This window comes from Streptomyces sp. NPDC004539, assembly GCF_040610055.1.
Classification (GTDB): Bacteria; Actinomycetota; Actinomycetes; order Streptomycetales; family Streptomycetaceae; genus Streptomyces.
The window spans coordinates 1-113,404 of sequence record NZ_JBEXLS010000017.1 but is presented as its reverse complement, the minus strand read 5'-3'; the positions used below and the strand labels follow the sequence as shown (position 1 = coordinate 113,404).

Annotated in this window: 104 protein-coding genes (1 of these 104 cut by a window edge); 50 read left to right on the top strand and 54 right to left on the bottom strand. The window is 72.5% G+C overall.

Features of this window, described 5'->3' with window-relative positions; all coding sequences use genetic code 11:
* The 3 genes in view from ABZX85_RS30870 to ABZX85_RS30860 are tightly spaced (at most 2 nt apart) and all read left to right on the top strand, a layout consistent with a single transcriptional unit that may run on beyond the window.
* Nucleotides 1-190, top strand: the end of a protein-coding gene (locus ABZX85_RS30870; protein ID WP_355875617.1) for a hypothetical protein. 353 nt of this gene lie to the left of the window's left edge; only the last 190 of its 543 coding nucleotides appear in the window; its start codon lies off the left edge, out of view; it ends in the stop codon at nt 188-190.
* A gap of 2 nt (nt 191-192) precedes the next feature.
* Complete coding sequence (locus ABZX85_RS30865; protein ID WP_355875615.1) at nt 193-1,404, top strand: histidine kinase; 1,212 nt, start codon at nt 193-195, stop codon at nt 1,402-1,404.
* Nucleotides 1,401-2,066: a response regulator transcription factor gene (locus ABZX85_RS30860; RefSeq protein ID WP_355875613.1), complete on the top strand. Its 666-nt coding sequence runs from the start codon at nt 1,401-1,403 to the stop codon at nt 2,064-2,066. The genes ABZX85_RS30865 and ABZX85_RS30860 overlap by 4 nt, the downstream gene beginning before the upstream one ends.
* A 128-nt stretch (nt 2,067-2,194) precedes the next feature.
* Here ABZX85_RS30860 and denD read toward each other — a convergent pair whose 3' ends face one another.
* Nucleotides 2,195-3,226, bottom strand: coding sequence for a D-erythronate dehydrogenase (gene denD, locus ABZX85_RS30855; protein ID WP_355875611.1), 1,032 nt, complete (start codon nt 3,224-3,226; stop codon nt 2,195-2,197).
* A gap of 183 nt (nt 3,227-3,409) precedes the next feature.
* Here denD and ABZX85_RS30850 point away from each other — a divergent pair, with 183 nt between their 5' ends.
* Nucleotides 3,410-3,619, top strand: a complete 210-nt coding sequence (locus ABZX85_RS30850; RefSeq protein ID WP_355875609.1) for a hypothetical protein — start codon at nt 3,410-3,412, stop codon at nt 3,617-3,619.
* 100 nt (nt 3,620-3,719) lie between these two features.
* Nucleotides 3,720-4,331, top strand: coding sequence for a hypothetical protein (locus ABZX85_RS30845; RefSeq protein WP_355875606.1), 612 nt, complete (start codon nt 3,720-3,722; stop codon nt 4,329-4,331).
* Nucleotides 4,332-4,431: 100 nt separating this feature from the next.
* Here ABZX85_RS30845 and ABZX85_RS30840 read toward each other — a convergent pair whose 3' ends face one another.
* The 3 genes from ABZX85_RS30840 to ABZX85_RS30830 form a co-directional block, all read right to left on the bottom strand.
* On the bottom strand, nt 4,432-5,922 hold the full coding sequence (locus tag ABZX85_RS30840) for an LCP family protein (protein WP_355875603.1): 1,491 nt from the start codon (nt 5,920-5,922) through the stop codon (nt 4,432-4,434).
* Complete coding sequence (locus ABZX85_RS30835; RefSeq protein WP_355875601.1) at nt 5,915-6,373, bottom strand: hypothetical protein; 459 nt, start codon at nt 6,371-6,373, stop codon at nt 5,915-5,917. The genes ABZX85_RS30840 and ABZX85_RS30835 overlap by 8 nt, the downstream gene beginning before the upstream one ends.
* Nucleotides 6,374-6,481: 108 nt before the next feature.
* Nucleotides 6,482-7,345: a hypothetical protein gene (locus ABZX85_RS30830; protein ID WP_355875598.1), complete on the bottom strand. Its 864-nt coding sequence runs from the start codon at nt 7,343-7,345 to the stop codon at nt 6,482-6,484.
* Nucleotides 7,346-7,464: 119 nt separating this feature from the next.
* On the opposite strand from ABZX85_RS30830, the gene ABZX85_RS30825 reads away from it, so the two are divergent.
* A complete protein-coding gene (locus ABZX85_RS30825) occupies nt 7,465-8,883 on the top strand; it encodes an FtsW/RodA/SpoVE family cell cycle protein (protein WP_355875595.1) in 1,419 nt (472 codons plus the stop codon).
* Between the two features lie 68 nt (nt 8,884-8,951).
* On the opposite strand, the gene ABZX85_RS30820 is transcribed toward ABZX85_RS30825, so the two are convergent.
* Nucleotides 8,952-10,493, bottom strand: a complete 1,542-nt coding sequence (locus ABZX85_RS30820) for a glycosyltransferase family 39 protein (RefSeq protein ID WP_355875592.1) — start codon at nt 10,491-10,493, stop codon at nt 8,952-8,954.
* A 126-nt stretch (nt 10,494-10,619) separates the two neighbouring features.
* Here ABZX85_RS30820 and ABZX85_RS30815 point away from each other — a divergent pair, with 126 nt between their 5' ends.
* Together ABZX85_RS30815 and ABZX85_RS30810 are read left to right on the top strand one after the other, a co-directional pair.
* A complete protein-coding gene (locus ABZX85_RS30815; protein WP_355875589.1) occupies nt 10,620-11,300 on the top strand; it encodes a response regulator transcription factor in 681 nt (226 codons plus the stop codon).
* Nucleotides 11,287-12,762 carry a HAMP domain-containing sensor histidine kinase gene (locus ABZX85_RS30810; RefSeq protein WP_355875586.1) on the top strand — a complete coding sequence of 492 codons (1,476 nt, stop codon included), beginning with the start codon at nt 11,287-11,289 and terminating at the stop codon, nt 12,760-12,762. The genes ABZX85_RS30815 and ABZX85_RS30810 overlap by 14 nt, the downstream gene beginning before the upstream one ends.
* On the opposite strand, the gene ABZX85_RS30805 is transcribed toward ABZX85_RS30810, so the two are convergent.
* A complete protein-coding gene (locus ABZX85_RS30805; RefSeq protein WP_355875583.1) occupies nt 12,748-14,394 on the bottom strand; it encodes an amidohydrolase in 1,647 nt (548 codons plus the stop codon). The genes ABZX85_RS30810 and ABZX85_RS30805 overlap by 15 nt on opposite strands.
* 36 nt (nt 14,395-14,430) lie before the next feature.
* Complete coding sequence (locus tag ABZX85_RS30800) at nt 14,431-15,930, bottom strand: APC family permease (protein WP_355875581.1); 1,500 nt, start codon at nt 15,928-15,930, stop codon at nt 14,431-14,433.
* Nucleotides 15,931-16,091: 161 nt separating this feature from the next.
* Here ABZX85_RS30800 and ABZX85_RS30795 point away from each other — a divergent pair, with 161 nt between their 5' ends.
* Entirely contained in the window at nt 16,092-16,805 is a 714-nt protein-coding gene (locus ABZX85_RS30795; protein ID WP_355875578.1) for a TetR/AcrR family transcriptional regulator, read from the top strand.
* A gap of 75 nt (nt 16,806-16,880) precedes the next feature.
* Here the strand turns inward: ABZX85_RS30795 and ABZX85_RS30790 are convergent, their stop codons facing one another.
* From ABZX85_RS30790 to ABZX85_RS30780, 3 genes are all read right to left on the bottom strand, one after another.
* Nucleotides 16,881-18,341, bottom strand: a complete 1,461-nt coding sequence (locus ABZX85_RS30790) for an aldehyde dehydrogenase family protein (protein ID WP_355875575.1) — start codon at nt 18,339-18,341, stop codon at nt 16,881-16,883.
* A 47-nt stretch (nt 18,342-18,388) separates the two neighbouring features.
* Nucleotides 18,389-19,495: an NAD(P)-dependent alcohol dehydrogenase gene (locus tag ABZX85_RS30785; RefSeq protein ID WP_355875572.1), complete on the bottom strand. Its 1,107-nt coding sequence runs from the start codon at nt 19,493-19,495 to the stop codon at nt 18,389-18,391.
* A 181-nt stretch (nt 19,496-19,676) separates the two neighbouring features.
* Nucleotides 19,677-20,504 (bottom strand): IclR family transcriptional regulator, encoded by an 828-nt coding sequence (locus ABZX85_RS30780; RefSeq protein WP_355875569.1) that lies wholly within the window; start codon nt 20,502-20,504, stop codon nt 19,677-19,679.
* Between the two features lie 177 nt (nt 20,505-20,681).
* On the opposite strand from ABZX85_RS30780, the gene ABZX85_RS30775 reads away from it, so the two are divergent.
* From ABZX85_RS30775 to ABZX85_RS30760, 4 genes are read left to right on the top strand one after another with little or no spacing between them, the layout of a single operon-like run.
* The gene (locus ABZX85_RS30775) at nt 20,682-21,959 is read left to right on the top strand and encodes an FAD-dependent oxidoreductase (RefSeq protein WP_355875920.1); all 1,278 of its coding nucleotides are present in this window, start codon (nt 20,682-20,684) and stop codon (nt 21,957-21,959) included.
* Nucleotides 21,956-22,684, top strand: a complete 729-nt coding sequence (locus tag ABZX85_RS30770; protein ID WP_355875566.1) for a DUF1365 domain-containing protein — start codon at nt 21,956-21,958, stop codon at nt 22,682-22,684. The genes ABZX85_RS30775 and ABZX85_RS30770 overlap by 4 nt, the downstream gene beginning before the upstream one ends.
* Nucleotides 22,681-23,943: a class I SAM-dependent methyltransferase gene (locus tag ABZX85_RS30765; RefSeq protein ID WP_355875563.1), complete on the top strand. Its 1,263-nt coding sequence runs from the start codon at nt 22,681-22,683 to the stop codon at nt 23,941-23,943. Before ABZX85_RS30770 ends, ABZX85_RS30765 begins: the two co-directional genes overlap by 4 nt.
* Nucleotides 23,940-24,767, top strand: a complete 828-nt coding sequence (locus ABZX85_RS30760) for a DUF1295 domain-containing protein (protein WP_355875562.1) — start codon at nt 23,940-23,942, stop codon at nt 24,765-24,767. Before ABZX85_RS30765 ends, ABZX85_RS30760 begins: the two co-directional genes overlap by 4 nt.
* A gap of 98 nt (nt 24,768-24,865) precedes the next feature.
* Here ABZX85_RS30760 and ABZX85_RS30755 read toward each other — a convergent pair whose 3' ends face one another.
* The 7 genes from ABZX85_RS30755 to ABZX85_RS30725 all read right to left on the bottom strand — a co-directional run bounded on the left by ABZX85_RS30755 (nt 24,866) and on the right by ABZX85_RS30725 (nt 32,493).
* Nucleotides 24,866-26,404 (bottom strand): HAMP domain-containing sensor histidine kinase, encoded by a 1,539-nt coding sequence (locus tag ABZX85_RS30755; protein ID WP_355875560.1) that lies wholly within the window; start codon nt 26,402-26,404, stop codon nt 24,866-24,868.
* Nucleotides 26,401-27,090, bottom strand: a complete 690-nt coding sequence (locus ABZX85_RS30750) for a response regulator transcription factor (RefSeq protein ID WP_355875917.1) — start codon at nt 27,088-27,090, stop codon at nt 26,401-26,403. Before ABZX85_RS30750 ends, ABZX85_RS30755 begins: the two co-directional genes overlap by 4 nt.
* A gap of 22 nt (nt 27,091-27,112) precedes the next feature.
* Nucleotides 27,113-28,624: a streptophobe family protein gene (locus tag ABZX85_RS30745; RefSeq protein ID WP_355875557.1), complete on the bottom strand. Its 1,512-nt coding sequence runs from the start codon at nt 28,622-28,624 to the stop codon at nt 27,113-27,115.
* A gap of 154 nt (nt 28,625-28,778) precedes the next feature.
* Nucleotides 28,779-29,543 (bottom strand): response regulator transcription factor, encoded by a 765-nt coding sequence (locus ABZX85_RS30740; protein ID WP_355875554.1) that lies wholly within the window; start codon nt 29,541-29,543, stop codon nt 28,779-28,781.
* 266 nt (nt 29,544-29,809) lie between these two features.
* On the bottom strand, nt 29,810-30,103 hold the full coding sequence (locus ABZX85_RS30735) for a histidine kinase (protein ID WP_355875914.1): 294 nt from the start codon (nt 30,101-30,103) through the stop codon (nt 29,810-29,812).
* Between the two features lie 218 nt (nt 30,104-30,321).
* Nucleotides 30,322-31,434, bottom strand: coding sequence for an AI-2E family transporter (locus ABZX85_RS30730; RefSeq protein WP_355875911.1), 1,113 nt, complete (start codon nt 31,432-31,434; stop codon nt 30,322-30,324).
* 585 nt (nt 31,435-32,019) lie between these two features.
* On the bottom strand, nt 32,020-32,493 hold the full coding sequence (locus ABZX85_RS30725; RefSeq protein WP_355875551.1) for a MarR family winged helix-turn-helix transcriptional regulator: 474 nt from the start codon (nt 32,491-32,493) through the stop codon (nt 32,020-32,022).
* 191 nt (nt 32,494-32,684) lie between these two features.
* Between ABZX85_RS30725 and ABZX85_RS30720 the strand changes: the two genes are divergently transcribed.
* Nucleotides 32,685-34,880 (top strand): ABC transporter permease, encoded by a 2,196-nt coding sequence (locus tag ABZX85_RS30720; RefSeq protein ID WP_355875548.1) that lies wholly within the window; start codon nt 32,685-32,687, stop codon nt 34,878-34,880.
* Nucleotides 34,881-34,923: 43 nt separating this feature from the next.
* On the opposite strand, the gene ABZX85_RS30715 is transcribed toward ABZX85_RS30720, so the two are convergent.
* A complete protein-coding gene (locus tag ABZX85_RS30715) occupies nt 34,924-35,400 on the bottom strand; it encodes an Lrp/AsnC family transcriptional regulator (RefSeq protein WP_355875545.1) in 477 nt (158 codons plus the stop codon).
* A gap of 102 nt (nt 35,401-35,502) precedes the next feature.
* Between ABZX85_RS30715 and ABZX85_RS30710 the strand changes: the two genes are divergently transcribed.
* The 3 genes from ABZX85_RS30710 to ABZX85_RS30700 all read left to right on the top strand — a co-directional run bounded on the left by ABZX85_RS30710 (nt 35,503) and on the right by ABZX85_RS30700 (nt 41,937).
* Nucleotides 35,503-36,579 carry a pyridoxal-phosphate dependent enzyme gene (locus ABZX85_RS30710; protein ID WP_355875542.1) on the top strand — a complete coding sequence of 359 codons (1,077 nt, stop codon included), beginning with the start codon at nt 35,503-35,505 and terminating at the stop codon, nt 36,577-36,579.
* 80 nt (nt 36,580-36,659) lie between these two features.
* Complete coding sequence (locus tag ABZX85_RS30705; RefSeq protein ID WP_355875539.1) at nt 36,660-39,677, top strand: S8 family peptidase; 3,018 nt, start codon at nt 36,660-36,662, stop codon at nt 39,675-39,677.
* A gap of 214 nt (nt 39,678-39,891) precedes the next feature.
* Nucleotides 39,892-41,937, top strand: coding sequence for a regulator (locus tag ABZX85_RS30700; protein ID WP_355875537.1), 2,046 nt, complete (start codon nt 39,892-39,894; stop codon nt 41,935-41,937).
* Nucleotides 41,938-41,953: 16 nt separating this feature from the next.
* Here the strand turns inward: ABZX85_RS30700 and ABZX85_RS30695 are convergent, their stop codons facing one another.
* From ABZX85_RS30695 to ABZX85_RS30675, 5 genes are all read right to left on the bottom strand, one after another.
* Entirely contained in the window at nt 41,954-43,606 is a 1,653-nt protein-coding gene (locus tag ABZX85_RS30695; protein WP_355875534.1) for a DUF6286 domain-containing Asp23/Gls24 family envelope stress response protein, read from the bottom strand.
* Complete coding sequence (locus ABZX85_RS30690) at nt 43,603-43,788, bottom strand: hypothetical protein (protein ID WP_355875532.1); 186 nt, start codon at nt 43,786-43,788, stop codon at nt 43,603-43,605. Before ABZX85_RS30690 ends, ABZX85_RS30695 begins: the two co-directional genes overlap by 4 nt.
* Nucleotides 43,789-43,821: 33 nt before the next feature.
* On the bottom strand, nt 43,822-44,322 hold the full coding sequence (locus ABZX85_RS30685; RefSeq protein WP_355875529.1) for an Asp23/Gls24 family envelope stress response protein: 501 nt from the start codon (nt 44,320-44,322) through the stop codon (nt 43,822-43,824).
* Nucleotides 44,323-44,462: 140 nt separating this feature from the next.
* Nucleotides 44,463-45,119, bottom strand: coding sequence for a fasciclin domain-containing protein (locus ABZX85_RS30680; RefSeq protein ID WP_355875526.1), 657 nt, complete (start codon nt 45,117-45,119; stop codon nt 44,463-44,465).
* Between the two features lie 76 nt (nt 45,120-45,195).
* A complete protein-coding gene (locus ABZX85_RS30675) occupies nt 45,196-46,794 on the bottom strand; it encodes a sulfite oxidase (RefSeq protein ID WP_355875523.1) in 1,599 nt (532 codons plus the stop codon).
* 211 nt (nt 46,795-47,005) lie between these two features.
* Here ABZX85_RS30675 and ABZX85_RS30670 point away from each other — a divergent pair, with 211 nt between their 5' ends.
* From ABZX85_RS30670 to ABZX85_RS30660, 3 genes are read left to right on the top strand one after another with little or no spacing between them, the layout of a single operon-like run.
* The gene (locus tag ABZX85_RS30670) at nt 47,006-47,599 is read left to right on the top strand and encodes a sigma-70 family RNA polymerase sigma factor (protein WP_355875520.1); all 594 of its coding nucleotides are present in this window, start codon (nt 47,006-47,008) and stop codon (nt 47,597-47,599) included.
* A complete protein-coding gene (locus ABZX85_RS30665) occupies nt 47,596-48,207 on the top strand; it encodes an Asp23/Gls24 family envelope stress response protein (protein WP_355875517.1) in 612 nt (203 codons plus the stop codon). The genes ABZX85_RS30670 and ABZX85_RS30665 overlap by 4 nt, the downstream gene beginning before the upstream one ends.
* The gene (locus ABZX85_RS30660) at nt 48,204-48,542 is read left to right on the top strand and encodes a hypothetical protein (RefSeq protein WP_355875514.1); all 339 of its coding nucleotides are present in this window, start codon (nt 48,204-48,206) and stop codon (nt 48,540-48,542) included. Before ABZX85_RS30665 ends, ABZX85_RS30660 begins: the two co-directional genes overlap by 4 nt.
* A 15-nt stretch (nt 48,543-48,557) precedes the next feature.
* Here the strand turns inward: ABZX85_RS30660 and ABZX85_RS30655 are convergent, their stop codons facing one another.
* From ABZX85_RS30655 to ABZX85_RS30645, 3 genes are all read right to left on the bottom strand, one after another.
* Nucleotides 48,558-49,085, bottom strand: a complete 528-nt coding sequence (locus ABZX85_RS30655) for a helix-turn-helix domain-containing protein (protein ID WP_355875511.1) — start codon at nt 49,083-49,085, stop codon at nt 48,558-48,560.
* A gap of 81 nt (nt 49,086-49,166) precedes the next feature.
* Complete coding sequence (locus ABZX85_RS30650; RefSeq protein WP_355875508.1) at nt 49,167-49,916, bottom strand: anti-sigma factor; 750 nt, start codon at nt 49,914-49,916, stop codon at nt 49,167-49,169.
* On the bottom strand, nt 49,913-50,497 hold the full coding sequence (locus tag ABZX85_RS30645) for a sigma-70 family RNA polymerase sigma factor (RefSeq protein ID WP_355875506.1): 585 nt from the start codon (nt 50,495-50,497) through the stop codon (nt 49,913-49,915). The genes ABZX85_RS30650 and ABZX85_RS30645 overlap by 4 nt, the downstream gene beginning before the upstream one ends.
* A 178-nt stretch (nt 50,498-50,675) precedes the next feature.
* Between ABZX85_RS30645 and ABZX85_RS30640 the strand changes: the two genes are divergently transcribed.
* Nucleotides 50,676-52,178, top strand: a complete 1,503-nt coding sequence (locus tag ABZX85_RS30640; RefSeq protein WP_355875503.1) for an aldehyde dehydrogenase family protein — start codon at nt 50,676-50,678, stop codon at nt 52,176-52,178.
* A gap of 83 nt (nt 52,179-52,261) precedes the next feature.
* Here the strand turns inward: ABZX85_RS30640 and ABZX85_RS30635 are convergent, their stop codons facing one another.
* From ABZX85_RS30635 to ABZX85_RS30585, 11 genes are all read right to left on the bottom strand, one after another.
* The gene (locus ABZX85_RS30635; RefSeq protein ID WP_355875500.1) at nt 52,262-52,681 is read right to left on the bottom strand and encodes a glycosyl hydrolase; all 420 of its coding nucleotides are present in this window, start codon (nt 52,679-52,681) and stop codon (nt 52,262-52,264) included.
* Between the two features lie 115 nt (nt 52,682-52,796).
* A complete protein-coding gene (locus tag ABZX85_RS30630) occupies nt 52,797-55,061 on the bottom strand; it encodes a tetratricopeptide repeat protein (RefSeq protein WP_355875497.1) in 2,265 nt (754 codons plus the stop codon).
* 59 nt (nt 55,062-55,120) lie between these two features.
* Nucleotides 55,121-55,861 carry a GDSL-type esterase/lipase family protein gene (locus ABZX85_RS30625; RefSeq protein ID WP_355875494.1) on the bottom strand — a complete coding sequence of 247 codons (741 nt, stop codon included), beginning with the start codon at nt 55,859-55,861 and terminating at the stop codon, nt 55,121-55,123.
* A gap of 105 nt (nt 55,862-55,966) precedes the next feature.
* Nucleotides 55,967-57,055 carry a hypothetical protein gene (locus ABZX85_RS30620; protein WP_355875492.1) on the bottom strand — a complete coding sequence of 363 codons (1,089 nt, stop codon included), beginning with the start codon at nt 57,053-57,055 and terminating at the stop codon, nt 55,967-55,969.
* 75 nt (nt 57,056-57,130) lie between these two features.
* On the bottom strand, nt 57,131-57,703 hold the full coding sequence (locus tag ABZX85_RS30615; protein WP_355875489.1) for a MarR family transcriptional regulator: 573 nt from the start codon (nt 57,701-57,703) through the stop codon (nt 57,131-57,133).
* Between the two features lie 106 nt (nt 57,704-57,809).
* Entirely contained in the window at nt 57,810-58,580 is a 771-nt protein-coding gene (locus tag ABZX85_RS30610) for an SDR family NAD(P)-dependent oxidoreductase (RefSeq protein WP_355875486.1), read from the bottom strand.
* Nucleotides 58,581-58,674: 94 nt separating this feature from the next.
* On the bottom strand, nt 58,675-61,110 hold the full coding sequence (locus ABZX85_RS30605; protein ID WP_355875484.1) for a carbohydrate binding domain-containing protein: 2,436 nt from the start codon (nt 61,108-61,110) through the stop codon (nt 58,675-58,677).
* Between the two features lie 69 nt (nt 61,111-61,179).
* Complete coding sequence (locus ABZX85_RS30600; protein ID WP_355875481.1) at nt 61,180-62,037, bottom strand: glycoside hydrolase family 43 protein; 858 nt, start codon at nt 62,035-62,037, stop codon at nt 61,180-61,182.
* 106 nt (nt 62,038-62,143) lie between these two features.
* Entirely contained in the window at nt 62,144-62,992 is an 849-nt protein-coding gene (locus tag ABZX85_RS30595; protein ID WP_355875478.1) for a carbohydrate ABC transporter permease, read from the bottom strand.
* Between the two features lie 12 nt (nt 62,993-63,004).
* Nucleotides 63,005-63,877, bottom strand: coding sequence for a sugar ABC transporter permease (locus ABZX85_RS30590; protein WP_355875475.1), 873 nt, complete (start codon nt 63,875-63,877; stop codon nt 63,005-63,007).
* A gap of 71 nt (nt 63,878-63,948) precedes the next feature.
* A complete protein-coding gene (locus ABZX85_RS30585) occupies nt 63,949-65,220 on the bottom strand; it encodes an extracellular solute-binding protein (RefSeq protein WP_355875472.1) in 1,272 nt (423 codons plus the stop codon).
* Between the two features lie 335 nt (nt 65,221-65,555).
* Here ABZX85_RS30585 and ABZX85_RS30580 point away from each other — a divergent pair, with 335 nt between their 5' ends.
* Nucleotides 65,556-66,566 (top strand): LacI family DNA-binding transcriptional regulator, encoded by a 1,011-nt coding sequence (locus tag ABZX85_RS30580; RefSeq protein ID WP_355875469.1) that lies wholly within the window; start codon nt 65,556-65,558, stop codon nt 66,564-66,566.
* A gap of 6 nt (nt 66,567-66,572) precedes the next feature.
* On the opposite strand, the gene ABZX85_RS30575 is transcribed toward ABZX85_RS30580, so the two are convergent.
* Genes ABZX85_RS30575 through ABZX85_RS30555 form a run of 5 tightly spaced genes read right to left on the bottom strand, consistent with a single transcriptional unit; the run spans nt 66,573 to nt 71,302 of the window.
* Complete coding sequence (locus ABZX85_RS30575) at nt 66,573-67,367, bottom strand: DUF4184 family protein (RefSeq protein WP_355875466.1); 795 nt, start codon at nt 67,365-67,367, stop codon at nt 66,573-66,575.
* A gap of 56 nt (nt 67,368-67,423) precedes the next feature.
* Nucleotides 67,424-68,281, bottom strand: coding sequence for a hypothetical protein (locus ABZX85_RS30570; RefSeq protein ID WP_355875463.1), 858 nt, complete (start codon nt 68,279-68,281; stop codon nt 67,424-67,426).
* Nucleotides 68,278-68,619 (bottom strand): PadR family transcriptional regulator, encoded by a 342-nt coding sequence (locus tag ABZX85_RS30565; RefSeq protein ID WP_355875461.1) that lies wholly within the window; start codon nt 68,617-68,619, stop codon nt 68,278-68,280. Before ABZX85_RS30565 ends, ABZX85_RS30570 begins: the two co-directional genes overlap by 4 nt.
* 42 nt (nt 68,620-68,661) lie before the next feature.
* On the bottom strand, nt 68,662-69,936 hold the full coding sequence (locus ABZX85_RS30560) for a cytochrome P450 (RefSeq protein ID WP_355875458.1): 1,275 nt from the start codon (nt 69,934-69,936) through the stop codon (nt 68,662-68,664).
* Between the two features lie 19 nt (nt 69,937-69,955).
* A complete protein-coding gene (locus ABZX85_RS30555) occupies nt 69,956-71,302 on the bottom strand; it encodes a glutamine synthetase family protein (RefSeq protein ID WP_355875456.1) in 1,347 nt (448 codons plus the stop codon).
* 186 nt (nt 71,303-71,488) lie between these two features.
* On the opposite strand from ABZX85_RS30555, the gene ABZX85_RS30550 reads away from it, so the two are divergent.
* The 10 genes from ABZX85_RS30550 (at nt 71,489) to ABZX85_RS30505 (ending at nt 81,356) form a co-directional block, all read left to right on the top strand.
* A complete protein-coding gene (locus tag ABZX85_RS30550) occupies nt 71,489-71,677 on the top strand; it encodes a ferredoxin (protein WP_355875453.1) in 189 nt (62 codons plus the stop codon).
* 4 nt (nt 71,678-71,681) lie between these two features.
* The gene (locus ABZX85_RS30545; RefSeq protein ID WP_355875450.1) at nt 71,682-72,878 is read left to right on the top strand and encodes an FAD/NAD(P)-binding oxidoreductase; all 1,197 of its coding nucleotides are present in this window, start codon (nt 71,682-71,684) and stop codon (nt 72,876-72,878) included.
* A gap of 12 nt (nt 72,879-72,890) precedes the next feature.
* Nucleotides 72,891-73,697, top strand: a complete 807-nt coding sequence (locus ABZX85_RS30540) for an acetoacetate decarboxylase family protein (protein ID WP_355875448.1) — start codon at nt 72,891-72,893, stop codon at nt 73,695-73,697.
* A gap of 13 nt (nt 73,698-73,710) precedes the next feature.
* On the top strand, nt 73,711-75,171 hold the full coding sequence (locus tag ABZX85_RS30535; RefSeq protein ID WP_355875445.1) for an aldehyde dehydrogenase: 1,461 nt from the start codon (nt 73,711-73,713) through the stop codon (nt 75,169-75,171).
* Complete coding sequence (locus ABZX85_RS30530) at nt 75,164-76,090, top strand: 3,4-dihydroxyphenylacetate 2,3-dioxygenase (protein WP_355875442.1); 927 nt, start codon at nt 75,164-75,166, stop codon at nt 76,088-76,090. The genes ABZX85_RS30535 and ABZX85_RS30530 overlap by 8 nt, the downstream gene beginning before the upstream one ends.
* Nucleotides 76,091-76,101: 11 nt before the next feature.
* Nucleotides 76,102-76,950, top strand: a complete 849-nt coding sequence (locus tag ABZX85_RS30525; protein WP_355875440.1) for a fumarylacetoacetate hydrolase family protein — start codon at nt 76,102-76,104, stop codon at nt 76,948-76,950.
* A gap of 10 nt (nt 76,951-76,960) precedes the next feature.
* Nucleotides 76,961-77,545 carry a TetR family transcriptional regulator gene (locus ABZX85_RS30520; RefSeq protein WP_355875437.1) on the top strand — a complete coding sequence of 195 codons (585 nt, stop codon included), beginning with the start codon at nt 76,961-76,963 and terminating at the stop codon, nt 77,543-77,545.
* A gap of 129 nt (nt 77,546-77,674) precedes the next feature.
* A complete protein-coding gene (locus ABZX85_RS30515; protein ID WP_355875434.1) occupies nt 77,675-79,147 on the top strand; it encodes an APC family permease in 1,473 nt (490 codons plus the stop codon).
* On the top strand, nt 79,144-80,631 hold the full coding sequence (locus ABZX85_RS30510; protein ID WP_355875431.1) for an aldehyde dehydrogenase: 1,488 nt from the start codon (nt 79,144-79,146) through the stop codon (nt 80,629-80,631). The genes ABZX85_RS30515 and ABZX85_RS30510 overlap by 4 nt, the downstream gene beginning before the upstream one ends.
* Nucleotides 80,628-81,356 (top strand): gamma-glutamyl-gamma-aminobutyrate hydrolase family protein, encoded by a 729-nt coding sequence (locus ABZX85_RS30505; RefSeq protein ID WP_355875428.1) that lies wholly within the window; start codon nt 80,628-80,630, stop codon nt 81,354-81,356. Before ABZX85_RS30510 ends, ABZX85_RS30505 begins: the two co-directional genes overlap by 4 nt.
* 20 nt (nt 81,357-81,376) lie before the next feature.
* On the opposite strand, the gene ABZX85_RS30500 is transcribed toward ABZX85_RS30505, so the two are convergent.
* The gene (locus ABZX85_RS30500) at nt 81,377-82,051 is read right to left on the bottom strand and encodes a response regulator transcription factor (protein WP_355875425.1); all 675 of its coding nucleotides are present in this window, start codon (nt 82,049-82,051) and stop codon (nt 81,377-81,379) included.
* Nucleotides 82,048-83,280 carry a histidine kinase gene (locus ABZX85_RS30495; protein WP_355875422.1) on the bottom strand — a complete coding sequence of 411 codons (1,233 nt, stop codon included), beginning with the start codon at nt 83,278-83,280 and terminating at the stop codon, nt 82,048-82,050. The genes ABZX85_RS30500 and ABZX85_RS30495 overlap by 4 nt, the downstream gene beginning before the upstream one ends.
* A gap of 140 nt (nt 83,281-83,420) precedes the next feature.
* On the opposite strand from ABZX85_RS30495, the gene ABZX85_RS30490 reads away from it, so the two are divergent.
* The 5 genes from ABZX85_RS30490 to ABZX85_RS30470 are packed head-to-tail and all read left to right on the top strand — an operon-like array spanning nt 83,421 to nt 89,226.
* Nucleotides 83,421-84,251 carry a Tat pathway signal sequence domain protein gene (locus ABZX85_RS30490; RefSeq protein WP_355875419.1) on the top strand — a complete coding sequence of 277 codons (831 nt, stop codon included), beginning with the start codon at nt 83,421-83,423 and terminating at the stop codon, nt 84,249-84,251.
* Between the two features lie 43 nt (nt 84,252-84,294).
* The gene (locus ABZX85_RS30485) at nt 84,295-85,572 is read left to right on the top strand and encodes a copper amine oxidase (protein ID WP_355875416.1); all 1,278 of its coding nucleotides are present in this window, start codon (nt 84,295-84,297) and stop codon (nt 85,570-85,572) included.
* Nucleotides 85,573-85,597: 25 nt separating this feature from the next.
* A complete protein-coding gene (locus ABZX85_RS30480) occupies nt 85,598-87,676 on the top strand; it encodes a molybdopterin cofactor-binding domain-containing protein (protein ID WP_355875414.1) in 2,079 nt (692 codons plus the stop codon).
* 9 nt (nt 87,677-87,685) lie between these two features.
* Nucleotides 87,686-88,144: a (2Fe-2S)-binding protein gene (locus ABZX85_RS30475; RefSeq protein WP_355875411.1), complete on the top strand. Its 459-nt coding sequence runs from the start codon at nt 87,686-87,688 to the stop codon at nt 88,142-88,144.
* Entirely contained in the window at nt 88,141-89,226 is a 1,086-nt protein-coding gene (locus ABZX85_RS30470) for an XdhC/CoxI family protein (protein WP_355875409.1), read from the top strand. The genes ABZX85_RS30475 and ABZX85_RS30470 overlap by 4 nt, the downstream gene beginning before the upstream one ends.
* Before the next feature lie 392 nt (nt 89,227-89,618).
* Here ABZX85_RS30470 and ABZX85_RS30465 read toward each other — a convergent pair whose 3' ends face one another.
* A complete protein-coding gene (locus tag ABZX85_RS30465) occupies nt 89,619-90,989 on the bottom strand; it encodes a PLP-dependent aminotransferase family protein (RefSeq protein ID WP_355875406.1) in 1,371 nt (456 codons plus the stop codon).
* 176 nt (nt 90,990-91,165) lie between these two features.
* On the opposite strand from ABZX85_RS30465, the gene ABZX85_RS30460 reads away from it, so the two are divergent.
* Nucleotides 91,166-91,702 carry a hypothetical protein gene (locus tag ABZX85_RS30460; RefSeq protein WP_355875403.1) on the top strand — a complete coding sequence of 179 codons (537 nt, stop codon included), beginning with the start codon at nt 91,166-91,168 and terminating at the stop codon, nt 91,700-91,702.
* Nucleotides 91,696-92,343, top strand: a complete 648-nt coding sequence (locus tag ABZX85_RS30455) for a LysE family translocator (protein ID WP_355875400.1) — start codon at nt 91,696-91,698, stop codon at nt 92,341-92,343. Before ABZX85_RS30460 ends, ABZX85_RS30455 begins: the two co-directional genes overlap by 7 nt.
* A gap of 123 nt (nt 92,344-92,466) precedes the next feature.
* Here the strand turns inward: ABZX85_RS30455 and ABZX85_RS30450 are convergent, their stop codons facing one another.
* The 3 genes from ABZX85_RS30450 to ABZX85_RS30440 are packed head-to-tail and all read right to left on the bottom strand — an operon-like array spanning nt 92,467 to nt 95,176.
* Nucleotides 92,467-93,084: a hypothetical protein gene (locus ABZX85_RS30450; RefSeq protein WP_355875397.1), complete on the bottom strand. Its 618-nt coding sequence runs from the start codon at nt 93,082-93,084 to the stop codon at nt 92,467-92,469.
* Complete coding sequence (locus ABZX85_RS30445; RefSeq protein ID WP_355875394.1) at nt 93,081-94,490, bottom strand: HAMP domain-containing sensor histidine kinase; 1,410 nt, start codon at nt 94,488-94,490, stop codon at nt 93,081-93,083. Before ABZX85_RS30445 ends, ABZX85_RS30450 begins: the two co-directional genes overlap by 4 nt.
* Nucleotides 94,487-95,176: a response regulator transcription factor gene (locus ABZX85_RS30440; RefSeq protein ID WP_355875392.1), complete on the bottom strand. Its 690-nt coding sequence runs from the start codon at nt 95,174-95,176 to the stop codon at nt 94,487-94,489. The genes ABZX85_RS30445 and ABZX85_RS30440 overlap by 4 nt, the downstream gene beginning before the upstream one ends.
* A 113-nt stretch (nt 95,177-95,289) precedes the next feature.
* Between ABZX85_RS30440 and ABZX85_RS30435 the strand changes: the two genes are divergently transcribed.
* Nucleotides 95,290-96,135, top strand: coding sequence for a DUF3152 domain-containing protein (locus ABZX85_RS30435; protein ID WP_355875389.1), 846 nt, complete (start codon nt 95,290-95,292; stop codon nt 96,133-96,135).
* On the opposite strand, the gene ABZX85_RS30430 is transcribed toward ABZX85_RS30435, so the two are convergent.
* Nucleotides 96,113-96,751 (bottom strand): TetR/AcrR family transcriptional regulator, encoded by a 639-nt coding sequence (locus tag ABZX85_RS30430; RefSeq protein WP_355875386.1) that lies wholly within the window; start codon nt 96,749-96,751, stop codon nt 96,113-96,115. The two genes, ABZX85_RS30435 and ABZX85_RS30430, sit on opposite strands and share 23 nt — an antisense overlap.
* 165 nt (nt 96,752-96,916) lie before the next feature.
* Here ABZX85_RS30430 and ABZX85_RS30425 point away from each other — a divergent pair, with 165 nt between their 5' ends.
* The 3 genes from ABZX85_RS30425 (at nt 96,917) to ABZX85_RS30415 (ending at nt 100,681) form a co-directional block, all read left to right on the top strand.
* A complete protein-coding gene (locus ABZX85_RS30425; protein ID WP_355875383.1) occupies nt 96,917-98,059 on the top strand; it encodes an FAD-dependent monooxygenase in 1,143 nt (380 codons plus the stop codon).
* Entirely contained in the window at nt 98,056-99,489 is a 1,434-nt protein-coding gene (locus ABZX85_RS30420) for an MFS transporter (RefSeq protein WP_355875380.1), read from the top strand. Before ABZX85_RS30425 ends, ABZX85_RS30420 begins: the two co-directional genes overlap by 4 nt.
* A gap of 136 nt (nt 99,490-99,625) precedes the next feature.
* Nucleotides 99,626-100,681 carry a hypothetical protein gene (locus ABZX85_RS30415; protein ID WP_355875377.1) on the top strand — a complete coding sequence of 352 codons (1,056 nt, stop codon included), beginning with the start codon at nt 99,626-99,628 and terminating at the stop codon, nt 100,679-100,681.
* A 53-nt stretch (nt 100,682-100,734) separates the two neighbouring features.
* Here ABZX85_RS30415 and ABZX85_RS30410 read toward each other — a convergent pair whose 3' ends face one another.
* Both ABZX85_RS30410 and ABZX85_RS30405 read right to left on the bottom strand, forming a co-directional pair.
* Nucleotides 100,735-101,685, bottom strand: coding sequence for an aminoglycoside phosphotransferase family protein (locus tag ABZX85_RS30410; RefSeq protein ID WP_355875374.1), 951 nt, complete (start codon nt 101,683-101,685; stop codon nt 100,735-100,737).
* 26 nt (nt 101,686-101,711) lie between these two features.
* Nucleotides 101,712-102,524: a hypothetical protein gene (locus ABZX85_RS30405; RefSeq protein ID WP_355875371.1), complete on the bottom strand. Its 813-nt coding sequence runs from the start codon at nt 102,522-102,524 to the stop codon at nt 101,712-101,714.
* A 249-nt stretch (nt 102,525-102,773) separates the two neighbouring features.
* On the opposite strand from ABZX85_RS30405, the gene ABZX85_RS30400 reads away from it, so the two are divergent.
* The 5 genes from ABZX85_RS30400 (at nt 102,774) to ABZX85_RS30380 (ending at nt 108,249) form a co-directional block, all read left to right on the top strand.
* Nucleotides 102,774-103,991, top strand: a complete 1,218-nt coding sequence (locus ABZX85_RS30400; protein WP_355875368.1) for an SGNH/GDSL hydrolase family protein — start codon at nt 102,774-102,776, stop codon at nt 103,989-103,991.
* Nucleotides 103,992-104,008: 17 nt separating this feature from the next.
* Entirely contained in the window at nt 104,009-105,808 is a 1,800-nt protein-coding gene (locus tag ABZX85_RS30395) for a radical SAM protein (RefSeq protein ID WP_355875365.1), read from the top strand.
* Between the two features lie 61 nt (nt 105,809-105,869).
* Complete coding sequence (locus ABZX85_RS30390; RefSeq protein WP_355875362.1) at nt 105,870-106,274, top strand: GntR family transcriptional regulator; 405 nt, start codon at nt 105,870-105,872, stop codon at nt 106,272-106,274.
* A complete protein-coding gene (locus ABZX85_RS30385; RefSeq protein WP_355875360.1) occupies nt 106,271-107,227 on the top strand; it encodes an ABC transporter ATP-binding protein in 957 nt (318 codons plus the stop codon). The genes ABZX85_RS30390 and ABZX85_RS30385 overlap by 4 nt, the downstream gene beginning before the upstream one ends.
* On the top strand, nt 107,224-108,249 hold the full coding sequence (locus ABZX85_RS30380; protein ID WP_355875357.1) for an ABC transporter permease: 1,026 nt from the start codon (nt 107,224-107,226) through the stop codon (nt 108,247-108,249). The genes ABZX85_RS30385 and ABZX85_RS30380 overlap by 4 nt, the downstream gene beginning before the upstream one ends.
* Nucleotides 108,250-108,292: 43 nt before the next feature.
* On the opposite strand, the gene ABZX85_RS30375 is transcribed toward ABZX85_RS30380, so the two are convergent.
* The 3 genes from ABZX85_RS30375 to ABZX85_RS30365 form a co-directional block, all read right to left on the bottom strand.
* Nucleotides 108,293-109,429 carry a hypothetical protein gene (locus ABZX85_RS30375; protein ID WP_355875355.1) on the bottom strand — a complete coding sequence of 379 codons (1,137 nt, stop codon included), beginning with the start codon at nt 109,427-109,429 and terminating at the stop codon, nt 108,293-108,295.
* On the bottom strand, nt 109,426-110,478 hold the full coding sequence (locus ABZX85_RS30370) for a hypothetical protein (protein ID WP_355875353.1): 1,053 nt from the start codon (nt 110,476-110,478) through the stop codon (nt 109,426-109,428). The genes ABZX85_RS30375 and ABZX85_RS30370 overlap by 4 nt, the downstream gene beginning before the upstream one ends.
* 64 nt (nt 110,479-110,542) lie before the next feature.
* Nucleotides 110,543-111,772, bottom strand: a complete 1,230-nt coding sequence (locus ABZX85_RS30365) for a glutamate-cysteine ligase family protein (protein ID WP_355875350.1) — start codon at nt 111,770-111,772, stop codon at nt 110,543-110,545.
* Nucleotides 111,773-111,934: 162 nt separating this feature from the next.
* Between ABZX85_RS30365 and ABZX85_RS30360 the strand changes: the two genes are divergently transcribed.
* Together ABZX85_RS30360 and ABZX85_RS30355 are read left to right on the top strand one after the other, a co-directional pair.
* On the top strand, nt 111,935-112,807 hold the full coding sequence (locus tag ABZX85_RS30360; protein WP_355875347.1) for an alpha/beta fold hydrolase: 873 nt from the start codon (nt 111,935-111,937) through the stop codon (nt 112,805-112,807).
* A 110-nt stretch (nt 112,808-112,917) separates the two neighbouring features.
* Nucleotides 112,918-113,404: PHP domain-containing protein (locus ABZX85_RS30355; RefSeq protein ID WP_355875344.1), on the top strand; the 487-nt coding region annotated here is incomplete at its 3' end.

The following is a 113,404-nucleotide window of genomic DNA, read 5'->3' as shown; positions in this document are numbered from 1 at the left end:
CGTGGCCCGGTTCAGCGTCACCCACCACATCACCTCCAGCGATGCCTGGGTCGCCGCGTTCGTCCTGATGGCGATGACCGAGGTGATCACCAGGCTGGCCACGATCTTCGTCCGGAGCCGCGTGGCCGCCCGCGCCCCGCAGGGGCCCGCCGGCCGGCGCCCCGCGACGGCCCTCAGCCACACCGCCTGACCATGGGTTATGGTCACGCCGTGTCCGCATCCGACCGTGCCCCCGCCCCCGGGCCGGCTCCCGTGGAGGAGTCCGGCCCGCGGGCCGTGCCCCGCCACGACAACAGCCTGCACGGCGTCATCACCCTGGGCGTGATCGCCTCGGCCGTCGCGACCGTCCGGCCGGTGGGGCTCGAAGGCCGGGGCCTCGCGGTCGCCGCCCTGCTCGCGGTCTGCTCCGTCGCGCTGCTGGCCCGGCATCTGTCCGACGACCGGCTCTCCCCGCGCGTCGCCCTGGTCTGGCTGACCACCGGCGTCATGGCCGCCGCCGCCCTCCTCGCCGTCAGCGACACCGGCGCCGGCTATCTGTTCGCGTACTTCCTGGTCGGCCACATCGGCTACCGACTCCCCGCCGGACAGGCGCTCTCGCTGGCGGCCCTGTGCGGCCTGCTGTGCGCCGCCGTCCTGTATCTGCGCCCCGGCCACGGTCACGACCTGCTGCCCTGGCCGGTCGGCCTCACCACCGGCGTCCCGGTCGTCGCCGGGATGCTCAGCCGCAGCCGGCAGCGCGCGGTCGAGGCGATGGTCAGGTCCGCCGAGTCCGCCGAGCGGGCCGCCCGCGCCGAGGCCCGGGCCGCCGTCCTCACCGAGCGCGGCCGGATCGCCCGGGACGTCCACGACGTGCTGGCCCACTCGCTCGCCGGGATCAACATGCAGCTGGAACTCGCGGACGCCCTGATCGACACCGGTGACCTGGACAGGGTCCGCGAGGCGCACGACAAGGCGCACAGCCTGGTCAAGGAGAGCCTGAAACAGGCCCAGTGGACCGTGCACGCGCTGCGCGAGGACTCCCTTCCGCTGGTGGAGAGCCTGACGGCGATGATCGAGTCCTCGGGCCACCGCGACGTCCTCACCGTCACCGGAACCGTCCGCGAGCTGCCCGCGCAGGTCACCCAGAACCTGCTGCGGATCGCCCAGGAAGCGCTGACCAACGCGGCCCGGCACGCCCCGGGCGGCGACGTCGCGGTGCTGCTGGCGTTCGCTCCCGAATCGACGGCGCTGAGCGTCCGCAACGGCCCGGCGGCCCGTGCGGCGGACGGTGGCGTCGGCAGCGGCATGGGACTGATAGGAATGCGCGAACGCGTCGCCCTGCTGGGCGGCACCATCACCGCCGGTCCGGTCACGCAAGGACCGGACCGCGGCGGCTGGCAGGTGGAGGCAGTGATCCCGGGATGAGCGAACCGACCGAGAACGCACGGCCGTTGAAGGTGATCGTCGCCGACGACCAGGCCGCCGTCCGTGAACCGCTGGCCGCGGTGCTCGCCCTGTCCGACGGCATCGAGGTCACCGCCGCCGCGGCGGACGGCACGGAGGTCCTCGCCGCCGTCGCCGCCGCACCGGTGGACGTCGTCCTGATGGACCTGCGCATGCCCGTCATGGACGGCATCGAGACGACCCGCCGACTGGCTGAGGAGTACCCGGAGACGGCCGTGGTGGTGCTGACCACGTTCGCGGACGACGACTCGATCCTGGCCGCCCTGGGCGCCGGCGCCCGCGGCTATCTCACGAAGAACGCGGGACGCCAGGACATCGTCCGCGCGATCCGGGCCGCCGCCGCGGGACAGTCCGTCCTCGACCGCGAGGTGCAGGACCGCCTCCTCGCCACCGTGCGCTCCCGCCCGCCGGCCGCCGGGCCGCCCCTGCCCGCGGACCTCACACCCCGCGAACGCGAGGTGCTCACGCTCATCGGGCGGGGACTGCCGAACCGGGCCATCGCCCAGGAGCTCTTCGTGAGCGAGGCCACGGTCAAGACGCACATCAACAACCTGTTCGCCAAGGCGGACATCCGCGACCGTGCCGACGCGGTCCGGCGGGCCCTCGCCGCAGGGCTGGTCTGACACCCGAGATCCACCGTCGGCTCCCGTTGGCGGGGTGTCTCCAGGTGACAGGGGTGGCTCCAGGTCCCACCCCGCTCGCCTCGGCACGGGCCCCGCGAACAGGCGGCGGTCAGCCCGGCCGACGGCAGTCAGCCCGGCCGCCCGCCCCGGTGTTCGGGCGCCACCGCCTCGGGATGGTCGGCGATGTAGGCGCGGACCAGCGACTCGAAGTCCGGGTCGGGTGCCAGCCCCAGGTCCGTGGCGCGGCGGTGGTCGAAGACCGCGGGCCAGGAGCCGACGACCGCCTCCACGGCCGGGTCCGGTGAGACGGTCACCAGGCCGGCGGCCCCGGCGCCCGCCACCGTCCGCAGGGTGACGAGCATGTCGGCCACCGAGACGGTCAGGGCGGGCACGTTCACCGCCGCCGTCCCCTCCAGCTGTCCCGGACCACTGCCGCGCTCGGCCTCCGCGACACGCAGCACGGCCCGGACGGTGCTGCGCGGCGAGGCCAGGGCCACCTTCAGCTCGGGGGAGACCGGGCAGACGGCCGGCCGTCCCGCGAGCGGCTCACGGACGATCGAGGAGAGGAAACCGGACGCGGCGGCGTTCGGCGCCCCGGGCCGGACCGCGACGGTCATCAGCCGGACCACCCGCCCGTCGACGAAGCCCCGTCGGGTCATGTCCGCGATCAGGTGCTCACACATCAGCTTCTGCGTGCCGTAGCTCGAACGCGGCACCGGCAGGGTCGTCTCGTCGACCGCGGCCGGAACGCCCCCGCCCGGCAGCGGTCCGTACACGGCGAGGCTGCTGGTGAACACCACCCGCACCACCGGCCCACCACGCGCCGCCTGCGCGCGGGCCGCCTCCAGCAGCGCGCGGGTGGTATCCACGTTGACACGCATCCCGAGGTCGAAATCGGCCTCACACTCCGCGGACACCGCCGCCGCGAGATGGAACACCACATCCACAGGCTCCCCGAACACCTCGTCGAGACAGCCGGCCAGCTCACCCGACACCACCCGCACCCACGGCTCCACAGGCACCGAACCCTCGCGCCAGGACACCCGGTCGACCAGCACCAGCCGGGTCACCGGAACACCGGCCAGCGACGGCGCGCGCAGCAGTTCCCCGACCAGCAGCCGCCCCAGGAACCCGGCCGCACCCGTCACGACGACCCTCATCGATCGCTCCCTTGTCCACAGGTTTGAGAACGAGTGTCGATGACGTCGGGGGCGGGTGGGAACACCGAGGGGGTGTGACCGTGCGGTCCGGAGTGTGCGGATTCCGTGGTGTGACACGCCGGTGTATTCGAGACAGGATATGCAGGGCAGAAGCAGCTCAGGGAACAGGAAAGGAATGATCAGGTGAAAGAGATCAAGGTGAGCCGCGTTCTCTCTTTTCGATCTCGCGGGCCCGAGGAGAAGACCTGGCCGGAGCGTGAGGAAACCGTCCGGGACGGCATCGAGGGAGACGAAGGCGGCGGGGAAAGCGGAACGCGTGAACCGCGCACCGATCCGCCGATGAATCCGGGGCACGGTCAGGAACGCGCCACCCCCGAGGGCGACAGGGAATGAAAGGTCTGTGAAGAGAGCGCCGGTCGTTCTTTTCCGCGCCTAGTGTTGCCGCTGACAGCGATCCCCGAAAAGGGAAAGATCACTTGCTCAGGGGGAACATGTGAAACGACGCGTCATTTTCCTGTTGGCCGCCCTGGTCGGCGTATTCACGCTGCTGACGGCCGGCTCGGCGCAGGCCCGGACCCAGACGCCGGACACCGGGTCCGGCACCCGCTCGCTCCCGGTGAACGTGGAGCAGCGCATCGCGGCGCTGGAGGCGTCCGGCGCGAAGATCCTGGACGTCACCTCCGCCCCGTACGTGAAGGCGGACGCGAAGACCGGCGCGGGGAAACTCGCTTACGGCTCCGCGGAGAGCGGAAAGGCGGAGGCCACTCCGGCCGCCTATCCCACGGGCTGCGGCCTGTGGGTCCTGGTCTACCGCCAGGGAAACCTGATCTACAACGACTCGCTCACTTCCTGTCTCTACCAGGTCCTCGACATCCAGATGCACAGCGGACTCGCCTGGTCACGCTGGTTCGGCTGGGAGGAGCTCTACTCCCAGACCTTCGACACCGACGACAGTTCCTCCCTGGACACCTATATCTGGGTGGACTGCACCGGCACCGGCACTCATGACTACCAGGGTGTCACCAACGGATTCATCGAGACGTACAGCGGCGACGAGTATTACGCCGCCGCGTACGACCAGATCGACCGTATCGAATGCGGTTGACCGCTCCCGATGAATTGACGCGGAAGGGCCCGTGCGTCTCGGGCCCTTCCGTTCGGTATTCCACCAGCGAAATCCCGACGGGAATTACCTGGCTGCCCCGTCAGTCGACGCACGGCACGCCGCCCGCCTTCACCGCCGGACCGGAGTCCGCCGACGTCGTGCTTGAACTCGAAGGAGAAGGCGTCGGGGTTGTCCCGCCGGGGTGCGTGTAGTCGCCCCCGAGGGTGACGGCGACATGGCCCGCCGGGACGGCCGGACCGGCGGTGGTGGTGTCCGCGTGGAGGAGACCGGCGACGCGCTGGGCCGCCTGCTGGGCGCCGGGGCCGTAGCGGACGGTGGTCGTGGGCTGGGGGGCGGTGTTGCCGGTCGTGCCGGCGGTGAAGCCGAGTGCCGTCAGGGAGGACAGTGCGGCGGACGCGAGGCCCCGGCCGCCGTTGCCGTTGACGATGTCCACGGTGGCGGTCGCGCTGCCGGAGGGGGTGGGAGACGGGGCGGCGGCCGTGCCGAAGGCTTGGCTCACGATCGACCGGATCTTGTCGGGGTCCACGAGGTTGACGTCCTCGCGGTTGCGGATGCCGAAGCCCTCGATCGGGAGGGTGTGGAAGACGACGTTGCCGCCGGTGAGATCGGGGGCCTCCTGCGCGAAGTCGAGCACGTTCCAGCTGTCGTCCAGGACGACGTCCTTCTTCACGACGTCCAGCAGCCCGCGCAGCTTGGCCGGGCTGCCCCAGACGCCCTCGGACTTCAGCTGATGGGTGACCGTCGAGATGAACGCCTGCTGCCTGCGCGTCCGGTCCAGGTCCCCGGCGTCGAGACCGTGCCGCTGCCGGACGAACGCCAGCGCCTGCCGGGCGTTCAACCGCTGTACGCCCGCAGGGAAGTCGGCCCCCGAATAGCGGTCCCGCACCGGCTTTCTGAGGCAGACCGTGATGGGCTGGAGGACCTTCGCGATGTCGTAGAAGCCGAGGAGGTTGACCTCGGCGAAGTGGTCGATGGGCACGCCGGTGAACTGCTGGACCGTGGCGAGCGTCGCCTCGCGCCCTGCCTCCCGGCTCCTCGCCTCCAGGTCCGCGCCCTCGACGCCCTGCCGCGCGTATCTGTCGTGGGCCGTCGTGTACGCGTTGGCGTACGCCTCCTTGATCTTGAAGTGGCCCTGCACCGAGCCGTCGCCGTTCAGCGTCCGGACGTAGTCGTCGCGCGGGATCGAGAACGCCTGCACCTTGCCGCCGTCGGCGGGGATGTGCATGAGGATCAGGGTGTTGGTGTTGTAGTACCCGATGTCGCTGGACCCGGCGTGCAGTTCGGTCTGCACGAACTGCCGGGGCAGGTCGTCGCCGTTCATGTCCTTGCGCGAGTCGAGGCCGACGAGCAGCAGGTCCACCGAGTTGTCGAGATGCCGGGGCGCCTTGGCGCGTACCGCGTCGAGCGCGTCGGAGGTGGTGAGCCCGTGGGTCAGGGAGCGGTACGCGTACCAGGTGGTGCCGCAGCCGAGGAGGAGGGCGGCCGAGACTGCCCAGGTCGCCGCGCGGAGGAGGGGGAGCCAGCGGCCGGAGGCGGAGGGGCGTGGACGGTGTCCTGTGCGTTCAGGCATGACGCCTCCCGTTCATCCTGGAGCGGAGCACGGCCACCGTCAGCGCCACGACGGCCACCGCGCACTCCGCCGACGCCATCGCCGGGAACACCGCGACGGCCCAGCGCACCAGGCGCGTGGGCAGCGGACCGTCGGACACCGCCACCGCGCCCGCCGTGACCCCGGCCACGGCGAGGGCCGGGAGCGGCGCCACCCAGCCGAGGCTGCGGCGGCGTACCGCCGCGAGGCCGGCGAGCAGGGCTCCCGTCGTCGCTCCGGCCACCACGCCCCAGCCGGGGCCGCCGCCGGTCAGGGCGTCCACTCCGTATCCCAGGAGCAGCGGGGCCAGCAGGAGTGCCGCGATGGCTCCCGGTCCGGGCCGTTGGGTGACGCGTTCCTGCTGATGGCGCATGTGCTGGCTCTCGCTCGTCTCGTCGGGGGAGGGGGAGGAGGGGGAGGGGCGGGAAGGCACGACTGGTGAGGGGGTGCCGTCCCGGGCTGTCACCAGTGAGACGGAGAAACAGCCCCGATAGTTGCACGGTCGCGCAACTGGGCAAGTGTTCTCGATGGCGGGGTCCGGCTACCGCTTCAGAGCCACCGTCAGCGTCCCGGTCCGCCCGGGACCGGTCTCGGTGCGTGTCCAGCCCCGGTCGGAGGCGGTGCTGCTCCAGCGGTGGCCGTCGAACGTCACGGACGCGGCGTGGAGTCGGGTGGCGTGGCAGACCAGCCAGAGGGCGAGCGACCAGCCCGCGGCGGCGTGGTCGGCCTCGAACGAGTAGGTGACACCGCCGCCGGCGGCGGGCAGAGGAGTCGGCGTGCCGCCGAACTCCCGCTCGACCTCCGTCGCGACGCCGCCCCCGCTCGCCCCGCTGTCGTAGGCCCCGCCGACCGTGCAGCTCAACCCCGGCCCCTCCCGCCCCGTCAGCACGTCCGCCAGCGTCGCCGCCATCCCCTCGTGCCGGGCGTACGCCTCCGGATAGCCGCTGCGCTGGACCCGCTGCGCGGCCACCGTGACCGGCAGGCCGAGGTAGTCCGGCACCCTGACCAGCGCGTCGAAGAACTCGCCCGACGCGTGGACGGGGTCGAGGATCTGCGCGGACGTCCCCCACCCCTGGGACGGGCGCTGCTGGAACAGGCCGAGCGAATCGCGGTCCCCGTAGCTGAGGTTGCGGAGTTTGGACTCCTGGATCGCGGTCGCCAGGGCGATGGTGACGGCCCGCTCCGGCAGGCCCCGCGCGTGGGCCACGGCCGCGATGGTGGCGGCGTGGGACGCCTGGTCCAGGTCGAGGGTGACCGTCGAGCCGTCCGCGCCGTGCGCCGTGCACCCGTCGGAAACCGGTGAACGGATGAACCGGACGGTGAGGTAGCCCGCGAGCGCCAGCACGACGCCCACCCCGGCCACCACCGCCCACACCCTGCGGCGCCGTCGTCCGTGAACCGCCACGCGGACCCTCCTCTTACCCGTTCCCGACCAGTGTATTTGCATTGTTGCGCAAGTGTATGACTATCTTGGCGGTGCTCCGGACCGGGGGCATGACGGTGGATCGGACGGAGGGGTACGGCATGACGAGTCGGCGCGAACCGGCAGTGCCGCCAAGCCGGTTGGGCTCGCTGAGCGACCGGAACCTGGAGCTGCTCCTGCTCCTGGCCGCCGTCGCCATCTGCGCGTACGGCTACGCGGAGACGGCCCTCGCGGTCGGCGGACGGCTGCCGCCGGACCTGGCGAGGACGTGCCTGGCGGCAGCCGCGCTGCCCCTGGTGTGCCATGTCGCCGTACGACGGTTCGCGCGCCACGCCGATCCGCTGATCCTGCCGCTGGCCACGCTGCTCAGCGGGCTCGGGCTGGTCCTCGTCCACCGCCTCGACATCGCCTACGGGACGCTGTACCGGCACGCGACCCCGGCGGCACCCGGGCAGTTGGTGTGGTGCGGCATCGCCGTGGTGGGGTTCGCGGCGACGGTGGCCCTGCTGCGGGACCACCGCAGGCTCCAGCGCTATCCGTACCTCACGATCGCCGTCGGGCTGGTCCTGTTGATGGCGCCGGCCTTCTATCCCGGCGACGTCTACGGCGCCAAGCGGTGGATCTTCGTCGGGCCGCTGTCCTTCCAGCCCGGCGAGTTCGTGAAGATCGTCATCGTGGTGTTCTTCGCGGGGTACCTGACGCTCCGCCGGGACGCCCTCGCGCTCGCCGGACGGCGGCTGCTGGGCCTGTACCTGCCGCGCGGGCGGCAGTTCGGGCCGGTCGCCGCGGTGTGGCTGCTGAGCCTGCTCGTCCTGGTCCTCGAACGGGACCTCGGGACCTCGCTGATCTTCTTCGGGCTGTTCGTGGTCATGCTGTACATCGCGACCGAGCGCACCAGCTGGGTCGTGTTCGGCGTCGCGATGTTCGCCGTCGGCGCGTTCGTCGTCGGGTCCTTCGAACCGCACGTGCACGGCCGTGTCGTGGCCTGGCTCCACCCCATGGACATCTTCCTGCCGCCCGGCGAGCGCCCGCCGGGGCTGATCTCCGACCAGGCCGCCCAGGCGCTGTTCAGCTTCGGCTCGGGCGGCCTCCTCGGCACCGGTCTCGGCCAGGGCCACCCCGAGCTGATCGGCTTCGCCGGGCGCAGCGACTTCATCCTCACCACGGTCGGCGAGGAACTCGGCCTCACCGGCGTCACGATCGTCGTCCTCCTCTACGCCCTCCTCGCCGAACGCGGCCTGCGCACCGCCCTCGTCGTCACCGACCCGTTCGGCAAGCTCCTCGCCGGCGGTCTCGCCACCGCGCTCGTCCTCCAGGTCTTCGTGGTCTGCGGCGGCGTCACCGGCCTCATCCCCCTCACCGGCAAAGCCCTCCCCTTCCTCGCCCAGGGCGGCTCCTCCATGGTCGCCAACTGGCTCCTGATCGCCATCCTCGTCAAGACCAGCGACACGGCCCGCCGCCCGCCACCGACCCCGGCGACAGAGGTCAGCGCCGCCGAGACCCGGGCCGTACGCGCGTGAACGGGTACGGCGGGCCGAAGCGCCGGACCGGGTTCCGGGCAAGGTGAACCGGCCGACCTGTCCCACGATCAGCCGTCGAGAGCCGTCGGAGCACACGAGCCGGCTGCACGCCCCCACGCCGATCCGGCAACTCCGTCGCCCCGGGCACGCGAAGGCGCCACCGCGGCCGACTCCTGCTCCCGGACGTAGACACCGACCCGCGCCCCGCTCACCCAGGTCGCCCGTTCCTCACGGAAACACCCCCGCAGCGTCCTCCTCTTCACCTCCTCCCGCGCATCACCCACCGAACGACCCCCCGCCCCACCCACCACGACGATCCGATCGAACTCCAGCATGCGGGCCGCGATCTCACGGGCCGGCACCTCGACCCCCACCAGCGTGTGCGACGAAACCCCGTCCCGGGCCAGCGCGAGGTCCGTGAGGAACCCCGTGTCCTCAGGATCGGCCGAGGTCAAGATACGGTGCTGCTCGGTGAGATAGAGCAGCCCGTCCCCGACACGCCCTTCCGCGCGTACGGCCATGGCGACGCCGGTGGCGTTGTTGGTGCGGCTCTGCGGTGTGCGGAGTGAGAGGCTCGGCGGCACGAGCATCGCGAGCACGGCGACCCCCGCGATCCAGGTGACACGGGGAGACAGCCACCGCCGCTGGAGAAGGTCCGTCCAGGCGCCCAGCAGCAGGGCGATCCCGATGTTGCTGTAGAGCACGTACCGGTCGACGAACAGCGGCTTGACCAGCGAGGCGAGCAACAGCAGGAGACCCGGCAGCACGAGAAGCGGCACGGCCAGCGCGACGAGCCGTCCGGGCACCCTCAGCCCGAGGGCGCACGCCACCCCCACGACCGCCATGACCAGCAGGTGGTTGAGCCGCACCGGCCCGTCGATCCACGCCACCTGCCCCGACTGCCCCGCGCTGAGGACCGCCAGCGGCAGCAGTCCGGCCACCACACCCCCGGCAGCCACCACCCACGCCCTCCACACCCGCGCCGGAACCCGCGAGACGGCCAGCGTGACACCGTGCGCGAACAGTGCGAGGACCGCGAACTCGTGCAGCAGACAGGCCGTCAGCATGAGAGAGCCGTAGACCACCCACCGCCACCGGCCGCGACGGGGAACGGCGGTCACGAGCGCATAGGTGGCCCAGGTCACCAACGCGCAGACCAGCGCGTACGAACGCCCCTCCTGCGCGTACTTCTGCACCTGCGGAAGCAGCGCGAACACCGCCCCGGCCGCCAGCCCGGCACGGGGCCCGGCGAGGCGCCACCCCAGGAGCGCGACCCCGCTCGCCGCCCCGGCCATCGCCAGCACGGACGGCAGCCGCAACGTCACCAGTCCCGCGCCGAACAGCTCGAACACCGCGTGCGTCAGGGCGTAGTGGAGGGCGTGGACGAGGTCGACGTGCTGCGCGGTGAGCCATATCTGCGAGAGGTCCCGCCGCGCGACCTGGTAGGTGACCGCCTCGTCTCCCCACAGGGTGTTCTCCCGGCGGATTCCCCAGAGCCCCAGCGCGATCGTCAGCACCAGAGGCGCGAGGACGACGACCGGCCCCGGCGACGGCCGGCGGACGGCGGAAACCGTTCTGGTGACAACGGGAACACGTTCATCGACGGACATCGGCGACAGGCCCTTTCGGCGGCGAGAAGATCGCCGCCAGCGTGCCCGGACCCCGCTGACCGGATGCTGATCCAACCTGACCGGACGATCAGGAAGGCGGCCGGGCGCTGTGCGAGGCTGCACCGCATGCGCATCCTGGTGGTCGAAGACGAGGTGGACCTCGCCCATACCCTGCACACCGGCCTGACCGCCGAGGGCTACAGCGTGGACCTCGCCCACGACGGCCGGCAGGGCCTGTGGATGGCGAGGACCGGCGAATACACCCTGATCGTCCTGGACCTGATGCTCCCCGGCCTCAACGGCTACAAGGTCTGCGCCCAGTTGCGCCGCGAGGGCAACGCGACTCCCATCCTGGTCCTCACCGCGAAGGACGGCGACTGGGACCAGACGGAGGCGCTGGACACGGGCGCCGACGACTACCTGGCCAAACCGTTCTCGTACATGGTCCTCGTCGCCCGGCTGCGCGCCCTGGTCCGGCGGGGCGCCGCCGCCGCGCCGCCCGTCCTCGCCGTGGGCGACCTCTCGCTGGACGTCGCCGGGCGAGTCTGCCGCCGGGCGGGAGAGAAAGTGGACCTCACCCCGAGGGAGTTCGCCGTGCTGGAACTCCTCGCCCGCCGGGCCGGGCAGGCGGTCTCCAAGGCGGATCTGCTCTACCACGCGTGGCCCGACGAAGCCCTCGATCCGAACCTGGTGGAGGCACGGGTGAGCGCGCTGCGCAAGAAGGTGGACGCCGCGTTCGAGCGGCAGTCCCTCCAGACCGTCCGGGGCACCGGCTACCGATTGGTGGATGACCGTGAACGCGACTGAGAGACAGCGGCGTCGGTGGCCGCGTTCGACGCGGGTCCGTGCGGCTCTGGCCGCCGCCTCGGCCGTCGCCGTCATCCTCGTCGGCACCGGCTGGTGGGTGCACCACGACGTCCGCCGCCAGAGCACGCACATCGTCGAGGAGCAGGCTCGGGCGCAACGGGACTATCTCTGCGACCAGGTGAGCCGAGGTGTCGTGCCCTCCTCGGAGAGCGCCGTGCCGTTCGAGGTCGTCGCGACCGACCGGCGCACCTCTGTCGCCCGGGGCGGGTTCCTGGCCACCTCCTACCCCGAGACCAGCCATGTGCTGCCCGCCCCGTCCAAGAGCGGGGAGCCCCCTTGGAAGATGCCCGTCACCGTCCACCTGCCGGTGAACCGCAACCACAGCGCCAAGGACTCGCTCAGTGCCGCGGGCGGCACCCAGCAGGCCATGACCTGCGACATCGACGCCGCAGAGCTCAGCGGCGACAAGGCCGCCGCGCTGGGAGTCACCGCCGACGCACGGCTGCGGGTCTACGTGATGGTGCTCCCGCAAGCGACCGAACTGCTCACCGAAGCCGCCGACCGCCGCCTGTGGCCGGCCGGACTCGTCATCCTCGTGCTGGTCGCGGCCATCACCTACCTCGCCGTCCGTATCGCGTTGCGGCCGGTCGAAGCGATCCGTGTCCTCACCGCCTCGGTCACCGCGAGCGACGAACGCGTCATCGTCCCCGCCTCGGGGCGCGAGATCGCCGCCCTGGCCACCACCATCAACAGCACCCTGCAACGCCTCGACAACGCCGCCCTCCAGCAGCGCCGCTTCGTCGCGGACGCCGCCCACGAACTCCGCAGCCCCCTCACCACCCTCCTGGCCAGCCTGGAGGTCGCGCTCGCCTACCCGGAACGCGCCGACTGGCCCGCGACGGCCACCACCGCCGCCCGCCAGACCCGCCGCCTCCAGGCCCTCGCCGAGGACCTGCTCCTCCTGGCCCGCCTCGACACCCGCACCCCCACCACCGCCACGGAGCCCGTCGACCTCACAGCCCTGGCGACCCGCCTCACGGACCATCACCCCCTCGCCGACGGGCCGTTGACCCTCAGCTGCGACAGCACCGGACCCGCGTTCGCCCACGGCAACCCCGACGAATACGAACGGCTCCTGCGCAACCTCGTCGACAACGCCGCCCGCCACGCCGCGCACCGCGTCCAGATCACCGTCCGGGGCGAGAAGGACCACGTCGTCCTCACGGTGCACGACGACGGACCGGGCATACCCCCCGAGGACGCCGAGCGCGTCTTCGAACGCTTCGTCCGGCTCGACGACGCCCGCTCCCGCGACCAGGGCGGCACGGGCCTCGGCCTCGCCATCGCCCGCGACCTGGCCCACCGCCACGGAGGCACCCTCACCCTGGCCCCCCGGACCCTCGGCGCCTGCTTCGAACTGCGCGTTCCCCGAGCCCCCGACCCGGACTCAGGCGTCGGGTGACGCGTACACCCGGACCCCTTCCACGAACGTCTGCTGGACCCTCGTCGCCGCGATCTCCTCGGGCGCTCCCGCGAACGGGTCCCGGTCGAGGACGACCAGATCGGCCGCCTTGCCCGGGGTGATCGTGCCGGAGACGGCGTCCAGCCGGTTCACGTACGCGCTGCCCGCCGTGTACGCGGCGACGGCCGCGGCGAGGGGGAGGCGCTGGGCGGGGAGGAAGACCGGGGTGCCCTCGGGCGCGTCGGGGGCCGTGCGGTTGACGGCGACGTGGAGGGCCTGGAGGGGGTCGGGGGAGGAGACGGGCCAGTCGCTGCCGGCGGCCAGCACGGCGCCGGAGTGCATGAGGTCGGCGAAGGGGTACTGGCGGGCGCCGCGTTCGGGGCCGAGGAGGGGCAGGGTCAGCTCGTCCATCTGCGGTTCGTGGGCCGCCCACAGCATCTGGAGGTTGGCGGCGGCGCCGAGCGCGCGGAAGCGCGGGACGTCGTCCGGGTGGACGATCTGGAGGTGGGCCAGATGGTGCCGGGTGTCCCGGCGGCCGTTCGCGGTCCGGGCCGCCTCCACCGCGTCCAGCGCCTCCCGCACCGCGCGGTCGCCCAGCGCGTGGAAGTGGACCTGGAAGTCGAGGGCGTCCAGCTCGGTGACGTACTTCCGCAGGTCACCCGGGTCCACGAAGCTGATCCCGGACGTACAGCCGCAGGAGGTGAGGTAGGGCGCGAGGAGCGCGGCGGTACGGTTCTCGGCGATCCCGTCCTGCATGATCTTCACGGTGCCCGCGCGGAACCGCTCGGTCGTCAACTCCCGCCGCCGCTCGACCAGTTCACCGATCTGCTCGGCACCCCGCTCCCGGTCCCACCACAACGCGCCCACCACCCGCGCCGTCAGCAGCCCCTGCTCCTGCGCCGCCCGGTAGACCGGCGCCGGATCGGTCATGTTGGCGTACGACCCGACGATCGCGTCCTGCCACGCGGTGACCCCGTGCGCGTGCAGCACCCCCTGAGCCCGCAGCAGCGCCGCCAGCCGCTCGGCGTACGTGGGCTCCGGGACGAGCCGCCCGACCAGATGCACCGCGCCCTCCTGGAGCATCCCGGTGGGCCGCCCCCGCCCGTCCCGCTCGATCCGCCCGTCCACGGGGTCCGGCGTGTCCGCCGTGATCCCCGCCAGCTCCAGGGCCCGGCTGTTGACCCACGCCCCGTGATGATCCCGGTTGGGCAGGAACACGGGCCTGCCGGGTACGACGCCGTCGAGCGCGTCGGCGGTGGGGGAGCCGCCGGGGAACGCTTCCAGGGACCAGCCGCCGCCCGTGATCCACTCGACGTCCGGGTGCGCGTCCGCGTACGCCCGGACCCGGCGCAGGTACTCCGCGGGGTCCGTCGTGTCCGCGAGGTGACACTGGCCCAGTTCCAGGCCCGCGCCCACCGGATGGACGTGGGCATCCTGGAAACCGGGCAGCAGCAGCTTCCCGGCGAGGTCGACGACCTCGGTGCCCGGACCGATGAGCGCGTGCACCTCGTCGTGGCCCACCGCGACGATCCGCCCGGCCCGGACCGCCACCGCCGTGGCGTGGGGGTGCGCGGGATCGACGGTGTGGACGGGGCCGCCGGTGAGGACGAGATCGGCGGGGGACTGCTGCATGGGACGAACTCCTTGCGGGATGAGGGGAGACGGGCGTCAGGCGGGGGTCTTGTCCATGGGCAGGGTGAGCGCCTCGGCGTCCGTGCCCCGGCCGGTCGTGAAGTAGGGCGAGCGCCGGCCGTACTTGGCGACCGCCGCCATCACCAGCCCCGACAGGACGATGAGCGCGGGCAGGGAGAACATGAACCAGCCGTTGTCCGGGCTCAGTTCGAAGTGGTCGCTCATGGTCAGGTACGAGTAGCCGAGGTAGCCGCCGAGACCCAGCAGGGCCACTCCGGACACCGCCGGAACGCCCACGGCGAGCACGGCGGTGCGCCAGCCCTCGCGGCGGGCGGCTGTCCGGAAGCGGACCGCGCAGGCGAGCGAGGTCAGGCCGTAGTAGAGGGACACGACGAGCCCGATGGAGTTGACGGCCGCCAGCAGCATGTCGCTCAGCTTCGGGATGGCGACGGCCAGCAGCGCGATCACCGAGGAGACGGCCAGGACGACGGCCGTACCGGCGGCCGGGGTGCCGTAGCGGGGGTGGACCCGCTTCCACACCGGGCCCATCGTGCGGTCGCGGCCCATCGCGAGCAGGCCGCGTGCCGTCGGGATGAGCGTGGACTGCACCGAGGCCGCCGCCGAGAACATCAGCGCGACCAGGGGGAGGGTCGCCCACGGCTCCGAGGCCAGCTTCTCGCCCAGGTAGGGCAGGGCCTGCGGGCCGTTCGTGATGAGTTCGGTCAGGCTCATCTCGCGCTGGAAGGCGACCGAGGCGAACAGGAACAGGCCGAGCATCGCGAACAGGGCGATCAGCCCGCTGCGGGAGGAGTCCTCGGGGCCCTTCGTCTCCTCGGTGACGCTGAACGCCGCGTCCCAGCCCCAGAAGAAGAACACCGCGAGGACCAGGCCCTTCGCGAAGGCCGTGCCGTCGGAGATCGCGAACGGGTCGAACCAGGACCAGGAGAAGGCGTGGTCACCGGTGATCATCGCCCAGGCGCAGAACCCCAGCAGCACCGCGTACTCGAACACCAGCAGCGCGAACTGGAAGCGGGTGGCGGCGCGAATCCCGGTGACCGCGAGCGCCGCGAGGCCCAGCAGGATCACCAGGCCCACGGCCGTCGTGATCCCCATCGAGGTCGGGTCGAGGGCGACCCCCGCGACCGTACGCAGCCCCGCCTTGTTCGCGAAGGCGAGGACGACCGAACCCATGATCGCGCTGGTGTAGGCGCAGAAGACGACCGAACCGGCCACCGTCACCCAGCCGGTCAGGAAGCCCGGCCAGGGGCCGAGGGAGCGGCCGACCCAGGTGTAGCCGTTGCCGCAGTTGGGCTCCGAACGGTTCAGGCGGGTGTACGCCGTGGCGATGCCGAGCACCGGCAGGAAGGCGAGGAGCAGCAGCGCCGGACCCTGGAGGCCGACGACCGAGGCGATCGTGCCCATGCCGATGGCGATGCTCGTGGTGGCGGCGGTGCTGGAGGCGGCGACGGCCACCCCGTCCACGACGCCGAGGGAACGGCGCAGGGCGGCGGGGGCGTGCGGGGACGCGGACGACATGGAAAGGCTCCTCACGAAAGGGGACGGTGGAAGAGCCGCGCGGGACTGTGATGGAACACCTGGCGCTCACCTTGCGTCAATGCTGTTGACGTAAGGCCGCCGGGGCGTCTTTACTCGCCGGTGCCCGGCGGGACGTCCGCCGGAGCGGGAGGGGAGCCGCCATGTCCGGCCGGGTACCGCAGGAACGCAGACGCAGACGGCCCACCCGCTCCGGGGTCCTGCTGTCGGAGGAGCTGATCGTGGACACCGCGCTGCGGCTGGTCGGCGAGCACGGCCCGGAGGCCCTCAGCGTGCGCCGCCTCGGCATCGCCCTCGGCTGCGACCCGACCGCCCTCTACCGCTACTTCCACGGCACCGACGACCTCCTCCTCGCCGTCTGCGACCGCATCATCGGCGACGCCATGGCCGGCTTCGTCCCCGGCGACGACTGGGTCGCCTCCCTGCGCGAGATGGCCCTGCGGGTACGCGGCGGATACCTCGCCCACCCCCGCGCGGCGGCCTTCACCGCCTACCGGGTGACCCGGCGCGAGAACGAGATGCGCGCCGTGGAGACCGGCATCGCGCTGCTCCTGTCCGCCGGGTTCCCGCCCGCCGACGCCGCCCGCCTCTACCTCACCTTCATCGACACCGTCCTCGGCCACGCCGCCATGGACGCCGCCCTCCTCACCCTCCCGCGCGAACGCCGAGAGGCCGACCGGCACGCCTGGCTGGACGCCTACCAGGGGCTCGACCCCGTCGGCTTCCCCGCCCTCACCGCCGTACGCGGCGAGCTGCACCGCATGGGGCACAGCTCGTTCGAGGAGGCCGTGGACCTGCTGCTGGAGACGCTGGCGAGCCGGGCCGCGGCCCTCACCGAAGGGGACGCGCTCTCCTGAGACGGCGTCAGGCGCCGCGCCCGGCGGTCGCGGCGCACCAGCGGTCTTCGGCCGGTCTCCGGCGGGCCTTCCGGATCAGAACGGGAAGTGCGCCTGTTCGGTCGCGATCGTCACCCAGCGGGTGTCGCTGAACGCCTCGATGCCCCAGCGGCCTCCGAAGCGGCCGTAGCCGGATGCCTTGGAGCCGCCGAAGGGGGCCTGCGGCTCGTCGGCGACGGACTGGTCGTTGACGTGCACGATGCCGGTGCGGACACGCCGGGCGACGCGGAGTCCGTGGGTGGCGTTCTCCGTGATGACACCGGCGGTCAGGCCGTGGTCGGTGTCGTTGGCCTTGGCGACGGCCTCGTCGTCGGTGGCGAAGGTGTCGATCACGCACACGGGGCCGAACGCCTCCGTGGCGTACAGGCCGGCGTCCAGGGGGAGGCCGGTGAGGACGGTCGCCGGGTGGACCGCGCCCTGCGGGGCTGTGCCGCCGGTGAGGACGGTGGCGCCCCGGCTGACCGCGTCCTGGACGAGAGCCGCGACGCGTCGCGCGGCGGCCGGGCTGACCAGGGGGCCGATCACCGTGGTGGGCTCGGAGGGGTCGCCCGAGGGCAGAGCGGCCACCTTGGCGGCGAACTTCGCGGTGAACTCCTCGGCCAGCGACTCGTGCACCAGGACGCGGTCCCCGGACATGCAGATCTGACCGGCGTTCATGAAGACACCGAACGTGGCCGCGTCGACCGCGTAGTCCACGTCGGCGTCGTCCAGGACGATGATCGAGTTCTTCCCGCCGAGTTCGAGCAGGGCGGGCTTGAGGTGCCGGGCCGCGTGGGTGCCGATGATCCGGCCCACGTCCGTGGAGCCGGTGAAGTTGACGGCCCGCACCCGGGGGTCGGCGATGAGTGCCTCGGCGACCTCGGCGGCGTCGGCCCGGTCGTTGGTGACGACGTTGAGCACGCCGTCCGGCAGCCCGGCCTCGTGCAGGACGTCCGCGACGAGCAGCCCGCAGGCCACCGGGGCGTCCTCGCTCGCCTTGACGACGACCGTGTTGCCGGCGGCGAGCGGCGCCGCGACGGCCCGCACCCCGAGGATGACCGGGGCGTTCCACGGCGCGAACGCCGCCACCACGCCCAGCGGTTCGCGTATCGCGAGACCGAGGGCGCCCGCCTCCTGCGCGCTGAGCACCTCGCCGCGCGGCGAGGTGATCGCGGCGGCGGCCTCCCGCAGGATGTTCGCGGCCAGGCCCACGTTGAAGTAGGCCCAGGGCCGGGTGCCGCCGGCCTCCTGGGCCATGATCTCGGCGACCTCTTCACCGCGGGCGTCCAGGAGGTCCGCGGCCTTGAGGAAGATCGTGCGCCGCGCGAACGGGGTGACGGCGGCCCACGCGGGGAACGCCGCGTCGGCCGCGTCCACGGCCCGGGTCACGTCCTCGGGTCCGGCCGCGGCGACGGTCGCGTACAGCTCACCGGTGTAGGGGTTGAGGTCCTCGGCGGTGCGGCCGGAGAGGGCGGGCACGTCCTTGCCGCCGATACGGAGGTCACGGGAGAGAGTCATGCGGGGGCTTCTTTCGGTACGGGAACGGCTGTGTGCGGGGGCGCCGGTCAGGCGGGCATACGGACGATCGGCTTGATGGCGTCGCCGGCGTACGACGCGGCGAGGGCCTGTTCGAGCTCGTCGAAGGCGAACCAGGAGACGAGACGTTCCATGGGGAAGCGGCCCTGGCGGTACAGGTCGATGAGCGCGCCGATGAGTTCGGTGCTGCGACCGCCGCCGCCGAGGACGCCGACGACACGCTTGCCCCACAGGGTGGTGAGGTGGTCGAGGGTGAACTCGGCTCCCGCCGGGGCGCCGCCGATGAGCGCGCAGGTGCCGAGCATGCCGACCGAGTCGGCGGCCTGGCGGACGACGGAGACGATGCCGGTGCACTCCAGGGCGTTGTCGGCGGGGCCGCCGCAGATGTCGTGGACGGCGGCGACGGGGTCCGTGTCGGCCGCGTTCACGGTGTGGGTGGCGCCGAGTTCCCTCGCCAGCTCCAGGCGGGAGGCGTGCCGGTCGACGGCGATGATCGTGGTCGCGCCGCTGTTGCGGGCCGCCATCACGGCCGCCAGTCCCACCGAGCCGGTGCCGTACACCACGAGGCTGGAACCGGTGGGCGGGCGCAGGGTGTTGAGGACGGCGCCGGCTCCGGTGGACAGCCCGCAGGCGAGGGGGCCGAGCAGGTCGAGCGGGACGTCGTGCGGGACCTTGACCAGGCTGTTGGCCCGGGTGAGGGAGTGGGTGGCGAAGGACGACTGGCCGAAGAAGTGTCCGTGGAGCGTGCCGCCGTCCAGATGCCGCAGGGCCGAGGCCCCGGTCCCCGGCCGGACCCCGCCGACGAGGAGTTCCCCGAGCCGGGCACAGTAACGCGGCTCCCCGGCCAGACAGTTGCGGCACTCCCCGCACCAGGGCCAGCCGATGACGACGTGATCGCCCTCCCTCACGGACGTCACCCCGCCGCCCACCGCGACGACGACCCCGGCGCCCTCGTGGCCGAGCACGCCCGGCGCGGGAAAGGGGAGGTCGCCGTGGCGGGCCAGGCCGTCGGTGTGGCAGACGCCGGTGGCCACGATCCGGACGACGGCCTCGCCCTCGCCCGGATCGTCCATCTCCACGTCCTGGAGCCGGAACGGGCCGTCCTGCTCGTCGAACACGGCGGCTTGTACACGCATGGCGGCCTCCCACACGCAGGGAACAACTCTGTTCGCCTGGTGAATTCGCTTTCACAGATTTACGTCCGGCGGCGTGAGTCTGCGCCTGCTGCGAGGGCGTGTCAACGAAACGCGTACGTAATGTTCCGCATGCGGCGACGGCTGTTCGAGCTATTGGAACAGCGTGATCGACGGCTCCGTGTCAGACCTGAGGCCGATGGCCCAGACGTGCGGAGATCTCCAGGCCGGTGCGCCGCAGAGGGGCTTCGAGACGGGACATGACGGATTCGGCCGAGGCGTTCCGGACCGTGAGATGCACCGCGACGTTCACCGCGGCCACCACGGCACCGGACCGGTCCCGCACCGGCGCGGCCAGGGACCGCAGCCCCGGCGCGAGTTCCTCGTCGTTGGGCGCCAGCCCGGTCCGCCGGACCCGGGCCAGCGCCACCATGAGCTGCTCCCGCGCGGTGATCGTCCGAGGCCCCCGCCGGGCGAGATCCGTGCGGTCGATCAGGTCGCGCAGCGCGGCCGGCTCCTGGTGGGCGAGCAGGACCTTGCCCAGCGAGGTGCAGTAGGCCGGGAGACGGGAGCCGACATGCAGGTGCAGGCCCAGGGCGAAGGCGCCCGCACGGCTGCTGCGGCGCCGGTCGACGAACACGATGTCCGGGCCGTCCAGCACGGCCATGCTCACCGTGTATCCGGTCTCGTCCGAGAGGGCTTGCAGGAACGGCCCGGCGACCCGGGTGATCTCCATGGAGTTGATCGCCGCGAACCCGAGGTCCACGACCTTCGGGCCGAGCGAGTACTTCCTCGACTCCGGGTCCTGCCGCAGGTAGCCGAGTTTCGCGAGCGTCGCCACGTACCGGTACGTGGTGCTGCGATTGAGCCCGACCTCCCGGCCCAGCTCCGAGATGCCCAGTACCGGCCTGTTCTCACTGAACGACGAGAGCACCAGCAGGCCGCGTTCCAGAGACTGCGAGAAGGAGGGCGCGGGTTCGTCGGCTGCCGACGCCGGTGTCCGTGGGGTCATGCCGCATGGTAGCCCTGCCCGTTTCACCTACGGGAACGCCATGTCGACTGCCGTGACAGACGCCGTGGAACACATCGGCGGAACCGACGCCCGCTCCGACCAATCCGCCCTCCGACCTGTTCCGGATTACGCCTGGAACCCAGCTGACGCGGAGCGGAAGGACGGTCGATGGAGCGGATGCCGACAGGGGCTTCGGGTGTGCGGCGGACGGCGGTGGTGGGCTCCGGTGTGGCGGGGCTGACCGCCGCCTACATCCTGGGGCGCACCTGCCACGTCACCCTGTACGAGGCCGACGACCGGCTCGGCGGGCACGCGCACACCCACGAGCTGACCTCGCCGTACGACGGGCGGGTGCACCGCGTGGACTCCGGGTTCATCGTGCACAACCGCCGCACCTACCCGAACCTCCTGCGCCTCTTCGACGAACTCGGCGTCGCCACACAGGAGTCGGAGATGAGCATGTCCGTCCGGTGCGAGGGCTGCGGACTGGAGTACGCCGGAGCGCGCGGCCCCGCCGGACTGCTCGCCCGCCCCCGCCACGCCCTGCGCGGCGCGTACCTGAGGCTGCTCGCGGAGGTGCCCGCCTTCCACCGGGCGGCACGGCGCCTGCTGGCCGGGGACGGCGAACAGGACCTCACCCTGGGCGAGTTCCTGGACCGGGAGGGCTTCTCCGCCTACTTCCGCACCCACTTCATGACCCCGGTCGTCTCGGCCGTCTGGTCCTGCGACGCCGTCACCGCCCAGCGCTACCCCGCCGCCTACCTGTTCCGCTTCCTCGAACACCACGGGCTGCTCTCCGTCACCGGCTCACCGGTGTGGCGCACGGTCACCGGCGGCTCCCACGCCTACGTCGACCGCCTCGCCAAGCACATCGGCGAGATCCGCACCGGCACCCCCGTACAGGCCGTACGCCGCCACGCCGACCGCGCCGAGGTCACCGCCGGCGACCGCACCGAGTCGTACGACGCCGTGGTGATCGCGGTCCACCCGGACCAGGCGCTGCGCCTCCTCGCCGACCCCACCGACCAGGAACGGGACGTCCTCGGCGCGTTCCGCTACTCGCGCAACACCACCCTCCTGCACACCGACACCCGGCTGCTGCCCCGCGCCCGCGCCGCCCGCGCCTCCTGGAACTACCTCATGCCCTCCTGCACGGCGGGCGCCGACCGCGTCCGCGTCAGCTACGACATGAACCGGCTCCAACGCCTCGACGCCACCGAGACGTTCGTCGTCACCCTGGGCGGCGAGGACCGCGTCGACAGCGGACGGGTGCTGGCCCGCATGGTCTACGAACACCCCGTCTACACCCCGGAGTCGGTGGCCGCCCAGCAGCGGCTGCCCGAACTCGCCCGCGACGTCTGCGTGTTCGCGGGCGCCTACCACGGGTGGGGGTTCCACGAGGACGGCTGCCGCTCCGGCGTCGAGGCCGCCGCCGCGCTGGGGACACGCTGGTGAACGCCGCCCTGTACACGTGCACGATCCGCCACGTACGGACCACCCCGTCGCGGTACACGCTGCGCCACCGCACGTACATGTGGCTCATCGACCCCGACCGGCCGCCACGACTGCCGCGCCCGCTGCGGCCGTTGGCCCGCTTCGACCCGCGCGACCACTTCACCGGCGACCGGCCGTCCCTGCGCGCCGCCCTCGACGCCTTCCTCGCCGGACACGGCGTCGACCTGGAGGGCGGGCCGGTCCTGATGCTCACCCACGCCCGGGTCTTCGGATACGTGTTCAACCCGATCAGCCTGTACTGGTGCCACGGACCCGACGGCGAACCGCGCTGCGTGGTCGCCGAGGTGCACAACACCTACGGCGGCCGGCACGCCTACCTCCTGCACCCCGACGAGACCGGGACGGCCGGCGCCGACAAGGAGTTCTACGTCTCGCCGTTCCTCCCCGTTGACGGCCGCTACCGCATGCGCCTGCCGACACCGGGCCCCCGGCTCGACCTGACCGTACGCCTGGACCGCGAGGGCGCCCGCACCCTGACGGCCACCGTCCGCGGCACCCGGCATCCGGCGACCGTCCCGAACCTGCTGCGGGCCGCCCTGCGCCACCCCTGGTCCACCCTCGCCGTCTCGGCAGCGATCCGCTTCCACGGCATCCGCCTCTACCTGCGGGGCCTGCCCGTCCAGCCCCGGCCCGACGACCACCGCACCCCGGAGAACGTGACATGAGAACCGCGGACCACCGCAGCCCCGCCGACACGCCCGTCGACGCCGCCCGCTGGCCGGACGTGGCCGCCGTACCCGCCTCCTCGTGGCCCCGGACCGCCGTGACCGGCGCGCTGATCCGCCGGGCCCTGGACGGACTGCCTGTGCGGGCCCGGTTCGCGGGCCGCGACGACACGGGACGCGGCGGCCCGCTGCTGGAGGTGCACGACCCGGCGGCCTTCCACGCCCGCGTCGGCACCGGCGGCCTGGTCGGGTTCGGCGAGTCCTACATGGCCGGCGAGTGGGACGCCCCCGACCTCGTCGCCGTCCTCACCGTGCTCGCCGCGGACCTGGCCGGCCTGATCCCGGCCCCGCTGCAACGCCTGCGCGGACTGTGGGCCCTGAAGCACCCGCACGACGAACGCAACACCCCCGACGGCTCCCGCGCGAACATCAGCCGCCACTACGACCTCTCCAACGACCTGTTCGCCCTCTTCCTCGACGACACCCTCAGCTACTCCTCGGCCGTCTTCCGCGGCTTCCCGGCGAGCTGGGACCTCATGGCGGCGGCCCAGCACCGCAAGATCGACCGCCTCCTTGACCTCGCCGGCGTCGCCGCGGGCACCCGGCTGCTGGAGATCGGCACCGGCTGGGGCGAACTGGCCCTGCGCGCCGCCGCCCGAGGCGCCCACGTCACCTCCCTCACCCTCTCCGCCGAGCAGCGGGCCCTGGCCCTGGAACGCGTACGGGCGGCGGGAGTTCAGGACCGGGTCTCCGTCGAACTGCGCGACTACCGGGAGGCACGCGGGGAGTACGACGCCGTCGTCAGCGTCGAGATGATCGAGGCGGTCGGCGCGGAGTTCTGGCCGGACTACTTCCGCACCCTCGACGAACGGCTCGCCCCCGGCGGCCGGGTGGCGCTCCAGGCGATCACCATGCCCCACGACCGCATGCTCGCCGCCCGCGCCACCTTCACCTGGATTCACAAGTACGTCTTCCCCGGCGGCCTCATCCCCTCGACCCAGGCGATCGAGGAGACCGCCCGCGACCACACCGGGCTGCGCCTGACCCGCCGGGACGCTTTCGGCGCCCACTACGCCGAGACCCTGCGCCTGTGGCGGGAGCGGTTCACCGAACGCGCCGCCGAGGTCGACGCCCTCGGCTTCGACGCGACCTTCCGCCGCCTGTGGACCTTCTACCTCGCCTACTCCGAGGCCGGATTCCGCTCCGGCTACCTCGACGTCCAGCAGTACGTGTTCACGAAGGAGGACCCGGCCCGATGACGCCTGTCAGCGGCTTCGGATGGGGCCCCTTCGCGGAGGGCCTCGCGTGGTCCGCCGGCGCGGCGCTGGGCGTCATGCTGGCCACCTTCGCCGTCGCGCTGCGCGTCGGCGTCCACCGGATCGTGGACGTGGCCTGGGGGATCGCCTTCACCGCGGTGGCCGCGGTGACCTTCGCCGCCTCCGCCGGCCACGGAGACCTCGGACGCCGCCTGCTCGTGACCTCGCTGACGGCGCTCTGGGGGCTGCGGCTCGCGGCCCACATCGCCCGACGGGGCCGGGGGCACGGCGAGGACCCGCGCTACGAGGCGATGCTCGCCAAGGCTCCCGGCAGCCGCAATGCCTACGCCCTGCGCAAGGTGTACCTGCTCCAGGGCGCCCTGGTGTGGCTGGTGTCGCTGCCCGTGCAGGCCGCCCAGTACGTGCCCGCCCCGCCGTCGGCCCTCGCCTGGGCCGGGGCCGCGCTGTGGGCGGTCGGCCTCGGCTTCGAGGCGGTCGGGGACGCCCAGCTGGCCCGGTTCAAGGCCGACCCCGCCAACCGGGGAGCGGTCATGGACCGCGGGCTGTGGGCGTGGACCCGGCACCCCAACTACTTCGGCGACTTCTGCGTGTGGTGGGGCCTGTTCCTGCTCACCTGCGACTCCCCGCAGGCCGCCGCCGTCTCCCTCGTCTCCCCGGTCGTGATGAGCCTGCTGCTGACCCGGGGCAGCGGACAACGCCTCCTGGAACGGCACATGGCCGACCGCCCCGGCTACGCCGCGTACATGGCGCGCACCAGCGGTTTCCTGCCCCGTCCGCCGAAGCGGGGCGGGCGGTCGGCGTCATGACGGAGCGGCACGGCAGAACGTCGTGCGGGGCGCGGCGCTGTCGGCCACATCACGCACCGGCCCCACTCACCTGACTGGTCTCACCGACCTCACCGACCTCACCGACAGAGCAGATCGGCCTTGTGGCTGTCCGAATCCGTCGGGAGCAGGACCCGGAACGTCGTGCCGTGTCCGGGGACCGAGTGCACCTCGATGCGGCCCGTGTGGGCGGTGACGAGGGAGCGGGCGATGGCGAGGCCGAGGCCCGCGCCGCCGGTGGCGCGGGTGCGGGAGGCGTCGGCGCGGTAGAAGCGGTCGAAGATCCGCGAGAGCTGGTCGCCGGTCAGCCCCGGTCCCTGGTCGGCGACTTCGAGGACCGTGTGCCCGCCGAGGGTGCCGACGCCGATGCGTACGGCTGTGCCGGGCGGGGTGTGGGTGACGGCGTTGCCGACGAGGTTGGTGACGACCTGGCGCAGCCGGGACTCGTCGGCGAGAGCGGGGGCGGGGGAGGGCGGTCCCTCGCCGTCCGGGCCGGTGAGGGTGACGGGGCGGGCAGGGTCCAGCGCCCGTACGTCGTGGAGGGCGTCGACGGCGAGGGTGCGCAGGTCGGTGGGGGCGAGATCGAGTGCGGTCGGGTTGCGGTGCTCCGGGCCGGCCGCGGTCTGTTCGTCGAGGCGGGCGAGCAGGAGCATGTCCTCGACGAGGCGGGTGAGGCGGTCGGACTCGCGGGCGATGCGGTTCATGGTGTCGTCGATCTCGCCGGGCCGGGACAGGGCCCCCATGCGGTGCAGGTCGGTGAGGCCCTTGATGCCGGCCAGCGGGGTGCGCAGTTCGTGACTGGCGTCGGCGACGAACCGGCTCATACGGGCCTCGGACTCGGCGCGGGCGGCGAACGCGGCCTCGATCTGCCCAAGCATCCCGTTCAGCGCCGAGGCCAGCCGGCCGATCTCGGTGCCGGGGCCCGCCTGTTCGGGGACCCGCCGGGACAGGTCGCCGCCGGCGATCTCGGCGGCGGTCCGCTCGATGTCCGACAGGGGCCGCAGCCCGGAACGGACCGCGAACCAGCCCGCCCCCGCCAGCGCGCCGAGCAGACAGAGCCCGGCGACCTCGTAGATCCGCCACATCTTGTCGACGGTGGAGTCCACCTCGGCCAGGGACACGGACACCAGCACGCTGCCGGGTCCCGACAAGGTGCCTCGGGGGACGGCGATCACCCGCCACCGCACGTCCCCGCGTGTGCTGTCGACCGTGAAGGGCCGCCCGCCGTGCGCGGCGACCGCCGCCGAGGTGAGCCGGGGGAGTGCCGGACCCGCCGCGCGTTCGTCCCGGTTCGGGCCGGCCAGCGAGTCGATGCTGCTCTTCACCGCGCCGGCGTCGTCGACGTACGTGATGACGGGGTTGCCGAGCACGTCCGTGCTGAAGTTCGCGAGGCCGGGCGGAGGCGTGCGGTCGGCGCCGGTCTCCGCCGCGACCGGCGGCAGCAGCGAGAACACCTGCGCCGCCGCCCTGAGCTGGCCGTCGACGCGGTGCTCCAGGTAGGCGCGCAGGGCGTTTCCGGTGAGCAGGCTGAACGCCGTGAACCCCACGGTGAGCAGGGCGACGGCGATCAGCAGGACACGGCTGCGCAACGAGGCACGCGTCCACCGGGGGCGCGTCATGTCCGGGGTCCACGCAGCACGTACCCGACGCCGTGCACGGTGTGGATCAGCTTCGGGCCGCCGTTGTCGAGCTTGCGGCGCAGGTAGCTGATGTACGTGTCGACGATGCCGGTGTCCCCGCTGAAGTCGTACTCCCACACCCGGTCGAGGATCTGCGCCTTGGAGACCGTGCGGCCCGCGTTGACCATCAGGTGGCGCAGCAGGCGGAACTCGGTGGGCGACAGCCGCACCGGCACGCCCGCCCGGGTCGCCTGCCTGCCCTCGGGGTCGAGTTCCAGGTCGGCGACCCGCAGCAGGGCGGCCGGGTCGCCGCCGGTGCGGCGCAGGACGGCCTGGATACGGGCGATCAGCTCCTGGAGGTCGAACGGTTTCGTGACGTAGTCGTCGCCGCCGAGGTGCAGGCCGTCGATCTTGTCGCGGGTGGTGTCACGGGCCGTGAGGAACACGACGGGGATGTGCCCGCCCCGGCCGCCGGCTGCGGGAGCGTACGCCTCCCGCAGCCGGCGGATCACCTCGAAGCCGTCCATGTCGGGCAGCATCACGTCCAGCAGCACCAGGTCGGGTGAGGCCGTCCGGGCGCCCTCCAGCGCCTCCCCGCCGGTCGCGGCGGCCGTGACGGTGAAGCCCGCGTGCCGCAGCGCCGCGCACAGCAGCTCCCGTACGGTCGGCTCGTCGTCCACGACCATCAGGTTCGCGGCGCCGGACTGCTCAGCGAAGGTCAACGGGTACCTCCAAGGGGGGCTTGCGAGGGAGGATACGAGGACCGGACGTCATCGCCCGGTAAAGGAGACTGCCGGCCATCCCCGCGACGAACCCGGCGATCAGCCCGCCGGCCAGGGTCATCGGCAGACTGCCGTCGAACCGCGCCCGCGTGCCGCCCATCTCGCTGCCGAACATGCTCGCGCCGAACCGGCCGGACGCCTCCGCCAGCACACAGGCCACGCCGAACACGGCGGCCGTGACGAGCCCGAACCGCTCCGCCAGGCCGACATGAGCGGCCAGCGGTCCTCGGTAGGGGTGCAGCGGGCGCATGTGCCGCGGGTCCGCGTTCCGGGTGGCGGTGTACGCGCAGACCACCAGCGCGAGCCCGGTCACCACCAGCGCGATCAGCCACAGCGGCCAGCCGGCCACCGACACCGCCCGCAGCTGCTCGTGCCGGTCGGGCTCCACCGGCCGCTGCCCGCCGCCCAGCGTGCTCATCAGCCCGGCCAGCGGATTGCCGCCGTCGCTCTTCACCTGTTCCGTCGACTCCGTCCAGGGCGCCCCCACGCCCAGCGACAGGAACGCCGCCACCGCGTTCGGCGCCACCAGCAGGGCCGCGCCCGCCGCCGTCGCGCCCCGTCCGCCGGCCATCAGCCCGACGAAGCCCACCACCAGCAGCGCGACCACACCCACGATCAGGATCATCCGGACGACCGCCCCGAGCGCGGGCGCCCACCCGGACCGGAAGCGATCCACCGCCCCGCCCAGCGGAACCCGCACCCGCCGGCTGACCACACATCCCACCCCGAGGACCACCGCCACCCACAGCAGTGCGCCGAACGCCGCCGACCCGACACTCGCGTGGTAGGCCAGCGTCGGCTCGGACGCCGCACCCCCGCCGCCACCGAGCAGCCGGCCCAGCATCCCGCCGCCACCGGCCAGACCTCCACCACCCGCGCCCCCGCCGCTCTCGCCCCGGTTCGTCACCGACGCGGGAAGCGTGATCGTCCCCTTCGCGAGAGCCGCCAGGATCATGAGGGCGAACAGCGCCGCCGCCCCCGTCCCGGCCGCGCGCACGGCCAGTTCACCGGCGTCGAACCGCTGGTGCCGCAGCCGCCGCGAGAACAGCAACCACAGGACGACGGCCCCGACGAGCGTCACCCCGAGCGGCACCACGTCCGCCGACCCGTTCATGGCCGGACTCATCCCGCCCCCGCCGCCGAACAGGCCCGCGAGACCGGAACCCGAGGACTCCGTCGCGCCCGAGGCGTCCGGTCCGGCCGTCAAGGAGCCGCCGACGGCCAGTGCGGCGACGGCCGCCGTCAGCGCCGCCACCGATCCAACCGAGCCGGCGTCGAGCAGGGTCAGGGCGAGCGCGGAGACGACGACCATGGCGAGCACCGCGCACAGCCCGGCCACCGCGCCCTCGACGGCGTGCGCGTACCGGCCGTCGCGCGGGGGTGACACGGAACGGGGCTGCGTGGCCCCGTGAGGGCGCTGGGAGGTGGTGACAGGCATGTCGGGAGACTCCGCTTCGATTGCGGGAACGGGACGCGCCCAGCCTGTCGGCCGTCCTTGCGGAGTTCCGGAGAGGTTCTGAGAGGTTCCTGAGACCCGACCGGGCGAGAACGGGCCGGGCCCGGCAGACAGGCGGGCGAACCGGCGGCGTCTCTCAGGAAGTTCCCAGAAGCCTGGTGGCCTGCGGGGGAGCCGCTCGCGGGAGTTCGCCGCGCGAAGGCGTCGCCCTGACGGTCAGCCGGAAACCGACGCCGCGCACGGCTTCCACGCACAGCGCGTCCCCCAGTTTGTTCCGCAGGGCGGTCACGTGGGTGTCCAACGTCTTCGTCGAGCCGAACCAGTTGCTGTCCCACACCGCGGACATGATCGACTCACGCGTCATCAGTGCCCCGGCCTGTCTCGTCAGATACTCCAGCAGGGCGTACTCCTTGGGGCTCAGCGCCACCTCGGCACCGTCGAGGAAGACCCGGTGGGCACGCCGGTCGACAGCCACCCGGCCGTACGTGTCGCGCGCGGGCGGAACGCTTCGCCGATCGAGGGAAGGGGAGGCGGCGTCCAGGGGAGCCGGTCCGCCGACTCTCCGACGCACCGCTCGTACGCGTGCGACGAGTTCGCGTACGAGGAACGGCTTCACCAGATAGTCGTCCGCACCCAGTTCGAGTCCGACGACCCGGTCCGTCGCGCTGCCCCGGCCGCTGATCACGATGAGCGGCACGTCGCTGCGGTCCCGCAGCTCCCGGCACACGTCGAGACCGTCGACGTCCGGCAGGCCCAGGTCGAGCAGCACCACGTCCGGGACCGCCGCCGCGAGACCGTCCCGCCCCGTGGGAGCCCACGTCAGCTCACAGCCGTACCGTGCCAGACCGCGCATCAGGCAGCTCGCGACATCCGGATCGTCTTCGATGAGCAGTACTCGCACGTGGCTTCTCCCTCGTGGTGCGTGGAACGCCGGGGCTCCCCGACCCGCCCCGAATCTAGGTCTGGTTCGCCGCCGCACCTCGGTACCGCGGGACCCAATGCGGCATGCCCGTGTCCTACCGTGGTACCGGCACCAGGGCCGGGGGCCCGGACGAGGGAAGAGACAGAACGGCGTGCACACTCCAGCCGCTGCTTGCGTTCGGACCCGCCGTGACCGTTCCCTGGTAGAGCGCGGCGCGACGGCGGATGCCGAGAAGCCCCCGCCCCTCACCCTCCGAGGCACGATCCCGTTCCCCGGAAGGCGGCCCCGTGTCCTCGACGAGCACATGTACGGCGTGCCGCTGCGTGGTCACGGTGGCGTGGACCTCGGTATCGGAGGCGGCGTGCCGGGGCCTGTTGGCCAGGGACTCCTCGCTTCGGCTTGGTCTCCGCGAGCTCTGCCGCGCCGTCGGCCCGGACGACCACGACAGCGAGGGCGTGACCGAGGATGTCGTGCATCTCCCTGGAGATACGCGCCCGTTCCCCGGCCTCGGCGAGGCGCGCCCGCCGGTCGTGCACCATCGCCGTACGCGCGCTCCTGTCCTCCAGCACCATTACGTACGCGCGTGCCACCCGGCCAGCCCCAGGCTGGCGACGACAGCCGCCGGGAGCCCCGCACCGCAACCGGCGGAAGCGCCGGCCACTGTCCGATCCGGGGGTGTCTCCAACCAGCCTGCCGTACCGCCGCCAGGCGAGTCGACAGCCGAGCGACCGTGCGATGTTCCGGGCCGCTCAGGAGATCAAGGGGTTCCACCGGACGAACCCTTGAAGAGGTGCCGGCCACTGATACGTCTCCGGGGGTGCACCCCGATCGGTGAAAGGGGGCCAGAAGACGGCCCTCGCTCCCCTTGCTCCGCGTCACCGGCGTCGGCCCGGTACCGCCCGCGCAGCTCGGACAGCACGCCGAACGCCGCCGCGGTCATGGGGACGGAGAGGAGCATGCCGAGAATTCCGGCGACCGAGGCTCCGGCGGTGAGGGCCACGAGGACGACGGCGGGGTGCATCTGCAACGTCCGGCTCTGGATCATCGGCTGGAGCACGTTGCCCTCGACGAGCTGCACCAGGAGGACGACGCCGAGGACCCACAGCGCGGTGCCGAGCCCGCCGTCGGCGAACGAGACCAGGATCGCGACCGTGCCGGACAGGAGCGCCCCGAGGTAGGGGATGTACGCGCCGATGAACACCAGAGCCCCGAGCCCGACCGCACCCGGCACGTCCAGGACGAGCAGGGGGACGGTGATGCAGACCGCGTCGATGAAGGCGACGACGGTCGTGCCGCGCATGAAGCCCTCGATCGCCCGGAAGGCCCGCCGCGCGACGGCCTCGAAAGTCTCGCCGCTGCCCCGGGGCGCGAGCGCGTGCAGCGCGGTGACAGCTCGGTCGGAGTCACGCAAGAACATGAGCAGGATCGCGAGGGTGCCCGTAGCGGTCATCTCGACGACCACGCTCACGCCGCTCAGGATGCCGGAGACGGCTGTCCCCCCGAACTTCGACAGCAGGTCCTTCGCGTTGGCGGCGAGATCGTCCAGGGAGGTCCCCGCCACCTCGAACCTCTCGCCGAGGGACGCCGCCGCGTCACGCAGGGAGGAGATGATCTGGTCACCCGTGTCCATGAGGGCGGTGACCACGATGTACGCGGACCCGCCCATGACCACGACCACGGCGGCACAGGTCAGCCCGGCGGCGAGCGACCTGTTGACCCCCATCGCGATCAGCCGGCGATACAGCGGGCCGAGCAGGGCGGCACCGAGCAGCGCCAGCAGAACAGGTGTCACCACGGCCTCGAACGTGACACAGAACCACACCACGACAGAGACGACGCCGCTGACGAGGAGTATCAGGACACTGCCGATCGCCACGCGACGGGCTATCTCGGGCAGTGGGTCACCGGCACGGGCCGTTCGACGCGAGCCACCCCGCCTCCCGCCACCCGCGAGCCCCTCCGGGTACCTGTACATCGGACGTGTCCGGTGCACCGGCATCCGCCGCGGGCCGCGCCCGGCCTCCGAGCGGGCCCCTCGACGCTCTCCGACCTGCATGCTCACCCTGTTCCTCTCCACCTGCGTGTGCCGCCCCCGGCCCCGCCGTCCCGGACACCTCCCAGCCGTTCAGGCGGGCCTCACGAGCCCCACGTCACCGAGGAACAGGCCGAGCCTGAGGGGAAAGGGGGCCACGGAGGTACTCCCAGCGGGAGTACGGGACGAGTGGCGAGGACGGGACGGGGCTCGCTGAGCCGGGTCCGATGCTAGGTGCGGAAATCCATGCCCTGGCGGTACCGGGGAAGCGAATGTGGGGCCGGCTTCTCCTACCGTCGTACCGTCCGCGTTCGCCCTGGGGCACTCGGGCAGCCCCCGCGCGCGGCCGGTGGATCTGCCGGTGGCTGTCACGTCACCGCTGCGCGACGTGACAGTGCTTCACACGGATGCCCGCCGGTCGGCTCAGCGCGGCGCGCGGCCCGTGCGCGGCCACGGGCGGCCCGTCATCGACTCGATGTCGGTGTTGAACTGCTCCAGATCGGCGATGAAGCGTTCGAGCCTCTCGGACGTCCAGTCACCGAGGGTCTCGGCCAGCCCGGACGCCGTTCTGTCCCGCTCCGCCGTGAGGCGGTCGATTCCCTCCTGCGTGACACGGAACTTGTGCACGATGCTGCCGTTGGGATCGACCGTACGCTCGACCAGGCCGTTCTTGAGGAGGGCGGTCGTCTGGCGGTTGAGGGTGGACGACGCGAGGCCGAACGCCTCGACGAGGTCGGGGATCGACATGGGGCCCTGTGCCTCGAGCCGGCTGAGCAGAACGTACGCGCTGCGGTCCAGCCCCGCGTGCTTGCCCGGTCCACGGGGACCGGCCATGGTCATGTGCCGCATCAAGATGAGCAGTTCCCGTTCCATCCGCTGACCCTGCCGCGCGTCCACTCGTGCCTCCTCTGTTCCGTGCCCGGAATGAGCGCACCGAGCCCATCCGGATGCGGGTTCCTCTGTGCATCATACGCGCGGGTAGCATCATGTCATCGTTGTGCATACTGCAATCCAGTCGTACGATGCCATCGATGTGCACTATGCGCATCGCCCGACCTTGTGGCCCCCACGCCCATCAGGAGCACGTCATGGAAGCACCGCCCCCCGTCGCCGAGCTGACCGGGCGCGAGCCGGACCAGACCGAAGCGGACCGGAAGCGAGAGATCGTCAAACGCGTCTTTCTCTTCCTCATCCCCTTCCTCATGGTCACGATGATGTACGCGACCTACATGGGCACCATGCACTCACCGAAGACCCGGGACATGCCGGTCGCCGTGGTCGGCTCGGGGCCCGTGGCCGTGTCCGTCGTCGACGATCTGAAGTCCGTGCGGGACGGCGCGGCGGCTCCCCGGCTGGTCACCGACCGCGGGGAGGCACTGGACCTGCTCAAGGACCGTGACGTCGCCGGTGTCCTGCTGATTCCCGCGGACGGCTCCACGGAGGCGACCGTCTACACCGCGCAGGCCGCCGGGGCCTCGCAGGCCGGAACGGTCAAGCAGATCCTGGCCCCGGTGGCGGCGGGCCACGACTGGACGACCAAGAACCAGGACATCGCGCCGCTGCCCGCCGGAGACAGCGCGGGCATAGCCGTACTGCTCGCCGCGATCGGCATGATCATGGTCGGGTACGTCCCCCTGAGCGGCATGATGACGGCGGCGCCCCACCTGCTCGCCCTGCGCAGGTTCCTGCCACTGCTGGCCGGCTGGGCAGTACTGACCAGCAGCGTGACATGGCTGATTCTGGGGCCGATGGTCGGAGCGGTCGACGGCCACTACCCGGCGTTCGTGGGTATCGGCCTGCTGGCGACCGGAGCCGTGGGGATCGGCCAGCTGCTGCTGGCCAGAGTCCTGGGCGGGCTGGCGCTGCTGCCCGGCATGCTGCTGTGGGTCGTGTTCGGCGTACCTTCCTCGAACCTCGCCACACCGATCCACTCGATGCCCGGCTTCTTCGGTTTCCTGCACGACGTGCTGCCGTTGCCGGCCGCGGGTGAGGCCCTCCGGTCGGTCGTCTACTTCGGCGGCCGAGGAGTGGGCGGCCACCTGCTCACACTCGCCCTCTGGATGGCCGCCGCCCTCGCGCTGGCCTTCCTGCTGGAGCACCGCAAGGGGACCGCGCTCGCGAGCGATCCGCAGCCCGGCGACCCCGACGCCCCGCGCCCCGCGATGTCCGGCGGCCCGGTCCGCTCCAAGCGGCTCCGGTACTTCGCCGTTGCGGCCTTCCCGCTGGCCATCCTCACCGTCGTCGTCGGCATGATGAGCGCGGCCCTGCACCAGCCCGAGATCCGCTACATGCCCGTCGTGGTCGTCGGAACCACTCAGGAGCAGAGCGAGCAAGCGGCCGAGGGCCTCCAGCAGGGCCTGGGTGACCTCGTCTCCCTGACCCCGAGCACCTCGTTCGACAAGGCGACCGACCAGATCCGCGAGCGTGAGATCGTCGGCGCGTACGTCCTGCCCGCCACCAAGGGGGGCGCGGCCCAGCTCTACACCTCGTCCGCGGCCGGAGCCGGCCAGCACAACGCGCTGCGCGGGATGTTCCAGCAGGTCGCCGAGAGCCAGGGCACTCCGCTGGAGACGACGGACATCGAACCGCTGAACGCCTCCGACTCCAACGGCAGCAACAGCATGTACGCGGCCATGTCGTGGATCATGTCCGGTTTCCTGCTCATGGCGGCACTGCGCGGCGGCGCGCCCGAGATCAGGCGGTTGCGTCAGCTCCTGCCGATGATGGCGGGCTGGGCGGTGGGCATGGCCGTGTGGCTGTGGGTGCTGTTCGACGTCCTGATCGGCGCGATCAACGGCCACGGGTGGGCGATGGTCGGTTTCGGGGCACTCACGATCTTCAGCACCTCGCTGTTCACCGCGGTCTTCACCCGCACCCTCGGCGTCGCCGGCGTCATTCCCGTCCTGGTGATCGCCCTGATGATCGGGCTCCCCGCCTCCGGCGGAGCCATCTCCCTCTACATGGTCCCCGAGGTCTTCCGCGACCTGAACGACGTCCTGCCCCTGCCCGCCGCGGTCGACGCGGTCCGCGCCGCCGTCTACTTCGACGGCGCCGGCCTCGGCGGCCACGTGGCGACGATCGTCGGCTGGGCCGTCGTGTGCCTGGGGCTCAACATCGCCATCGACCGGTGGCAGGCCCGCCGCGACCGCGAGTCCGACCCGGACGACGGTGACGTGAGCGCCCCCGTGACCGGCCAGGTGACCTCCCTGACCCTGGTTGGCGCCGACGACCCCGCCGAACCTTCCCGCCGTGGCCGGAGGCGGATCGTGCGCTCACGTTCTTGACCGGTGTGCGCCGACAGCGGCCGGGAAGCGTACGCGGAACTCGTCATGAACCGTCCGCCGCCAGTCGGTTCAAGAGGGGAGACATTCGGTGGGGGACGACCTCGGTCGTCGCGATCGAGGTGTTGCTGCGCTGCACGCCGGGCGCCGACTGCACGCTCTGCGTGATGCGGTGCAGATCGGCGGTGTCGCGCGCGACCACCCGGAGCATGAGATCCGCGTCTCCCGTCGTGGTGTGCACCTCGATGACCTCGGGAGTTGCGCTGATCGCCGCGTAGACCGAGTCGATCTGCTGCTGCGCCACGGACAGAGTCATGAAGGCGAGCAGGGGCCGGCCGATCGCGCCGGGGGAGAGTGAGGCGCTGGGTGTGCCCAGCGCCCCACTGTCGCGGAGCCGCTTCAAGCGCGCGTGCACCGTGTTCCGCGACACCCCCAGCCGGGAGGCGATCTCGATCAGTGGCGCTTCGGGCGAGTCGTCCCGGGCGAGCAGTATCCGGGCGTCGAGCGCATCAAGGCTGTGCATACGACAGACGGTACCCTGCGGATCGGACCCTCGGCCTTGCATCTGCACAGTGAAATATGGCCTGGTTGTGCATGTGTTCTCGCTTTTCTAGCCTCTGTGGGCATGAGCGCAGAATCTCACTTCATCGACTTGCCGCGTATCGATCTCCGGGGGTTCACCTCGCCCGTGCAATTCCTGCCTCGGCTGAGCGACGAACTCGGCGTGGAGGTCTGGTCCAAGCGTGACGACCTGGGCTCGGTGGGCCTCGCGGGGAACAAGGTGCGCAAGCTTGAGACCGAACTCGCGCAGGCACGCGCGCTGGGAGCCACGCACCTCGTGACCGAGGGCTCCCGCCATTCCAACGCCACCCGGGCGGCTGCCGCCGCGGCAGCCGCGATCGGAATGAAATGCACCCTTGTGCTCTGCCACGACGAGCCGAAAGAGCCCGTCGGCAATCTCTTTCTCGACGCCCTTTTCGGCGCCGATCTCCGTCTCGTCGGTGACACATCCTGGGGAGAACTCACCCGACTGACCGGAGATGTCGTCCGCGAACTGGAGGCCGCCGGCGAGCGGGTCCACCGACTGCCCATCGGCTCGGCGACCGGTCGTGGCGCGGCGAGTTTCGCCCGTGCCTATGCCGAAGCCGAACAGCAGATGCAGGCACAGGGCGCGACAATCCGCACGATCGTGCACGCCAGCTCGGCCGGAAGTACACATGCGGGACTTGTGCTCGGCCGAGCGCTCTGCCGGAAGCCGACGCGCATCGTCGGCGTGATCGTCGCCGGTGAGGTGTACGACGACGTACCGGGGAACTACCTCCGACTCGCGAGGGAGGCGGCCGATCTCATCGCGCCCACCGTTCACGTCGCCGCCTCCGACATCGAGCTGACCGAGGACTACTTGGGGGAGGGCTACGGACAGCCCGCCGCCGGCGTCATGGAGGCCATCGACCTCATGGCGAGGCTCGAAGGAATCGTGGTCGACCCGGTGTACACGGCGAAAGCGGTCGCGGGAATCATCGATATGGCGCGCAAGGGAGAAATCGAAGGGCCCGTACTTTTCTGGCACACCGGCGGATACCACTCGATCTTCGACCCGAGCCGTACCGCAGCGGTGTGGTCCGGCCTGGCTCGGCTGCGCGGCATCCGGCTGACTTCCCCCGTCGAGCCACTACCGACGGAGAATCCGCTGCCCTGTTGAGAGCAAATGCCCCTACTTTCATGCCAGTACGGAAGGCATGTTGGGCAGGTGACTTTCCCCCCACGAACAAGGCCGGTCTCATGACGGTCTCCCCCCTCTCATATCTCCTGGCCGCATCTCTCACGCTCGTCGGCGCGGTGACACCCGCCCACGCCGGCCTCCCCGGGAAACCTCGCTTCACGGGCGAGCACACCTACCTGGTGAAGCTCGCCGAACCGCCGGTCGCCACCTACCAGGGCGGTCTGAAGGATCTGGCACGCACCGCGCCCTCCCCCGGAGCCCGGCTCAAGACGGACACGAGCGCCGTCCGGGCGTACCTGCGGCACCTGGACACCCGCCGCGACCGAGTGCTCGCCGAGGTCTCCGGCGTCAAGAAGCTCTACGAGTACAACTACGCGTTCAACGGATTCGCCGCGACACTGACCGCGCGCCAGGCGGCAGAACTGTCCGCTGTTCCCGGAGTGGTCGCGCTGACCCGGGACAAGGCCACCCCCCTGCCACCCGACCGGCCCCGGCCCGTCGCGCACGACGCCGAGATTGGCACGGCCGAGGGAGCCCCACCTCCCGACGTCCCGCGCTTCCTCGGCCTGAACGGTGAGAAAGGACTCTGGTCACGAGTCGGCGGTCCGGACCACGCGGGTGAGGGCATCATCGTCGGTGTCGTGGACACCGGTGCCGACCCGACGAATCCGATGCTCGCCCCGCTGCCCGAACCCCGCCCCGACGCTGAGGCCATCGCCAAGAAGTGGCACGGCAGCTGCGACGCGGGCGAGGACCCCGCTCACAGGTTCACCTGCAACAACAAGCTCATCGGCGCCCAGTGGTTCCGCAACGGCGATCGAGGGTTCAGCCAGGGGGACGTCCCTTCCCCCTGGGACACGAACAGCCACGGCACCCACACCGCCACCACCGCCGCCGGGGACCACGGCACCCCGGTGGACCTCCCCGGCTCAGGGGTACGCGGCGAGGTGAGCGGCATGGCGCCGGCCGCCCGGGTCGCCGTGTACAAGGCATGCTGGAACGCCGACGGCTGCTGGTACTCGGACACCACCGCGGCGATCGACAAGGCCGTGGCGGACGGCGTCGACGTCATCAACTACTCCATCGGCGGATCGCTCACCAGCCCGACGTCCATGGAGGCGATGTTCAACGCCGCCAAGGCGGGGGTGTTCATCTCGGCGGCGGCCGGCAACGACGGACCCGACACGGTGGACCAGACCGCGCCGTGGATCACCACCGTCGCCGCCGAGAACCACGACACCGACTACACCTCGACGCTGGTACTGGGCGACGGCCGCCGCTTCACCAACGTCAGAACGCAGTCCGCGGTGCGCGCGGCTGCGCTGGTCGACGCGACCGACGCGCGCGCACCGGACGCGGACGTCGCGCGGGCGGCACTGTGCGCGCCGGGCACCCTCGACCCCGCCAGGACGAAGGGGCGGATCGTCATCTGCGACCGGGGCGGGGTGGCCATCTGGGACAAGGGCCGGGAGATCGCGGACCGGGGCGGCGTGGGCATGGCGGTGGCGAACACGCCGACCAGTGCGCAGGACTTCCTGCCGAACGACTACGTCGTGCCCACCGTCCACCTGTCGCAGGAGGACGGGAAGAACATCAGGGAGTACGCCGCCACTCCAGAGGCCACAGGCGAGTTCGTCCCCGGCATCACCCGGGTCCGCGCTCCGCAGATCACCTCGTTCTCCTCCGGCGGCCCCGACCGCTACAGCGGAGGCGACCTGCTCAAGCCCGACATCGCCGCCCCGGGACGCCTCGTCCTGGCGGGCGTCGTGCCTGACGACGAGTCAGGAGAGCCGGAGCGATTCGGATTCCTTGAGGGAACCTCGATGGCGGCCCCGCACATCGCCGGCCTCGCGGCCCTGCTGAAACAACTGCACCCCGACTGGTCGCCCATGGAGGTCAAGTCCGCGCTGATGACCACGGCGACCACCGTCGACAACGAGGACAAGCCCATGGGCCGGGAGAACGCGCAGTCCGCGACCCCGCTCGACCACGGAGCCGGCTCCCCCCGGGCGGCCCTCGCCGCCGACCCCGGTCTGGTGTACGACTCCACGTCCGCCGACTGGAACGCGTACCTCTGCGGGCTGAGGATACGGCCGACCGCCGAGGGCGGCGGCGACCCCTGCGCGTCCATCCGCCCCATCGACCCCAGCGACCTCAACCATCCGTCCATCGCGGTCGGTGACCTGGCCGCCCGGCAGACGGTGACGCGCACCGTCACCAATGTCGGCGAGGCCACGGCCACCTACCGGGCCACGCTCCGGACACCTCCCGGCTACCAGGCCGAGATCACCCCGAAGGTCCTGACCGTCGGGCCGGGCGAGTCGGCGACGTACCGCGTCACCTTCACCCGCACCGACGCCGCCTACGGAGCCTTCTCCTACGGCTCCCTGACCTGGAACGACGCCTACGGTCGGCATCAGGTCACGAGCCCGGTCGCCCTGCGTGCCGCGCGCGTTGCCGCACCGCTCGACATCGCCCTCGAAGGAGCACGGTCCACCGCTGTGACCGTACGGGCGGACTGGGCGGGGCAACTGACCGCGCGGGCCGAGCTGTACGAATCCGAGAAGATCACCGGCACGCTCACCGGCGAGGAGCCGTCGCAGATCGCGGAGGCCCCGCAACCCGGCGACGCCGTCGCGAAGATCCCGGTCCACGTCCCGGAGGGCGCCCCCTTCACCCGCGCCGGGGTGTACGCGGCGGACCACGTGCCGGGCAGCAAGATGTCTCTCTACGCCTTCGACGAGAACGGCGCCAGGGTCTTCCCCGGTCCGCAGACCGGCCCGGACGACCATGTCGACCTGCCGCCCGGAGACTACGACGTCTACGTCGTACAGGAGCACATGCCGGAAGGCATCGACACCCAGCAGTACACGTTGCGGCTGTGGAGGGTCGGCCAGACGTCCCCGGCCGTCGTGCCCGTCGTCACCCCCGCCACCTGCCCGGTCACCCCCGCCGCGGTCTGCGGACTGACGGTGGCGTGGCCGTCCGCGACCCGGGGCGAGCGGTACGTCGGCATGGTCGAGTACGGCGACGGGACCCGAGCCATGGCGCTGACGAAGCTGTACGTCACTCCGTGACAGCCGTCGGCGCCATGTGGCGACCGCTGGTGAACCCTGCACGGTCCACCAGCGGTCGCCGAGCCCGTGCCCGCGTGCCGCCCCGTGGTGCGCGCCGGAGCCGACCGCTCACAGGACGCCCCCGCGCCGGCGCAGGATAAGCGACACCCCCACCGGACGGAGGGAACTTCCCTCTTCCTCGAGAGACCGTCAGACGGTGCAGGAGAATGCGGTCATGGCGACGACGGTCCCGCAGGAGGAGAACTCGTTCATCGGCCGCTCGCAAGAGCTCGGCCTCATCGCGGCGGCCGTGACGGGGTCGCGCCTGGTCACGCTCACCGGAGTGGGGGGCGTGGGCAAGACCCGCCTCGCCCAGCGCGCGGTCACCCACGGACACGTGACCGTCGAGGAGGGTGTCGCCTGGGCCGATCTGTCCCCCCTGCGCAACGGAGAACTGCTCGCCGCCACCGTCGCGGACGCGCTCGACCTGTCCGACCACACCCCGCGCACACCCGTCGACGCGATCTGCGCGTGGACGGGAGACCGCGAGACGCTGCTGGTCCTGGACTCCTGTGAGCATCTGCTCGGCGAATGCCGTGACCTGGTCGGTGATCTGCTGACCGCCTGCCCCCGCCTGCGGATCGTGGCCACCAGCCGCCAACCGCTGGGCGTGCGGGGCGAGGCGGTCGTCGAGATCGAACCGCCCGCCTCCCTCGACGACGCGCTCGCCCTGTTCGCCGACCGGGCGACCGCGGCCGACAGCCCGCTGAAGGACGACTCCGACAGCCGCCTGGCCGCCGACCTGTGCGAACGGCTGGAGCGCCTGCCGCTGGCCCTGGAACTCGCCGCCGCCCAGCTGAGGATCATGCCGCTGGAAGAACTCTGCGTCTCCGCGCCCTCGGCGGTGGACCTCCCCCTCTCCCCGCAGCGCCGGGCGCCCGCCCGGCACAGCACGCTGCGGACCACGATCGGCTGGAGCCACGAACTGTGCACGCCGACGGAGAGACTGCTGTGGGCCAGGCTGTCCGTCCTGCCCGGCCCCTTCGACGAGACCACCGCCTGGCAGATCGCCGGCACGGCACCGCTGACCCCGCGCAGGGTCGGCCGGGTCCTCACCGCCCTGTGCGACAAGTCGGTGGTCGTCCGACGCGACGGCGTCTACCGGATGCTGGACGCGGTCCGGGAGTACGGCCGGATGTGGCTCGCCGAACTCGGCGAGGAGGAGACGACCGCGGACCGCCACGCCGAGCACGTACTGAGCCAGACCCGGCAGGCACACCACGAGTGGTTCGGTCCCGCCCAGGCCGACTGGTACCGGCGCGTCGACTTCCTCCACGCCGACATCAGACTGGCTGCCGACCGGTTCCTCGTCTCCGACCCGGCCGCCGCGCTGGAGATGATCGGGTACGTCACCTTCTTCTGGGTCTGCTCCGGCTATCTGTACGAGGCCAGGCAGTACCTGGAGCGGGCGATGCCGCTCCTTCCGGACGACGGCCGCGACGACGGGGCCCGGGTGCAGGGGCTGTGGAGCCTCGGGATCGCTCTCACGCTCCAGGGCGAGCACGACGCCGCCCGCCGGAGCGCCGCCGCGTGCCGGGGAGCGGCGGCGGACTCCGAGGACACCGAGGGCGGGGCGAGAGCCGCGTACCTGGAAGGGCTTCTGCATCTCCTGGGCGGTCGCCCGCTGGCCGCGGCCAGCGTCGTCGAGCGGTTCGAGCCCGCGGCCGGTCCCCGCCACCCGGAGGACCTGACCGCCGCGAGCGCCCTGTGCCGCCTCGTACGCGTCTTCGCCCTCACCGGCTCGGGCCGGCTGGAGGAAGCCCGCCGGGAGGCGCTCGCGTTACGGGACGTCTGCACAGCGCTGGACGAGTACTGGACACGGTCCTACCTCGACCACCAGCTCGCCCTCATCGCCGTGATGGAGCGCCGGGAGCGGGACGCCGTCCGCCACGCCCGTGCGGCGCTCGCCGCCAAACGGCACATCGGGGACGCCTTCGGCATCGCCATGGTGATGGACGTCCTGGCGATCTCCCTGACGGACGCGGGGGAGGCGCACTCCGCCGCCTACGCCTTCGGGGCGGCCCGGCGCTTCTGGGACACGGTCGGCCATCCGCAGCGCGGGACACCGGAGATGACACCGCTGCGCGACCAGTGCGAGGAACGGCTCGTGCGCCTCCTCGGCAGGAAGGAGTACGTCAGGGTCCTCGACCGGGCGGCGGTCGGCGAGAGACGCACACTCCTGTCCTGGGGAGCCGACGGAGGCGGGCCGCCGGAGGACTGACGCCCCCGGCAACGCCTCAGCGGACATGGGGGGTTCGGTGCGAGGCGGCGCTCAGCCGGACCCGGGTGTGGGCCGTGCGGGGTGCCAGGACCTCCCCGGCCTCCGTCGCCAGGGCCGTGAGGCTGGGCAGGACGGACGCGGGCGGGGTGTCCGAGGCCAGCCAGACCCGCAGGCCCACCTCCAGCCGGTCACCGGACCGGGGCACCACCCGGGCACGGCAGCGGGTCACGCCGGGCAGCGCGGCCACCCGGGCGGCCAGGGCCTCGGCCAGTGCCTGGGGGCGGACGGTTCCGCCCGGCGCGCCCACGGAGAGCCTGCGCGCGGAGCCCGAGCGCAGTTGCGCCAGAGCCCACCAGGCGCACAGCACCGCCAGGGAGGCCAGGACGGCGATCGCCGTGGGCGTCCACCAGGTCTGCGCGCGCAACTGGGCCAGTCCTTCCCGGTCCAGCAGGACGGAATCCGGGGGCGGCGCCGGCCACCAGGACGGCAGCCGGGAGGCGACGGCCCGCTCCGTCGCGGCGAGCCAGAGACCGACGAGCAGCAGGGCGAGGCCGATGCCACCGAGGACCGTCCGGTTCACCGAGGGACGGAGCCGGGGCAGCGCCGTGCGCCTCTTGCCGCGCGGCCGGACCTGCGCACGAGAGCTGGTTGTCGGGGCGGTCCCATCGTCGGACGGCGTCATCGCAGCCGCAGCCGCAGCCGCAGCCGCAACCGCATCCGCAGAGCCCGCAGGACGCCCGCCCCCGCCCCCGCCGTCCGGGCCCGCGACCGGCCGCCACAGCGGTTCGGGAGTCATGACGACGCGCAGTCGAGGAGTGCGGCGCAGTCGGCAGGCGGTCAGACAGTCACGAGCGACGGCCGTCGCCGCGACATGCGCAGCCGCCCGGTCGCCGAACGCGAGAGACGCCCGGACCGTGACCCGGCGCCCCCGCACCCGTACCCGCACCGCCGTGACCCCGTCCACGCCCGCCACCGCGTCACGGACCAGGCCGGACACCGCCGACCGGTCGACGGCCGCGTCGATGCCGGGCCCCGGAGCACGCACCGTGTGCCGGCGACGCCGGCCGGGAGTGAGGGCGAGCACGAGCAGCCACAGGCCCGCCAGCGCCCCCAGCCCGCCCGCGGCGACGACGAGGTGATCGCCGGGCCCGTGCTCCGACAGCCAGCGCACGGCCCCGGTACGCCAGGCGCCCGCCGTACGGCCCGAAAGGTGCACCCGGATCATGTCGAGGGCGAGCGCACCGCACCCGGCGGCGGTGACCGAGGCGACCAGCGCGACCGGCAGCCGCCGCCGCGACCAGCTGCGTCGGGGCGTACGCGGCGCGGGCACCGGCGGGTCCGCGCGGTCCGCCGACGGGAGCGGGCCGGAGCGCGGCCGGGTGAACGAGGTGACGGCGACGCGTGCCGTCGCCACCTCCAGCCCCGTCAGGTGCCGGGTGCGCTCCGTCACCTGTTCCTGGACGTCCCGCACGGTGTCGCCCAGCATCACCGGATACGGCAGCGCCACCCTGAGGGACACCTCGGCCCGTCGGCCCCGTACGGTGGCCGCCGCTCCGCTCGCGCGGTCCTGGTGCGCGCCGGGCAGGGCCTCGACGGCCGCCTGCTCGGCGATCCTGCGCACCGCCCGTTCCGAGACGGTGGTGGTGCCCCGCCGGGCCGGGGCGGTCACCGACGGCTCCGCTCGAACGCGTCCCGCACGTCCTGGAGGCTGCCGCCGCCCTCGGCCCAGCGGCCCAGCGCCCAGCCCAGGCCGCCGAGCGCGGCTACGAGCAGGAAGGCGCCGAACCCGCCGAAGAAGCCGGCGAACGCCAGGGCCATGCCCGCGATCATCCCCGTGCAGGGGGTGCTCATACCGATACGCCTCTCACCTGGTTCCGGACGCCGTCAGGCCACGCGGGTCTCGGCCGTGGTCTCGGGCTCGTCGTCGGGCAGCCGTACGTCGTTGACCGTGACGTTGACCTCGACGACCTCCAGCCCGGTGATGCGTTCCACCGCCGAGATCACGTTCTCGCGGACGTCGCGGGCCACGTCCATGACGGGCACGCCGTACTCGACGACCAGGTCCAGGTCGATGGCTGTCTGCCGCTCGCCCACCTCGACCTTCACGCCCCGGCCCACGTTGGGCCGGCCGCCGGGGACGCGGTCGCGCACGGCCCCGATGGTGCGGGAGAGGCCGCCGCCCATGTCGTACACACCGGGGATCTCCCGGGCCGCGATGCCCGCCACCTTCACGACGACCACGTCGGCGATCGATGTGCGGCCCCGGTCGGCGGCCGGCTGGTCCGCTCCCGACGTGCCTCCGGACACGGCCGTTGTGCTGGGGGCCGGTCCGCCCGTGCGCGGCGTGGAAACGGCCTTGGCGGTGGGTGCGGTCTGCGTGGTCATCTCGCGTGCCTCTCTGTCGCTGTCTGAGTCGCTGTCACTTCCTTGGACCCGCACCGGTCGTTCCTGTGACGCGGCTCTCCGTGAAATCTTCGAGAACCCGCCGGACACCGCTGTGCGGTGTCCGGCGGGGGCGGGGTGGGTCAGCTGGTGGGCATGAGGACGCTGTCGATGATGTAGACGTTCGCGTTGGCGGTCCTGACGTCGCCGCAGACCACCTTGGCGGAGCCGTTGACGGTGTAGGACTCGCCGGAGCCCGAGGTGGTGAGCTTCCCCTTCTCCAGGGTTTCGAAGGAGCCGTTCTCCAGGTCCTTCGGCGTGAGCTTCTGGCCGACGACGTGGTAGGTGAGGATCTTCGTCAGCTGGGCCTTGTCGTTGAGGACCTTGTCCAGGGTGGCCTTCGGGATCTTGGCGAAGGCGTCGTTCGTGGGAGCGAACACGGTGATGTCCTGGGCGTTGTTGAGGGTGTCGACCAGTCCGGCCTTCTTCACCGCCGCCACGAGGGTGGACAGGGCCGGGTTGTTGGAGGCGGCCGTGGCGACCGGGTCCTGGGCCATGCCGTCGAAGGAACCGGCTCCGCTCGCGGGGACGGCGGAACAGGCGGGACCGAACGGCTTGTCCATGGCGGTGCCGGTGGAGCCGGTCATGCCGTCGTCGGTCGCGGAGGCCGAGGCCGCCGCCTTGGGCGTGGAGTCCGACGCGGCGGAGTCACCGCTGTTGTCGGAGCACGCGCTCAGGGCGAGCGGCAGGACGGCCGCGGTGGCCAGGGTGACGGCGGTACGGCGGATTCGGGTGTTCACGAGGGTTCTCCTGTGGGATTCGGGGCAGCGGTCGCTGCCCTCTCGGGGAAAAAGGGGGAGAGATGGTCTTGGGGGATCAGTCGACGGTCACGACCACGGAGTGCCGTCCGTCGGCGCCGTCGGGGATCGTGCGGGTGCGCCGGTCGGTCTGCACCGCGCCGGTGCGGTCGGTGGCGCGCACGGTGAGGGTGTGGCCGCCCGGGGTCGCCTGCCAGGGGAAGGACCACTGGCGCCAGGTGTCGACGGTGTCCTCGGCGGCGAGCCGGGCCTCTTGCCAGGGACCGTCGTCGACGCGGATCTCGACCTTGTCGATGCCGCGGTGCTGGGCCCACGCCACCCCGGCGACCATGACGGTGCCGGCCTTCGGGCGGGCGAACGGCTTGGGGGTGTCGATGCGCGACTGCGTCTTGACGGGCGCCCTGCGGGCCCAGCCGCGCTTGACCCAGTAGGGGTCGTAGGCGTCGAAGGTGGTGAGCTCGATGTCCTTGATCCATTTGCAGGCGGAGACGAAGCCGTAGAGGCCGGGCACCACCATGCGCACCGGGAAGCCGTGGTCGAAGGGGAGCGGCTCGCCGTTCATGCCGAGGGCCAGCAGCGCGTCACGGCCGTCCATGAGGTCCTCGACCGGGCTGCCGATGGTCATGCCGTCCACCGAGCGCGCCACCAGCTGGTCCGCCGGTCCGCCGGCCGACGGGGGCCTGACCCCGCATTCGGCCAGCAGATCGGCCAGGCGTACGCCGATCCAGCGCGCGTTGCCGACGTACGGCCCGCCGACCTCGTTGGAGACGCAGGTCAGGGTGATGTCGCGTTCGACCAGCTCGCGGCGCAGGAGGTCGTCGTAGGTGAGGGTCAGCGGCCGGGTGACGCCCTTGCCGTGGATGCGCAGCCGCCAGGTGGTGGCGTCGACCTTCGGAACCACCAGGGCGGTGTCCACGCGGTAGAAGGCGCTGTTGGGCGTGGTGAAGGCGGAGACCCCGGCGATCCGCAGCTGTGCGCCCTTCGGTACGGGCGCGGCGGGCGAGGCGGGTGCGGGGAGCACCACCTCGCGGCGGGAGGCGACCGCGCCGCGCCCCTGGGACGCGCCAAGTGACCGGCCCAGGGCGACGGCGCCGGCCGACGCGGCAGCCGCCGCCGTCGCCGTGATCACGAACCCTCGCCGGTCCCAGGAGGGCGCCGTGGACGGGGCACCGTCCTCGGCGGGGGTGGGCCCGCGCGGCGTGAGGCGGCCCGCGAGGGTGTACAGGAGCGCGGCTCCGGCGACCGCGCCCGCCGCCGAGGGCAGGGCGTCGACCACACCGGCCGTGTCGGGCCGGCTCGTCGCCGCGGCCACACCGGCCACGCCGAACAGCAGGACACCGCCGGCCGCGGCCCGGCGGAAACGCGAGGCGGCCATCCCCAACAGCAGGGCGAAGACGGTCAGTACGGCGAGAATCCCGAGCTGGAGCACGAGTTTGTCGTGGGTGCCGAAATGCCGGATCGCCCAGTCCTTCACGGCGGCCGGCGTACGGTCGATCACCGCGCCACCGACCGCCACGACGGGTCCCGCCTGAGGCCGGACCACCCCGGCCACCAGCTCCGACACCGCCAGCGCGGCGCCTCCCGCCAGCACGCCGGCGAGGGCTCCCAGCGCCACCGGGGCGGATCGGGTGCGGTGTTTCTCGTCGTTGTCGCTCACGTGGGGAATCCGGTTCCGAGAGCCGGGCGGATTGGTCGTTCCCACGATCGGACGAACATTTCCCTCCGGCCAATCCGCACACCCCCACGGCTACGGATCAGACGGAAAGAGCTGTTCTCCGGCGCACGCCGCCGGGGATCGCCGCCACCGCGTCACAACACCGGCCCGGCGGTGTCCAACGCTCAGGAGACCGGACGAGAGGAGCCGCCCAGTGGCGGGGGCCCGCACACCGAGCGCACCACCGGACAGCAGGGACGACGCGGACAGCACGGAGGACGATCTGCTGACCGTCCGTGCCGCAGAGGGGGACGAGGACGCCTTCGCGCTGCTCGTGCAGCGTCACGCGCCGTCGCTGACCCGGCTGGCCATGAGCCTGCTCGGCACCCCGAGCGAGGCGGAGGACGCCGTGCAGGAAGCCTTCATCAGCGCCTGGCGGAGGCTGCCGGAGTTCCAGCGGCTCTCCTCCTTCCACACCTGGATGTACCGGATCGTCACCAACCGCTGCATGAACGTCCTGCGGGCCCGCCGACCGGTGGCCCCGCTGGAGGCGGCCGGTGACCCGCCCGCGGCCGAGCACAGCACGTCCCCGGCCCGGATCGCCGAGGCCCGCGACGCCGTCCGGGAACTGCGGGCGGCCCTCGACCTGCTCTCGCCCGAACAGCGCGCATGCTGGGTGCTGCGGGAACTGGACGGCCACTCCTACGAATTCGTCGCGGACTCGGTCGGCATCAGCCAGGAGGCCGTCCGCGCCCGGGTCTTCCGCGCACGCCGATGTCTGACACAAGCAATGGGGGCCTGGCGATGAACGCCCACTCCGACGCTCCGAACAGCGCCTTCGACCCCGACGACGAACCCCTGCCCTGCGGGCGGTCGCTGTCGCGGGCGTGGGACGCCTGGGAGCACCCGTCCGACGACACCCACCCGAGGTCCTGCCCGCACTGCCGCGAGGCCGTCCGCGAACTCGACCGCCTGGAGTCGGCGGTGCGCGTCCTGCGCCAGGAGACCCGGGACGCCGTCCACGACACGGAGCCGCTGAGTCGGCGGATCATGGACGTGGTCCGCCTCGAACTGCGCCCCGGCCGCCCCCTGCCGCTCGGCGAGCCCGCCGAGGACCTGTGGATCATGGAAGCGGTCGCGGCCCGCGCGGTACGCGCGGCGGCCGAGACCGTGCCCGGAGTGCGGGCCGGCTCCTGCCGGCTGCTGTCCGCCGGCGACGACGGCTCCGTCGGGGTCCGGCTGGACATCCACGCCCCGGCGGGACCCGCCCTCCCGGACGTCGCGGAGCGGGTGCGCGAGCGGGTGTGGGAGGCCGCGGACCGGGAACTGGGCATGGTCATAGCGGTCGTGGACATCCGGGTCACCGACCTCGTGCCCGCCCCGGCCGACGACGAGCAGGAAGGCCGTACGTCATGACCGCCTCCCACACGCGCACCGCGCACGCCACCCTCGTCGCGGAGATCGCCACGGCGGCGGAAGGCGTCGCCGGGGTGGCCTTCCTGAGACCGGGGCTCGCGGACCGGCTGCGCGCCCCGGCGGCGTGGCCGGCGCACCGGCCCGCCGGAGTCCGGGTGACCCTGCCGGCCGACGGGGGCGCCTGGCACGTCGAGATCCAGGTCGTCGTGGACGGGCGGGCACGGGCGCTGGACGTGGCCCGTGCCGTGCGCGCCGATGTCCAGCGCCATGTGGCGGTCCTGGCGCCGGAGCGGCCCGTGCCGCGGGTCACGGTGACGGTCACGGGCCGCGTCTGAGCGCTCCGTCCGGCGTCAGAGGTGCGCCGGGGGCGCGGTGGCCAGCAGATGCCCCACCGCGATCCACACCCCCACCGCGACGGTGACGAGCCGGAATCTGCGCAGCCTGCCCGGAGAGACCGGGTCCGGCCGGGGCCCGACCGGCAGCCCGCCCGTCACCGTCGCCCGCCCCGGCAGCACCCTGCGGGCCACCTGCCCGGGGCGCCCGGCGACGGGCAGCGTGCGGACGACGAGCGTCGGCACCGGACGCCGTGCCCGCCGCACCCTGGAGGCGACGGCGGGAGACGGCACCAGACCGTGGGCCAGCCCGTTGAGGAACGCGGCGTACGCGGCCCGGCGCGCACCCGTCGGCGAGGTGCGGCCCGACTCCCACGACCGCACCGTCGCCGCCGTCACCCCGAACGCCTGGGCGAGCTGCCCCTCGGTGAGACACCACGCCCGCCGCAGCCGGACCCGCTCCTCGGGGTCCGGTAGCGGCGTGCTCCCGTCACGGCGGCTGGGGCGGGACGGCATGGGGTGCGAGGCCAGAAGATCGATCGTCATGACCGTAGGACAATCCACGGCCGTTCATGTGACGAGATACGGCGGACTGCACCCGTATGCCGTAGTGGCCCGCCGCATCGGTCATCCCGGGAAGTCCATCAGGGCGACGGGCGCGGAGGTGGGCCGCTCGGAGCCGCCGGCGGGCTCGACCGTGATGCCCATCCCCGACGCCCCGTCGACGGCGCCCTTCAGCAGCAGGACCTGCCGGCCGCCGCTGTCCATCAGCCCGGCGGAACGCATGGCGCCGTGGTCGTCGAACCAGAGCTGGTACACCTTCCCGCGCGGCGCGGCGGCCATCCCGGAGACCGCGAACACCGCCCGGTCCCGGCCGCGGGACACCGTGACGGTCCCGGTGGCGCCGTCGGCCAGTGCGGCGGCCCGGGTCCGGGCGTCGGGCGCCGCCAGCACGGCCGCGATCTCGGAGGCGGCCCGGGTGGCGCGGTCCGCCCGGTCGCGGGCGTCCTGGGCCTGCTGGTGCTGCCAGACGGCCGTCCCGCCCAGCGCCGTGACGGCGGCGAGGCAGGCGGCCAGCGTCCACCGCGACAGCGTCCCCGCCCGCAGGCCGAACCGCGCGGGAAGCGCCGTACCCGGTGTGCGCGACGTCTGCTGGCGGACGGTGGTGATCCTGTCCAGCACCTGCGTGCGCATCTCGGGGGCCGGTCGCACCGCCACCGCGAGCCCCAGCCGGGCGGCGGTCTCGCGCAGTTCGACCGTCTCCTGGGCGCACGCCTCGCACCCGTCGAGATGCCTCTCGAACGCGGCGCTCTCCTCGTCCGACAGGGCGTTGAGGGCGTAGGCGCCCGTCAGCCGGTGCAGATCGGTGGTCGTCACGCGGTCACCCCCAGGCAGTCACGCAGCCGGATCAGTCCGTCCCGCAGCCGGGTCTTCACCGTCCCCAGCGGAAGCGACAGCGCCTCCGCCACCTCGCGGTAGGTCAGCCCCCGGTAGTACGCCAGGTCGACGGCCTGGTGCTGGAGCTCGGTCAGCGTGCGCAGGCAGCGCCGCACCTGCTCCCGCTCCAGCCGCGCCTCGACATGCTCGACCACCTCGTCGTACTCGCGCACCCGGTCCAGGAGGGCCGCCCTGTGCTCCCGTGCCACCGCGGCCTCCACCGACCTCACCCGGTCCACCGCGCGCCGGTGCGCGAGTGTGAGAATCCAGTTGATCGCCGTCCCGCGGTCGGGCCGGTAGCGCGGAGCGGTCCGCCACACCTCCACCAGCACCTCCTGCGCCACCTCCTCCGACTGCGCCCGGTCCCGCACCACGGCCCGCACGACCCCCAGGACCCCGCCCGCGACGGCGTCGTACACGCCGGCGAACGCCTCCTCGTCGCCCAGGGCCACCCGGCCGACCAGATCTTGCAGATCAGGCCCGGCTGATGGATTTCTGCCGATATGAACTGCTTCCTTCACTGAGAGCCTCCGCTATCGGGACATGTGCGTGCGTAATCCGTTCCTTCCGGGACAGCGGATTGGTTGCAGCGGCGACAAAAGTGGTGGCATCGCGAAAGCGTGAGCAGCGCGGCGGTCGATTAGCATCTGCGGCGACAGGGAGCACCCCCTGCCCGCCGACGCAGGGAGACCCGACCAGGTGAACGATCCCGGCCCCGAGACGGCGGCGGCGCACCGACCGGACACGCCGATGACGGTGCGTCACCACATCGGGGGCGAGTGGACCGCGTCACTGGGCGGCGGCACGTTCCCGGACCACGACCCGTGGACGGGAGCCGTCATGGCGACGGCCGCCGCGGGCGACGCCGAGGACGCCCGCCGGGCCGTGGACGCCGCCCGGGCGGCCTTCGCCGGGTGGGCCGAGGCGCCCCCGGCCGAGCGCCAGCGTGTCCTGCTCCGCGCCGGTGACGTCCTCGACCGCCGCCGCGAGGAGGTCATCGCCCTGCTGACCAGGGAGACGGGGTGCGGACGGCACTACGCGACGGTCCAGGTGGACTTCGGCGTCTCACTGCTGCGGCAGGCGGCCGGACTCCCCTACACGGCCGTCGGACAGGTCCTGCCCTCCGACGTCCCCGGCACCCGCGCCCTCGCCGTACGGCAGCCGGTCGGCGTCGTCGCGGCCATCGCCCCCTGGAACGCCTCCCTGGTCCTGTCCGGCCGCAGCGTCGTCGGCCCGCTCGCCCTGGGGAACACGGTGGTCCTCAAACCCTCCGAGGAGTCCCCCGTCACCGGCGGCACCCTGTGGGCGGAGATCTTCACCGAGGCCGGGCTCCCCCCGGGCGTCCTCAACGTCGTCACCCACGCGCCCGGGGACGCCGGCGCCGTGGCCGACGCGCTCATCTCCCACCCCGCCGTGCGCCGCGTCAACTTCACCGGCTCCACACCCACCGGCCGCCGCCTCGCCGAGAGCGCGGGCCGCCACCTCAAACGCGCCGTCCTCCAGCTCAGCGGCCACAACCCGCTCCTCGTCCTCGCCGACGCCGACCTGTCCTACGCGGTCGACGCCGCGGTCTACGGCGCGTTCGTGCACCAGGGGCAGGTCTGCATGTGCGCCCGCCGCATCTACGTCGAGCGGCCCGTCGCGCAGGAGTTCACCCGCCGCTTCACCGAGAAGGCGTCGGCGCTGCCCGTCGGGGACCCGAACGATCCGCGCACCGTGGTCGGACCGGTGATCAACCAGTGGGCGCTGTCCCTGCTGGAGCGCCGGGTGGAGGAGGCCGTATCGCTGGGCGCCCGCCTGCTGACCGGGGGAGCGGCCGAGCCGCCGTGCTATCCGCCGACCGTCCTGACCGACGTCCCCGACCACGCCGAACTCGCCTTCGAGGAGACCTTCGGCCCGGTCGTCGTCCTGGAGACGGTCGAGGACGCCGACGAGGCGGTCGCGCGCGCGAACGCGTCACGCTTCGGACTCACCGCAGGAGTGCTCACGAGCGACCTGCACCGAGGACTGGACATCGCGCGCCGCCTCGAAGCGGGCATGGTCCATGTCAACGACCAGCCGGTCAACGACGAACCCACCATGCCCTTCGGCGGCGCCAAGGACAGCGGCTGGGGACGGTTCGGCACGGGCTTCGCGGCCGACGAGTTCACGGAACTCCGCTGGATCACTCTGCGGGGCGAGCCGCGGGACTTCCCCTTCTGAGCCTTCTGAGCCTTCTGAGCCCGAGATACCGGGCAGCGGGGAGCGCCCGTGCCGACCGTGGCGGCCGGCACGGGCGACGGAACTCAGTACCAGCCCGTGCAGGTGATCGCCGTGTTGTAGCCCGAGTCGCCGCAGGCCCGCATCAGCTGGCCGTTGCGGTCGCGCCACGCCTCGGTGTAGACGCTGGTGCCCGAGGCGATCTCACGCCAGCCGAGCTGCGGCTCCCAGGTACGGCCGCCGTCGCTGCTGCGGTCGACCCAGACGTGCATGCCGGGGGAGCCGTTGGTGACCCGGCCCCAGGCGCAGGTGTTGGTGCCGGAGCCGTTGTACCGCAGCTCGAAGAGCTGGCCCCGGGCGCCGGTGGCCGACCTGGCGGTCCCCGTCACCACACCGGTGCTGCATCCGTCCGCCGCGCTGGCGGTGGTCGCCCCCGACATGGCCAGCAGTCCCGTGGTCATCGTCAGCGCCGAGACCGTGGCCGCGACCCTCGTGTTGAAGCGCATCGTCCTGTGTTCCCCTCGTCGGAGCCCGAAGGCTCCTTTGGTCGGTTCCGGCCCGCCGGACACCCGCCGGGCCTTCGCGAACCAGCCTGTCGGAGGGGGCGTACGGGCGAACAGGTCACCGGCCGTCCACCTGTGACCGGTCGTCACCGAGCCCGCCGAGCCGCCCCTCCACCTCGTCCGCCTCCTCGGCACGGCCCTGGCTCCGGTACAGGTCACGCGCCTCCCGCCACACCGCGCGCGCCTCCTCGTACCGGCCCAGCGCCGCGTGCGGGTGGCCGAGCCGGTCGAGCGTCTCGGCCGTCTCGTAGGCGTTGTCGAGATCGCGGTACAGCGCGAGGGCCCGGCCGTAGTGCCGGACGGCGTCGTCGTGGCGTCCGGCGCGGTGGTCGATGTAGCCGAGGCTGTCCAGGGTCTGCGCCTGCCCGTTGACGTCCCCGTGGCGCAGGTAGAGGGCGAGGGCGGCCCGGCAGTGCTCGCGGGCGGTGTCGTCGTGGTCGCCGAGGAGCGCGGCGTACCAGCCCACGGCGTTCATCGCGTTGGCCTCGGCGATCGGCTGGTCGAGACCCCGGTAGAGGTCCAGCGCGCGCCGGGCGTGCTCCAGGGCCCGGCGGCCGTCCGGCTGGATCGACGCGAGCGTGTAGTGCGCCTGGGCCTGGAGGGCGCGGTCGCCCTGCCGCTCGCTCAGCACGAGCGCCTGGTTCAGGGACTCGACCGCCTCCTCGTGATGCCCGAGGACGACATATGCGCGGCCCAGCAGCCGGTGGGTGATGATCTGGGCGCCGGGGTCGGGCAGCCGGCCCGCCGAGTCCACCGCGATCCGCCACACGGCGAGCTGGTCGTGCCGGTGGCCCCGCCGGTAGTGGAAGTCGTTGAGCGCCCAGGCCAGTCGCCACGCCGTGCCGTACGAGCCGTGCGCCGCGGCGGCCTGCTGGGCGGCGAGCAGGGTGCGGTGCTCGGCGTCGAACCAGTCCATCGCGGCCGGGATGTCCGGCAGCGGGTGCGGATCGCAGCCGGGGACCGGCGGGGCGAGTTCGACGGGTTCGCGGTGTGCGTCGAGGAGGAGGGCGGCGGCGTACGCGGTGTGCGTGTAGAAGTCGAGGACCCGCCGCAGCGCCGCCGCGCGTACCGCGTCGTCCAGGGTGTGCGCGGTGACGGCGTGCCGGCGGATCAGGTCGTGCATCCGGTGCCGGCCGGCGGCGTCCCGGCCGATCAGCGACGACTGCTCCAGCCGGCGCAGCACCGACCTGGTCCGGCTCGGGCCGAGACCGGTGAGGCTCGCGGCGGCAGGCAGGGAGATGTCGGGGCCGGGCGCGAGCGCGAGCAGCCCGAACACCTCGGCCTCCTCGGCGCTCAGCGCGCGATGGGACGAGGAGAGCACGGCGGGCAGACTCGCGGCCGGGTCGGCGTCGTCCAGGACGTCGAGGACGTCCTCGCGCAGCTCCCCGGCGAGGGCGGCCAGCGGCAGGTGCGGGTGGGTGAGGGCGCGGCCCGCGACGATGCTCAGCGCCAGCGGGAACCCGCCGCACAGCCGGACCAGTTCACGCACCGCCCCGGCCTCGGCGGCCACTCGCGCCGCGCCGAGCCGCGCGACGAGGAGTTCACGCGCCTCGGCGTCCGTGAGCGTGTCCACGGACACGACCCGCGCGCCGTGCCCGGTGACCAGACCCGGCAGCCGGTTCCGGCTGGTCACCGCCACCACGCAGGTGTCGCCGCCCGGCAGCAGCGGCACGACCTGCGCGGTGTCGACGGCGTTGTCGAGCACCAGCAGCATCCGCCTGCCCGCCACCAGACTGCGGAACAACGCCGCCTGCGCGTGCACGGCGACCGGCACCCGGTCGGGCTCCACCCCGAGCGCGTCGAGGAAACCGCGTACGGCCACCGCCGGGTCCATCGGCTCGCCGTCCGGGCTGAACCCCCGCAGATCCACGAAGAGCTGCCCGTCCGGGAACCGGCCCGCGTTGCGGTGCGCCCAGTGCAGCGCCAGCCACGACTTGCCGGCCCCGCCGGCCCCGGCGATCGTCGACACGACCACGGTCGCTGCCCCCTCCGACACGGCACCCGACACCGCGTCCAGCAGGGCGAGTTCGTCCTCGCGGCCGACGAACGGCGCGGGCGCCGCGGGCAGTTGGCGCGGAACCGGCGCCACCGGGGCCGCCTCCTCGCCGGTCGCCGCCGCCAGCAGCTCGTCCCGCTCCTGAGGCCGCAGCTCCAGCGCCGCCGCCAGCTGACGCACCGACGCGAGCTGCGGATTGCGGCGCCTGCCGGTCTCCATCCCGCGGATCGTGCTCACCGAGACACCCGAACGCTCGGCCAGCGCCTCCTGAGTCAGCCCCGCCCCCAACCGCAACCGCCGGATCGTGACGGCCAGATGATCTCCCACGGCCCCTTCCTACCAGCGCGGACAGCGGCGGCGCGATCCTTTCGACGCACGTGGAAAAGCTAGGGCGTGCGAACCCCGGTGAGGACCCGCGGATCGACCTCCCGGGCCAGCGCGTCGTGCCCCCGGTCGCCCGGGTGGAGGTGGTCGCCGGAGTCGTACGCGGGCCGCAGCCGGGCGGGGTCGGCGGGGTCCGCGAGTACGGCGTCGAAGTCGAGGACACCGTCGAAGAGGCGGCTGGTGCGGATGAAGTCGTTGACGGCCCGCCGGCAGCGTTCCCCCTCCGGCGAGTGGCGGACGAAGCCTCCGTACGGCGGGATCGTGGCGACGACGAGCCGGACGCCCCGGGCGTGGACCGTGAACGCGACGGAGGCCAGGCCGCGTTCGAGGACCCGGGGGTCGTAGACGTGCGGGGGCCACTGGATGTCGTTGATCAGGTCGGTCAGCACGACGGTGCGGACGCCGGGCACGTCGAGCGCGTCGCGTCTCAGACGGTTCAGCGCGCTGGGGCGGCCCTCGCCGTTGTCGGTCAGCAGCAGGGTGGCGCCGATGCTGTGGTTGACGAGCCTCGCGGGGGAACCGGCCCGCCGGAGCCGGCGGGACACCTGGGCGGGCCATTCGGCGCCGGGCGTCGCGCGGTAGCCGGCCGCGACCGAGGCGCCGAGGACGACGACCGTGCCCGGCCCGGGCTCAGGTGTCTCGCCGGGCTGGTCGGCGTACGCGGTGGCGTACGCGGTGGCGAGGGCGGCGGCCAGAGCGGCGGCGAGAAGGAGGACGAGGACCAGGGGGCGCTTCGGAGGCATGCGCTTCTCCGGGGCGGGAAGGGGGCTCACACCCCCCACTGGACGCGTGAGCACCCTCCGGTTCGCTCGCGCACCATCTCGTTACCGCCCTGTGACCAGCGGCTTCTAGCGGGCCGTCACGATCACGTACCCCGTCCTCTTCACCCGGCCGTGATGCGCGACCACCGTCACCGGATAGCGGCCGGGCTTCAGGCCGGGGCGGACGGTCGCCGTGCCGATGAAGCGGGGGTCGTCGCCGTCGGCGCCCTTGCTGTCGTCGTGCCGCAGGCGGAGGACCTCGGTGAACGCGGGGGACGTCGCGGTCAGCCGGGTCTCCTCGCCGGGGTCCGGGGACAGGTCGTGCCACATGACGGCGACCTGCTGCCCCGCCCTGACCCGGTACGGCGGATCGCCCTGCCAGTAGGTGTGGCCGGGCTCGTAGAAGTCCGGCCCGCGCACCTCGCCCCGGTAGTCCGGGTCACCCGGCCGGGACGCGCGGACCGTCAAGCTCCGCTCGGCGATGCGGCGGTCGTCGGGACCGTACAGCGTGAAGGTGTACGTGCCGTTCGCCAGCGTCGGCTTGAGCTCCGGGCGGGCCGAGAACGCGCGCGGGTTGTAGAAGTCGACGTCCTCGTCGTGCACGAGACGCACGGGTTTCGCCAGCGCGGCGGACCGTACGGTGAAGTCGGTGCCCTTCTCGCCGGGGTACAGGTCGTCGAAGGTGATCCACACCGGCTCGCCGGGGCGGGTGACGTCCGGGGACGCGGACAGGGCGAAAACGGGCCGCTGGGACCGTACGACCTGAATCCGGTCGCGCGCCACGACCCGGTCGTGGACCGTGACCGTCAGCGGGTACGTCCCGGGCCGGTCCGTCATCCGCAGCGCCCCCAGCGCCCAGTAGTGGTCGCCCTCCCACCGCAGCCGCACCGGCCCGCTCAGCGCCGACGAGCGGGCGACGACCGTGTCACCGCCCTCCGCGCGGCCGACCCCGTACAGCATCATGTGCACCAGCTCGCCGGGGCGGGCGTCGGTCTGGCCGTTGAGGATCAGCGAGGGCCTGTCCGCCGGGGGCACCGGGGCGGCGTCGGCGGTCTTGCGCGTGGTGTGCGCGGAGACCTCCGGACTCGGCGCCGTCTCCGCCCTGTTCGCCGTCGCGGTGCACCCGCACAGCACGAGACCGGCCGCTGCGACGGCCACGGCCCTGGACCAGTTCATCGTTCCCCCAGTAGGTCGGTCACCTGAGAAGAGGGGGAAACGGCGCTCTTGGTTACCTCCGGCCGCTGAAGGAGGTCAGCGTTTGGCGCGCCGCCCGCTGCGGCGGGGCGCCGGTTCGGCGCCGTCGAGGAGGTCCAGCCGGCGCTGTTCGCCCTGCGTCTCGACCTGGACGACGATCCGGCGCAGCGCGTCGGCGGTCGCGACGCACTCCTCGGGTGTCAGGGGGGCCGCGACGAACGCCTCCTCGGCGTTGAAGTCGGGGAACAGGCCCCGCATCAGCGTCTCGCCCTCGGGCGTGAGCGCGAGGAGCACCCGCCTGCCGTCGCTGGGGTGTTCCGTACGCCGCACCAGGCCCCGCGACTCCAGCGTGCGGGCGACCCCGGTGAGGGTGCCCTTGGAGATGCCGGCCTCCTCGGCTACGTGCCGGGTCTCCAGCTCGCCCTGAATCCACACCACCCACAGCACGACGAAGCCCGTCCACGTGAGGTCCGCGCCGCGCAGGACGGAGTTCTCGACATGCTGGCGGACCGCCGCCGCGGCTCGGTGGATGTTGGCGACGACCGCCATCTGTTCGTGCCGGATGGGGGTGTCGCCCAGTTTGGCGGCGACCAGCTTCTCGGTGTCGACGATCGAGCGGTGCCCGGTCACGGCGGTCCTTCCCTGGGCGACAGGAACGTTCGGGGTCAAAATATAGATGCAGTCTACCCGGGTCAGCCGAGGTGGATGTGTGCTGGTCGGATGGGTGCCGGCGGTCCTAGCGGGCGGCGAGCCGGCGCAGCACCGCCGCCGAGACCGGTGTGGGCAGGGTGCGCAGGACGCGGACCAGGGTCGCGGTGGGCCAGGGGAAGTACGCCTGGGCCGGTTCCCGCTCCAGGGCGCGGACGACGTGCCGGGCGGCGCGCTCCTGGGTGACCTGGAAGGGCTTGGGGAGGCCGTCGCCGTCGACGCGGGCGGTGGCGACGAAACCGGGGTGGACGGAGGTGAACCGGATGCGGCGGGGCGCCAGTTCGACGCGCGCGGTGTCGATGAGGGTGCGGGCGGCGGCCTTGGCGGCGGAGTAGGGGCCCTGGCGGGGGATGCCCATCAGGCCCGCGAGGGAGTTGGTGTGGGCGATGAGACCGCCGTCCGGCTGGCCGCTCATGCGGTCGATCAGCGGGACGAGGTAGTTGACGACGACGTCGTAGTTCAGGGCCGTGACGCGGGCCACGTCGGCGACGGTCACCTCGTGCATCGACATGTCCGGCCCCTGGCCCGCGTTGAGCAGGGCGACGTCGACGCCGCCGTACTGCGCGACGGTGGCCGCGACGACGTCGGCGGCGGCCCGCGGGTCGAGGGCGTCGGCGGGGAGGGCGAGACAGGAACTGCCCGCCGCGCGGACCTCGTCCGCGACCGAGGCGAGTTCGGGGGCGCGCCGGGCCGTCAGCACGATCCGGTTGCCGCCGGGGGCCAGGAGCCGGGCGACGTCCGCGCCGATGCCCGAGGAGGCGCCGACGATGAGGACGGTCCGGCCGGTGATGCGCGCCATGGTGTTCCTTCGCCCGCAGGGGAGTGGTGCGACGGACGGACCTTATCCAAGTGACAGGGCGGCGGGCCGAGGGAGCGGCCCGCCGCCGAGGGGATCAGGGGAGTCTGATCAGGGTGTAGTCGTCGCAGTACCCGGCCGACGACCCGGTGTTCTTGTAGCAGTAGACGCCCGCCGAGGTGGCGGAGGCGCCCGTGGTGAAGAACAGGGGCTGCTGCGCGTAGGCCGTGGTGGAGGTCCGCAGATACGTTTCCGTACCACCGAAGTCCTTCACCCCGACCGCCACTTCCTCACCGGCGGTCGCGACCTTCGCCCACCCGGTCACCAGGTAGGTCCCGGCGGACGACAGCCCGCTCACCGTCTGGATCGCCCCGCTCCCGGCGGGCGCCGTCTGGAGCGCGTACGTCCCGGTGCGGGCGTTCGACGACACGACGCTCGACGCCGTCCCCGTGCTCTGCCCCCACGGGCTCAGCGCACCGCTCTCGAACCCGGGGTTGGTGACGGCGTTGGCCGCCGAGGACAGCGGTTCCACCGCGAGGTCGTCGCAGTAACCCGCCCCGCTCCCGCCCGCGTTCTTCCAGCAGTACACGGTCGCCGAGGTGCTCGACGCACCGGTGGTGAAGAGGACCGCGGCCTGCCGGTACGACGTGGAGGCGACGTTGGTGAACGTCTCCGTGCCGCCGAAGTCCTTCACGCCGATCGCGAGGGTCTCACCCGAGGTCGCGACCTTGCCCCAGCCCGTCAGCAGATACGTCGTGTTGGCGCTCAGCCCGGTCAGGGCCTGGTTGACGCCCCCGCCGCTCGCCGCCGTCGTCAGCGCGGACGTCCCGGTGCGGGCGTTCGTCGAGGTCACCGACGACGCGTTGCCGCTGGCCTGCGTCCACGGGCTGAGCGCGCCCGTCTCGAAGCCCGCGTTGGACAGCAGGTTGCCGCCGGTGCCGTTGTAGGCGCCGATGTTGGGCGCGGCCGTCGCGGAGACGGCGTTGCCGTAGGCGTCCTTGCCGCCGTTGGAGGAGATGACGGCGCCCGCCCGGATCACCGGCGAGGAGGGGTGGACCTGGTAGGTGTTGACGCCGCCGCCGGGGTTGCGGAACTCGGGGTCGGCCGTCACCTTCGCGGCGTCGGCGGGCTCGGAGGACGGGTGGGTGCCGTAGAAGAGGTTGTTGGAGTAGGACGACGTACCCGTGGTGGAGAAGTAGCCGCCGGTGCCGTAGTTGAAGACCGCGTTGTTCTTGAAGGACAGCGCCCCGGAGATGCTGGAACCGGCGCGGGAGTACAGGATCGGGGTGTTGAGGCCGCTCTTGTTGACGTACAGGGTGTTGTTGTAGATCAGCGGGACCGCCGTCGAACTCCCGCTCTGGTTCGGCACCCCGCCGACGAAGTGGAAGACGCCGGTGCCGTGCGTCGGGGTCCCGGAGGCCGGGCAGCCCGCGTTGGAGCCGTCGTTCTCGCTGATGTTGTAGCGGATCACCGTCCCGTCGCTCGGCACGGTCGACGTCGGCTCGTTGGCGATGCTGAACGGCGGCATCACCAGCATGAAGCCGCCCAGGTTCTGGTGGCTGTAGTTGTACTGGAACGTGGTGTTGTGGTTGCCCCAGTCGACGTCGTAGCCGGTGCCGTCCGCGCCGTTGACGTGGCAGTACACCTCGTTGTTCTGGACGACCGTGTTGGAGCTGCCCGACATCCAGATGCCGGCCGAAGCCCCGTTGCAGTACTGGCCGGACGGCGGGCAGGTGTTCTTCGCGCCGCCGTAGCCCGCCTTGTTGCCGTCGATCAGCGCGCCGTCGTTCTTCACGACGAGGATGTCGTCGGCGCCGTCGTAGGTCATCGTGTTGCCGCGGATGACCGTACCCGTGGTCAGGCCGGTGCCCTGGCCGTCCCCGTCGGGGGTGACGGCGACGGCGATCCGGTCGACGTGGTCGAAGGTGTTGTTCTCCACCACGACGTCGTCCCACGTGGAGACCGGCGTGGTGTGGTTCGTCTGGACGCCGACGCCCGCGTTCGTGGCGTACCAGCCGCCCGGCCAGCCGCTGATGTTGCGGATGGTCATGTCGTGCACCCGGATGTGGTGCAGGACGCCGCCGGAGCTGTTCTCCGCGAGGACACCGGAGCGGTAGGCGGGCGAGGAGGCGGCGTTCGTCAGCTCCAGGCCGCCGATCTCCCAGTACTGCTGGTTCACCAGGTGGATGACGGGACCGGTGGCGCCGTTCGCGTTGATGACGGGCTTGGCGCCGGTGCCGTACGACCCCATCGTGACCGGGCTGCCGGAGGCGCCCGAGCCGCCCGGGGCGAGCTGGCCGGTGCAGGTGGTGCCGGCGGCGAACAGGACGCTGTCACCGGGGCCGAACGTCGTGCCGTTGACGCCGGCGACCGAGTTCCAGGGGCTCGCCTGGGTGCCGGTGCCGTTGCTCGCGGCCGAACAGTTCACGTAGTAGGTGGTGCCCGCCGCGAGCGCGGTGTGGGCCGGGACCAGGAGTGCTCCCGCCATGGCGGCGAGGAGGGCCAGAACGCGTGCCGTTCTGCGACGCTTCATCGCGACGCTCCTTGCTGGGTGATCGAATTCCCCGTGCCACGGGTCGCGGCACGGGATTCCGTGGCCGCGCTACCGCGCGGTGAGCGAGTGGAGGGCGGGCGTCTCCAGGACCGACGCGTGCCGCATCCCCGGCGGCAGCCCCAGGGAGACCGGCTCCCACTCGGTGCCGTCCGTGCTGCGCGCCGCCCCGTACCGGCCTTCGAGGAAGTGGTCGAAGATCATGATCCAGTCGCCGTCGCGCCGGAACAGCGACGGCCCCTCCACCACCGACGGCGAGACGGGCCCGAGCGACGGGGCGAACGGCCCGCCGGGCACGTCGAACGTGGTGAGGTGGATGTCCTTGTGGGCGGTCGTCAGGTCGTTGTCCCCGCGCTCGTCCTTGTACGCCATGAGGAAACCGCCGCCGTCCGCCTCGCGCACCGTCGCGTCGATCACGGAGTGCCCGGGGTCGAAGAACAGGGCGGGCGCCGAGAACGTACGGAAGTCCTCCGTGGTGCAGTGCCAGATGCGGTGGTCCTGCGAGACGTGCTCGTAGTCCTGGCCCTCCGCCGAGGTGCCGGGGGCGACGACCGACGACCACACCAGGTGGTAGCGCCCGGAGGCGCGGTCGAGGAAGAACTCCGGCGCCCATGCGTTCTGCGCGCCGTCCACCTCGGCCATCACGGGGATCAGCCGCTGCTCGGACCAGTGGACCAGGTCGGCCGAGGTGGCGTGCACGATGTACGGGCTCGTCCAGCCGTCGGTGGCCAGCAGGTGGAACAGTCCGTCGGGGCCGGCGCCGATGAACGGGTCGCGCAGCCGGCCGGTGCCGACCGTGCCCCGCAGGACGGGCCGGCCGCCGTCGACCGCCGTGAACTCCTCGCCGTCGAGGCTGTAGGCCAGGTGCAGCGCCTCGTCGGCGTCGGTGAAGTAGGAGACGACGTACATCGGTGGGGGGTCCTTCCAGGACGGGCGTCAGGGCGCGGCGGGGCGGCCGTACGGCGCGGCGCGCGGACGGCGGGGGAGAGACAGGGCGAGCGTCAGGGGGGAGGCGTCAGGACTTGACGGCGCCCGCGGACATGCCGGCGACGACATGGCGCTGGAGGAAGACGAAGATCAGCAGCAGCGGCGCCACCCCGAGCAGCGCGGCCGGGAACAGGGTCGTCGGCTGCACGGTGTGCGGGTCGATGAACGAGTACGCGTTCACCATGACCGTCCGCTTGTCCGGGTCCTGGAGGAACACCAGCGGGACCAGCAGGTCGTTCCAGACCTGGAGCGAGACGAACGTGAGCAGCGTGCTGGTGATCGGCCGCAGCAGCGGGAGGATGATCGTGAAGAAGGTGCGCAGCGCGCCGCAGCCGTCCAGCGCGGCGGCCTCCTCCAGATCCGCCGGGATCGAGCGGATGAAACTGGTGTAGAAGAACACCGCCACCGGCAGGAACATCGCCGTGTAGACGAGGACGACGCCCGCGTAGCTGTCCAGCAGGTTCATGTCCCGCATCAGCAGGTACAGCGGCGCGACGACCACGAACACCGGCACCGACGTGCCCAGGATGAACAGCCGGTACACCCACGCCGACCAGCCGCGCGTGATCCGCGCCAGCGGATAGCTCGCCAGCGAGCCGATCACGGTGATGCTCAGGCAGGAGAGCCCGGTGATGAGCAGGGTGTTGAGGGCGCTGCGGCCGTAGTGGATCTGGCTGAACGCGTCCGAGAAGTTCTTGAAGGTGAAGGAGTGGGGGATGCCGAGCGGCGCCCGCGCCACGTCGGCGGCCGTCCGCAGCGAGGTGACGATCGTGAACAGGAACGGCAGGACGAACACCAGCACGCCGAGGCAGAGCAGAATCGTTCCCGCACTGGACAGGGCCCGCCGCCAGGGGCTGGGGAGAGAGGTCGAGGTCATGGTTGCCGCCCGTCAGATTCGTCGCTCGCGCAGGCGGAGCAGTGAGGAGGTGGCGCTGGACAGGACGACCACGGTCACCAGGAGGAGTACGGAGATGGCGATGCCGAGGGCGAACTTCCCGCCGCCGAACACGTTCCGGTAGACGAGCGTCGTCAGCGTCTCGGTGGACCCCGCCGGGCCGCCGTTGGTCAGCACGAGCGGGAACTCGAAGACCTTCAGCGAGCCGATCAGGCTCAGCGTCACGTTCACCGTCAGCGCGGGCGCCAGCATCGGCCACTCCACGCTCCTGAACCGCCGCCAGCCGCCCGCCCCGTCCACCGCCGCCGCGTCCAGCAGCTCGGTCGGCACGCTCATGTACCCGGCGAGGAAGATCGCGCAGGAGTAGCCCGCGAACATCCAGATGTTGACGGCCGCCACCGCGTACAGCGCGGTCGAGGTGTCGCCGAGCCAGACGTGCTCCAGCGAACCGAGGCCGAGCAGCCCGAGCATCGCGTTGATGCCGCCGTCGGGCGCGAACAGGTACGACCAGATGAACGCGGCCATCACCGGGGAGACCAGCGTCGGCGTCAGCAGCACCACGCTGAGCGCCTTCCTGACCTTCGGCCGGCGGAACAGCATGCTCGCGAACAGCAGGCCGAGCCCGTTCTGGGCGACCACCACGACCGCCGCGTACAGCACGGTGTGCCACAGGGCGGCCGTCACGTCCGGGTCGTCGGCCATCGCCCGGTACTGCTCGGTGCCGACGAAGTTGGCGATCGGCCCGCCGAGGCTGTCGGTCATGCTCAGATAGACGCCGCGGGCCAGCGGGTACAGCGTGAACGTGCCGTACACGACGATCGCCGGCAGCAGGAAGGCGGCCATGGTGGCACGCCGTCGATGGAACACGGGATTCTCCTCATTTCCCGAGGCGGCCGGGGTGTCCCGAGGGAGCGCACCCCGGCTGGCCGGGTGGGGTGCTACTTGGCGGAAGCCGCGGCCTGGACGTCCTTCAGCGTCTGCGCGACGGACGCCTTGCCCAGCAGGTACGCCTGGATCTTCGAGCCGATCTCGGTCTCGGCCGCCGCGCCGTACCAGGAGTTCGACGGCAGGATGCGGTAGCGGCCCTCCTTGAACGCCGTCGTGAACGCGGTCGTCTCGGTGGCCTCAGGGGTCGTCCCGCCGGTGAACGGCGACTCGGCGTGCTCGGCTTCGAGGAACTTCGCGAGGTTCGCGCTCTGCGACCAGAAGTCGACGTACGCGCGGGCCGCGTCGGCGTGCTTGGACTGGGAGTTGACGCCCCACATCGTCCCGGAGAACAGCATCCCGTTCGGCTTGGTGCCCGCCGCGCCGCCCGGCCAGGGGGCGAACGACACGGGGAACCCGGCCTTCGCGACGTTGGAGACCTGCCAGGCGCCCTGGTACCAGAACGCGCTCTTGCCGGCGCTGAAGTCCTGCGGGCCCTGCGCCCACTCGTCGACCCCGAGCTCCTTCTTCCAGTCGACGTACCCGGCCGCCTCCAGCGCCTTCAGCTGGTCCAGCGGCTCCTTCCAGTCGGAGGCGAAGGACGCCTTGCCGCTCGCGAAGTCCGCGTCCCACGCCTTGTTCTTCTGGTAGACGGTCGTCGAGCCGCTCGCCTGGAACACCGAACTGCCGGTCCAGCCCGCCTTGTCGGGCAGCGAGATCGGGTCGATGCCCGCCTTCTTCAGCTTGCCGAGAGCGGCGAGGAACGTCGGCCAGTCGGCGGGGACCTCGGTGATCCCGGCCTTCTTCAGGAGGTCCATGTTGGCGTACATGCCGATGCCGATCAGCTCCATCGGCATCGCGTACGTCTTGCCGTCGGCCTGCGCGAAGGGCTTCGCGTCGGGGGCTATCCGGCCCGACCAGGACTCCTTCGAGAGGTCGGCGAGGTAGCCGGAGGCGGCCCACTTCTTCATCTTGTCGGTGTCGACCATGATGACGTCGCCGGCCTTGCCGCCCAGCAGTTCGGGCTGGAGCTTCTGCGTGTAGGTGTCGTTCGCGGTGATGTACTCGAAGTCGACCTTGATCTTCGGGTGGGCCTGCTCGAACGCCTTGTTGATCTCGGCGACGTTCGCGGGCTCCGCGCCGCCGCCCTTCCACGCCTCCACGTGGAGCGTCACGGTGCCGTCCGCGGAGGTGCCGTCGGAGCCGTCCCCGCCGCACGCGGCCAGCGACATGGCCAGCGCGGCGACCGAGGTGGCGAGCGCGACGTATCTCCCAGAATGCTTCATTGCATACCTCACCCATCGTCGGCACACACCGACTTGTCATGTCTCAAGGGATTAGGGGTGGTTGACCGGGCCTGCCTGTCTCCGTGTGGGTAACAGGACCGATGCGAGCGGATGAGCCGGTGGGCCCGAGTTGCGGCGTCTGTTACGAGCCGATGGACGGGGACTGTAACGCAAAACTTACGCGACATCTATACGTAACTTTCCGTGGCCGAAGTGTCCCGCTGTGGATGCTGTGTACCGCTTGCCCGCCGGGGATTCCTCTGGTGTCGACCGCGCCTTATCGTTACAGTTTCCCGAGAGTTACGACGCGGGCGGACCGGACGAAGGAGTGGGACGTGGCAGGGCGGGTGACCATCGCGCAGGTGGCCGAGGAGGCCGGTGTCTCCGCGATGACCGTGTCCAACGTCGTCAACGGCAGGCCGGGGGCCTCGGAGGAGACCAGACGCCGGGTCATGGAGGTCGCCGACCGGCTCGGCTACCGGCCCAACGTCTCCGCCCGCAACCTCAAGGCCGGCCGCAGCGGGCTCATCGGCCTCATCGCCCTGGACCTCACGAGCCAGTACGGCCTGGAGATCCTGCGCGGCGTCGCCGACGAACTCGCCAGCACGGAACAGGAGTTGCTCGTCAACGCCTCGTACCACGACGCGGTGCGGGAGAAGGACCGCATCGAGTTCCTGGGCCGGGGCCTCGTCGACGGCGTCCTGCTGATCGCCCCCGTCCTCGAGAGCGAGACGGTCGACCTGCTGCGCCGCCAGCACGTCCCCTGCGTCATCATCGACCCCCGCCGGATGGACGTCCCGCTGCCCCGGCTGACCGTGGACAACTACCACGGCATGCGCGCCGGCACCCAGCACCTCATCGACCTCGGCCACACCCGCATCGCCTACCTGCGCGGCGACGAGGACCTGGAGAGCACCTCCGTCCGCTTCCAGGGCTACGAGGACGCGATGCGCCTGGCCGGCCTCAAGGTCGACGAACACCTCGTCGCGTCCTGCGACTTCACCTACGCCTCCGGATTCCGCACCGCCACCCGCCTCATCACCGACCACGCCCCCACGGCGATCGTCGCCGGCGCCGACCTCCTCGCCCTCGGCGCCATCGACGCGGCCCGCGCGCTCGGCCTCGACGTCCCCTCCGCGTTCTCCGTCGTCGGCTTCGACGACCTCCCGCAGGCGTCCCAGAGCTTCCCCGGCCTCACCACCGTCCGCCAGCCCCTCCACGACATGGGCCAGAAGGCCGCCCGCGCCCTCCTCACCCTCATCGACGGCCAGAAACTCCTCATGGAGCACATGGAGGTCGGCACCGAACTGGTTCTGCGCAACTCCACGGCGCCGCCGCCGAAGTAGGCGGGCTCAGACTCCGCGTACGACCGCCCTGCGGCCCCACCACGCGACGACGTACAGCGCCAGCACCCCGATCAGCACGGCCCCCGCGCCCTTCGCCGCGTCCGACAGCGCCCCCTCGACCACCTCACCCGCCGACAGCCCGCCCGGAGCCTGCGGCCCCGCGAGCCACCACCACGCGTGAGCGACGGCCCCGACGACCGCGACCCCGGCGACGGCGAACAGCGCGCGGCGTCGCGCCGTACCGAGGTCGCCGCCCTGGAGCGCGGCCCGCCTGCGCCACGCGTACACGCCGATCGCGGCCAGCCCGCCGACCGTGCTCAGGTGCTGGAGGGCCCGCGCCCAGGTGAGGCCGCCGATCATGGGTGAGGTGAGCCAGGGGGTGTGGGCGACCACGAAGCCGTCGTGATGGGTGAAGGCGTCCCAGAGCAGATGCGTGGCGATGCCGATCACGGCGGACAGGACGGTCCACGCCGCTCGCCGGGTCGTCGCCCCGCCCGTCCGGGGGCGCGGTGCGGGGGTGGGCAGGGGGAGCAGGGACGCCAGCGGGCGGTGGGCGGTCCGGGCCAGCAGCCACAGCGCGAGCGCGTACGGCAGGGAGACGGTGAGCGCGCCCGGGACGCCGTGCGTGGTCGTGGCGTTGAGGAAGGGCTCGTACCAGGACTGCGCGCCGACCGGCAGGCCCAGCACCCCGACGAAGTACGGCATGTCCGGGGCGACGGCGCCCGCGACCAGCGCGGTCCGGCCGAACGGGCGCCGCAGCAGCGGGAGTACGGCGGCGGGGTGGGACAGGGTGAACGGCATGGCGATCCTCTCGGCGGACCCGATAGTCCGTCGAACGGAATGCTACGTCAAACTGACTATGTGGTGAGCTTCGGGCCGAGCAGGGCGAGGAGCAGCAGGACGGCCGCCGCCGCGCCCCACCCCGTCGTGTACGCCTGTGCCAGCAGCAGCGGAGACGCCAGCACCACGGCCGCAGGCGCACGCCCGCTCCCCGGCCCGCCCCGCCGCGCGAGCACCACGCCGGTCACCCCGAGCACCACCAGCGGCCAGCACCCGTAGTCCGTACTCACCCCCGGCACGGCATGCGCCTCGACAGCCGCCCGGGGCACGACCACCAGCGCGACCACCGCACCCGCCACCCCCGCCCGCCCCGCCGCGAGGCTCTCCGTACGCCGGTCCGGCGGACACGCGAGCACGACGGCGGCCGTCAGCACCGCCGCCCCCGGCGTGACGACCGGATCGCCGTACGCGGGCCCGCTGAGCACCGCGCCCGCCGCGAAGGCGAGCAGCCCGGCGACCGTGCAGGGCACCCCGAACCGCCACCGCCCGGCCAGCGCGGACGCCGCCCCCGCGAGGACGGTGAACGACGAGACGAGCAGGACGCCCCAGGCCCCCGACAACTCCTCGCGGAGCTGCATCCCGAGCGGGGCGGGGGAGATGGTGAGGGCGATGTAGCAGCGCAGGAGATACAGGCCGCAGGCCGCCGCCGAGGCGGCCAGGGCGAAGGGGTGGGCCAGGGCGAGGAGCCGGGCGGCGGGGGTGGCCGAGCCCAGTCCCGTCCGCGTCCGGATCGCGTGCGCGGCCAGCGCGGCGGCTTCCCGCAGTCGTGCGTGCAGTGGCTCCCCGGCGGTCATCTCCCGGTAGGTCGCCGCGATCTCCCCGCCGTGGGCCTGCCGGTAGGCGGCGGGGTACAGCCGCAGGACGTGCTCGATCACGCGCCGGCCGCCGACGGCCGTGCGGCGGACAGCCGCCGGCCGGCCTCCCGTGCCGTGGCGGCGAGCCGCTCCGCCTCCGCCGCCAGCCGCTCCCGGCCCACGGGAGAGAGGGTGAAGATCCGCCGGGCCCGCCCGTCCACGACCTCTTCGCGCTCGACGTCGATCAGCCCGTCCGCCAGCAGCCGGTCCAGCGCCCCGTACAGGGCGCCCGTCCGCAGCGTCACCCGGCCGCCGGTCATCGCCTTGACCTCCTGGGCTACGGCGTACCCGTGCCGGGGGGCGTCCGCGAGGGCTGTCAGCACCAGCAGGGTGGGTTCCTGCATCACACGTTCGGTCACGCCAGGACGATAGTCACTCCGGCGGACTGTCTCAACAAAGGGTCAGGCGAGCGTCACCTCCACGGGCAGTTTCTTGATGCCGTTGACGAAGTTGGAGCGCACGCGCGGGACGTCCCCGGCGAGCCGGATGTCCGCGAGCCTCGGGATCAGCTCCTCGAACATGATGCGGATCTCGGTGCGGGCGAGCAGGTTGCCCAGGCACAGGTGGGGGCTGCCCTTGCCGAAGGTGACGTGGTCGTTGTCGGCGCGGGCGACGTCGAAGTCGTACGGGTTGCCGAAGACCTCCTCGTCACGGTTGCCGGAGGCGAACCACATGACGACCTTGTCGCCCTCCTTCACGCGCTTGCCGCCGAGTTCGACGTCGCGGGTGGCGGTGCGGCGGAAGTGGTAGACGGGGGAGGCCCAGCGGAGGAACTCCTCGACGGCCGTGGGGATCAGGGAGGGGTCCTCCTGGAGGCGGGCGAGCTGCTCGGGGTGCTGGAGGAGGGCCAGCATGGAGTGGGTGATGGTGTGCCGGGTGGTCTCGTTGCCGGCGACGACCAGGAGCAGGAAGTAGTTGTCGAAGTCCTGCGGGGAGAGCGGGATTCCGTCCCTGGGGGTGGAGTTGACGAGGAGCGAGACCAGGTCCGTGCCGTCGCCGCCGCGCCGTTGCCGGGCCAGTTCGCGGCCGTAGGCGAAGACTTCGAGGGAGGCGGGGGAGCGGAAGGGCAGGTCGCGGTACTTCTCGCTCTCCTCGCTGCCCAGCAGGACGTCGGCGTAGTCGGGGTCGGTGTTGCCGATGATGCGGTTGCCCCAGTCGATGAGCTGCCGGTTGTCCTCCGGGGGGACGTCGAGGAGGCGGGCGAGGACGTTGATGGGGAAGTCGGCGGAGATCTCCTCGACGAAGTCGAAGGTCCCCTTGGCGAGGGCGTTGTCGAGGGTCGTGGCGGTCAGGCCGCGCAGGAAGTCGGCGTAGCTGTTGATGACGTTCGCGCCGAACCGCCGTTGCAGCAGGGAGCGCAGGGCGCGGTGGCGGACGCCGTCCAGCTCCAGGATCGAGGCCCGTTTCTTGATCTGGTCGTCGTCGACCTCTTCGAGGTTGACGAACCTGGTCGAGGTGAACGTCTCGGCGTCGCGGTCGACGCGCGCGATGTCGGCGTGCCGGGTGACCGCCCAGAAACCGGAGCCCGGGGCGTCCTCGGGCTGCCAGTGGACCGGGTCCTCGTGGCGCAGGGTGTGGAACATGCGCCACGGGGTGGTGCCGTCGGTGAAGTGGTCGAGGTTCGCGAGGTCGACGTCCGCGAGCGGGAAGGGCGGGAAGGGCTGCGAGTCGGTCATGGGGTGGGGCTCCTCGGGGTCACAGGTGGTAGGCGTACTCGGTGAACTCCCAGTCGGTGACGTGCCGCCCGAAGCGTGCGACCTCGTCGCGCTTGTACGTCAGGTAGGAGGCGGTGAAGTCCTTGCCGAGCACCTCGGTGAGCGCGGTGTCCGCCTCCAGGGCGTCGAGCGCGGCCGGCAGGGTCGTCGGCAGGGAGGGTGACTTGGTGCTGTCGTAGCCGTAGCCCTCCAGCGGCGCGGGCGGCTCCTCCTCGGCGAGGACGCCGAGCAGGGCGGCGGCGATCGTGCCCGCGATCAGCAGGTACGGGTTGGCGCTGGCGTCGCCCAGGCGCAGTTCGAGGCGGGCGCCCGCGCCGCGCTCCGGGGGGACGCGGATCATGGCGCTGCGGTTGTCGAGGCCCCAGTCGATCAGCCAGGGGGCGAGGGTGTCGGGGCCGAAGCGTTTGTAGGAGTTGACGGTCGGGTTGGCGAGCGCGGCCAGCGCGGGCGCGTGCGCGAGGACCCCGGCGATCGCGTGCCGCGCGGTGGCCGACAGGCCGTACGGCTCCGACGGGCCCGCGAAGGTGTTGGCGCCGTCGTCGCCGGTGCAGGAGAGGTGGAGGTGGAAGCCGGAGCCGCCCGCGTCGTTGAAGGGCTTCGCCATGAAGGTGGCGAGGCGGTTCTCCTTGCGGGCCAGTTCCTTGACGGCCGACTTGAAGCGGAAGGCGCGGTCGGCGGCCGTGAGGGCGTCCCCGTGGGTCAGGTTGATCTCGAACTGGGCGCCGTCGAACTCGTGGTTCCCGCTGGTGACGCCGATGCCCAGGTCGCGCAGGAGCCGCAGGGTGCGCAGCAGGTGGTTGTCGCCGTCGGCGCGCAGGCCCGCCGTGTAGACGACCCCGGCCGCCTCGCTGTAGCGGCGCCAGCCGCCGTCCGGGGCCGGGTCGCACAGGAAGTACTCCAGCTCCGGGCCCACCACCGGGCGCAGCCCGTGCTCGCGGCACCGGTCGACGACCGCTCGCAGCAGGTCGCGCGGGGACTCGGGGGCGGGCGCCCCGGTGGCCGGATCGGTGACGTCCCCGAGACAGGCGGCGACCCCGGGTTCCCAGGGCAGCGGGGTGAGGGTGGTGAGGTCGGGGCGTACGGAGATGTCGGGCAGGCCCGCGTCGAGCCCGCCGGGGACGGGGACGACGTCGCCCTGGGGGCTGGTGTGGTAGACGGCGCGGCAGAAGGCGAGGCCGTGGTCGCAGGCCGAGGGCAGGTGGTCCAGGAGGACGTCCCGGGCCCGCTCGGTGCCGATGAGGTCGGGGTAGGTCACGCGGACCACGTCGATGCCCTCGGCGGCGAGCCGTGTCATGTGGTGCTGGACGTGTGGATCGGCTGACGTCACCGGAATCTCCTCAAGACACGCTGCGGCGGGGCAGCGGATCAAGTTGTTTGGTGCCAAACGGTATGGAGGGGCCGACCGCCGCGCAAGGGGTGGGCCGCAGAAATTTATCCATCTGGATAGCCCTTGACCAGGGCCGCGGGCGTTCCTATCTTGTTTGAAGCCAAACGAGTTCGAGGAGGAACGGCCATGAAGGTCGTCGTCGACATGAACAAGTGCCAGGACCACGGGCAGTGCGTCTTCGCGGCCCCCGACGTCTTCTCCTTCGACGACGCCGGACACCTGGCCCACGTCACCGACCCCGACGACACACTCCGCGAGGAGGTCGAGGAGGCCGCCGACGTGTGCCCGCTCCAGGCCATCCGGATCGAGGACTGAACCGGTGGACACCACCGCCACCGCGGTGATCGCCGGCGCCTCCATGGCCGGCCTGCGCGCCGCCGAACAGCTCCGCGCGGCCGGCTGGACCGGGCCCGTCACCCTCGTCGGCGACGAGCCCCACATGCCCTACAACCGGCCCCCGCTCTCCAAGGAGGTCCTCGCGGGCGAGGCGGCCTTCGAGTCCCTCGCCTTCCGCCCCCGCGCGAGCGTCGCGGACGTCCACTGGCGCCTGGGCACCCGGATCACCGCCGCCGACCTGGACCGCCGCACCGTCACCCTCGACGACGGCGACTCCCTGCCCTACGCGGCACTGGTGATCGCCACCGGGATGCGCCCCCGGCGCCTGCGCTGCCCCGGACCGCTCACCGGACGCCACACCGTCCGCACGATCGACGACGCCCGGGGCCTGCGCGCCGCACTCACCTCGCCCGGTGTGCGCGTGGCCGTGGTCGGCGCCGGGTTCATCGGCTGCGAGGTCGCCGCCACCGCCGTCGCGCTCGGCGCCGCCGAGGTCACCGTCGTCGACCCGCTGCCGCTGCCCATGATCGGGCCGCTCGGCGGGCTGCTCGCCGGGAACCTCCTCGCCCGCCACGAACGCTCGGGCGTCCGGTTCGCCCTCGGTGCCGGGGTCACCGGGTTCGAGGGCGACGACCGGGTCACCGGCGTGGCGCTGTCCGACGGGACGGTCCTGCCCGCCGACGTCGTCGTCGAGTCCGTGGGATCGCTCGCCAACACCGAGTGGCTCGACGGCAACGGCCTCGACCTCACGGACGGCGTCCTCACCGACGGACACCTGAGAGTCGGCGGCCGTCCCGAGGTCGTCGCGGTCGGCGACGTCGCCCGCTTCCCCAACGCCCGCTACGACGGCGTACCCCGCCGCGTCGAGCACTGGTCCATCCCCACCGACACCGCGAAACACGCGGCGCGCGTCCTCACCGGCACCCAAGGGGAGCCCTTCGCGCCGCTGCCCACCTTCTGGAGCGACCAGCACGGCTTCCGGCTCCAGTCGTTCGGCGCCCCCTCCCTCGGCCTCGACGACGTCCGCGTCCTCGACGGCGACCCGGACGGCGACGTCCTCGCCGGCTACCACCGGGCGGACCGGCTCGTCGGCGTCGTCGCGCTCGGCGGACCGAAGACCGTCGCGAAGGCCGCCCGCTTCCGCGCCGAACTGCTGAACCAGCCCGCCCTCACCGCGTAAGGAACCCCCGCCATGAGCAGTGTCCGTGGATACCTCCACCCCAAGACGGCGAGCGGAACCTCGTCGCTGATCCCCGCCCCGCCCTGGCGCTACTCCGGCGACCTGCTCACCGTCGAGTACCGCACCGACCCCGCCCGCGTCCGCGAACTCCTCCCCGAACCCCTGGAGTTGGCGGACGAGGACCCCGGCGCGGTCGCGCTGATCTGGGCCGACTGGCAGTCCTGCTCGGCCTCCGGCGAGGAACTCCTCGACCCGGTGCGCGCCCAGTACAAGGAGGCGTTCGCGGTCGTCCGCTGCTCCTACCAGGGCCGGACCTACTCCCGCTGCGTGTACATCTGGGTCGACAAGGACTTCGCGATCGCCCGGGGACTGCACCAGGGCTACCCGAAGAAGCTCGGCTCGATCCACCAGACCCGCCCGCACCCCTACGGTCCCGCCCCGCGCATCGAGGCCGGCGCCCGGTTCGGCGCCACCCTCGCCGCCGCCGACCGCAGGCTCGCCCAGACCGTCGTCACCCTGCGCGAACCGTCCCCCACGGGCGGCTTCGTCAACGGCCACCCCATGGCCCACCACCGCTGGCTGCCCTCCATCGAGAAGGGCAAGGGCCTCGCCCTCGACGAGCTCATCGAGTCCGGCGCCGCCTCCTTCGAGGGCGGCGAGCCCTGGGTCGGCGACGCCGAACTGGAGCTGTTCGAGGCGCCCACCGAGGAACTGGCCCGCCTGGAGATCCGCGAACCCATCGCCGCGTACTACCGGCAGGTCGGCGTCGTCTGGGACGGCGGCCGGCTCCTGGAGTCCCACACGTCCGGCGCCGAGTAAGGAGCACCCGCACATGACCGACAAGATCACCGTCGCCGGGGTCCGGGTCGACACCCGGCACTGGATCGGAGGCGAACGCGTCGCCTCCGCCACCACCTTCCCCGACACCTCACCCATCGACGGCGGCCCCATCGGCGAGATCGCCCGGGGCGGCCCCGCCGAGGCCGAAGCCGCCGTCGCCGCCGCCCGTGCCGCCTTCCCCGCCTGGGCCGCCACCTCCCGCGCCGAACGCGCCCGCATCCTCCACGCGATCGCCGACGGCGTCGAGAAGCGCATCGACGACCTCGCGATCGTCGAGACCACCGACAACGGCGCGCTGCTGCGGTCCCACCGGCGCGGAGTCATGCCCCGTGTCGCCCACAACTTCCGCTTCTTCGCGGACTGGCTGCTGAAACTGGACCACGAGGACTTCGAGACCCGGGGCCACACCAACCACGTCAGCTGGGACCCGGCCGGCCCCAGCGTCCTGATCACCCCGTGGAACGCCCCGCTGATGCTGGCCACCTGGAAGGTCGCCCCCGCGCTCGCCGCCGGGAACACGGTCGTCCTCAAACCCGCCGAGTGGTCCCCGCTCACCGCCTCCCTGCTCGCCGACATCGCCGCCGAGGCCGGCCTGCCCGCCGGGGTGTTCAACGTCGTCCAGGGCTACGGCGCCGAGATCGGCGACGCCCTCACCTCCCACCCCGACGTCCGCCGGATCAGCTTCACCGGCTCGGTCCCCACCGCGAAGCACATCGCGGCCTCGGCAGCGGCCAACCTCACCCCGCTCAGCCTCGAACTCGGCGGCAAATCCCCCCTGCTGGTCTTCGCGGACGCGGATCTCGACCTCGCCGTCGACCTCGCGGTGGAGCAGTACGACAACGCCGGCCAGGTCTGCCTCGCGGCGACGCGCATCCTCGTCGAGGAGACGGTCGCGGAGGAGTTCACGCGGCGGTTCACCGAGAAGGCGGCCGGGCTGATCCAGGGCGACCCCCGGGACGAGGCCACGGACATTGGCCCGAACATCCACCCCCGCCAGCTGGAGAAGATCGACGGGTTCGTGCGGCGGGCCGTGGCGGCGGGCGCCCGCGCCGTCATCGGCGGCCATCCCGCCGAGGGCCAGTACTACGCGCCGACCCTCCTCACCGGCGTCGGCCAGGACTCGGAGGTCGTCCAGGAGGAGGTCTTCGGCCCTGTCCTCACGCTCCAGACCTTCGCCGACGAGGACGAGGCCGTGCGTCTCGCCAACGGCACCCGCTTCGGGCTCGCCGCCACCCTCGCCACCGGCGACCCCGCACGCGCCGAACGCGTCACCGCGCGGCTCGTCGCCGGGACGGTCTGGGTCAACTGCTTCTTCGTCCGCGACCTCCAGGCCCCCTTCGGCGGCTCCCGGCTCTCCGGGGTCGGACGCGAGGGCGGCGACTGGAGCTTCGACTTCTACTGCGACCTCAAGAACACCGTCACCGCACCGACCGGATGGACGAACCATGGGTGAGATCGTCGGGGCGGGCCTCCTCGCCCACGTCCCCACCATCGTGCTGCCCGAGGAGACCAGGCTCGAACTCAACGAGGGCAAGGAGATCACCCTCGTCACGGGTCTCCGGCAGCTGCGCCGGGACGTCTTCGAGCGGGACGACTACGACACCGTCGTCGTCCTCGACTCGCACTGGGCGACGACCGTCGAGTTCGTCGTCACCGCCCAGCAGCGCCGGGCCGGCCTGTTCACCTCCGAGGAACTTCCGCGCGGGATGAGCCGGATGCCCTACGACTATCCCGGCGACCCCGAACTCGCCCGCAACATCGAGCGGTTCGCGGACCGGCACGGAACCTGGATCACCGCGATCGAGGACGACTACCTGCCGGTCTACTACGCGACGATCAACCTGTGGAAGTTCCTCGGGGAGGGCCTGCCCGACAAGCGGTGGGTGACCATCGGGGTGTGCCAGACCGGCGACATGGAGGACCACCTCAGGCTCGGCCGCGCCCTGGCCGACGGCATCACCGCCACCCCCGGCCGCCGCGTCCTGCTCATCGCCTCCGGCGCCCTCTCCCACACCTTCTGGCCGCTGCGCGAGATCCGCGACCACGAGTCCAGCGACCCGGTCCACATCCGCACACCCGAGGCCCGCGAGGCCGACCGGGAGCGGATCGCCTGGTTCAAGGAGGGCCGCCACGACAAGGTCCTCGACACCATGGACGCCTTCTGGAAGGTCAAGCCCGAGGCGAAGTTCTTCCACTACCTGATGATGGCCGGCGCCCTCGGCGAACAGGCGTGCACCGCCCGGGCCCGCCAGTACGGGGAGTACGAGAACTCCGTCGGCACCGGACAGGTCCACCTCTGGTTCGACCGCCCGGACGAGGGCTGGACCGGCACCGGACTGCCCGTACCCCGCTCCCCGCACAGCCGCTTCTAGGAAGGCCCGCCATGCCCGAGTACCGCCGCATCCTGCTCGACGGCGCCGCCGTCGAGGTCACCGTCGACGGGGACGAACTCGTCGCCGGGGACGGGCGCCGCGTCAAGACCGAGGAGGCGCAGCACCTGCCGCCGGTCGTGCCGTCGAAGGTGATCGCCGTCCACCTCAACCACCGCAGCCGCGTCGACGAGTTCGGCATCGAACTGTCCGCCACCCCGACCTACTTCCACAAGCCGACCTCCTCCCTCAACTCCCACCGGGGCGCGATCGTGCGCCCCGAGGGCTGCAAGTGGCTCAACTACGAGGGCGAGGTCGCCATCGTCATCGGGAGGACCGCGCGGAACATCTCGCAGGCCGAGGCGGGGGAGTACATCGCCGGGTACACGATCGCCAACGACTACGGCCTGCACGACTTCCGGGACACCGACGCCGGCTCGATGCTCCGCGTGAAGGGCTCCGACACGCTCTGCCCGCTCGGCCCCGGCCTCGTCACCGACTGGGACTTCCGCGGCAAGCGGCTGCGGACGTACGTCAACGGGCAGGTCGTGCAGGACGGCTCGACCGACGAGATGGAGTGGGACATGCACTACCTCGTCGCCGACATCGCCCGCACCATCACCCTGTACCCCGGAGACGTCCTGCTGTCCGGGACCCCGGCGAACTCCCGCCCGGTGCAGCCCGGGGACGTCGTCGAGGTCGAGGTCGAAGGGCTCGGCAGGCTCACGAACCACATCGTCACCGGCCCCACCGCGATCCGCGCGGACGTCGGCGCGCAGCCCACCGAGTCCGAGGAGGTGCTGTCCACCGCGCTCGGCGGCGACTGGGAGTTCCGCGGGATCAGGGCGCCGCGCCGCGGGTAGGGTCGGCGGCATGACCGACCCCCGACCTCCCCGCAAGCGCGTCACCGAGTACGGGTCGGGCCGGACCGCCCTGCTGGACGCCGCCGTGCGCGTCGTCGCCCGGGGCGGGCTGCGCAGGCTCACCTACCGGGCGGTCGCGGAGGAGGCCGGGGTCACCCACGGGCTCGTCGTGCACCACTTCGGTTCGCGGGACGCGCTCATCGAGGAGGCCGTCACCCACGCGATCCGCTCCTCCCTGGAGAGCAGCGCGCTCGGCGCGGGCACCGAGGGGGCCGGGGTGTTCATGGGCGCGCTCGCCGACATGGTCGAGTCCGGGCCGGAACTCCAGGCGTTCCAGTACGAGTTGCTCCTCGAAGCGCGCCGCCGTCCGGAGCTGCTGCCGCATCTGCGGGCGCTGTACGAGGAGTACTTCGAGGCGAGCGGGCGGGAGCTGGCCCGGCTCCTGCCCGGCGAGGTGAGCCGGGGGATGTCCCGGCTGGTGTTCGCCGCGCTGGAGGGGCTCGTCCTGCACCAGCTCGTGTTCGGCGAACGGGACGTCACCGAAGAGGCCCTCGCCGAGCTGCGGACCTTGCTGGAGCGGCTCGCCGGGGATTGACGGTCCAGGCTGCCCGGTACACGTGTTTTTCCCGCTCGCAATCCCTTGCCAAATGGATAGCCACGGCACACCATGAGGCAACTCGTTTGGCCTGAAACGAATTCCCCCTTTCTCTGGCAGGTGATCCGAGTGGACAGTCAGACGGCCTCCGCCCAGCGGACCGCGCAGGACGCACCCACCGCAACCACACTCAAACCCAACGCCCTCGGCGTGCTGGGCATCCTCTTCTTCGTGCTCTCCGGACAGGCCCCCCTGACGGGCATCGCCGGAGCCGCACCCATCTCGATCGCCCTCGGCAACGGCTCCGGAACCCCGGCCGCCTACGTCCTCGCCGGGGCCGTCATCCTGCTGTTCTCCGTCGGCTTCGTCGCCATGGGCCGGCACGTCGTGGACGCCGGCGCCTTCTACACCTACATCGGCGCCGGCCTCGGCCGCACCGCCGGCGCGGGCAGCGCGAGCGTCGCGCTCTTCGCGTACTGCGTGATCCAGGCGGCGATGTACGGCCTGTACGGCGCGATCGTCGCCGGGCTGGTCTCCGGGCACACCGGCGTCGACCTGCCCTGGTGGGTGTACACCCTGGCCACCATGGCCGTCGTCCAGGTCCTCGGCGCGGCCGGCATCGAGATGGGCGCCCGCGTCCTCGCGGTGTTCGTGCTCGCCGAGTTCAGCGTCCTGCTCGTGTTCGGCCTGGTCACCCTCGCCAAGGGCGGCGGACCCGAGGGGCTCGGCGTCGCCGACAGCTTCTCCGCGTCGGCGGCGCTGGAGGGGGCGCCCGGGGTCGCCGTGATGTTCGCCGTCGCGTCCATGTTCGGCTTCGAGGCCACGGCGATCTACGGCGAGGAGGCGCGCGAGCCGAAGAAGACGGTCCCCAGAGCCACCTACCTGTCGGTCGTCGTCGTGACCGCCTTCTTCGCCCTCACCTCCTGGATGCTGATCTCGGCCTACGGCGCCTCCAAAGCCCCCGAGGCGGCCGGCAAGGCGCTGGAGAGCGGCGACTCGGCCGCCTTCGTCTTCGCCCCCATGGCCGACCTGTTCGGCGGCTGGGTGAACGACGTCCTCCCCGTCCTCCTCGCCACCTCCCTGTTCGCGGGCATCCTCACCTTCCACAACTCCGCGAACCGCTACCTGTTCTCCCTCGGCCGCGACGGACAGCTCCCCGCCGCGCTCTGCCGCCTCAACACCCGCCGCGCCCCCTGGACCGCCGGCTGCGCGCAGACCGCCGCCGCCGTCCTCCTCGTCGTCCCCTTCGCCCTGGCCGGCAAGGACCCCGTCCTCACCCTCTTCTCCTGGTTCAGCGGACTCGCCGTCCTCGCGATGATGCTGCTCTACCTCCTCACCTCCGTCTCCGTCGTCGTCTACTTCCGGCGCCGGCGCGTCGACACCCGGCTCTGGAACACCGTGCTCGCCCCCGTCCTCGGCGCGATCGGCCTCGTGGGCGCCGTCTGGCTGATCCTCGCCAACTTCACGACGCTGATCGGCGGCGACGCGGCCACGGCGGGCTGGCTCGTCGCCTCGGTGCCGGTCGTGCTGGCGCTGGGTGTCCTCAACGAACGGCTCCGCCGCCGCACGGCCGCCGACTCCCCGGTCCGGAGGACCACATGACGCTCACCCACGACGACTGGCTCCACCGGGCCAAGACCTTCGTCCCGCCCCGCCACCACCTGATCGACGGCGCCGAGGAACCCGGCCACGGCGCCACGTTCCCCGTCGTCTCACCCCGCGACGGCCGTGTCCTCACCGAGGCCGCCGACGCCGGACCCGCCGAGGTCGACGCCGCCGTGGCCGCCGCCCGCCGCGCCTTCGACCACGGCCCCTGGCCCCGCCTCGCCCCCGCCGACCGGGGCCGCGCCCTGATCCGCCTCGCCGGCCTCCTCGACACCCACCGCGACGACCTCGCGCTCGCCGTCACCCTGGAGATGGGCAAACCGATCGCCGACGCCCACGGCATCGAACTCCGCGCCGTCATCAACACGTTCCGCTGGTACGGCGAACTCGCCGGCAAACTCACCGACGAGTCCCCGCACACCGCGCCCGACGCCCTCGCCCTCGTCACCCGCGAACCCGCCGGAGTCGTCGGCGCCGTCGTCCCCTGGAACTTCCCCCTCACCCTGGCCGGCTGGAAGATCGCCCCCGCCCTCGCCGCCGGCTGCACGGTCGTCCTCAAACCCTCCGAGAACTCCCCCCTGTCCGCACTCCTCCTCGGCCGCCTCGCCCTGGAGGCCGGACTGCCCCCGGGCGTCCTCAACGTCGTCAACGGCGAGGGACCCGTCGCGGGCCGCGCCCTCGGCCTCCACCCCGACGTCGACGTCCTCGCCTTCACCGGCTCCACCGCCGTCGGCCGGCACTTCCTGCGCTACGCCGCCGACTCCAACCTCAAACGCGTCTGGCTCGAACTCGGCGGCAAGTCCCCCAACATCGTCCTCCCGGACGCCCCCGACCTCGACCGGGCCGCCGCCACCGCCGCCTGGGGCATCTTCTTCAACCAGGGCGAGATGTGCACCGCCCCCTCCCGCCTCCTCGTCCACACCTCCGTCGCCGAGCAGGTCACCGAGGCCGTCGTGCGACGTGCCCGCGAGCTGCGGGTCGGGGACCCCCTCGACCCCGCGACCGAGATGGGCGCCCTCGTCGGCGCATCCCACCTCGACCGGGTCCTCGGCCACATCGGCGCCGCCCACGACGACGGCGCCCGCCTGCGCACCGGCGGCTCCCGTACCCTCGCCGACACCGGCGGCAGCTACCTCGAACCCACCGTCTTCGACCAGGTCGCCCCCGACAGCAGGCTCGCCCGCGAGGAGGTCTTCGGCCCCGTCCTCGCCGTCCTCCCCTTCGACGACCTCGACGAGGCCGTCGCCCTCGCCAACGACACCGAGTACGGCCTCGCCGCCGGCCTGTGGACCTCCGACCTCTCCACCGCCCACCGCGTCTCCCGCGCCCTCAAGGCCGGCACGGTCTGGGTCAACTGCTACGAGGAGGGCGACCTCACTGTCCCCTTCGGCGGCATGAAGCAGTCCGGCAACGGCCGCGACAAGTCCGCCCACGCCCTGGAGAAGTACACCGAGCTCAAGACGACGTGGATACAGCTGTGACCCTCCGCCCCCTCATCGCGGTCCCCGCCCGCTTCGCCGCCACCACCTCCGCCCTCAGATACGCGGCCGAGGTCAACGCCCGCGCCCTGATCGAGGCCGTCTGGCGGGCGGGCGGCGAACCCGCGACCCTCCACCCGCACGCCCCGGACGGCACCGCCGACCCCGCCGAGATCGCCGCCCGGCTCGCCCGGTTCGACGGACTCCTCCTCCCCGGCGGCGGCGACCTCGCCCCCCACCGCTACGGCGCCCCCGAGGCCCACGACACCGTCTACGACGTCGACGACGAACAGGACGCCTTCGACCTCGCCCTCGCCCGCCACGCCCTGGACACCGGGCTGCCGCTGCTCGCCGTCTGCCGGGGACTCCAGGTCGTCAACACCGTCCTCGGCGGGACACTCCACCAGGACACCGCCGGCCACCGGCACGTCGTCCACTCCGTCTCCCTCACCCCCGGCTCGGCGCTCGCGCGGATCACCGGCGCCGACAAGACGGAGGCGTCCTGCTACCACCACCAGCACGTGGACCGGCTGGGGGAGGGGCTGACGGTGACCGCCCGCGCCGCCGACGGCACGGTCGAAGGGGTCGAACGCGCCGCAGGGGGCGGGTGGTTCGTGGGCGTGCAGTGGCATCCGGAGGACACCGCACGTGAAGACCCGGCCCAGCGGCGGCTGTTCGAGGCGTTCGTGCACGCCCGACGGAGCACGGGGCGGCCGGTGCCGCGCTGAGTGCGGCGGTCGGCGGTCCCTCATCGCGTCATGGGCTCGCCCGTCCCGTGAACCCCCGCGTCCCGCGCCACCAACGCCGCCTGCACCCGGTTCTCGCACCCCAGCTTGGCGAGTATCCGGGACACGTACGTCTTCACCGTGGCCTCGCTCATGTGGATACGGCGCCCGGTGTCCGCGTTCGACAGGCCCTCCCCGAGGAGAGCCAGCACCTCCCGCTCCCGCTCGCTGAGCTCAGCGATCCGGCGCCGGGCGTCCTCGGAGCGCCGGGTCGAGACGCCGTCCACCAGGGAGTCCGCGACATGCCGGGTCGCCTCGGGGGAGAGGAACGCCGCGCCCGAGGCCGCCGCCCTGACCGCGGCGATGAGTTCGCCGGGCGCGGAGTCCTTGAGGAGGAAACCGGCGCCGCCCTGCCGCAGCGCCTGGAGGACGTTGTCGCGCTGCCCGAACGTCGTCAGGATCAGCGCCCGCACCCCGGGCGCGACCCGGCTCAGCTCGGCGAGGGCGGTCAGACCGTCCACGCGCGGCATCTGGATGTCCAGAAGGGCGACGTCGGGACGGTGACAGCGGGCCAGCTCGACCGCCTCCCGGCCGTCCACCGCCTCCGCGACGACCTCGACATCCTCGGCCGAGGCGAGGATCGCCCTGATCCCGGCCCGGATGAGCGGCTCGTCGTCGGCGACGAGGACACGGATCACCTGTGCTCCTGCGTGGGTGCGGGGACCTTCTCGCCGGCGAGGAGGGTCCAGGGGCGGGCGGGGGCGTAGGGGAACATCCCCGCGATACGGAACCCGTCGTCGTCCGTGGGCCCCGCGTACAGCATGCCGCCCACCAGCAGGGCCCGCTCCCGCAGGCTCGTCAGCCCCTGACGTCCGCTCACCACTGCCCGCCGCCGCGCGGCCCGCCGCGGCACCGGCCCGTTCGACACCTCCACCACCAGCGAGTCGGGCTCGTAGCGCAGGCTGACGGTGATGGGCGCGCCCGGCGCGTGCTTGTACGCGTTCGTCAGCCCCTCGTGCGCGACCCGGTACGCCGCGTGGTCGGCGGCCGGGGCCAACGGGCGGCGCTCGCCGCAGCGTTCGAGCCGGACCTCGCCGCCCGCCGACTCCACCAGGCTCTCGATGCCCGCCACCCCCTTGGCCTGCGCCCGCTGCGACGACTCCTCGCTGAGGATCGTCACCACCGCCCGCAACTCGTGCATCGCCGCCGTCGACGCCGTACGCAGCACCTCGACGGCCTCCCGCTGGCGCCCCGTCAGCTCCTGGTCCACCTCCAGCGCCCCCGTGTGCAGGGCGATCAGCGCCAGTTGGTGGCCCAGGCTGTCGTGCAGGTCCTGCGCGATCCGCTGCCGCTCCCGCAACCGCACCTGGTCCGCGAGCATCTGACGCTCCCTCAGTAACTGGGCCTCGTGCTCCTGGACGGTCTGGTACATCGCGAACCGCTGCGTCCAGTACCGGTTCGCCAGCCCGGGAAGCGCGCCGCTCAGCAGGAACACCAGACAGACGTACAGCACGGACACCGGGTTGAGCTGCTCCCACCACAGCCACAGGTCCAGCGTCGCGTACAGCGCGAACGCCAGGGAGAAGAACACCGACGCCCGCACGGCGCCCCGGATCTGCTCGCCCGCCGACCAGCTCGCCGCGACCAGCAGCAGCGTCACCGCGTCGTACGCCCCGCACAGCGCCGCCGCCGCGAGCAGCGAGATCCCCGGCAGCCTGCGGCGCAGCAGGAACACCACGACGACCGGGACGAGGAGCGGACTCACCGGGTCCTCGTCGCCGTACGCGTTCACGGCCTCCATCGTCGCCTGGACCGCCGCGAGACCGGCCGCCAGAAGGAGTTCCCCGGCGGCTCGCAGCCAGGACGTCAGGTTCGGCCCGGTGTATCTCCGCTCCACGGCACGACGGACCCGGGTCAGTGCGCTCACCCGGACACGATAGGGGCCGCTCCCCGGGCCGTGACGGCGACGAAAGTCGCCGCGTCCGACGACTTTCGTCGATCGTCGGCGTCCGCCGGTGGTTCCTACGGTGTGCGGCGGCACCACAGGAACGTGTGAGAAAGGTCTTCATGACGGAGCAGCAGAAAACGGAGCAGGAGAAAGCGGGCACCCGTCGCGGGGCGCGGCGCGCTCTGTGGGGAGCGGGCATAGCCGCCGCGTTCACCGCGGTCATGATGGCGGTGACCCTGCCGTCGGACGCCACGGGAGTCGACCGCCCCGAGAACAAGGGCGCCGCCAGCTCGCCGGACGCCGCACCCTCGGGCGCCGCCTCGCCCGGCGCGGACACCGCCGAGCAGCCCGCGCCGACCGGCGAACAGCGCACCGGACGCGGCCCGTTGACCGCGACGGAGGTCGACCGCGCCAGAACCCTCGCCCTCGGCCGCGCCCCCCTGGCCGGCGCCCGGGGCGTCACCGGCAAACCCGGCCCCGAGTACCTCGACACCGACCTCGCCGACTCCGCCGTACCGGCCGGCGACGAGGCGCGGCGCGTCGAGGTCCTCTTCTACGACTACGGCGCCGACAAGCTCGTCATGCAGACCGTCAACCTCACCGCGGGCACCGTCGAACGCACCGACACCGCCACCGGCGTCCAGCCCCCGCCCTCTCCGCAGGAGACGACGCGCGCCGCCGACCTCCTCGTCAAGAGCCCCGAAGGCGCCGGACTGCGCGCCGACTTCAAGGCGGCCACCAAGGGCAAGGACCTCACCGGCGCCGCCCAGCTCCTCCTCCAGGGGATCTCCTACAACACCGCCGAACAGGCCGGCCCCGCCTCCCTGTCCGCCTGCGGCACCCACCGCTGCGTACGGCTCTTCACGCAGGTGAAGGGCGGGCCCTGGATCGACACGACGAACCTCGTGATCGACCTCAGCGCCGGCACCGTCGGCCGCATCCACCCCTGACACGCCCTGACACCCCCAGACACCCCCCAGCGGAGACCCCCCCATGCGCACCCTCACCGCGCGCCGCGCCGTCCTCACGGCCTCGGCACTGCTCCTGCCCGCGCTCCTCCCCGGCACCACCGCCACCGCCGCACCCCAGCCGCCCGCCCCGGCCTGCGGCAGCGGAGCCACCCCGATCGAACGGACCCTCCCGAACGGCACCGGCTGGACGATGTGCTGGCGGATGAGTGGCACCAAGGGCCTCGTCCTGGAGAACGTCGCCTACAAGCCGAAGAAGGAGAACGCCCCCCTCAAGGTGCTCTCCTCGGCCGCGCTCGCCCAGGTCAACGTGCCCTACGACTCCGGGAAGACCGAGTACAACGACGTCTCCGACATCGGCTTCGGCAACACCGCCGTCGACATCGGACCCGACGAGTGTCCCGGCGGCACCATCGGCTCCGCGTTCATCCCCGCCCAGAACGCCGACGTCAAGGCGCTGTGCGTCATGACGCGACCGCACGGCTACGCCTACCGCAGCGACCTCCAGGACGAGCAGGGCAACACCAAGAAGTACGCGCAACAGGGCGACGACCTGGTGGTCTTCTCCGTCTCCCAGCTCGGCTGGTACGTGTACGTCACCCAGTGGAACTTCTCCGACGACGGCACCGTCACCGGCAAGGTCGGCGCCACCGGCGACCTCTCGCCCGGCGACTACAGCGGGGCCGGCACCGGCTGGCCCATCGGCAAGGGGAACCACGACCACTCCACGAACCACTACCACTCGGTGTTCTGGCGGCTGAACTTCGGCCTCGACGGCTCCCCGAAGGCCAAGGTCGAGCAGTTCGACACCAAGGTCACCGGCCGAGGGTCGGGCTCCGCGGTCCTCACCACCACCAAGAAGGCCGTCACGAAGGAACTCGCCGCCAACACGGCATCGCGACGCTGGTGGCGGGTGGTCAGCGACTCCGGGAAGAACACCGACGGACACGCCCGGTCCTGGCAGCTCGTACAGGAGGCGTCCGCCCCCTACGAGGCCCACAAGTACACCTCCAAGGACGTCTACTTCACCCAGTACCGCGCCTGCGAGGAACTGGCCAGCGGCAACGTCGACCCGGCCTGCCCCACCGCGCGCGGCACCTCGGTCGACAAGTGGGTCAACGGCGAGAACCTCACCCACCCCGTCATGTGGGTCAACGTCGGCTTTCACCACATACCCCGTGACGAGGACCAGACCCCGATGCCGATCCACTGGCAGGGCTTCCAGCTCGTCCCCCGCGACGTCACCGCGATGAGCCCGCTCACCCCGGACGACCTGTCGGGACACAACGGCCAGGACCACTGACCGGCCGACCTCCAGGAGCGCTCCCGTGGACACCGAACGAAGGACCGTCATCCAGGCGCTGACGGCGGCCACCCTCACCCTCGCCGTACCGCTCGGCACCGCCGACGCGGCTCCCGGCGCCTCCCGGGTAGTCGCGAGCGGCACCGAGGAGAAACTCGTCCTGGAGGTCACCACCGGCAACCAGGTGGTGGTGCGCCTGCCCAGGGTCGAGGTCGGGCAGGGCATCACCACCGCCGTCGCCATGCTGATCGCCGAGGAACTCGACGCCCGCCTCACGGACGTCGTCATCCCCCTCGCCGACGCCAGCAGCACTTTTCCCAACCAGTACACCGGCGGCTCCGCCTCCGTCCGCTCGCTGTACGACCCGGCGCGACAGCTCGCCGCCCTCGCACGGGCCAGGCTCGTCACGGCGGCGGCCCGCCGCTGGCGCGTCCCCGCGCGTTCGCTGCGCACCCACGACACGAAGGTGACCGCCCCCGACGGCCGGAGCGCCACCTTCGGCGCCCTCACCGAGGCCGCCGCCCGCATCCGCACCCCCGACGTACCCGCCACCCCCAAACCGGCCCGCCTGCACACCGTCGTCGGCCGCCCCGCCGCCCGCATCGACGCCCGGGACCTCGTCACCGGCAAGGCCCGCTACACCGGCGACCTCACGGTGGCCGGGGCGAAACCGACGGTCGTGGCCCGGCCGCCGACGATCCTCGGCAAGGCGCTCACCGTCGACGACTCGGCGGCGCGGGCCCTGCCGGGCGTCCTCGCCGTCGTGCGGACCGCCGGCGGGGTCGCCGTCGTCGCCGAGACCTTCCACCACGCCTTCCAGGCACGGGACGCGCTGCGGATCACCTGGGCACCCGGGCCGCTCGGGACGCTGTCCGACGACGCGATCCGCAGGCGACTGCGAGCCGCCGTGCCGGCGCTGCGTCCCGCGTCGACGGGGTCCGTCCAGGTCGGCGGAGAGTTCGCGTTCGCGTTCGTCAGCCACGCGCCGATGGAGGTGCTCACCGCGATCGCGGACGTGCGGGCGGACCGGGCCGAGCTGTGGTTCTCCACACAGACGCCGGGGGACGCGCGGGAGACGATCGCGGCGGCGGTCGGGGTGCGGGCGTCGGCCGTGCGTATCCATGTCGTGCGCGGCGGGGGCTCGTTCGGGCGGCGGCTGACCAACGAGGCCGCCGTCGAGGCCGCGCTGATCTCCAAGGCGGCCCGGCGGCCGGTGAAGCTGATGTGGAGCCGGGCGGACGACCTGCGGCACGGACGGATGCGGCCGGCGAGCCAGCACCGGGTGCGGGCGAGCCTCGCCGGAGGGCGGGTGGTGGCGTTCGCGCACGGGGTGGCGGAGGTCGGGGGAGGGGAGGGGGTCGCGCTACGGCAGGGCCAGGGGCAAGGGGCCGTCGGGGTGGCTGCTGAGCCTTCGCCGAGTGACCAGGGCCTGTACAACTTCGGTGCCGTGTCCGGGGACTGGGGCACGGTCGGGCTGTCGGTGCCGGTCGGCGCCTGGCGTTCGGTGTCCTCCGGGACCGTACGGACCGCCGAGGAGATCGTCGTCGACGAGATCGCCGCGAAGCTCGGCAAGGACCCGGTCGCGTTCCGCCGCGCCACCCTGCGCAGCCGTACGGCGGTCGCCGTCCTCGGCAAGGTCGCAGACGCGGGACGCTGGGGCCGCCCGATGCCGCCCGGCACGGCCCAGGGGGTGGCCGTGCACGAGGAGTACGGCTCCTGCGTCGCGTGTCTCGTGGAGATCGACGCCACCGACCGGGGCGCGCCCCGGGTGCTGAGGGTCGTCATGGCCGCCGACGTCGGGACGGCCGTCAACCCCCTCGGTCTGCGAGCCCAGTTGATGGGTACGGCGATCGACGGGATCTCCACCGTCCTGCGGGCGGGCCTGCACATCGAAAGGGGCGCGGTCCGCGAGGGCAGCTTCGCCGACTTCCGGTACGCCCGCCAGCGCCACAGCCCCCTCCGCTTCGAGGCGCACATCATGCCCTCCCTGCGCAGCCCCGGCGGAGCCGGTGAGCTGGGGGTGCCGGCGGCGGCCGGCGCGGTCGCCAACGCGTACGCCCGCGCGACCGGCACCCGGCCCCGCAGCTTCCCCATCGATTTCTGAGAGGCCCCGATGCCCCGCTACTCCTTCGTCCTCAACGGGAAACCGGTGAGCGTCGACACCCCCGCCGACATGCCGCTGCTGTGGGTCCTGCGCGACGTCCTCGGCGTCACCGGCCCCAAGTACGGCTGCGGAGTGGGTGTCTGCCGCGCCTGCACCAGCCATCTCGACGGCGCCGAGATCCAGCCCTGCGTCGTCCCCGTCGCCGACTGCTCCGGACGCCGGGTCACCACGATCGAGGGCCTCGCCGACGGCGACCGGCTGCACCCCGTCCAGCAGGCGTGGCTGGACTGCGACGTCGCCCAGTGCGGCTTCTGCCAGCCCGGGCAGATCATGGCCGCCGTCGCCCTCCTGCGCCGCACGCCCCGGCCCACCGACGCCGACATCGACGGCATCGAGAACGTCTGCCGCTGCGGCACCTACCCCCGCATCCGCGAGGCGATCAAGAAGGCCGCCGGCCGGCCGTCATGAGAGAACTGGCACCCCGCCTCCTGGAGTGGGCCGCCGCCGGTGACGCCTACGCCGTGGCCAGCGTCGTCACCGTCACCGGCAGCGCGCCCCGGCGACCCGGCGCGGCTCTCGCCGTCCACGCCGACGGCACCGTTGTCGGCAGCGTCTCCGGGGGCTGCGTCGAGGGCGCGGTCTACGAACTGGCCCAGGAGGCCCTGGCCACCGGCACGCCCGAACTCGCCCGCTTCGGCTACTCCGACGAGGACGCCTTCGCCGCCGGCCTGACCTGCGGCGGGGCCCTCGACGTCTTCGTCCAGCCCGTCCTGCCGGCCACCCGAACCGCCGAGACCCTGACGGCGGCACACCACGCCGTCAGCACCGGCAACCCGGTCGCTCTCGCCCGGATCGTCTCCGGCCCGCTGAGGGGCGGCACGGTCGCCTGGACGGCGGAGACTCCGTACGGCACGACCGGGGACCCGGTACTGGACGCCGCGCTCCTCGCCGACGCCCGTACCCGCCTGCGTTCCGGCCGCACCGCCCTCCACAGCTACCCGACGGCGGGCCACGCCACCCAGGCCCTCATCGAACCCTGGCCCCCGCCCGCCCGGCTCCTCGTCTTCGGCTCCACCGACTACGCCGCCTCGATCGCCGCCCTCGGCACCTTCCTCGGCCACCACGTCACCGTCTGCGACGCCCGCGCGGTCTTCACCACCCGCGAACGCTTCCCCACCGCCGACGAACTCGTCGTCGACTGGCCCCACCGCTACCTCGCGACCACCCCCACGGACGACCGCACGGCGATCTGCGTGACCACCCACGACCCCAAGTTCGACATCCCCCTCCTCACCGAAGCCCTCCGCCGCCCCGCCGCCTACATCGGCGCCCTCGGCTCCCGCCGCGTCCACACCGACCGGCTCCGCCTCCTCACCGAAGCCGGCCTGACCCCCGCCGAACTCCACCGCCTCCACTCCCCGATCGGCCTCGACATCGGCGCGAACACCCCCGAGGAGACGGCGGTGGCGATCGCGGCGGAACTCATCGCTGCACGGGGGGAGGTGAGCTGCCGCCCGCTGTCGAGGGTGGGGGTGCCGATCCATCGGTGAGCGGGCGATGCCGGCCGCTCTGCCTGGGGCTGTCCACTGAGGCTCACCCGCCCGTTCGCCTGGCTGTAGAGCCGGGCGAGAGAAACACCACGACGTCCGTCCCGGCGCCCGGTTCTTCCCCGCCCGGTCGGCGGTCGAACGCAAGGGTGTCCGGCGCCTGCGCCCAGGCCAGCAGCCAGGCCCGTCCGTCCGGAGCCGTGTCGACGAGCGCCGACAGCAGCCGCTGTCCGAGGCCGCCGCCACACCCCCCAGCTCGTCCACGTCGAAGGCATCGACCAGGGACTCGTCCACCCGGCCGGCACCGAGACGCCGGGTGACGTCGCCGTAGGCGCGGTCGGTGCGGAACGGTGGGGGAGCCGTCCGCCTCGCCCTGCGTGGCCGCTGCGCGGCGGTCAGTCCGTCACCAGGTCCTCGGGGGCCGAGCGGGCCAGGTTCGCGAGGGTGGTGAGGGCTCGGGTGAGGGTGGTGGTGGGAGGGGAGGCGAGGCCGAGGCGGATGGCGTTGGGGACGTGGTGGGGGGAGACGGCGAAGGCCGCGGCGGGGGTGACGGCGATGCCGTGGCGGGCGGCGGCGGCGACGAAGGTGTCGGGGCGCCAGGGGTGGGGGAGCTCCCACCAGCGGTAGTAGGAGCGGGGGTCGCCGTAGGTGGTGAAGGCGCCCAGGTGGTGGTGGGCGAGGGCCTGGCGGTCGCGGGCCTGGCGGCGTTTGGTGTCCACGATGAGCGGGACGCTGCCGTCGGTCTGCCAGCGGAGCATCGCCTCCAGGGCGAACCCCATCGAGGTCCAGCCACCTGAACGCAGCGCGACCGAGAGGGAGTTGGAGATCCACTCGGGGGCGACGACCAGACCGACGGAGAGGCCGGGGGCGAGCCGTTTGGAGAGGCTGTCGATGAACACCGTCCGGTCCGGGACGAGGGACGCGAGGGGAGGCCCGTCGCACAGGAACGACCACACGCCGTCCTCGATCACGGGGAGCCCCAGCTCCGTGATGACCTCGGCCAGCCGCTCCAGGCGGGCCGCCGGCATCGCCAGCGCGAGGGGGTTGTGCAGAGCGGGCTGGACGTAGACGGCGTGCAACGGCGCCGCCCGATGCGCCTCGGCGACCGCCTCGGGGACCAGACCCGCCCCGTCCATGGCCAGCGGGACGAGGGTGACACCGAGCCGCGCGGCGATCGCCTTCAGCACGGGATACGTCAGCTCCTCGACGCCGAGCCGGGACCCCGGCGGCGCCAGCGCGGTCACGGCGGCGGAGATCGCCTGCCGGCCGCCCCCGGCGAACAGCAGCCGCGCCGGATCGGGACGCCACCCGGCCCGCGCCAGCAGATCGGCGCCCGCCTCACGCACGGCCGGCGTCCCCGAGGGCCCCGCCTGCCGCATCGCGTCCGGGAGGGCGTCGGGCCGCAGCAGCCGGGCGAGACCGGCGGCGAGGAGTTCGTCCTGCTCGGGTACGACCGGGTAGTTCAGCTCCAGATCGACGCGGCCGTCGGACGGCTCGACGGCACCGGTCATCGACGCCCCGGACCCGGACCGGGTCCCGACCCCGGACCCTGCCCTGTCCCCGGCCCGCACGAACGTACCCCGCCCCACCTCACCCACCGTGAGCCCCCGGCGGGCCAGCTCCTGGTACACCCGGGTCGCGGTGGAGGCGGCGATGTCGTGCTGCCGGGCGAAGTCCCGCTGCGTGGGCAGCCGGTCCCCCGCCCTGAGCCGCCCGGCCCTGATCTCCTCGGCGACCGCGTCGGCGACGGTCCGATAGTTCGCCACAGCCCCTCCTCCCGTGCACCACGTATCCAAGCAGCTCGATTGCTCCAAGGCCAATGCCCCGCAACAGACCTTATTGAACCGACTATTGATCCGACATACACTCGCGATCGATCCGAGCACGTCCGGCGCAACGGGACGGCATCCGCGAGGAAGGCGGTCTCACCGCAGTGAACGTCATGGCCCACGCCTCACCGCCCGACGCCCACCCCGTCTGCCGCCACTGCTCCTTCAACTCCGTGACGTGCGACCGGAATACGGCCGCAGAGCTGCTCCTGTACTACGCCGCGCAGTGGCGGCGCGTCCTCACCGGACCCGCCGACCTCACCCGCCCCGGCACCGGCACCCCCGCCTGGTCGACCCTGGAGCACGGCTGCCACGTACGGGACATGTGCCTCCTCTTCCATCAGCAGCTCGGTGCAATGCTGGACGCCTCGCGAGATATTGCACCGAGCGGCGTGAGTACTCCGCTCCGCTACCGCGACGAGGACGCCCGGCACGTCGCCGACGAACTGGAGCGGGCCGCCACCGCGCTCGCCGCCCGGCTGACGACGCTCACCGCGGACGAGTGGGACCGCGGAGACCCTCGCCTCCCCGACCTGGACCTCACCCTCGGCGTGCGCACCCGGCACCTCCTGCACGACATCTGCCACAGCCTCCACGGCGCCCTGCGCGCCACCCGACAACCAGCGGAAGACGGTGAACACACGTGGTAGCGACCGGCGGACTGATCGGCGTAGCCCTGGTGGCCCTGGGCATGGTCCTCACCCCGGGCCCCAACATGCTCTACCTCGTCTCCCGGAGCATCACCCAAGGGCGCCGCGCCGGCGTCATATCGCTCGGCGGCGTCGCCGTCGGATTCCTCGTCTACCTGACCGTCACCAACCTGGGCCTGTCCGTCGTCTTCGTCGCCGTCCCCGAGCTGTACGTCGCGGTGAAACTCGCCGGCGCCGCCTACCTGGGGTACCTCGCCTGGACCGCCCTCAAGCCGGGCGGAATCTCGGTCTTCGCCCCGCAGGAGATCCCGCCGGACACCCCGCGCCGACTGTTCACGATGGGCCTGGTCACGAACCTCCTCAACCCCAAGATCGCCATCATGTACCTCTCCCTGATCCCCCAGTTCGTCGACCCGGACGCCGGCCACGTCCTCCTCCAGGGCCTTGTCCTCGGCTCCGTCCAGATCGCCGTGGCCCTCACCGTCAACCTGACGATCGTCCTGGCCGCCGGCACCGTCTCCGGCTTCCTCGCCCGCCGCCCCGGCTGGCTGCGGACCCAGCGCTACGTCATGGGCACGGCCCTCGGCGCCCTGGCCGTCACCCTCGCGCTGGACACCTCGGCGCCGAGCACGTCGAACTGATCGGCGGCCTCCCAGAACCGGGGCCCTTCAAAGCCGGGCCCCTCCAGAGCCGGGCCCCTCCAGAGCCGGGCCCCTCCAGAGCCGGGCCCCTCCAGAGCCGGGCCCCTCCAGAGCCGGGGCCCTTCAGACCCGGGGGCACCGCCCGTCCGACCGCCGTGCGAACCGCTCGCCCCCCGCGAGGAGTTCGACCGTCACCACCGACAGCTCGGGCGCGGCGACGCGGCGCGCGGCGGCGACCGTGCAGACCACCTGGCCGATCCCGAGGTCGGTCAGCTCGCGCATCCTGTCCGGGAGCCGGACGGTCAGCTCGCCCCGGTCCTCGGACACCACCGGAGCGTCCGACGCCCACGGGAACACCGACCGGTCGGAGGGCGGCGTGGCGGAGTCCCCGGGATCGGTGCCCGGGTCGAGGGACGCCGACGGTTCCGCGCTCGGTGACGCCGGCCGGGCCAGCAGCGGCTTCACCTCCGTGGTGATCCGGTCCCCGGGCGGTGGCCCCTCCAGCAGCAGCACCAGCGCGGCGGAGGCGTCCCCCGGCACCTCGACCGGCCGCAGCACCGCCGCCAGCTCCCCGTCCCGCACGAAGTACACGGCCGTCACCGGCGCGATCCCGCTCGCGGGTCCGCCCGCCTCCACCACCCCGGTCGCGGGAATCCCGCACGAGGACATCGCGCCGAGCACGGCGAGCACGGGCAGGACACGGCGGGCGGCACGTCGGACGGCACGGCGGGCGACACTCAAGACTGCTCCAGACCGAGGGGAAGGACGACGGTGAAGACGGCGCCACCGCCCGGCTGGTTCGCCGCCCGGATCGACCCGCCGTGGACCCGGACGTTCTCCGCCGCGATCGCGAGCCCCAACCCGCTCCCCTCGGACCGCGTACGCGCCGAATCCGACTTGTAGAACCGGTCGAAGACCCGGGGCAGCACGTCCGCCGCGATCCCGGCCCCGCTGTCCCGCACCTCCACGACCGCCTCCCGCCCGCTCGCCGTGAGCACCACGGACACCGGCCGCGCCCCGTGCTTCAGCGCGTTCCCCACGAGATTCGCGACGACCACGTCGACGCGGCGGGGATCGACGTCCGCCCGCACCGCGTAAGGCAGTCGAGCCTCCACGGCGTCCGTCCACCCGCGCGCGGCGAGCGTGCGCCGGATCGACTCGGCGAGGTCGATCTCGTCCCGGTGCAGCTCGGCCGCGCCCGCGTCGAACCGTGAGATCTCCATCAAGTCGTCGACGAGGGAGGCGAGTTTGACGGTCTCCCCGCTGATCAGCCGGACGGCCGTCGCCGTGTCCGGGTCGAGCCCCGCCGCGTCCTCGTCGAGGACGTCGGTCACCGCGGACATCGCGGCGAGCGGGGTGCGCAGCTCGTGCGACACGTCCGCGGCGAACCGGCGTGCCCGCGCCTCCAGTTCCCGCAGCTCCGCCACCGACGCCTCAAGGGCCGCGGCCGTCTCGTTGAACGTGTGGGACAGGTCGGCGAGTTCGTCCGACCCGTTCACCGCGAGCCGCGTGTCGAGCCGCCCCTCGGCGATCCTGCGGGTCGCCTGCCGCAGCGCCCGCACCGGCACCAGCACCCCGCGCGCCGCGAACAGCGCGAGCGCCACCGCGAGCAACAGCGCGCCCAGCATGGCCCGTTGGACGCCGGTGACCAGCGCGTCGACGTACGCCTGCTCGACGGTCTGCGGGACGACGAGGAAGACGTGCACGCCGGAGGCCGTCCCGGCCTGGTCGGTGAAGACGACGGACATGCCGACGACGAGGGAGGTACGGCCGTCCGCGCGCACCCGCTGGAAGACGGTCGCGCGGCTGGCAGCGACGGACTCCCGGATCTCCGGGGTGAGTTCGTCGAGCCGGTCCCCGGCGCTGAGGTCCCGGTACTCGGCGAGGACACGCCAGTTGCTCTCGTTGGCCGCGATGTCGGTGGCGAGGCGCAGCAGGTCGGCCTGGGACGGCGGGTAGACGAGGTCGGGCGCCTGCTGGCCGACGTGGGTGCGGAGCTGGCGGATCACCGCGTCCTGGCTCTGCTGGAGGATGCCGGTGCGGGCCTCGCGCAGGGTGAGGGCGCCGGTCGCGGCGGCGGCGATCGCGGCGACGAGGACGAAGGCGACGAGCAGGCGTGAACGCAGGCCGCGGAAGGGGCGGTTCACCGGTCGGCGGTGAAGCGGTATCCGAACCCGCGGACGGTGTGGATGAAGCGCGGGGCGCGCGGCGGCTCGTCCAGCTTGGTCCGCAGCCGCTTCACACAGGCGTCGACCAGCCGGGCGTCCCCGTGGTAGTCGTGCTCCCACACCGCCTCCAGCAACTGCTGGCGGCTGAACACCTGTCCCGGTGACGCCGAGAGCGTCAGCAGCAGCCGCATCTCGGAGGGCGCGAGCGCGACCGGGAGTCCGCCGAGCGTGACGGTCACCCCGGCCCGGTCGACGGACAGGTCCCCGAACACGTCGATCCGCGGCAGCTCGGCGGGGCCGGCGCCCGCTCGGCGCAGGACGGCCCTGATCCGCGCGTCCAGCACACGCGCGGTGACCGGCTTCACGACGTAGTCGTCCGCCCCGACCTCCAGGCCGACCACGATGTCCACCTCGTCGCCCCGCGCCGTCGCCATGATGATCGGCAGCGTCTGGTCGACGGCCCGTATCCGCCCGCACACCTCAAGTCCCGGCAGTCCGGGCAGCATCAGGTCGAGGACGACGATGTCGGGCCGGAAGACCCTGAGCTGGGCGAGCCCCTCCTCGCCGGTCGGCGCCCCGTACACGTCGTGCCCCTGCCGGCGCAGGCCGAGGCCGACCCCTTCGCGTACGGCTCGGTCGTCCTCGATCAGAAGTACACGTGACATTCGCTCAGTAACCGCCAATGGGTGATCAAGAGGACACCGGATCAAACACCCGTTACCACTTCGTTATCGAACGGGCCAGGTGTGATCACATAATCCCACCACGGTGAACCCTCGTGACTCCGCACAAAGCTCCAGGCCCCCGCTCCCGCCGTCGCCGCGCCCCGCGCAACCGCCGCCTCCTGCCCGCGGCCCTCGCGACCCTGGCGGCCGTCGGCGCGATCGGGGCACTGGCGGCCTGGCAGTCCCAGGAGACGACCGCGACGACAGCGGCCCGCCCCTCGAACTCCCCGTCCCGGGCGGTGAGTTCACCGAAGCCTGAGCCTGATCCCAAGGCCACGCCCTCGGTGCCGAGCCCGAGACCCACCGCGTCCCCGTCCCCCTCGCCCACCCCGATCCCGACCCGGGGCCCCGGCGTCTACGACACCGCCCCGGGCGACGGCCCGAAGTCCGGCACGGGCACCCCGATGCGCTACAAGGTCCAGATCGAACAGGGCATCGACCTCTCCCCGGAGGACGCGGCGAAGGAAGTGGAACAGGTCCTCGCCGACCCCCGGGGCTGGACCGCCGACGGGCAGTCCGCGTTCCGCCGCGTCTCCTCCGGTGCCACCGACTTCGTCGTCCGCATCGCCACCGCGAACACCGTCGACGAAGCGTGCGCGCAGTACAGCCTCGACACGGGCGGCGAACTCAATTGCAGCGTCGGCGGGAACGTCATGGTCAACCTGAAACGCTGGCTGACGGGCACCCAGTACTACGCCGACGACATCCCCTCCTACCGCGCCCTCGTCATCAACCACGAAGTGGGCCACTTCCTGGGCCACAACCACGTCACCTGCCCCCGTAGCGGCGCCCCCGCCCCGGCCATGATGCAGCAGATCAAGGGCCTCCACGGCTGCGTCCCCAACGCCTGGCCGTACGACGACGAGGGCCGCCGGATCACCGGCCCGTCGGTGCCGTAGGCGCGGCCCCTCGCGGGGAGGCGCCGGTCGCGCGAATCCCCGCCAGCACCACCCCCACGATCCGCTCCGCGTCCGTACGCGTGAACCGGCGCATGCCCCGGTCGACGACGAGATGCACTGGGCCGGAGATCATCTCCCCGAGGAACGCGCTGTCCACCGGCGGCAGTTCACCCCGCTCCACGGCCGTGTCCACGCGCCGCCGCAGCGCCGCCACCCGCTGGTCGAGGACCTTTGTCAGCGCCTGGACGGTCGCGGCGTGCCGGGCCGGCCGCACCGCCTGCTCCAGCGTCCGGCCGAGCGGTGTCTCCAGCGCCCCGGCCAGGGCCACCAGGAAGTCGGCCAGGTCGCGGTGGAGATCGCCGGTGTCGGCGACCGAGGCGAGGTCCTCGGCGTGGTGGAGCAGGGCGTCGACCACCAGCCCCTCACGGTCGGGCCAGTTGCGGTACACGCTCGTGCGGTGCACCCCGGCGGCCTCGGCGACCTCCTCGTAGCGGAACCCCGCGATGCCGTCGCGGGCGACGAGTTCGACCGTCGCCGCGAGGATCTGCTCCCGCACCCGGGCGTTGCGGCCACCGGGGCGCCGCGCGGGCCCCCGGTCAGCGGTCCCGTCGGCCATCGCCGCGCTCACCTCACGTTCTCTGCTCGGGTGCCGATTGTCGCCAGGGGGGTCGTTGCGGAGCAAGCCGGTGCGCCGTACGCTCGCTTAAAGCGACAGCTTGTTTCTTTAAGGGGTGGGTCGCTGCGACTCCGGCCTGCCCGCACCGACACCTGGAGCCCCTACGTGAACCTCCTCGTCTCCGGAGCCGGCATCGCCGGACTCGCCTGCGCCCGCGAACTGGGCGGCCGAGGCCACCGCGTCACCGTCGTCGAACACGCCCCCGCCCTCCGCCTCACCGGCACCCCCATCGACATCCGCGGCGACGCGATCCACACCGTCCACCGCATGGGCCTGCTCCCGCAGATCCGCAAGCACCGCATCCGGATGTCCGAGCACACCCACTTCGTCGACAGCGCCGGCCGGCCCGTCGCCCGCCTCCCCCTCGCCGAGATCGGCGACTCCGACGACGACGTCGAACTCCTCCGCGAGGACCTCCTCCGCATCCTCGCCGACGCCCTCCCGGCCACCGCGACGATCCGCTTCGGCGACTCGGTCGCGGCCCTGACCGACGACGGCCACGGCGTCGACGTACGGTTCACGTCCGGCCGTACCGGGCGCTACGACCTCGTCCTCGGCGCCGACGGCCAGCACTCCACCGTCCGCCGCCTCGTGTTCGGCCCCGAGGCGGAACACCTCCGGCACCTCGGCGTGTACCTCGCGCTCGCCGACCACCCCCGCGCGGCGGGCGGGGAAGGGCCGAACGCGATCCACAACGTGCCCGGACGGATGGCCGGGCTCTTCCGGTACGGCGGGAAGGCCGTCGCCGTCTTCCAGTTCCGGTCGGAGGCGATCGAGTACGACCACCGCGACCCGGACGCGCAGAAGGAGATCCTCGCCGACGCCTTCGCCGGCCACCGCTCGTGGCGGATTCCGGAACTCCTCGACGCCGCCCGCGCCGACCCCGCCTTCTTCCTCACCTCCGCGAGCCAGATCCACCTGCCCGCCTGGCACCGGGGCCGCGTCGCGCTCGTCGGGGACGCCGGGTACAGCCCGGCGTTCCTCTCCGGCCGGGGCACCTCGCTCGCCCTCACCGGCGCGCACTTCCTCGCCGAGGAACTCGAACACGCCGAAGAACGCGAACACGCCGACCACACCGCCGCGTTCACCCGGTACGAGACCCGCCAGCGCCCGTACGTCCGCTTCGCCCAAGGGCGTGCCCACCTCGGCCGCGACCGCATGCTGCCGCCCACCTGGGACGCCATGGCCGCCCGCGACGAGGCGTTACGAGGGGCCGCCCCCTCGGACGCCGGAGAGATCACCCTGTGACCGACACGCTGGAGAAGCCCGCCACCGCCGTCCACGAACACCGCTGGAGCAGGCGGCTCGTGCTGTGGGCGACGGTCCTCACCCTCGCCAACGTCCTCGCCGACCTCGTCATCGGCTCGCCCATGATGGTGCTGCCGCAACTGCTGGAGCACTTCGACACAGACCAGGCGGCCTGGCTCAGCGCGAGCGCGCTGCTCGCCGGGGCGATCTGGTCGCCGCTGCTCGCGAAGAGCGCCGACCTCCACGGCAAACGCCGGATGCTCGTCGTGACGCTGCTCCTCGCCTGTGCGGGAGGCGTCGTCTGCCTGCTCGCCCCGAACCTCTTGATCTTCCTCGCGGGACGCTTCCTCCAGGGCGCCGCGTTCGCCGCCGTGTTCCTCTCGGTGACGCTCGTCCGCCAGATCTGCGCCCCGGGCGTCGCGATGGCCGTGGTCGGGCTCGTGACGTCCGGCTCGTCGGTCGTCGGGATCGTCGAACCGTTCCTGATGAAGCCCCTTGTCGACGCGGTCGGCTTCCGCGGCGTGTTCGCCGTCGCCGCGGTGTTCGCCGGGCTCGCCGCGCTCTGCGTACGCGCCGTCCTGCCCGAGTCGCCGGTCCGCGGGGGCGGCCGGATCGACGTACGCGGGGCGCTCCTGCTGGGCGGCGGGCTCGGCGCCGTCCTCGCCTGGACGACGCTCGGGGGAGAGCACGGCCGGTTCTCCGGGGGCATGCTCACGCTACTGGCGGCCGGGGTCGTCGCGCTCGCGGCCTGGGCGTTCCTCTCCTTCCGCGTCGCCGAACCGGTCATCGACCTGCGAGCCCTCAGCCGCCCGATCCTCCTGACGCTCCTCGCCCTCGTCCTGGCCGCCGGCTCCTTCCGCGGCATCCTCCAGCTCACCGGCCTCATCGCCCAGATCCCGCCCGGCCTCGGGCTCGGCTACGGGCTGGGACACGGCGAGTCGATCGACGTCCTGCTGGCCGCGCCCAACGTCGGCATCGTCGTCGGCGGCACCCTCGCGGGCCGGCTCGCGGGCCGGTACGGCCCCGCCCTGCCCCTTCTCGGCGGCATCGCCCTCGGCGCGGCGGCCACCTTCACCATGCTGGCCGGCGTCTCCTCCCTCCCGCTCGCCGTCGGCTGCGGCGCCGTCGTCGGCATGGCCGCCGGCGCGATCGGCGCCTCCGGCTACAACCTCGCCACCAGCCTCGAAGCCCCCGAACGCCAGGGCACCACCGCCGGCCTCGTCTCCGTCGTCCTCGCCCTCGGCTCCGTCGTCTTCACCTTCGCCGGAGGCGAGATCCTCAGGGCGACGGAGATCCCCGGCCGGTCGGCGGCCGGCGCCCCCGTCAGCACCGCGACCGGTGTGCAGCTGTACGTCGTGACGGCAGGTGTCCTGTTCCTCCTCGCCGCGCTCCCCGCGACCTTCCTCGCCCGCCGGGCCGGCCGGCGCTGAGCGGAGGAGAGAACATGACCGAAACATCACCCCTACTACGTCATGTAACGCATTGACCTCACAAACCCCCGCGCGATTGCATGCTCAGGTGCCTTCGGCAGGGGAGCCGGGGCGTGTCCTTCCTGGGGGGAAGAAGATGATCAGACGTGTGTGGGGCGTAATGAGTGCGGCCGTCGTCGTCTGCGCGGTCACGGCCGTGCAGCCCGCCGCCGCCTCGGCCGGCGCTGTCGAGCGGATCAGTGTCGCCGTCGACGGCATGCAGGGAGACGGCCATTCCACCGGTGCCTCGATCACGCCGGACGGCCGGAGCGTCGTCTTCCAGTCGGCGGCGACGAACCTCACGGCCGAGGGGACCACCGGGGGCGACCGGGTCTACGTCCGTGACCTGCCGGCCGGGCCGACCAGGCAGATGGGCGGGCTGGTGCCGGTCCAGCCGCCGGTCATCAGCGGGAACGGGGAGTACCTCGCCTATCCGGTGCAGTGGTTCAACGACGTCCGGATACGCCAGTACCAGGTCAGCACCGGGCGGACGGCCTCCGCCGACTGCTCGGCCTACAGCTGCAACCAGCCCTCGCTCAGCGCGGACGGCCGTACCCTCGCCCACGTCATCCGCTTCAAGGCGCCGCTGACCGGGCAGCGCGTCGAGGTGCAGAACTGGAGCACCGGGGCCAAGGAGACGATCGCCGACCTCGCCCACACCGCCCCGTCCCGGCCGTCCCTCAGCGGCGACGGCCGGTACGTCGCCTACCAGGACGGCCAGACACAGGACGTCTTCGTCCGGGACCGGACCACCGGCACGACCACCGGCCCCGTCGAGGGCCCCGGGGTGGCGGCGACCCTCGTCCAACTCAGCGACGGCGGCGGCAAGGTGGTCTACCTCGCGGGCCCGGACACGTACGTGTACGACGTCCTCGCGGGCACCACCCAACTGGTCCCGGGCGTCCGGGGCGTCGCCGTCGACCCCACCGGCCGCTACCTCCTCCACACCCCGAACGACCCGAACACGCCGACCCTCACCCTCCTCGACCTGAGCACGGGCACCGAGGAGACCGTCTCGGACCGGCCCGCCACCGCCGGCCCCGACGCGGTCAGCGCCGACGGGCGGGACGTCGTCTTCCAGTCGACCGCCGACGACCTGGTCCCCGGCGACACCAACGGCAAGACGGACGTCTTCGTCCGGCACTTCTCCTGACCGCGAGACAGAGGGCACCCGGTGTGAGCGGGTGCCGCCCTGCCTGCGCCCGCTCAGCCCAACACCTCCAGTAACGCGACGACATACCCGTCCAGCCGCCCCTCCACCACCGGCGTCGTCAACTCCGCCCGCCCCGCCGCCCGCCACGGCCGTGCCACCAGGTCCGCCTCCGCCGCGAACCCCAGCGCGTCCAGCAGCCGCCAGTACAACCGCTCCCGCGCGGCCGGGGCCAACACCCCGCCGGCCTCCTCGTACGCCTCGGCGAACCGCGTGCCCCACGCCGGGCCGTGCAGCAGCGCGAGGTTGGTCGAGCAGTGCGCCACGTCGATGTCGGCCGGCCCCCAGGAGGTCTGCACCCAGTCGACGACCCCCGTGATCCGGGGCCTTCCCGACACGTCGAACAGCACGTTCCCGGGCTGGAAGTCCCGGTGCAGGAACCGCCCTTCGTAGGCGGGCGCGGGCTTGCGGATCACGTCGACCGCCGCGCTCCAGGCCGCCGCGTCGGCACCGGTCGGCGGGACGACGCGCTCGGCGGTCGTCCACGCCTCGTACTCCTGGGGCCGCACGGCGGGCCGGAGCGCGTGGATCGCCACGAGCTGACGCGCCAGCAGCGGAACGCGCTCCGCCAGCCCCTCGTCGTCGAGGACCGTCCGCCCCGGCAGATGCGTCATCAGGAGCGACGGATACTCGCAGTGCATCGCCTTCGCGTCCACCGCGACCGGCCCGGGAGCCGTCACCCCGGTCCCCGCGAGCAGGGCCAGCACCCCGGCCTCCCGGGTCAGCAGCTCCTCGGCGTGCCGCACGTGGTGCGGGTCGACGAAGGTGCGCAGGACCAGGTCGCGGGTGCCGCCGTCCGGCGTGGCGACGACCAGCCGCCGCATCTCCGCGGTGATGCCGCCGTGCAGCACCTCGACGCCGACGATCCGTTCACCGGCCCCCAACTGCCGCCCCACCCACTCCGCCGCCGACGGCCGCAGGGTTCCCGCCTCATCGCGCTTCGTCACCGGGCCAGCCCATCACCCGGGGGACGTCAGGGGCAAAGGCTTTCCCGGAGGCGCGCCGCGTAGATCCCGCCGACGTCGATGTCGTCCCACTCGTCGTCCCAGTCCTCGTCGTCCTCGGCTGCGGCTTCCCAGGGCGAGGAAAGGCCGAGCGCCTCCAGCGCCGCGTCGTGGTCGATCTCCTCGATCCCTCCGGTGACCCGCGTGGCGACCTCCACCCGGTCGAACTGGGCCGGGAAGAGGTGGTCGACGAGGACGCCGCCGGTGAACAGGGGCGCGAGGGAGTCGTGGTGGTCCGAGCTGAGGCAGAACGCGCCGGGGCAGTGGACGGAGTCCAGGGCCATGACCGATCCGGCGGTCACCCCGGCACGGCACTCGAAACGCCGGGCGGCGACCAGGGAGTACGCGTCGGTCGAGGCGACCAGGGCACCGGTGACCCGCAGATCGCCCAGGACGACGACCCGCGCGCCGTCCTCCAGGAGGAGATCGCCGTGGACCGTGACATCCCCGCCGACGACCCGGATCTGGTCCTCGGGCACCACGACCCGCCCGGACAGCTCCCGCCGCGCCTCCCCGGAGCCCACCTCGGACAGCAGCCGCAGCGCCACCCACTCCAGCGGCAGATGACTCGCGCGCAGCCACGCGTCGAGGCCCTCGGCGTCGGTCGCGTCCGCGGGGACGGGGCCCAGGCACCCGTCGAGCCCCGCCGCGTCGACATGGCCGATCTCGGCGGCCAGGGTCTCCCGCAGAGCGCGGTACGCCGCCTCGACCCGCTCACGCTCCAGCGGGAACGGCTCGGCCGGCCACAGCGTGAGGTCACTCGTCTTCGGTGCTTCGGACATGACCGGAACAGTACGCAGCGGCCGGTCCCGGGAACGCCCGACGGCGGCGGGTTCCGTGACGGGTTGCGTAGTTCTACCGAGTTCCACCGAGCGACCCCGTGCGCCGGACAGGGATAGGGAATCCCCCAATGCTGGCACCCGGCCCGGCGCCCCATGATCGATGCCGCCCCCGGAGAGCCTCGCCGCGCGGGCCGTTCGCGCCAGACCCACCTCCCACCAGCCAGACCCACCCCCCACCAGGAGGACGCCGTGCCCAAGCCGCAGGGGAGACACGCCCGACCGTCGAGACGCGCCGCCGCGGTCAGGCGGGTGGTGGTGATGGGAGGCCAGGCGGTCAGCACGGTGGCGATGCTGGGCGCGCTGGCCGGCACCGCCCACGCGGACGGCAACGGCGGCACCGGGACCATCAAGGTGACGGTGATCGGCGACTCGTACACGAGCGGCGAGGGCGCCTCGGCGGGGACGTACCGGACCGTCACGGTGACCGGGGCGGACGGCGACCTCGTGAGCGTCATCGACCCGGCCCACCAGTCCGCGTCGGCGCCCACCTTGCAGGCCCTCTCCCGGGTCCAGCAGCAGAACCCGGACGTCACCTTCGAGATCACGTTCGTCCCGGTGTCCGGCGCGACCCGGGACTCCCTGTACAACGTGACCCGGCCGGGCACGGAGTTCGAGCACTCGCCGCAGATCGACGCGGTGAACGGCGCGGACATCGTCATCGTCGGGATCGGCGGCAACGACGCGCACTTCGGCGATCTCGCGAAGACGATGCTCACGTCGAAGGAGGCGACGACGGAGGCGGACTTCGCGAGCTTCATGACCCCGTTGCAGGACGGGAGTTACTACAACGCGCAGCTCGCGGTGTACCAGGACATCGCGAACCGGATGAGCCCCGACGGCACGATGATCGCCCTCGGCTATCCGAAGGTGATGCCGGACCAGGTGCCGAGCGGCTCGTCGTCCCCGGTGAGCGAACTCCTGATCAGCAGCCGCGAGGCCCAGCTCGCCAACCAGTTCGGCACCGCGATCAGCAACCTCAACCAGCAGGCCGTGGAATCGCTGGCGCAGAGCACCGGCCGTAACTTCCTCTACGGCGACGTCACCAACTCCCTGGCCGGGCACGAGCTGTTCACCCAGCAGGAGGGGCTCAACGGCCTGGACTTCCTGAACCTCCAGGGCTCCTACCACCCCAACGACCTCGGCCAGACCCTCATCTCCAACACCCTGACACCGACGGTCAACCAGGCGGTGATCTACGCCCTCGGCAACCTCGGGCTCGTCGGCCCGCCGGCCCCGGCGCCCCTCCCGCTGCCCACCGTCGACACCCCGCCGGTCACCGACCCGCCGGCCGACGCGCCCCCGGCCGAACAGCCGCCGCCCGCCGACCCGGGCGACCCCGGCGGCCCGGTCGCCGACCCGCCGCCCGCGGACCCGGTGCCGGACCCCACGCCCGAGATGTGCGGCTGAGAGCGGCGGAGAGACCCATGTCGCGACTTCTGCGCGAGATCGAGGACATCAGGGCGTCCGAGATCCCGCTCTGCGGCCCCTACCGGCTGACCGGCAAGGCCCCCGACGCCCTGCGCGTCGTCTTCCTGCTGCCGTACATGCATGAGATGTCCCTGATGTGCATGGGCCCTCTCGCCCTGTACGACCTGATCAACCGGGGTGCGGACATCCCGGCCGTCGCGGAGCGCGCCATCCGCTACGCCTGTCTGAGGGCGAGCGGCAACCGGCTGCTGCCGCCCGAGGGCGAGGTGTACCGCACGATCGAGTCGGCGTCCCCGGTGGCGTCCGCCGACATCGTCGGCGTCAGCATCGCCAACTCCGGTGACCTGCCGTCGTTCTTCCGGCTCCTGGACCTCGCCGGCATCCCGCGCCGTAGCGCCGACCGGGTGCCGGGCCGCCACCCCCTGGTCGTCGGCGGCAACGGCGGCTTCGCCAACCCGGAGATCCTCGCCGACTACGTCGACGTCGTCGCGCTGGGTGAGGGCGAGGCGTCCATGGTCGAGCTGATCCGCGTCGTCCACCGGACGAAGGGCCGCGCGAAGGACGCCGTACTGGAGGAACTGGCCCGCGTCCCGGGGCTGTACGTCCCCGCGATGTACGACGCCGTACCGCGCCCCGGCGGCGGCGTCACCGCCGTCCGCCCCCGCACCCCGGGCGTACCGGCGGCGGTACGGCCCCAGTACCTGGGCCTGGACGAGCTGCACGCGGCGCACTTCGTCGCCCCGATCTCCAACGGCAAGCGGGGTGTCGTCGTCCCGACCCTGGGCTGCCGGTGGGCCTGCCACTTCTGCACCCTCGGCGTACCGCCGTTCCGCCAGGCCCCGTTCGAGCTGCTCGACGCCTATCTCGCGGAGCTGGAGAAGCACGGCATCGCGCAGGTCGTGATCAGCTCGGCGACCTTCACCCAGTACGGCAGGCGCTACGCCCTCCTGGACCGGCTGCGCGAGCACGGCCGGCGGATGGAGGGCAGGGCGACGACCATCATCGGCTCCGTCCGCGCCGACGAACTCTCCGCGCGCTACCTGGACGCCGTGTCCCGGCTCGGCGACACCGGGCACTTCTTCACCGAACTGAAGCTCGGCGGACCGCGCGGGATCGTCACCCTCGCCCCCGAGTTCGCCGCCCCCGACCTGCTGCGCGCCTTCAACAAGACGATGACGGCGGAACGCGTCCACCGGTCGATCGAACTCCTGCGGGAGAACGAGCACTTCGCGCACGTCATGCTGTACTTCATCGTCGGCGCGCCCGGCGAGACGGCCGCCGACCGGCGCGCGATCGCCGACTACGCGGTCGACGTCTTCCGGCGCTTCGGCCGGGCCAACGGCACGGTCATCCTCAAACTCCAGCAGTTCATGCCCGAACCGGGGACGGTCGGCCAGCGCCTCCCCATGGCGGACCCCGCGCTGATGGAGAGCCACGTCGAGGAGATCCGCGCCCGCCTGCGGGACACCGTCGGCGAGGAGGCGTACGAGCGGAACCACCGGGTCGTGTGGGACGGGGTGAGCCGGCTCCTGCTGGAGAGCGTGTGCCTGCGCGGGGACCGCAGGATCGGGCACGTCCTGGAATCGCTGCACGACGCGGGCGCCGACCCGGCCCGGATCTCCACCGGGCGGCTGCGCGAGGCCCTCGCCGCGCACGGCCTCGACCACCGCCACTACCTGCGTGGAATCGACCCGGACGAACCGGTGCCGTGGGACGTCGTCAACGACGTCGACCGAGAGGAGGAGCGCGCGCTCATCACCCAACTCCGGTGCAGGGGCGCCGAGATCCTCGCTTGACACCGGACCACCCCGTTCTCCAGTATTCAGCTACTTGACTAGTGGACTAGCGGTGGGGTGGATGCGGTACTACATCGAGAGACGTCGTGGCGTCGCGGCGTACCAGCAGATCGTCGAGCAGACCGAACGGGCCGTCAGAGCAGGGGTGCTGAAGCCCGGTGACCGGCTGCCCACGGCCCGCGAGGTCGCCGAGACGTGCGCCGTGAACCCGAACACCACGCTCAAGGCGTACCGCGAACTGGAGCGGGCCGGGGTCGTCGAACTCCGGCAGGGCGTCGGCACGTTCATCGCCGCCGACGCCGCGGACCGCAGCCACGCGCCCGACGCCGAGTCGCCGCTCTACGCCGAACTGGCGGAGTGGACCGGCCGGGCGCTGGCCGCGGGGCTGGTCGAGGAGGACGTCCGCGACCTCCTCGAACTCGCCCTCCAGGAACGCCGGCAGACGGTGGACGGGGGCCGGGCATGAGCGCGACGGCCGTACAGAACAAGGGCCGCACCGCCCTGGAGGTGACCGGCCTCGGGCGCCGGTACGGGCGCCGCTGGGTGCTGCGCGACGCCACGTTCCGGCTCCCCGCCGGCCGCGTCTGCGGCCTCGTCGGCCCCAACGGCGCGGGCAAGACCACGATGCTGGAGATCATCGCCGGACTGCGTACGGCGTCGGCGGGGGAGGCCCGGGTCTTCGGCGAGCCCGCCGGGGGCGCCGAGGCCCGGCGCAGGGTCGCGTTCCTGCCGCAGGAGAAACCCCTGTTCCCGCGCTTCACGGTCGCCGAGACCCTGCGCGTGGGCCGCGAGCTGAACCCGTACTGGGACCAGGCGCTGGCCGAGGACTTCGTCCGGGCCGGGTCCATCGACCTCGACGCCAAGGTGGGCCGGCTCTCCGGCGGCCAGCGCACCCGCGTCGCCCTCGCGGTCGCCCTCGGCAAACGCCCCGACCTCGTCCTGCTGGACGAACCGCTCGCCGACCTGGACCCGCTGGTGCGCCGCCAGACCGTCACCGCCCTGCTGGGCGAGGTCGCCGAACGCGGGATCACCGTCCTGCTCTCCAGCCACCTCGTCGCCGAACTCGACACCCTCTGCGACTACCTCCTCCTCGTCGCCGAGGGCGGACTGCGGCTCGCCGGTGACGTCGACGAACTCATCAGCGTCCACAGCGTCCTCTCCGCCCCCACCGACCGGACCCGCACCGGCCCCGACGGACGGCTCGCCGGCCTGGAACACCACACCGTCGTCGAGACCCACACCGAGCACCACCACACCACCGCCCTGGTCCGCCCCGGCGGCCCGGTCGATCCCTTCTGGGACGAGACCCCGCCCACCCTGGAGGAGATCGTCCTCGCCTACCTCCAGCAGAGCAGCCCCCCACCCCTCATCAGCCCCGACTCCCATGTCCCCGGCGCCGGTTCGGAGGCCGCCCAGTGAGTACGACGACGCAGCCGCTGCGCGCCGGCGGTGCCACCCCCGGCCCGACCGGGAGCACTTCCCGCAGCCGTGGCCTCGCCCCGCGCGGCATGGTCTGGCTCGTGTGGCGCCAGCACCGCACGGCGTTCCTGCTGCTCCTCGCGACGGCCGCCGCCGTCACGGCGGGCCTGGCCTGGCTCGCCCAGGAAGCGAGCGATGCCGTCGCGGCCGTCGAGGCGTCGAAGACGCCGTCCGCCGAGGCGACCGCCGCCCTCGACGACATCTACCGGCGCCTCGACCTCCTCGGCCTGTCCCTGGCGGGCCTGCCCGTCCTCGTCGGCGTCTTCATCGGCGCCCCGCTGTTCGCGGGCGACCTGGAGTCCGGCACCGCCAAGTTCGTCGGCGTCCAGTCGTACGGCCGCCGCAGCTGGGTGGCGACGAAGCTCGGCCTGGCCGCCCTGGTCGCCTCCCTGGCCGCGCTCTCCACCGGCATCGCGATGAAGGCCCTGCTGATACCGCTGGTCGACCACTCGGTCGTCAACGCCGACTTCACCAGCGCGGGCGGCTTCGACACCACCGGGCCCGTCACCGTCGCCCTCGCCGTCCTCGGCCTGCTGGTCGGCGCCGCCGCCGGACTGCTGACCCGGCGCACCCTGCCCGCGATGGTGAGCACCTTCGTCGCCCTGCTCGTCGTGAAGACCGCCTGGTCGGAGGCGCGGATGCTGTTCGCGCCCACCGTCACCGCGACCACCGGCGGCGGCCGGTTCGGAGAGGACGACCACCCGAAGATCCCCGCGACCGCCATGGAGGTCGACACCTCCTACATCACCGGCGACGGCACCCTGCGCGGCTGGGGAACCTGCTCGACCGCCACCGACCGCCCCGCCTGCCTGACCCGCGAGGGAGTCGTCGGCTGGTCGGCCGAGTACCTCCCCTTCTCCCACATGACCGCCATGCAGTGGACGGCGACCGGCGCCCTGGCCGCCCTGATCCTGCTCACCGGGGGAGTACTGGTGTACGCGGCCCGGCGCGCTCTGCGCTGAGAGCGGGGAGCTGACGGCGCAGGGGACGACCGCCCCTCCGCCGTCAGCCCCCTCGGATCAAGGCCCCCACCTCGTGCTTGAGGAAGGAGTCCTTGCAGAACTCGAAGTGGTCGACCCTGCGGAGGTCGAAGACCTGGCGGATGCCGCGCTGGCGGGCGCGGGCGACGACGTCGTTGAAGCGCTGCTCGAAGTGGATGGAGAAGAACACGCGGGTGCGGTCGCTGATGGCACGGACGCGGTCGATGCGCTGGAAGAAGAGGTCGTACTGGCCGTCCGGCTCCCAGTAGTCCCACAGGTCCGCCGCGTGCCGCTGGATCTGCGCGAGGTCCTTCCCACTGATCTTGTGGAGGTACTCGCAGACGTTCTGGAGCTCGATGAGGGACTCCGGAATCTGGGCGATACGTTTCAGCTCCGCCAGCGGCCGGTCCGGGGCGAGATGGGCCACCTTCTCCGAGATCACCATCGTGGAGTGGTTGATGTTCGGGTCGAGGAGAAGGACCGCCTTGATCTTCGGCTGCCGCTCCGGATGGTCCCGCCACAGGTCGGCCAGCCGGAACAGCATGTCGCAGCCGACCGAGAACCCCACCAGGGTGAGCCTCTTGTACGGGTACTGCCGCTGGAGGTTGTTGATGGCCCCGCTGACGAGGTCGGCGTGCGCGGACAGCCCGATGGGCCGGTAACGGCCGTCCCTCGACTCCTCGGTGTTGTGCCCGAACAGCGTGATGGCGGCGGTGTGCTGGCGGGCGACGTTCATGAACGGACGGAAGTCGTCCGCGTCCAGCCCGAGCCCGTGCAGCAGGACGACCAGATCGGCGGACTCGGTACGCCGCTCCAGGAACCACAGCTGCCGCCCTATCACCGCGTTGTCCGAGGGCAGGTCCTCCTCGAAGTCGTCCGCGTGGATGTCGAAGGAGTGCCGCACCACTTCCCGCCGCAGCTCCCGGCGCCGCTCCGTGATCCCCCGCGCCCACCAGGCGAGGGAGAAGACGGTCGCCGCGGCGAGCGTCACCAGCGTCCCCCCGGCGACCACATGGCTCCAGGTCCAGCCGATGAGGGAACGGGCCTCGTCGCTGTAGATGCCGATCGCGGTCCCGGTGAGCGCCCCCACCAGCGTGACGGGCCCCTTGTGCCGGCCGAGCAGACCCACCGTGCTCTCCACGAGCTGAGGACCGCGCCTCACCGCCCCTCCCCCTTCCCCAGCAGCTCCGCCAGCCCGTCACGGACGGTCACGGTGCCCATGAAGTGCCCGTCCGACACATCGGCGACATGCAGCGCCCGGGTACCGCCGTCCCGGTAGGCGCGCACCACACACCCCATGCGGGCCAGCGCGTGACTGGGCTCCATGCTCAGCAGCACACCCGGACTCCCCAGCGCCCGGGTCACGGTCTCGACGATCTGGAGTTGTACGGCGTCGGCGTACTGGTAGAGGACGAAGTTGCAGGTCACCACATTGATCCGACGGGCGCGCAGATACCCCTCCAGGGCCCCGAGGTCGAGGATGTCCAGCGGGCTCAGCTCCACCTCCGTACCCGCCTCCTGAGCCTGGTCCAGCGACCAGCGCACCTCCGCGAAGCGCTGCTCGTAGTAGTCGGAGGGGCCGTGACAGGCCCGTACCCAGGCGAGCGTCGGCAGGGGCGGGCGGTCGACGCCGCCGACGTGGCCCAGCGGAATCGTCCGGAAGGGCGGAGGAGCGGGGAGCCAGCGCAGGTCCCCGGCGAAACGGTCGTGGATCACCTTGTTGTTCAACTGGCGCGGCAGCAGCCCGATGCTGGTGCCGAGGTCCAGGAGACGCACCTCCCGGACGTCCCGGGCGGCGGCGAACGCCCCGATGACGAGCTGCGGAACCAGGAACCGGCGGGCCCCGGTGTACGAGTTCGAGTGGTTCTCCATCAGGCGCAGCACGTCCGGCGCCCGCTCCGACAGGGCACGCGCGAGGACCGGTGCCCGCCGGGACGCGGAGAGTTCGGCACGGAACACGTCCGCCGGTCCGCCGTCCTGGAGCGCCAGCTGCCGCACGGCGATACCGAGGAGGGTGATGGCGTGCGCGTCACTGATGTGCGGCCGTTGCCGCCACAGCGCCGACAGCACCTGGTCGAGACCGCCGCAGGCCGCCGACTCGGCAACCTCGCTCAGCGACTCGTGGAACAGGGACCAGCCGTGGCTGCCCTGTTCGTGCCGGCGCATGTCGGCCAGGGCGGTGAACATCGCCTGCTTGCGCGTAGAGAGCACGGGACCTGCGCTCCTTCGGAAGGGGAGGGAGAGGATCACAAAGAGAGGGGGAGGATCACGGGGATCACGCGACCGCCGGCTGATGCGGCAGCCGCGACTGCGCCGGCGAGAGACCGCGCAGCGTATGGCTCTCCGCGAACCGCTCCACGGCACTGGACACCTCCGGCGACACGCCGAGCCGCCGCGTCCCGGCCAGGGCCAGCCGGACGACGGTCCGCGCCAGCTCCCCCAGACCGGGGGCGGCCAGCCCGTACCGCGCGGCGTCGAGCCAGTCCTGGCGGGTGGGGGCGGCCACACCACGGCCGATGAGCGCGGCGACGGCGTCCGACGTGCTCTCGTCGTCCATGAGCGCGGCCACCACCGCGACGGGCACCAGCCAGTCGTCGCCGCTCTGGGCGTCCAGCATCCGCAGCTCCAGATGGCCGCAGGCGCGGACGGGCGCGACCAGGGACTTGAGATGGAGGAGGACGTCGTCGGCGTGCACCGCCCGGGGGCCCGCGCCGCGCAGCCACCGTCTGAGGGTCAGCCCGGTCGGCGCCTGCTCCCAGACCACCGGGCCGGGCCCCGGCCGCCGGATCGCCACGACCTGCGTGTCGAGCGCGTACCGGGTCCACACCGCACGCGGATCGCCGCCGTACGGCAGCGGCCCGGTACGGAACCGGTCGGTCCGCAGCCGCAGGAGCTGCCGCCCCGAGAGCGCGGTCGACACGTACGGGCCGTCGGCCTCCAGGACCGGGGAGTTGGCGAACACGGCCATCAGCAGCGGACCGAGCGCGTTGGCGATCAGCCACCGCCGCGACCGCCCCCGCCACCCGTCGGAACCGTCCCCGGCCTCCACGTTGACCTGCACCGACGCGGTGTTGCACAACAGGACGTCGCCGGCGCCTCCCATGCCTGCGTAGTAGCGCCTCAGCGCCTGATAGCGGGGCAGCGGGACGCTGAACTCAGGAGGCCGCCGGTCCAGCCCGGCGCCCAGCAGACGCACCCCCGCCCCCTGCGCCCGGTCGCGCAGGACGGCGAGATCGAGAGCGGCGGAGTCGACGCACCCCTGCAAGGAGGCGCACGGCGGACCGCTCAGCTCCAGTTGTCCGCCCGGCTCCCAGGACACCAGGCCACCGTGCGGCAGGGGTTTTGCGACCAGCCGGTCCAGCTCCGCCAGCTCCTCGGGACCCGCCCGGCGTGCCGGATCGTCCACCGGCAGCACGAGCCATTCCAGTTCTACGCCAATTCGCCCCACCCGGTCCCGCGACAACGAGTGATCGAAGATCAGCCGTTTCGCGTCCAACTCGCTCAACGTACTTTCCAAGAAGCACGCCCCCAGGTCGTTGGATGTCCAAGTCGTACAGCCATGTCGTACAGCCATCATTACGCCAGACCACTTCTGTCCACGTCCAGAGTCCGAGTGCGGAGTCTGATTCCCCCGCCTTCCGTCCGGGTATTGGACTATGGTCTTCCCGTGTTCACGAAGAGAGCGACTGAATCGATGACTACGCTTTCACCCTCCGGCCATGTGGTGCACAAGAGTTTCGGACAGCTGACCTATTTGGAGCGCATGGCCGACTCCGGTAGGATCAGTATGTTCTTTCACGGTCTGGGGTTGGACGCGACCGATTACCAGGAGTATCTGGAGACCCATGAATCCCATGGGATCGCCGTGAGTCTGGCCGGTTATGCCCCAGGCGGGACGGAGCGTCTTCCTCCGGTACCGGCCGGCCGGCACGTCGAGATGGTCGCGGATCTGGTGGCGGCGGTGGGGCGGGAGAACCCCGGCAAGCAGGTCGACCTCATCGGCTTCTCGCTGGGCGCCGACCTGGTGCTCCAACTCGCGGAATGGTGGACGGCCGACCCTCGCCGCACCCACCCCCGAATCTCCGGCGCACTCCTTCTCGACCCCAATGTGAATCATTCGACCATGACCATTTCGCGGATTTTCGCATCGGCGGACCGGCGCGATCCCACATCCGCGCTGAAAGAACTAGTCGGTCTCGCTCGAAACCGTGACGTACTGGTTTCCCTGTGCGGTTATGTCGCCAAGGTCTCGGCGAAGGATTTCAGCCAAGTCCACAGTCTCGCCAATGACATGATCCATTACTGGAATCCGGTCGGATACGATCAGTTCGGGACCCGGATCGCTCGCGTGGCCGACATCGCGAACGTGGTGAGCATCGCCCTCTCCGCCGACTACGGAGAACATCTCGAAGGAATGCGGGACGCGGTACGCCGTAAGACCTCCAGGTCCGGCGACGTGCTCTTCAACATCACCGATCTCGATCATTTCGGACTCATCGAGAACGGATTCCTGGCGCGCGAGCTGAAGTCGATCTCCTGAGCCGAATCGCACAGACGTTCGACCATGGCTTAGGGTGAGGTCAGCGCACCGGAGTGGCCGGTGCGGTGTCCGGGCCGGGTGAGGGAGATGAGTGCGGTGGGGTGTGCGGTATGCGCGCGTTTACGCATCTGCGCGTGGTCTCCGGGTACTCGCTCAGGTACGGTGCCTCGCACCCGGAGCGGCTTGCGGAGCGCGCGGCGGAGCGGGGGATGGACGCGGTCGCGCTGACCGACCGGGACGGTGTCGCGGGTGCGGTGCGGTTCGCGAAGGCGGCGGCGCGGGCGGGGGTGCGTCCGCTGTTCGGTGTGGATCTCGCGGTCGGGATGCCGGACGGGGGTGCCGGGCGGCGTCGTGCCCGTACGCCCGTGCGGGGCGGGGCGTTCGTCGACGAGTCCGCGCCCCGGGTGCTGTTCCTGGCCCGGGACGGGGGGCGGGGGTGGGCGGAGGTGTGCCGGCTGGTGAGTGTCGCGCACCGGGCGGGTCGGGTGCTGCTGCCGTGGGAGGAGGTGGCGGGGGAGCATGTCGTGGTGCTGCTCGGGCCGGATTCCGATGTGGGGCGGGCGCTGGGTGCGGGGCGGCCGGACCGGGCCGCCGTGC

Bases quoted from the DNA above. Each gene is read 5' to 3' on its own strand.
- ABZX85_RS30865 (WP_355875615.1), top strand. From the start codon at position 193: ATGGGTTATGGTCACGCCGTGTCCGCATCCGACCGTGCCCCCGCCCCC.
- ABZX85_RS30860 (WP_355875613.1), top strand. From the start codon at position 1,401: ATGAGCGAACCGACCGAGAACGCACGGCCGTTGAAGGTGATCGTCGCC.
- denD (WP_355875611.1), bottom strand. From the start codon at position 3,226: ATGAGGGTCGTCGTGACGGGTGCGGCCGGGTTCCTGGGGCGGCTGCTG.
- ABZX85_RS30840 (WP_355875603.1), bottom strand. From the start codon at position 5,922: ATGCCTGAACGCACAGGACACCGTCCACGCCCCTCCGCCTCCGGCCGC.
- ABZX85_RS30825 (WP_355875595.1), top strand. From the start codon at position 7,465: ATGACGAGTCGGCGCGAACCGGCAGTGCCGCCAAGCCGGTTGGGCTCG.
- ABZX85_RS30820 (WP_355875592.1), bottom strand. From the start codon at position 10,493: ATGTCCGTCGATGAACGTGTTCCCGTTGTCACCAGAACGGTTTCCGCC.
- ABZX85_RS30815 (WP_355875589.1), top strand. From the start codon at position 10,620: ATGCGCATCCTGGTGGTCGAAGACGAGGTGGACCTCGCCCATACCCTG.
- ABZX85_RS30805 (WP_355875583.1), bottom strand. From the start codon at position 14,394: ATGCAGCAGTCCCCCGCCGATCTCGTCCTCACCGGCGGCCCCGTCCAC.
- ABZX85_RS30800 (WP_355875581.1), bottom strand. From the start codon at position 15,930: ATGTCGTCCGCGTCCCCGCACGCCCCCGCCGCCCTGCGCCGTTCCCTC.
- ABZX85_RS30795 (WP_355875578.1), top strand. From the start codon at position 16,092: ATGTCCGGCCGGGTACCGCAGGAACGCAGACGCAGACGGCCCACCCGC.
- ABZX85_RS30790 (WP_355875575.1), bottom strand. From the start codon at position 18,341: ATGACTCTCTCCCGTGACCTCCGTATCGGCGGCAAGGACGTGCCCGCC.
- ABZX85_RS30785 (WP_355875572.1), bottom strand. From the start codon at position 19,495: ATGCGTGTACAAGCCGCCGTGTTCGACGAGCAGGACGGCCCGTTCCGG.
- ABZX85_RS30780 (WP_355875569.1), bottom strand. From the start codon at position 20,504: ATGACCCCACGGACACCGGCGTCGGCAGCCGACGAACCCGCGCCCTCC.
- ABZX85_RS30775 (WP_355875920.1), top strand. From the start codon at position 20,682: ATGCCGACAGGGGCTTCGGGTGTGCGGCGGACGGCGGTGGTGGGCTCC.
- ABZX85_RS30765 (WP_355875563.1), top strand. From the start codon at position 22,681: ATGAGAACCGCGGACCACCGCAGCCCCGCCGACACGCCCGTCGACGCC.
- ABZX85_RS30760 (WP_355875562.1), top strand. From the start codon at position 23,940: ATGACGCCTGTCAGCGGCTTCGGATGGGGCCCCTTCGCGGAGGGCCTC.
- ABZX85_RS30755 (WP_355875560.1), bottom strand. From the start codon at position 26,404: ATGACGCGCCCCCGGTGGACGCGTGCCTCGTTGCGCAGCCGTGTCCTG.
- ABZX85_RS30750 (WP_355875917.1), bottom strand. From the start codon at position 27,090: ATGGTCGTGGACGACGAGCCGACCGTACGGGAGCTGCTGTGCGCGGCG.
- ABZX85_RS30745 (WP_355875557.1), bottom strand. From the start codon at position 28,624: ATGCCTGTCACCACCTCCCAGCGCCCTCACGGGGCCACGCAGCCCCGT.
- ABZX85_RS30735 (WP_355875914.1), bottom strand. From the start codon at position 30,103: ATGGTGCACGACCGGCGGGCGCGCCTCGCCGAGGCCGGGGAACGGGCG.
- ABZX85_RS30720 (WP_355875548.1), top strand. From the start codon at position 32,685: ATGGAAGCACCGCCCCCCGTCGCCGAGCTGACCGGGCGCGAGCCGGAC.
- ABZX85_RS30715 (WP_355875545.1), bottom strand. From the start codon at position 35,400: ATGCACAGCCTTGATGCGCTCGACGCCCGGATACTGCTCGCCCGGGAC.
- ABZX85_RS30710 (WP_355875542.1), top strand. From the start codon at position 35,503: ATGAGCGCAGAATCTCACTTCATCGACTTGCCGCGTATCGATCTCCGG.
- ABZX85_RS30705 (WP_355875539.1), top strand. From the start codon at position 36,660: ATGACGGTCTCCCCCCTCTCATATCTCCTGGCCGCATCTCTCACGCTC.
- ABZX85_RS30700 (WP_355875537.1), top strand. From the start codon at position 39,892: ATGGCGACGACGGTCCCGCAGGAGGAGAACTCGTTCATCGGCCGCTCG.
- ABZX85_RS30690 (WP_355875532.1), bottom strand. From the start codon at position 43,788: ATGAGCACCCCCTGCACGGGGATGATCGCGGGCATGGCCCTGGCGTTC.
- ABZX85_RS30685 (WP_355875529.1), bottom strand. From the start codon at position 44,322: ATGACCACGCAGACCGCACCCACCGCCAAGGCCGTTTCCACGCCGCGC.
- ABZX85_RS30665 (WP_355875517.1), top strand. From the start codon at position 47,596: ATGAACGCCCACTCCGACGCTCCGAACAGCGCCTTCGACCCCGACGAC.
- ABZX85_RS30660 (WP_355875514.1), top strand. From the start codon at position 48,204: ATGACCGCCTCCCACACGCGCACCGCGCACGCCACCCTCGTCGCGGAG.
- ABZX85_RS30655 (WP_355875511.1), bottom strand. From the start codon at position 49,085: ATGACGATCGATCTTCTGGCCTCGCACCCCATGCCGTCCCGCCCCAGC.
- ABZX85_RS30635 (WP_355875500.1), bottom strand. From the start codon at position 52,681: ATGCGCTTCAACACGAGGGTCGCGGCCACGGTCTCGGCGCTGACGATG.
- ABZX85_RS30625 (WP_355875494.1), bottom strand. From the start codon at position 55,861: ATGCCTCCGAAGCGCCCCCTGGTCCTCGTCCTCCTTCTCGCCGCCGCT.
- ABZX85_RS30620 (WP_355875492.1), bottom strand. From the start codon at position 57,055: ATGAACTGGTCCAGGGCCGTGGCCGTCGCAGCGGCCGGTCTCGTGCTG.
- ABZX85_RS30610 (WP_355875486.1), bottom strand. From the start codon at position 58,580: ATGGCGCGCATCACCGGCCGGACCGTCCTCATCGTCGGCGCCTCCTCG.
- ABZX85_RS30605 (WP_355875484.1), bottom strand. From the start codon at position 61,110: ATGAAGCGTCGCAGAACGGCACGCGTTCTGGCCCTCCTCGCCGCCATG.
- ABZX85_RS30600 (WP_355875481.1), bottom strand. From the start codon at position 62,037: ATGTACGTCGTCTCCTACTTCACCGACGCCGACGAGGCGCTGCACCTG.
- ABZX85_RS30595 (WP_355875478.1), bottom strand. From the start codon at position 62,992: ATGACCTCGACCTCTCTCCCCAGCCCCTGGCGGCGGGCCCTGTCCAGT.
- ABZX85_RS30585 (WP_355875472.1), bottom strand. From the start codon at position 65,220: ATGAAGCATTCTGGGAGATACGTCGCGCTCGCCACCTCGGTCGCCGCG.
- ABZX85_RS30575 (WP_355875466.1), bottom strand. From the start codon at position 67,367: ATGCCGTTCACCCTGTCCCACCCCGCCGCCGTACTCCCGCTGCTGCGG.
- ABZX85_RS30560 (WP_355875458.1), bottom strand. From the start codon at position 69,936: ATGACCGACTCGCAGCCCTTCCCGCCCTTCCCGCTCGCGGACGTCGAC.
- ABZX85_RS30550 (WP_355875453.1), top strand. From the start codon at position 71,489: ATGAAGGTCGTCGTCGACATGAACAAGTGCCAGGACCACGGGCAGTGC.
- ABZX85_RS30540 (WP_355875448.1), top strand. From the start codon at position 72,891: ATGAGCAGTGTCCGTGGATACCTCCACCCCAAGACGGCGAGCGGAACC.
- ABZX85_RS30535 (WP_355875445.1), top strand. From the start codon at position 73,711: ATGACCGACAAGATCACCGTCGCCGGGGTCCGGGTCGACACCCGGCAC.
- ABZX85_RS30530 (WP_355875442.1), top strand. From the start codon at position 75,164: ATGGGTGAGATCGTCGGGGCGGGCCTCCTCGCCCACGTCCCCACCATC.
- ABZX85_RS30525 (WP_355875440.1), top strand. From the start codon at position 76,102: ATGCCCGAGTACCGCCGCATCCTGCTCGACGGCGCCGCCGTCGAGGTC.
- ABZX85_RS30520 (WP_355875437.1), top strand. From the start codon at position 76,961: ATGACCGACCCCCGACCTCCCCGCAAGCGCGTCACCGAGTACGGGTCG.
- ABZX85_RS30510 (WP_355875431.1), top strand. From the start codon at position 79,144: ATGACGCTCACCCACGACGACTGGCTCCACCGGGCCAAGACCTTCGTC.
- ABZX85_RS30490 (WP_355875419.1), top strand. From the start codon at position 83,421: ATGACGGAGCAGCAGAAAACGGAGCAGGAGAAAGCGGGCACCCGTCGC.
- ABZX85_RS30485 (WP_355875416.1), top strand. From the start codon at position 84,295: ATGCGCACCCTCACCGCGCGCCGCGCCGTCCTCACGGCCTCGGCACTG.
- ABZX85_RS30475 (WP_355875411.1), top strand. From the start codon at position 87,686: ATGCCCCGCTACTCCTTCGTCCTCAACGGGAAACCGGTGAGCGTCGAC.
- ABZX85_RS30470 (WP_355875409.1), top strand. From the start codon at position 88,141: ATGAGAGAACTGGCACCCCGCCTCCTGGAGTGGGCCGCCGCCGGTGAC.
- ABZX85_RS30460 (WP_355875403.1), top strand. From the start codon at position 91,166: ATGGCCCACGCCTCACCGCCCGACGCCCACCCCGTCTGCCGCCACTGC.
- ABZX85_RS30440 (WP_355875392.1), bottom strand. From the start codon at position 95,176: ATGTCACGTGTACTTCTGATCGAGGACGACCGAGCCGTACGCGAAGGG.
- ABZX85_RS30430 (WP_355875386.1), bottom strand. From the start codon at position 96,751: ATGGCCGACGGGACCGCTGACCGGGGGCCCGCGCGGCGCCCCGGTGGC.
- ABZX85_RS30415 (WP_355875377.1), top strand. From the start codon at position 99,626: ATGATCAGACGTGTGTGGGGCGTAATGAGTGCGGCCGTCGTCGTCTGC.
- ABZX85_RS30405 (WP_355875371.1), bottom strand. From the start codon at position 102,524: ATGTCCGAAGCACCGAAGACGAGTGACCTCACGCTGTGGCCGGCCGAG.
- ABZX85_RS30395 (WP_355875365.1), top strand. From the start codon at position 104,009: ATGTCGCGACTTCTGCGCGAGATCGAGGACATCAGGGCGTCCGAGATC.
- ABZX85_RS30390 (WP_355875362.1), top strand. From the start codon at position 105,870: ATGCGGTACTACATCGAGAGACGTCGTGGCGTCGCGGCGTACCAGCAG.
- ABZX85_RS30385 (WP_355875360.1), top strand. From the start codon at position 106,271: ATGAGCGCGACGGCCGTACAGAACAAGGGCCGCACCGCCCTGGAGGTG.